Source organism: Microbacterium sp. W4I20, from assembly GCF_030816505.1.
Lineage (GTDB): Bacteria > Actinomycetota > Actinomycetes > Actinomycetales > Microbacteriaceae > Microbacterium.
Genome location: NZ_JAUSYB010000001.1, coordinates 1135690 through 1249381 on the forward strand (window position 1 = coordinate 1135690; position 113692 = coordinate 1249381).

Sequence of the window (113692 nt, forward strand, 5' to 3'; positions counted from 1 at the left end):
ACACGGCCGGAAGCAGGGCCTCGGCGGTGCGCCGGTAGCCGAGGGCGCTCGGATGGAAGCGGTCGAGGCTGAACATCGCCTCCGGTTCATCGAAGAACATCGGCCCGACCGCGCGTCGCAGATCGACGGGCTCCGCTCCCGCGTGGCGCGCGGTCTCGGCCTGGATGTCGGCGAGGCGGCGCGACATGCCCGACGCGAGTCGGCGCAACGGCTGCGGCACGGGTCGGAGCGCGCCGAGGTCGGGGCAGGTGCCGACGACGACTTCGACCCCTCGCTGACGCAGGCGTCGGATCGTCTCGTGCAGGTGCTGGGCGGAGAGCGACACGGGCAGCCGATGGGTGACGTCGTTGCCCCCGACCACGATCACGGCGACGTGCGGGCGGTAGTTCTCCGGCAGAGCGTCGAGCTGCGCGGGGAGGTCGGGCGATTCGGAGCCGACGACGGCCCCGGTGTGCAGACGCACCGGCCGCCGGATCCGTCGGGCCGTGCCCTTCGCGAGACGCCCGCCGAGGGTGTCCTTGCGCCGCTCGGCACCGAGCCCCGCGGCGATCGAGTCGCCGAGGACGAGAAGGTCGAGCGGCTCGCCGTCGAGAGCTCGTCGCCAGACGCGATCCGCGTCGAGGGAGTCCTCGCCGAGCGGCTTGCCGATCCGTTCTCTCGCGATCGCGGCCTGTCGGGTGAGGACCAGACGGAGGCCGACGAGCGCGGTCGCCGAGACGAGGCCGGCGGCGAGACCCCCGACGGCGAGGACACGGAAGCGGCTCACACCGTGATTCGACAGGACCGCCGTGAACGGGGCGTGAACGCGCTCCGCCGGTCGCGGCTCAGGCCAGCGGCTTGAGCTCCAGCTCGCCCGCGCCCGCCGAGACCGTCGCGAACGACGTGTAGCCGTCGGCGGCGGAACGCTCGAGCAGCGCCTTGAGGTTCTTGGTGCGACGCTCCAGCCGCACCCGGGCTCCCCCGGCGATGAGCCGCGCCTTGTGCGCGACGAGCTCGGCGACCGGCACATCGGCGTCGTGGACGAGCACGACCGCCTGCGCCGCGGCGTCCGCGTCGAGCGAGAGCAGGTCGACGAGACGCTCGAATCCGAGCGAGAACCCGACGGCGGGCACCTGCTGACCGAGGAAGCGTCCGATCATGCCGTCGTAGCGCCCGCCGCCGCCGAGCGAGTAGTCGACGGAGGGGTGCGCGAGTTCGAAGATCGTGCCGGTGTAGTAGCCCATCCCGCGTACCAGGAACGGGTCGAAGACGAGCGGGATCTCGGACTCGGGCTCCGTCGGAGAGCCGGCCGACGGGCGTCCGGCGGCCACGGCTTCACCGATGCCGACCAGGTGCCCGACGATGTCGTCCGGAGCGCCGTCAGGCAGCGCCTTGCGGATCTGACGCTCGCCGAACGGGTGGTATTCCATCGTCTGCGGGCGCCGCAGAAACGCCTCGAAGGCGTCCACGGGCGCGGTGCTGCTCTCGGCCCGGATCGCACGCTCACGGAGTTCGGCCGCGACGCCCTCCGGGCCGATCTTGTCGAGCTTGTCGATCGTGATCAGCACGCCGGGGCGCTCCTCGGCGGTGAAGCCGAAGCTGTCCAGCATCCAGTCGAGCACGCGCCGATCGTTGATGCGCACGGTCGCGCCGTCCAGGCCGAGCGCATCGACCGCGTCGAGGGAGGCGACCATGAGCTCGGCCTCCGCACGCGACGAGTCGTCGCCGATGATGTCGATGTCGCACTGCACGAACTGTCGGTAGCGACCCTTCTGCGGACGCTCGGCCCGCCAGACCGGTCCGATCTGGATCGAGCGGAACACACCGGGAAGTTGTCCGCGATTGCTGGCGTAGAAGCGCGCGAGCGGCACGGTCAGGTCGTACCGCAGCCCGAGGTCGGAGAGCGCTGCCGGGTCGTCGGCGGCGGCCCGGATGCCGTCGGCGTCGAGCCCGCGGCGCAGCACGTTGTACGAGAGCTTCTCGTTGTCTCCGCCGATGCCCGCGTGCAGGCGGTCGTAATCCTCCACGACCGGGGTCTCGATCTCGTCGAATCCGTGCGCGAGATACCGGTCACGGATGACGGAGAGCACGCGCTCACGGCGGGTCTTGTCGGCGGGGAGGATGTCGCGCATGCCGCGCGGCGGGTTCACAGTGGCCACGGAACCATCTTCCCAGGTCGGCCGGAGGGTCCGCGCCTCGACGCCTCAGGAAGCGGCTTCCGCGGCGCGGACCTCGTCCTCCAGCATCCGCAGCCGTTCGCGCAGCGCTCGCTCGGCGTCCCAGCCCTCGGTACGCGCGGTCGCCACGAGTGCGAGGAGCGCGTCACCGAGCTCGGCCTCGGTCGTCGGCGCGGCCACGGGCTGGTGCGGAAGGTCCGCTCCGACCCCCGAGGCGCGGCCGACGAGCTTCTGCGCCAGGGCCAGTGCGGGCATCCCCCGCGGCACCCCGTCGAGCACGCTCGTGCGCGTGCGCTTCTCGGCCGCCTTCGCCGCGTTCCAGTGCACGAGCACCTGCTCGGGTGTCTCGGCGACCTCGCCCGCGAAGACGTGCGGATGCCGCCGCACCATCTTCTCGGTCAGCGTGCGCGCCACGTCGTCGATGTCGAAGGGGTCTTCCGGGTCCTGCGCGGCGATCGCGGCATGGAACAGCACCTGCCAGAGGAGGTCTCCCAGTTCCTCGCGCAGATCGTCGCGCGTGCCGCTCTCGACGGCGTCGATCACCTCGTGCGACTCCTCGATCAGATACGGCACGAGATCGCGGTGCGTGATGCGCTGCGACCACACGCAATGCTCGCGCACCTCGCGCATCGTCTCTGCCGCGGCGCGCAGCGGGTCGCTCGCTCCACCCTGCGGTTCGGTCTCAGCGCTCACGATTCTCCCGTCGGATCCGACCACGGCTCAGGACGACGCCGGTGCGACCCGACGGTACCAGCGGGCACGCAACGATACGATGATGCCGGAGAGCACGAGGGCGATCAGCGAGCCGACGAGCACTCCGAGGATGGCCTGGTCGCGGATGCTGCCATCAGCGGCGAAGGCGAGGTTGGCGAGCAGCAGGGATACCGTGAAGCCGATGCCGCCCAGCGCACCGGCGGCGACGATGTCCGCGAACGGCAGCGCCGGAGGCACCCCCTTCGGACGGATGCGCATGGCGATCCAGCCGAACAGGGAGATGCCCACGATCTTGCCGACCGGGAGTGCGACCACGATCGCCCAGAAGGCCGGCGACAGCTGCGTCGGCGAGAGGGCGGGGATCACCACGAAGGCCGCGACGAACGCGAAGATCGGCAGGATCGCGCCGTTGACGGTCGGCTCGAGCGCGTGGCGGGTGCGTCCGGCGGGCACCGGCGACATGACCAGGCCGAGCAGCACGCCGGCGATCGTGGCGTGGATGCCGGATGCCGCGACCAGGCCCCAGGTGATCACCGCGACGATGACCATGGCCACGCCGATCGCCGCATGCCCCTTCTCGTGCAGCAGTCGGCTGAGGAGCCAGAAGGCCACGACGCCGACGATCGCGAGACCGAACAGCAACCACTGCACGTCGTGGGCGAAGAGCACGGCGATGAAGATGATGCCGATGATGTCGTCGAGGATCGCCAGCGCCAGCAGGAAGACGCGAACGGTCGAGGGAAGTCCGCGGCCGAACATGGCCAGCACTCCCAGCGCGAACGCGATGTCGGTCGCCGTCGGAATGGGCCATCCCAGCGCGGTGTCGCCGCTGCCGGCGATCAGCAGGTACACCGCGATCGGCACCAGTACGCCCCCGGCGGCCGCGATCGCCGGTTGCACGGCCTTGCGCGGAGAGTCGAGCTCACCGTGGGTCAGCTCGTGCCGCAACTCGATCGCCACCACGAGGAAGAACACGGCGAGCAGGCCATCCGACACCCAGTGCGCGACGGAGAGATCGAGCCCGGTCCCTGGCACCGCGATGTGGAAGTCGAGCACCGCGGCGAGCGCATCGTGCGTCGGCAGGTTCGCCAGCAGCAGCCCGAGACCCGCGGCGACGAGCAGGAGGACGGCGGGGAACTGCTGCCCGCGGAGGGGGTTCGCTGAGATGCGCATCCCCTCCATGGTAGGTCGCCCCTCTCGGGTGTCGTCGGGCGTCATGCGTTCAGAGCACCCCGACCGACGGCGATACTCTCGTGTGGTGACCCCCGCACACGATTTTCCCGAGCCCACGAACACCGAGGCCATCCGCGTGATCGGCCGCTTCGAAGCCGGCCGCGGCATCCCGGATGCGATGAGATCCGATGTCAGGATGCTCGGCATGCTCCTCGGCCAGGTGCTGCGCGAGGCCGGAGGCGACGAGCTGTTCGACGACGTCGAGCGGCTGCGGCTCGCGACGATCCAGGCCTACGACGAGGAGACTCCCGGCGCGTTCGACCGTGCGGCCGCGATCGCCGAATCGTTCACCGTCGCCCGCGCCGACGAGGTCGCTCGGGCGTTCACGTGCTACTTCCACCTGGTGAACCTGGCCGAGGAGCATCAGCGCGTGCGCGTGCTGCGCGAACGCGCCGGGCAGCCCGTGCCGTCATCGGATTCGGCGACCGCTGGGCGTACCGCCGACACCGTCGCCACGGCCTACGCGCAGCTGCGCAGCGAGGTCGGCGACGACGAGGCCCGCCGCCGCCTGGCGGGGTTGCGCTTCCACCCGGTCTTCACCGCGCACCCGACCGAGGCGCGCCGTCGCGCCGTGTCTTCGAGCATCCGCCGTCTTTCCGAGCTCCTCACGCAGCACGATGCCGCGAGCGAGGGCGGCTCCGAACAGCACCGTGCCCACCGCCGGATGCTGGAGGAGATCGAGACGCTCTGGCGCACCGCGCCCCTGCGCTCGCAGAAGCCGTCGCCCACCGACGAGGTGCGCACGGTCATGGGCGTCTTCGACGAGACGCTGTTCACGACGGTGCCGCACGTGTATCGCCGCATCGACGACGCGCTGCGCGGCGAGGACTCGGGCTCCAGCGCCCCGATCGTGCCGGCGTTCGTGCGGATCGGATCCTGGGTGGGCGGCGACCGCGACGGCAACCCCTTCGTCACGGCATCCGTCACGCGCGAGGCGTCGCAGATCGCCGCCGACCACGTGCTGCGCGGCCTGGAGCGGGCGCTCGACCGCATCGGCCGCACCCTCACCCTCGCCGCCGACGACACCCCGCCGAGCGCGGCCGTCACCGCGCTCTGGGAGCAGTTCGCCGCCGCCGAGCCCGAGGTCGCCGCAGAACTCGCCACGCGCTCGCCCGACGAGCCGCACCGGCGCGTGCTGCTGATCCTCGCCCGTCGCGTCGCAGCGACCCGTCGCGGCGACGGCGGGCAGCCGTATTCGCGACCCGAGGAACTGCTCGCCGACCTGCGCGCGGTGCAGTCGTCGCTGGCGGATGCCGGCGCCAAGCGCCACGCCTACGGCGGGGTGCAGCACCTGATCTGGCAGGTCGAGACCTACGGCTTCCACCTCACCGAGCTCGAGGTCCGTCAGCACTCCCAGGTGCACAGGAAGGCGCTCGCCGAGCTCGAGTCCGGCGAGGCCGTCAGCGCGCAGACCGAAGAGGTCCTCGAGGTCTTCCGCGTGATCGCCGAGATCCAGCGCGATCGCGGCCTCCGCGCAGCCGGTCGGTACGTGGTGTCGTTCACGCAGGCGGCATCCGATCTGGCCAACGTGCACCGCCTCGCCCGGCACGCCCTGGGTGACGACGCCCCCCCGGTGCTCGACGTCGTGCCGCTGTTCGAGACCTTCGCCGACCTGCAGGCCGCGCCGGAGATCCTCGCCGAGGCCGTGACCTTCCCGGAGTTCCGGGAGCGCATGGCTGCCACCGGCAACCGGCTCGAGGTCATGCTCGGCTATTCGGACTCGTCGAAGGACGTGGGACCCGTCGCCGCGAACCTCGCCCTGTACGAGGCGCAGGAGAAGATCGCCCGCTGGGCGCAGGAGTCCGACATCGAGCTGACCCTGTTCCACGGCCGTGGCGGCGCGCTCGGTCGGGGTGGAGGGCCGGCGAACTCCGCGATCCTCGCCCAGCCTCCGCATTCGGTCGACGGCCGGTTCAAGCTCACCGAACAGGGCGAGGTCATCTTCGCCCGTTACGGCGAGCCGGCCATCGCGATGCGGCACATCGACCAGGTCGCGGCTGCGACCCTCCTCGCCTCCTCCCCGACGGAGGAGCAGCGCACCAGCAGCGCAGCGGCCCGCTACGCCGAGGTCGCCGCGATCATGGACAGGACGTCGCGCGAGCGGTTCTTCTCACTCGTGAAGGCCGAGGGCTTCGCCTCCTGGTTCGCGACAGTGACGCCCATGGAGGAGATCGGCCTGCTCGCCCTCGGTTCCCGACCCGCGCGTCGCGGCCTCTCGGTCGAGTCGCTCGAAGACCTCCGCGCGATCCCGTGGGTCTTCGCGTGGACGCAGGCGCGCATCAACCTCGCCGGCTGGTTCGGGCTCGGCACGGCGCTGGAGGCCGTCGGCGACGCCGAGCTCCTCACCGAGGCGTACCGCGAATGGCCGCTGCTGCGCACCATGATCGACAACGTCGCGATGAGCCTGGCGAAGACCGACGAGCGCATCGCCCGCCAGTACCTTGCCCTCGGCGACCGCGACGACCTCGCGGCCCTCGTACTCGACGAGCTGGCGCTCACCCGAGGGTGGGTCATCCGGCTCACCGGTGGCAAAGGACTGCTCGAGAACAAGCCCGTGCTGCAGCGAGCCGTGCAGTTGCGCAGCCCCTACGTCGACGCGCTGTCGCTGCTGCAGCTGCGCGCACTGCGGGCGCTGCGCTCGGCACCGGAGGAAGCCGGCGGGTCCGGGGCAGACGCGGAACAGCAGCGGCTGCTCCTACTCTCGGTCAGCGGCGTCGCGGCGGGTCTGCAGAACACGGGGTGACGCGGGGTGCCGAGGGCGCGGAGATCGTCGCATCCGCGGCACCGATAGAGTGAAATATCGGTCGGATCCGGCCACGACACTCCCCCGCCTCACGCGACACGATCGCCTGCGCCCGTCCCGACCAGAAAGCTCTTTTGCGTGACCGCTACGTCTGCCGCTGACTTCCACCCGCTCGCCGCCGCCGTGCAGCCCGTCTTCGACACGGTGCTGTCCCGCAGCCCGTATGAGCCGGAGTTCCACCAGGCCGTGCACGAGGTGCTGAACTCCATCGCGCCGGTGCTCGAGAGGCATCCGGAGTACGTCGACGGCGGCATCCTGGAACGTCTGGTCGAACCGGAGCGGCAGATCCTGTTCCGCGTGCCGTGGGTCGACGACGCCGGAAAGCTGCAGGTCAACCGCGGCTACCGCATCCAGTTCTCGTCGGTGCTCGGCCCGTACAAGGGCGGCCTGCGCTTCCACCCCTCGGTCAACCTGTCGATCATCAAGTTCCTCGGGTTCGAGCAGATCTTCAAGAACGCGCTCACCGGTCAGGGCATCGGCGGCGGCAAGGGCGGATCGGACTTCGATCCGCACGGCCGGTCCGACGCCGAGGTCATGCGCTTCTGCCAGTCGTTCATGAACGAGCTGTACCGCCACCTGGGTGAGCACACTGACGTCCCCGCCGGCGACATCGGCGTCGGCGGCCGCGAGATCGGCTACCTCTTCGGCCAGTACCGCAAGGTCACGAACCGCCACGAGTCGGGCATGTTCACCGGCAAGGGAACCGGCTGGGGCGGCGCAGAGGTGCGCACCGAGGCCACCGGCTACGGCGCGGTGTTCTTCGCGCAGGAGATGCTCGCCGTGCACGGCGACTCCCTCGCCGGCAAGCGCGTCGGCATCTCGGGTTCGGGCAACGTCGCGATCTACGCGATCCAGAAGGCCACCCAGCTCGGCGCCACCGCGGTGACGGCATCCGACTCCTCCGGCTACGTCGTCGACGACGCCGGCATCGATCTCGACCTGCTCCGCCAGCTCAAGGAGGTCGAGCGCGCCCGCATCGTCGAGTACGCGAACCGCCGTCCGAGCGCCCGTTTCGTCGAAGGCGGCAGCGTGTGGGAGGTGCCCGTCGACATCGCGGTACCGTCCGCCACCCAGAACGAGGTCAGCCAGGCCGATGCCGAGGCGCTGATCGCCCACGGCGTGCGCGCTGTGTCGGAGGGTGCGAACATGCCCTGCGAGCCCGGAGCGGTCGACGCCTTCCAGGCCGCCGGGGTGCTGTTCGCCCCGGGCAAGGCCGCGAACGCCGGTGGCGTCGCCACCTCCGCCCTGGAGATGAGTCAGAACGCCTCGCGCCAGCGCTGGACCTTCGGCGACAGCGAGAACAAGCTGCGCGAGATCATGGGCGACATCCACAGCGCCGCGTTCGATGCCGCCGAGCGGCACGGGGTCGGCGGCGACTACGTGGCGGGTGCGAACATCGCCGGGTTCGAGCGCGTGGCTGCGGCGATGCTCGCGCAGGGTGTGATCTGAGGCGGATGCCGCGCGGCACGCTTCTTCGCAGATCGGCGCGAAGTTCGCAGATATCCCGGGATTCTCTGCGAAGTTCGTATCGTTCTGCGAAGTTCGAGCCGGAAGCGGATGCCGCTACCGGGTGACCTCGCGATCGTGCGCGTGCCGCGCGAGGGAGCGGCCGTAGCGCTCGGTGAGCTGCACCATCAGGTCGGGGGTGTCGCGGTCGACGCCGAACACGTGACCGGGGAAGTCGAGTTCGGGCTGCGCGGCCGTGATCTCGGCCTCCCGATCCGGTGAAAGCAGCTGCACGGGGTCGCCGACGGCCACCCAGCCGATCGGCACCACGGTCCCCGCGGGAAGTACGGCGCGGCGGTGCACGATCGCGTTCACCCGCACCTCGCAGCGGTCGCCGACCAGTGCGCCGTTGAAGATGCGGGCGCCCGAAGCGAAGAACACCTCTTCCCCCACGGTCGCCCCGGCGATGCTCGCGAGCGTGCCGATCAGCGTGTGCGCCCCGATGTGCACCGCGTTGGCGGCCGTCGCCCGGATGAGTGCGTTCTCCATCACGATCACGTTCTCGCCGAGGGTGATCGGGCCGCCCTCCGCGGTGATCACGGCGCCGTGCAGCACCTGGCAGTCGGGACCGATCTCCACGTCGCCGGAGATCACGGCGGTGGGAGCGATGACGGCGGTGTCATGGATCCGGGGCCGAGCCCCGAGGTGCTCGTACAACATGCGGCCAGACTAGTCCCGATGGGTACGCTCGAGCGATGACCGAAGTCGTGCCGTTCCACGCTCTGCCCCCGCAGTCGGATGACGTCAGTTACGCCTACGGGCCCGATTCCGCTCCGCGCGACGGGGTGCGTCCCGGCAGCCTCCGCGTCTTCGAGATCGTCGACAGCGCCGCGTATCCGGGCACGGTGCGCAAGGTCTGGGTGCACGCGCCGCATGGGCATGATGCCTCGGCGCCGGCCTCCGTCATGGTGTTCAACGACGGCTGGTGGTACCTGGATCCCGCCGGCGACGTACGGGCGGGGATCGTGCTCGACCACCTCGCGCATCGCGGTGAGATCCCCTCGCTCGTCTCCGTGTTCGTCGATCCCGGTGTCTTCCCGGATGCTGCAGAGCCGAAGAACCGCAATACCGAGTACGACGCGGCAGATGCGCGCTACGCGGACTTCGTGCTCGACGAGGTGCTCCCCCGGGTCGCCGAAACACACGCGCTGGCATCCGAGCCGGACCACCGAGGGATCTGCGGGGGGAGTTCCGGAGGGAACGGCGCCTTCACGGCCGCGTGGCAGCGCCCCGACGGCATCCGTCGTGTCATCTCGTTCAACGGGAGCTTCGCGCAGATGCCGGGCGGCAATCCGTACCCGGCGCTGCTCGGGGCGGGTGCGCGTCGGCCGCTGCGGGTGTTCCTGCATGCCGCGCACCGCGACCTCGGCTGGAACGAACCGGAGCACAACTGGTTCGCCGAAAACCTCGAGACGGCGGCCGCACTCACCCGCGCCGGGACCGACGTGCGTCTCGTCGTCGGCGAGGGCGGGCACCACCCGAACCACGGCGGCGTGCTCCTTCCGGATGCGCTGCGCTGGCTCTGGCGCCCGCTCACTCCGTCTTGACGGGCTCCGGGAAGATCGCGGTGAAGAGCTGGCCGACCCATTCGAGCAACTCGGCGTCGGGCAGCGGCTCGAGACCCACGCCCACGCCGGACGAGATCATCGGCATCGGCACGACGAGCGCCTCGCCGCTGGAGACGAGCTTCGCCTTCGGATACAGCCGCTGCAGCCGGACCTTGATGGAGTCCTCGAGGTGCGCGGGCGCGATACGAAGGTTCGAGCCCATGACCACGACATCCGTCAGACCCGCGCGGGCCGCCCGACGGCGCAGGCGCGAGATCGCGAGCAGGCCCTCGACCTCTTCGGGCGGCGATCCGTAGCGGTCGACGAGTTCTTCGATCACCTGGTCGATGGCGTCGTCCTTCGCCGTGGCCGCAGACGCCGCCGAGAGCTTCTGGTACGCCTCGAGCCGCAGCCGCTCGCTGTCGATGTAGTACTCGGGGATGCGCGCGTCGAGAGGCAGCTCGAGCCGGAGCTCCTGTCCGCTTTCGACCTCGTCGCCGCGGAATGTGGCGACGGCCTCGCCGATCATGCGCAGGTACAGGTCGAAGCCGACGCCCGCGATGTGCCCGGCCTGCTCGGCGCCGAGCATGTTGCCCGCACCGCGCAGCTCGAGGTCCTTGAGCGCCACCTGCATGCCGGAGCCGAGCTCGTTGTTCACCGCGATCGTCTGCAGCCGGTCGGCAGCGGTCTCGGACAGGGGCTTCATCTCGTCGTACAGGAAGTACGCGTATGCGCGCTCGCGCCCTCGTCCGACGCGACCTCGCAGCTGGTGCAGCTGGCTGAGCCCGTACTTGTCGGCGCGGTCGATGATGATCGTGTTGGCGTTCGAGATGTCGAGTCCGGTCTCGATGATCGTCGTCGAGACGAGCACATCGAACTTGCGCTCCCAGAAGTCGTCGACGACCTGCTCGAGCTGGTGCTCCCCCATCTGGCCGTGCGCGACGGCGATGCGGGCCTCGGGAACGAGCTCGGCGAGCTGGGCGGCGACGCGCTGGATCGACTGCACCCGATTGTGCACGAAGAAGATCTGGCCCTCGCGCAGGATCTCGCGCCGGATCGCGGCCGCCATCTGCTTGTCGCTGCGCGGTCCGACGAACGAGAGGATCGGATGCCGGTCCTCGGGCGGCGTCGCCAGCGTCGACATCTCGCGGATGCCGGTCACCGCCATCTCCAGGGTGCGCGGGATGGGCGTGGCGCTCATCGCGAGGATGTCGACGTTCGTCTTCATCTTCTTGAGCGTGTCCTTGTGCTCGACGCCGAAGCGCTGCTCCTCGTCGATGATCATCAGGCCGAGATCCTTGAACAGCACCCCTTCGGTCAGGATGCGGTGCGTGCCGATCACCATGTCGACCGAGCCCTCGAGCAGGCCCTGCAGCGTGAGCCGGACCTCCTTGTCGCTCTGGAACCGCGACAGCGCCCGCACCTTCACCGGGAAGCCGGCGAATCGCTCGGTGAACGTCTCCATGTGCTGCTTCACGAGGAGCGTCGTCGGCACGAGCATGGCGACCTGCTTGCCGTCCTGGATCGCCTTGAACGCCGCCCGCACGGCGACCTCGGTCTTGCCGAACCCGACGTCGCCGGACAGCAGGCGGTCCATCGGGATCGGCCGCTCCATGTCGGCCTTGATCTCGTCGATCGTCTGCAGCTGATCGGGGGTCTCGGCGAACGGGAACGCCTCCTCCAGCTCGCGCTGCCAGGGGGTGTCCGGACCGAACGCGTGCCCCTTCGCGCTCATCCGCGCGGAGTAGAGCTTGACGAGCTCGACGGCGATGTCGCGCACCGCCTTGCGCGCCTTGCCCTTGGCCTGCGACCAGTCGCTGCCGCCCATCTTGGAGAGCGTCGGCGCCTCGCCGCCCACGTACTTCGAGAGCAGGTCGAGCTGGTCGGTGGGGACGTACAGCTTGTCGCCCGGGTAGCCCCGCTTGGAGGGTGCGTACTCGAGCACGAGGTAGTCGCGGAGCGACTTGGTGGCGTTGCGTCCGCCGGTGGAGACCTCGCGCTGCGTCATCTCGACGAACCGGCCGATGCCGTGCGTGTTGTGCACGACGAAGTCGCCCTGCTTGAGCTGCAGCGGGTCGACGACGTTCTTGCGGCGCGAGGCGAGCTTCTTGATGACCCGCTGATCGCCGCCGATCGTGCGTCCGTAGAACTCGTTGTCGGTGAGGACGGCGAGCTTCGCCTCAGCGATCTGGAACCCGGCCTCGACCGCCCCCGTGACGAGGGTCGCGATCCCGGCTTCCGGCGCGTCGGTGAGCGACTCCACGATGCGCGCCGCCATGCCGCGGTCGGCCAGCACGTCGCGTGCCCGGTCGACGAGACCATGGCCGGCCGCGATGACGACGACGCGCCATCCGTCCGTCAGCTTCGCCTCGACGAACGAGATCGCGCCGTCGACGTTGCCGTGGAAGGAGGGGATGACGGCCGCATCGAGGTTCGTGGCATCCACGTCTCCCTCCCCGAGGCCGGCGCCGAAGGGGCTGAGCCGCCACCAGACGCCGCCGCGGTCGCGGACGACCTCGCGCAGCTGCCCGATCGTCAGGAAGTCTCCGGCGCCGAGGTCGATCGGCGCCGACGCGCCGGAGGTCGCCGCGCTCCACGCCGCGTCGAGGAACTCGCGATTCGTGTCGCCGAGGATGATCGCGCGCGCCGACGAACGCTCCGGGTCGACGACCGCGGTGGCGCTGCCGGCCGGAAGATACTCGGCCAGCGACTTGAGCGGACCGGCAACGGCGGGCAGCAGCGACTCCATGCCCTCGACGGGGATGCCCTCGGCCATCTTCTCCAGCATCCCGGAGATCGCCGGGAAGCCGCCGATAAGAGCGCGGGCGCGGTCCCGCACGTCGGGCGTGAGCAGCAGCTCGCGGCTGGGCGGGAGATCGACGACGGCGACGTCGCCCGGCAGAGAGCGCTGGTCGGCGACCGAGAAGGCACGGATCTGATCGATCTCGTCGCCGAAGAACTCGACACGGTAGGGGTGCTCGGAGATGGAGGGGAAGACATCGAGGATGCCGCCGCGCACCGCGAACTCGCCGCGACGCGACACCATGTCGACGCGGGAGTATGCGCGCTCGACGAGCTGCTCGACGACGCGGTCGAGCTCGTTGCCGCGGGTGCCGGTGGTCAATTCGAGCGGTGCGATCTCGCCGAGGTTGCCGGCGATCGGCTGGAGGGCTGCGCGCACGGAGGCGACCACCACGAGCGGACGACCGCCCGACCACTCGGCGACTCGTCGGAGCGTCTGCAGACGATGCCCGACGGTGTCGGGGCTCGGGCTCAGCCGCTCGTGCGGAAGCGTCTCCCAGGCCGGGAAGGTGAGGATCTCGGCGCCCGGGAGGTAGGCCTCCAGCGCGTGGGCGAGGCTCTCGGCTCGGCGCCCGGTCGGCGCGACGGCCAGCAGAGCCGCCGGATGCCCCGCAGCGGCGCGCTTCTCGATCAGTCCGGCGAGCGCCGGGGCGTCGAGCCCGTCGACGAGGCCGAGATCGGCGTCGGTGTGCGCCCAGCCGAGGGCGTCACGGTACAGAGACGCCTCTTCCAAGGCGCGCAGAATCCCCGGAACAGTCACCGGACAAGACTAGTCGCGCCCACCGACATGGCGGCGCGTGCCGCTCGCAGCATCCGTCCCGCGTCGCGCGCCCTCTTCGCCGAGCCACACAGTCACTAGGATTTCGGGATGGAACCGGTCACCCTCACCACCGAACGCCTCGTGCTGCGCGCGCCGACCGAGGCCGACATCGACGCGATCGATGCGGCGTGCCAGGATCCGGAGATCCCCCGGTGGACGACCGTCCCGAGCCCGTACACGCGCGAGCACGCGGAGGACTTCGTGCGGCAGGTCGCCGAGTGGTGGGCCAGCGGCGCCGAGACCCTGTGGGCGATCTACGTCGACGACCGGCTCTCCGGCATGATCGGGCTCCACCAGATCACCGAGCATCACACGGGCGGGCACGCCGAGATCGGGTTCTGGATGACGGCGGCCGCGCGCGGGCAGGGCTATCTCGGCGAGGCGGCTCGGGCCGTCGTCGACTGGGGCTTCGGCGACCTCGGACTCGTCCGCATCGAATGGCGTGCCGTCGCGGGCAACATTCCGTCCGCGCGGGCCGCGCGAGGCCTGGGTTTCCGGTACGAAGGCATGCTCCGCCAGGCGCTCACGAGCCCGCGCGGCCGCGACGACGGCTGGTTCGCCGGCCTGCTGGTGGACGATGACCGGACGCCGGTGGACTGGCCCGTGCTCTGAGCTCGAGAGACTCTCGCCCCCACACGTGACAGTGTCGGATGCCGGTGGCAGGATGACACCATGCCTGAGATGCCGGAGGTCCAGGGGCTCACCGCCTTTCTCGGCGAGCGCGTCGTCGGTCGCACGATCACGCGCGCGACCGTGTCGGCGATCGCTGCGCTGAAGACCTACGACCCGCAGATCTCCGCTCTGCACGGCGCCGAGGTCACGGCATCCGCTCGGCTGGGCAAGTTCGTCGTGCTCTCCTGCGGCGACGACCTTCACCTCGTGTTCCATCTGGCCAAGGCCGGGTGGCTGCGGTGGTACGAGGCCCTTCCGGCCACGCTCATCAAACCCGGCAAGTCGCCGATCGCACTGCGCGTCGCGCTCGACGACGGCAGCGGGTTTGATCTCACCGAGGCCGGCACCAAGAAGTCGCTCGCGGTGTACGTCGTGCGCGACGTGCAGGATGTGCCAGGGATCGCCCGGCTCGGCCCCGACCCGCTCGACGCCGACTTCACCCGCGATGCGTTCGCCGCGCTGCTCACCGACCGCCGGATGCAGATCAAGGGGCTGCTGCGCGACCAGGCGGTGATCGCGGGGATCGGCAACGCGTACTCCGACGAGATCCTCCACGCGGCGAAGATGTCGCCCTACGCGATCGCGGGAAAGCTCGACGATGCCGAGATCGACCGGCTCTTCACCGCCATGCAGGAGACCCTGACGGAGGCGGTGGCCGAGGCGTCGGGTAAACCGCCGGCCGACCTCAAAGATGCCAAACGTCGCGGCATGCAGGTGCACGCGCGGCGCGGGGAGACGTGCCCCGTCTGCGGCGACACCGTGCGCAGCGTGTTCTTCGCCGACCGGTCGCTGGAGTACTGCCCGACCTGTCAGACCGGCGGCAAGGTGCTGGCCGACCGTCGGCTCTCGCGGCTACTCAAGTAGCGGGATCCGCGGCTGGTCTGACGCGGAATGAAATGTCGGCGGGCGCGTTGAGTACACTCAGAGCATCAAACGTGCTCCGGGGTCGGTGAGAATCCGAACCGGCGGTGACAGTCCGCGAGCGTCTCGGTTCAGCCGAGATGCCGATCCGGTGGAATTCCGGGACCGACGGTGATGTGAGGGAGACCTCGCTAGTCCGGAAGGGAGGCAGCACGAGGCGCAGCTGTGCGCGCCTTCTGCCACCATCTCCGATCAGGAGAAGCTCCGGAGCCTCACAGGAGGACGACGGATGGCAGTGAACGAGACGGAGCGCCGGGCGATGGCCCGTGCGCTCGAGCTCGCCGCCCGCGGCCCGCGCGGAGTGAATCCGCAGGTCGGCGCCGTCATCCTCTCCCCCGAGGGCGACGTCATCGCCGAAGGTTGGCACCACGGCGCCGGAACCCCGCACGCCGAGGTCGACGCCCTGTCGGAGCTCGCTCCGGGCACGGCGCAGGGCGCGACCGCCGTCGTCACCCTGGAGCCCTGCAACCACACCGGACGCACCGGACCCTGCGCCGTCGCGCTCATCGAAGCGGGCGTTGCACGCGTCGTCTACGCACTCGACGATCCCGGTGTCGCCTCGGGAGGCGGTGCGGAGCGCCTGCGCGGCGCGGGAGTGAGCGTCGACGCCGGCGAGCAGGCCGAGGTCGCGCACGAACTCATCGGCGGGTGGCTCACCGCTCAGCAGCTCGGCCGCCCGCATATCACCGTCAAGTGGGCGCAGAGCCTCGACGGACGCGCCGCGGCCGAGGACGGTTCGAGCCAGTGGATCACCGGCCCCGACGCCCGCGCGGACGTGCACCGGCGCCGCTCCGCAGCCGACGCCATCGTGGTCGGAACCGGCACCGTGCTCGCCGACGATCCCGCCCTCACCGCGCGCGACGGCGACGCCCTGTTGCCGCACCAGCCGATTCCCGTGGTGATCGGTTCGCGCCCGACGCCGCCAGATGCGGCGGTGCACCGGCATCCGCACCCTCCCCTCTTCTTCGACACCCACGATCTGGATGCGGTCACGGCCGATCTGCACGCTCGCGGCATCCAGAGCCTGTTCGTCGAGGGCGGTCCGACCCTGGCCAGCGCGTTCATCGAAGCGGGGCTCGCCGACCGCGTGCTCGCCTACATCGCCCCCGTCCTGCTCGGCGGAGAACGGCTGGCCCTGACCGACATCGGCGTCGCCTCGATCGACCAGGCCCGGCGCCTCACGGTCGACGAATGGGTGCCGCTCGGACCCGACCTGCTCGCAATCGCACACCCCGCGACCGACAACCGCCTCCAGAACGAAGGAGCACTCTGATGTTCACCGGAATCATCGAGGAGATCGGCGAGATCACCGCGATCGCTCCGTCCGGCGACGGCTGGCGTCTGACCGTGCGCGCGCCGAAGGCCGCGGCGGATGCCGTCCACGGCGAGTCGATCGCCGTGTCGGGCGTGTGTCTCACCGTGGTGGGTTCGACGGCAGACACCTTCGACACCGACGTGATGAAGCAGACCCTCGACGTCGCAGCGATCGGCGGCGCGACCGTCGGCACCCGCGTGAACATCGAGAAGGCCATGCCGGTGGGCGCGCGACTCGGCGGCCACATCGTGCAGGGCCACGTCGACGGCGTCGGGGAGGTGCTCGAGGTGCGACCCGGCGCCCAGTGGAGCGTGCTGCGGGTGAGCCTGCCCGCCGACCTCGCACCGCTCGTGGTCGACAAGGGTTCGATCTCCGTCGACGGAACTTCGCTCACCGTGAGCGCGGTCAGCCCTTCGTCAGGCTCAGGGACCGAGGCGGGGCACTGGTTCGAGATCTCGCTGATCCCCGAGACCCTGGCCGCGACCACCCTCGGCACGCGCGCCGTCGGAGACCGCGTGAACCTGGAGACCGACATCCTGGCCCGCCACGTCGAGCGCCTGCTCGCGTTCCGAGCGACAACCGCAGCTGTATCGGAAGGAGGCTCACGATGAGCCTTTCCACCATCCCCGAAGCCCTCGACGCACTGCGTGCCGGGCGTCCGGTCCTCGTGGCCGACGACGAGAACCGCGAGAACGAGGGCGACGTGATCCTCTCGGCCGAGCTGGCCACGCCCGAATGGGTCGCCTGGACCGTGCGCTGGTCGTCGGGGTTTATCTGCGCCCCGATGCCCGCCGACCTGGCGGACAACCTCAACCTGCAGCCGATGGTCGCCGCGAGTGAGGACGCCCGTTCCACGGCCTACACCGTGAGCGTGGACGCCGCCGAGGGTGTCACCACCGGCATCAGTGCGCACGACCGCGCCCACACACTGAACGTGCTGGCGAACCCCGCCTCGACCGCGACGAGCCTCATCCGCCCGGGACACGTCCTCCCCCTCCGCGCCGTCGACGGCGGCGTGCGCGAGCGGAGCGGACACACCGAGGCGGCGGTCGAGCTGATGAAGCTCGCGGGCCTCCAGCCCGTTGGCGGCATCGCCGAGGTCGTCGCCGAGGACGGCAGCATGATGCGACTGCCGGGTCTGCTGGAACTCGGCGCCCGCGACGGCGTGCCGGTCATCACGATCGAGCAGCTGATCGCGTACCTCAACGAGATCGACCCCGAGGGCTCGACGCCCCGGGCGATCCGCGGTCGCCGGGTGAGTCTCCGCGCCGACGCCACCGTGCCGACCACGCACGGCACGTTCCGCTTCCTCGCCTACAAGGACCGTGTCACCGGCACCGACCACATCGCGGTCGTGTCGGGTGAGCTCACCGAGACCGCGCTCGTCCGCGTGCACTCGGAGTGCCTGACCGGTGAGGCCTTCGGCTCGCTCAAGTGCGAGTGCGGCCCGCAGCTGGACGCGGCTCTCGACGCGATCGAGCAGGAGGGCGGCGTCGTCGTCTACATGCGCGGCCACGAGGGACGCGGCATCGGCCTCATCAACAAGCTGCGGGCGTACAGCCTGCAGGAGGAGGGGCTCGACACCGTCGACGCCAACCTCGCGCTCGGCCTGCCGGCAGACGCCCGCGAGTACGCGGCGGCGGCCGGCATCCTGAGCGACCTCGGCATCTCGAAGGTCCGGCTGCTCACGAACAACACCGACAAGGTCGACAAGCTGCGCGAACTCGGGCTCGATGTGATCGAGCAGGTGCCGCTGATCGTCGGCGTCGGACCCAACAACCACCAGTACCTGGAGACCAAGCGTGACCGCATGGGTCACATCATCGGCGCGGAAGAGCTCGCGGCAGCTCTCGCCCACGGAGAGGACAAGGAATGAGCGGCGCAGGAGCACCGAAGGCCGAGGCCATCGACGGACGGGGGCTGAACGTCGTCATCATCGCCGGAACCTGGCACGAGACGATCTCGAACGGCCTGATCGCCGGCGCGGAGCGCGTGCTGGACGAGGCACAGGCCACCCACCGGCTCGTGCGCGTGCCCGGATCGTTCGAACTCGCCGTCGCCGCACAGGCCGCGTTCGCGGGAGGAGCGGATGCCGTGGTCGCCCTCGGCGTGATCATCCGCGGCGGCACCCCGCACTTCGAGTACGTGTCGGCCGCCACCACCGACGGCCTCACCCGGGTCTCGCTCGACGCCGGCAAGCCGGTCGGGTTCGGCGTGCTCACCCTCGACGACGAGAAGCAGGGTCTCGACCGCGCCGGCCTCGAGGGGTCGAAGGAGGACAAGGGTGCGGAAGCGGCGGATGCTGCGCTGCGCACCGCCCTCGTGACGCGGGAGCTCCGCGGCTGAGGGATCGAAGGGCGAGGTCAGCCTCGCCTTGCTGGCGGAACAGCGGCCGGAATCGTAGCGTGAGGGCATGGAGACTCTGCGCCTGATCGTCGTGCTCGTCCACCTCATCGGCTTCGCCGTGCTCTTCGGATCGTGGGCCGCACAGGCGTTCGGCGGGGAGCGGAAGATCACCCGGATCATGGACTACGGTCTGCTGATCGCCGGTGTCGCCGGCCTCGCGCTGGCCGCACCGTGGGGTATCGACGGTCCGCTGAACTACGTGAAGATCGGCACCAAGCTCGTCGTGCTGCTGGTGATCGGTGCGATGCTCGGCATCGGCAGCGCCCGACAGAAGCGCGGTGCGACCGTGCCGTCGGCGGTGTTCTGGCTCATCGGCATCCTGGCCGTGACGAACGCCGCGATCGCACTCCTCTGGCGCTGATCCGCGGTCACTCGTCGTCGGCGAAGAGTCGGCGTATCCGCGGAGTCACCCGCGCGTAGGTGCCGATGACGTCCGAGTAGGCGTCCTGAAGAGCGGCGTCGACAGCGACCTCTCTGCCCACGTGCACCATCGCCGCGACCGCGTCGTCCCAGGTCTCGTGCAAGCGCGTGCCGACGGCCGCGCAGATCGCCGCGCCCATCCCCGCCGCGTCGCTCACCCGGGGAGTGCGGACCGGCACGCCGTAGACAGCGGCGAGGATCTGCAGCATCAGCTCGGAGCCACTCCCCCCACCGGTCACGACGAGGGCATCGAGCTCGCGTCCGAGAACCCGTCGGGCCCGGGCATCGCTGCCCGCTGTCTCGATCGCGAGGGCCTCGAGGATCGCGCGATAGATGTGGAACCGGCCCTGCGTGCCGTCGAACCCGACCAGGGCCCCGCGCCTCCACGGCTCATCGGGCGGCGCGAGCCAGTCGAGGGCCGCGACGAGGCCCCCGGCGCCGGGCGGGACGTCCACCGCGCCATCGTTGAGATGCTGCTCGGATATCCCCGGCGTCGTCGACGAGACCAGATCTCGGAACCAGCTCACCGTCCACATGCCTCGGCGCACGCCGCCGCTCTCGTACAGGTAGCTTCCCGGCTCCGAGCCGAAGTTGGTCCAGACATCGGGATGCGCGGCAAGCGGGCGATCGCCGGGTGTCATCGTCGCGACGTAGGTGCCGAGAGACAGGAGCGCTTCGTTCGATTCCCGCAGCCCCGCTCCGAGCGCTTCGACGGCCTTATCATTCGATGTGGCGATCACCGGGATGCCCGCCGGGAGGCCGATCACAGCGCCGGCATCCTCGGTCAGCAGACCGAGCGCCTCGCCGGGTGCGACCAGCTCGAACAGCATCCGGCGGTCCATACCGGTGCGGAGATAGTCGTCGGGTTCGCCGCTCCAGGCCCAGGCGGCGGTGTCGATCGGCCAAACCCCCTGACAGTTCCCTGCCGCGTCGCGGCGCTCCCCCGTCAGCCGGTGGCCGATGTAGCCCGATGACGTGGTGACGTACGCGGCATCCTCCCGCTCCTGCTCATAGGCACGAGGAAGGCGTTCGTCCATCCAGCTCATCACCGGCTGCGCGAGTGATCCGTCGGCACGCAGCACCGCACGGCAGAACCGGATCGTGCAGAGTCCGATGCCGCGGATCTCTCCCGGGTCGCCGGCGAACGATGAGAGCGCCTCGCGAACCGCAGCGACGATGGAGTCCCAGAGGTCGTCGTCCGGGTGCTCCCATCGTCCGGGGGCCGGTGAGACGTACGGCCGCAGCGCCACTCGTGCGCTGGCGTGCACCGTGCCGATCGCATCGACGATCAGGACCTTGGTGCTCTGCGATCCGTTGTCGATCGCGACGACGTATCCGCCGGCGTCGACGCTCACGCCGGTGCGGCGTTCTCCGCCTGGTCCAGCGGGTAGATGGTGCCGCGATTCATGATCCCGTTGGGGTCGAGCCCCTCCTTCAACACCGACAGCAGCGGGAAGGCGCTGCCGTGCTCCTCGAGCGTCCACGGGGTGCGGTACTTGCCGATGCCGTGGTGGTGGACCATCGAGCCTCCGAGCCGCAGCGCCTCCTCGACGACGATCGCGTTGAGCGGTTCGTGATACTCCGTGATCTCCTCGCGCGGCTCGCAGGTGATGTCGTAGTCGTAGACGAAGTACAGGTTCGTGCCAGTCTGGTAGCTGTGCGACGAGTGGCCCCCGAGCATCGTGAGGTCGGCCGCCCGCGGGAACTCGGTGCGCGCGCGCCGCATCACGGATTCGAACAGCTCGCTGACGCCGGACCAGTCGATCGACACCTCCGTCGTGTAGCCGAGGTGCGCGCGATCGAGCATCTCGCGCTTCTCGGCGTCGATCTTGTCCTGGCCCCAGTTGAGGTTGTCGAACCACCTCTCGATGAGCGCCGGGTCGACGCGCTCATGCGGGATCCCCTCGAAGATGCGCTCGATGCCCTCAGCGGTCGCATCGGCGATGCCCTGCGGCCCCTCCGCGACAATCACGACCACGGCCTTGCCGCCGGCGAAGTGGGAGAAGTGCTGCGCGGCATCCTCTTCGGAGTATGCCCGGGCTACCGACGGGCGGAACCCCGCCACGATGACCTCGCGGAGTCCTGCGACACCGGCGGGGAGCGAGTCGACGAGATAGCCGAGGAAGCGGTTGTTCTCCGGCTGGTAGGTGAAGACCTTCACCGTGACCTCGGTGATCACGCACAGCGCGCCCTCGTTGCCGATGATCATATGACGGATGTCGGGTCCGGCCGCCCTGCGCGGCACGTTCTTGATGCGCACGACGTCGCCACCGGGGAGGACCGCCTCGAGGCCGATCACCATGTCCTCGATTCCGCCGTACAGCGTCGAGAACTGCCCGATCGAGCGGGTGGCGACGAGACCCCCCATCTGCGCGAGGGGTTTCGACTGCGGTGAGTGGCCGGTGGTGAGACCCTGCGCACGAAGGGTGTCCTCCAGGACCTGCAGCGGAACACCGCACTGGGCGGTGACCATCATGTCGACCGGATCGACCTCGAGGATCTCGTTCATCCGCGAGCCGTCGAGCACGATCGTGTCTTCGACGATGGTCTCCAGACCTCCCTCGGTCGCCGTGCGCCCCGTGCGCGGCACGACGTTGACGAGGTTCTCATCGGCGAACCGCAGGATCGCGACGACGTCGTCGGTCGATTCGGCGTAGGCGATCGCAGCGGGGATCGGGCCGTCGAAGATTCCGTGCACCGCCGTGTACTTCTTGAAGCGGTCGACGCTGGCTTCGGCGAGCTCCCGCGGGTCGGTGTCGACTTTGTCGGAGCCGATCAGTTCGCGGAGTCGAGTGACGATCTCGTCGCGGGAGAGGGCGGATCGTGAAGCAACCATGAAGAGGATTTCCTGTTCGTTGAGAGTGTCGGGAGCGCGGTCAGCGCACGAGGTAGCCGCCGTCGACGGTCAGCGTGTGCCCGTTGACGAAGTCGGAGGCGGAACTTGCAAGGAACACCGTCGCGCCCATCAGGTCGGCGACGTCTCCCCAGCGACCGGCGGGGGTGTGTTCGATGATGCGGCGGTTGACGTCGGCATCCGCCCGTGACTGCTCGGTGATGGGGGTGCGGAAGTAGCCGGGGGCGATCGCGTTGACCTGGATGCCGTGACCGCCGAGCTCATCCGCGTAGGCGCGGGTGAGGCCGACGATGCCGTGCTTCGTGGCCGCGTAGGCGGGCGATCCCAGGCCGCCGAGGAACGCGAAGAGCGAGGCGATGTTGATGATCTTCCCTGCGCCCTGCGGGATCATCCGCTTCGCCGACTCATGCGCCATCTCGAACGCCGCGGTGAGGTTGACCGCGACCATCGGGTCCCACTCCTCCCGGCCGAACTCGGTCACGTCGGCGATGCGGCTGATCCCGGCTGAATTGACGAGGATGTCCACGCCGCCGAGCGCATCGACCGCGGCCGACACCGCCACGGCGGGCGCGCCCGGCACGGTGATGTCGACGGTCAGCTCGGCGTAGGTGCGCCCCTCGGCGCGGACGAGAGCGGCGGTCTCCCCGCCGTCGTCGAAAAGGCCGGGGACGAAGACATCGGCTCCGCCCTTCGCGAGCGCCACGGTGAACGCCTGGCCCAGGCCCGTGTTGCCTCCGGTCACGATGGCACGCTTCCCCCGCAGGGAGAAGCGATCCATCGAGAAGTCGGTGATGTGCAAGAGGTGCTCCTTCAGAGATGCGGGATGCGGAGAGTCCGGATGCCGGTGGGCCGGGTCACGCGAACGGGTCCGAGATGCCGATGTAGGTGGTCTCGAGGTATTCGTCGATGCCCTCGAAACCGCCTTCGCGACCGAGACCCGACTGCTTCACACCGCCGAAAGGCGCGGCCGGATTCGAGACGAGGCCGGTGTTGAGGCCGAACATCCCGGTCTCGAGCCGCTCGGCGAGACGCAGCCCGCGGTTGAGGTCGCGAGTGTAGGCGAAGCAGACCAGGCCGTATTCGCTGGCGTTTGCGAGGCGCACGGCTTCGTCTTCGTCGCGGAATGCCGTGATCGGCGCGACCGGCCCGAAGATCTCCTCCTGCAGGATGCGGGCGTCGTGGGGTACGTCGACGAGCACGGTCGCCGGGTAGAAGTAGCCGGCCCCCGTGGGGGTCTCCCCGCCGAGGGCGAGGCGTGCTCCGTCGTCGATCGCTCCGTCGACGAGGTCGGCGACCTTGGTGCGGGTGGCCTCGTCGACCAACGGCCCGAGCGTCGACGTCGGGTCGGTGCCGCGGGCGACGACGGTCTGCCGCATCCGCCCGACGAGACGCGCCGAGAACTCCTCGACGATGCTCTCGTGCACCAGGAAGCGGTTGGCGGCGACGCATGCCTCGCCTCCGTTGCGGAGCTTGGCCAGCAGCGCACCCTCTACGGCGGCGTCGAGGTCGGCGTCTTCGAAGACGAGGAACGGCGCGTTGCCGCCGAGCTCCATCGACACGCGCAGCACCTGATCGGCGGCGTCCGCGATCAGGCGGCGTCCGACCTCGGTGGACCCGGTGAATGAGAGCTTCCGCAGCCGGGCATCCTTGATCAGTGGTCCGGTGACGGCGCCGGCTCGCGTGGTCGGGATGACGTTGACGACGCCGTCCGGCACGCCGGCCTCGCGGAGCACCTCGGCGAACAGCAACGCCGTGAGCGGCGTGAGGGCGGCCGGCTTCAGCACCGAGGTGCAACCGGCTGCGAGTGCCGGCGCGATCTTGCGGGTAGCCATCGCGAGCGGGAAGTTCCACGGCGTGATCAGCAGGCTCGGTCCGACCGGACGCTTGGCGACGAGGAGGCGGTTGCGTCCGTCGGGCGCGGTGGCGTAGCGCCCGGAGATGCGCGGCGCCTCCTCCGAGAACCAGCGCAGGAACTCGGCGCCGTACCCCACCTCTGCCCTCGACTCGGCGATGGGCTTGCCCATCTCCAGGGTCATGACCAGGGAGAAGTCGTCGGCACGAGCGGTCACCAGCTCGAACGCGCGACGGAGTATCTCCCCCCGCTCGCGGGGTGCGGTCGCTGCCCAGCCGGACTGGGCGGACGCGGCAGCGGCGAGCGCGGCCTCCCCGTCCTCGGGAGCGGCGTCTGCCACGTGGGCGAGCACCTCGCCGGTCGACGGATCGATCACGGGGAAGGTCGCGCCGCTGGTCGACTCGCGCCACTCTCCTCCGATGAAGAGACCTGTGGGCACGGAGGCCAGGAGCTCCTGTTCGCGGGCGGCGGTCATGCGGCCACCTCGATCGGGCTCTCGCGGCGGAGGTCCTGTCCGAGAAGTTCCTCATACAGGCGCACGGGAGTCATCTCCCCCGCACGGTCGCCGTACTGCGCTCTAGCCCGACGGAAGATCTGCTCCACCAGCGAAGAGAGCTCGACCGGCATCCCCACCGAACGCGCGAGGTCGACCGACAGCCCGAGATCCTTGCATGCGAGGGCGATCGCGAACCCCTCGTCGTAGTCGCCGTGGTCGAGGATCGAGAGCACGTCGTGCTCGACGAAGTTGCTGTTCGCCGGGCTCGCGACGAGCGCATCGCGCAGCACCCCGAGGTCGACGCCGGCCGCGACACCGACCGAGAGCACCTCGGCGGTGGCCACCAGGTGCGAGAACCAGAGCTGGTTGATCATGAGCTTCACCGCGTAGCCCGCGCCGTGGCCTCCCACGTGCAGGATGCGCTCAGGGTCGCCCATCGCCTCGAACACCGGCCGGAGTCGGGCGACCTCGTCGGCCTCGCCGCCGACGAAGATCTGCAGCATCCCGTTCGCTGCGCCGACCGACATCCCGCTCACGGGGGCATCGAGCAGGTGAAGGCCACGATGCGCCTCCGCCTGACGGATGCCCTCGAGCACCTCGGGTACCGATGTCGACATGTCGATCCAGGTCCCGCCGTCGGCGAGCCCGGCGACGAGACCGTCGGCGCCGGCGGCGACCGCTGCGACGTGCTTCGGCGTCGGCAGCATGGTGATGACGAGGTCGCTGGCGGCCGCGACCTCACGCGGGCTCTCGGCCCACCGTGCCCCGCCGTCGAGGAGGGTCGCGGCGGACTCGCGGCGCAGATCGGTGACGACCAGCGGGTACCCGGCGGCCTGGAGATTCTTCGTCATCCCCGATCCCATGTTGCCGAGTCCGATGAACCCGACGGTGGGGAGGGCGCCGTGCGGAGACGGGCTGAGTGAGGTCATGAGGAGCTAGGCGTCTTTCGTGGAGTCGGGTGTGTAAAACGGGTTCGTCGGGCTGTGCCGCGCGGCGAGCACGTCGTCGAGCGACGGCAGCGAGCGGGCCCCGTTGGCGAGCGCCGTCCGGGTGGCCTCTCGGTTGTTGCGGTAGACGGTGTCGGCGTCATCGGCGCCCGGGTTCACCCAGACCGCGGCGATGAGGGCGTGGGTGTCGGTGTCGGCGGCCGCGATGGAGCCGTCGGCGACGGCATCCGCTACTCCGGCCGCCACGCCCGCCTGCGCGGGCCCCCAGATGAGGACGCCGTGCTGGTCGTTCGCGGGAGCCGCCTTCGTGACGAAGAGCGTGAGGGGCTTCACGGGGAGCGAGGGGCGGAGCACCGCGACGAAGGGCACATGCCCCGCACTCGGGCTGGCGAGGGCGGTCGCCCAGGCCGTACCCGCCGGTCCGTCGCGGTGACCGAACACCGTGTTGATGTGGGCAGCATTCACGCCGTCTCCGACGAAGCTCTCACCGATCTGGAGGAGGTCGGTCATCAGATCAGGCCCTGCTCTTCGAGCCACTCGATCGCGACGTCTTCGGGGTCCTCGCCCTCGACGTCCACGAGCGCGTTGAGCTCCTGCATGACCTCGGTGGTGAGCAGCGGGCTGACCTCCGCGATCACGTCGGCGATCGCCGGGTACTCGTCGAGCGTCGACTGCTTCAGCGTGAATCCACCCTGGTAGCTCGGGAAGAACTCCTTGTCGTCCTCCATGACCACCAGGCCGAGCGCAGGGATGCGTCCGTCCGTCTGGAAGACCTCGCCGAAGTTGCAGTCGTCGCCCTTCTCGGTCGCGGTGTAGATGACGCCGGTGTCGAGCATCGTGATCGCGGCGTCGAAGCCGTAGGCCTCGCTGAGACCCGGCATCCCGTCGTCGCGGGTCGAGAACTCGCTCTCGATGCAGAAAGTCTGATCGCCGGCCGGCAGCTCCGCGACATCGCTGAGCGTCTTCACGTCGAGCTTCCTCGCCTCGTCCTCACGGATCGCGAAGGCGTAGGTGTTGTTGAACGGCGCAGGATCGAGCCAGGCGATGTCGTTGGCGGCATCCGCTTCCTTCACGGCGTCGAACTGCGCCTCGGCGCCCTGCACGGGAGCGGTGTTGCCGTTGTAGGTGATCCAGGACGTGCCGGTGTACTCCCAGTAGCCGAGGAACTGGTCGTTCTCGAGCGCCTGGCGCACGTTCGCCGATCCGACGAGCTTGGTGTTCGCCTCGACGTCGGCGCCGTGGGCGTTGAGGAGCGCGGCCGTGAGGTGCGCGAGGATGTACTGCTCCGAGAAGTCCTTCGAACCGATCTCGCCGGTGAGGCCTTCGAGCTCGTCGCCCTGGGCGGACGATCCTCCGCCGGCGCCGGCCGAGCAGCCCGTGAGGACGATCGCTCCCAGAGCGAGGGTGGCGATCGACGCGGAGGCGAATCTGGTGGTGGTCTTCATGTCGGGTTCCTTCCGGAGGGAATGGTGGTGTTTTTGAGGAATGTGGCGGTCAGAGACCTTTGGGGCGGACGATGTCCTCGACCACGCCGGCGGCCCAGTCGATGAGCACGGCGATCGCGGCGACGAGGATGGCGCCGACGAGCAGCACGGGGTAGCGCTGGAGCTTGAGACCGTTGACGATCATGTCGCCGAGGCCGCCGGCGTTGATGAAGGTGGCGACGGTGGCGACGCCGACCGCGAAGACGAGGGCCGTGCGGAGACCGGCGAGGATCACCGGCGAGGCGAGCGGCAGTTCGACCCGGCGCAGCACCTGACCGGGGCGCATGCCCATGCCCCGGGCGGACTCCTTGATGTTGGGGTCGACCTGGGCGAGGCCGGCGATCGTGTTCTGCAGCACCGGGAGGAACGAGTACACGACCAGGGCGACGAGCGCCGTCGTGAACCCGGTCTGCCAGACGATCGCGAGCAGGATCACGACGCCGATGGCGGGCGTGGCCTGACCGATGTTCGCGATGCCGATCACGATGCCGCGGAAGACCCGCGAGCGGGAGCGGCTGACGGCGATGCCGGCCGGGATCGCGAGCACCGCGACGAGGACGGCGGCGAGGATCGAGAGCACGAGGTGTTCCCCGATACGCGCGGCGATGTACCCGCCGTTGAGCGTGCGCTGCTCGATCGAGTCGAGCTCGAGGCTCGAGACCCACAGGAAGGTCGCGAGCAGTACGAGCGCCACGACGATCAGCGGCATCAGCCGGCGCAGTGCCGTGGGCATCCCGCGCCGTGGAACCGGCTGAGTCTGCAGCACCGTCGTCGTCGACGGCACGATCTGATCGGTCGACATCGTCACGCCTCCGCCGGGCGGTCGGAGCGGTGCGCACGCGGTTCGACGCCGAGCGCCTCGGAGATCGCGGCCTGGTCGATCGAGCCCACCGGCTGTCCGGCGCGAGTGACGGTGATCCGCGGGGCTCCGGTGAGCACGAGGAGGTCGAGAGCCTGGCGGAGCGAGGATGACTCGTCGATGGCAGCATCCGGGGCCGACGCGTCGATCGCACCGATGCGGGCGGTCTCGACGGGGATCAGGGCGAGACGCTTGAGGGCAGCGCCCTCGCCGATGAACGATCGCACATAGTCGTTGGCCGGATGGGCGAGGATGCGGGCCGGGGTGTCGAACTGCTCGATGTGGCTGCGTTCGCTGAGCACCGCGATGCGGTCGCCCATCCGGATCGCTTCTTCGAAGTCGTGCGTGACGAAGATGATCGTCTTCCCGATGTCGGCCTGCAGCCGAAGGAACTCGGCCTGCAGACGCTCGCGGGTGATGGGGTCGGTGGCACCGAAGGGCTCGTCCATGAGCATCACCGGCGGGTCGGCGGCGAGCGCGCGAGCCACCCCCACGCGCTGCTGCTGACCGCCGGAGAGCTGGCTCGGGTAGCGGTTCGCGAAGATGCCGGGGTCGAGCTGCACGGTGGTGAGGAGTTCTTCCACGCGTTCCGCGGTGCGCTGCTTCGTCCAGCCCAGCAGGCGCGGGACGACCGCGATGTTCTCCGCGATGGTGAAGTGCGGGAAGAGCCCGATCTGCTGGATGACGTAGCCGATGTGGCGGCGCAGCTCGTTGCCGTCCAACGAGAGGACGTCGTCGCCGTTGATGCGGATCGACCCGGAGGTGGGTTCGATGATGCGGTTGATCATCTTCATGGTCGTGGTCTTGCCGCAGCCGCTGGGGCCGACGAACATGACGAGTTCCCCCGGCTCGATGCGCATCGAGAAGTCCTCGACTGCGGGAGCGGTCTGTCCGGGGTACTGCTTGGTGATCTGGTCGAGGACGATGTCGACGCCGCCCTGCTGCGATGCGAGGGAGGTGAGAACGCCGGTGTTCGTGGAGATGTCAGACACGGAGACCCCTTGAGGTGGTGAGACGAGCGACGAGGATGAGGATGCCGTCGAGGACGAGCGCGAGGATGATCACGGCGACGGTGCCGGTCAGCGCATAGTTGAGGGCGTTCTTCGAGCCGAGTGACGACAGGCCCTTGAAGATGTACTCGCCGAGTCCGGGGCCGGCGACGTAGGCGGCGATCGCGGCAATGCCGACGGTGAGCTGAGCGGCCACCCGGACGCCGGTCATGATGACCGGCCGGGCGATCGGCAGCTGCACCGTGAAGAGCACGCGAGTCGGGCTGAGCCCCATGCCGCGGGCCGATTCGAGCACCGACAAGGGGACCTCGCGCAGGCCGACGACCGTGTTGCGCACGATCGGCAGGAGTGAGTAGAAGACGAGGGCGACGACGGTCGGCAGCCATCCGAGACCGAGCACGGGGCTCAGGAGCGCGAGCAGCGCGAGAGAGGGGATCGTGATCGCGATGGCGGATGCCGTGAGCACCGTGGTGCGGGCGATGCGACGGTTACGCACCAGGATGCCGAGGCCGATGCCGATGAGCGAGGCGAGGGCGATCGAGATCACGACGACCACGAGATGGTCCCGGGTGAGTTCGAGCACGTCGTCCGCGCGGCGGTTGAGGAAGACCCAGAGGCCTTCCCAGCTGAATCCGGTCAAGAAGTGCTCCTGTCTCGTCGTTGAGGCCGGTGCCGGGGAATGCGATCAACGTATCGCGGGTAGCCATTTCGTCAAAGGCTGTTGTTATTATGGCAACGCGGGTAGGGTGGTGACATGGATTCGACACCATCCCCCCGACGGAACTCCTCCGGTCTGAGCCGCGATATCGAGATCCTCGAACTCCTTGGCTCCGAAGACTCGCTGCGGTCGGGCGGTCTCGGGGTGTCCCAAGTCGCGCAGCTCACGGGCCGGGACAAGGCCGTCGTGTCCCGAACGCTGGCCACGCTCGCCGAGGCCGGACTGCTGGAACGCGACGAGGAATCCCTCCGCTACCTGCTCGGCCCGCGGCTCTATGCCCTCTCCGCCCGCACGGCGAGCACCACCCTCGTGCACGCGTCGCGCAGCATCCTGCGCCGCCTCGTCCAATCCACCAGGGAGACCAGTCACCTCTGCGTCCTGCGCGGCGGGAACGTCCTCACTCTTCTCAGCGAGCTGAGCCCCCACGACGTCCGCACCACGGGGTGGGCCGGTACGACGACCGCGGCGTGGCGCACTCCGTCCGGTCGGGCGCTGCTGAGCGACTGGGACGAGGAATCCCTGGCCCAGTGGTACGAAGAGCATGGGCAGGACCGCCCGCTCGTCGGCTCATTCGATCGCGCGGATGCTTCCGAGTTCCCCGTGCTCGATGCGCCGCCGCCCGGCAACGCCCCCGTCACCGACCTCGACAGTCTGCTCACCGAGCTCGCCCGCATCCGCGAGCAGGGGTTCGCCCTGTCCGACGAGGAACTCGAGTTCGGTGTCGTCGCAGCGTCCGCTCCGATCATCGACTTCACCGGACGCGTCGTGGCAGCCGTGAACGTCAGCGCTCCCAAAGCCCGTATCGGTCACCGTCTCGACGCGCTCGGCGGGCTCGTCGCGCGCGCAGCTCGAGAACTCTCGTCGCGGCTCGGCGCATCCTGAGGCCTGCCGGCCCGCGCGTCAGCGCGTCTTCGGCGGCGCCGTGCTCTCCCGCACGATGAGCTCGGTCCCCACGAGCGGCGTCTGCTGACGCTCTTCGCCGTCGAGCTCGACGAGAAGGGCATCGACGGCGAGCGCGCCGACCCGCTCCGGATGCTGCTGCACGGTGGTCAGCGGGGGCCAGAGCTGCGCCGCATCCGGCAGTCCGTCGAAGCCGACGATGCTGACGTCGCCCGGCACCTCGCGGCCGACCTCGCGGAAGGCCCGCAGGACGCCGATCGCCATCTGGTCGTTCGCGGCGAACACTGCGGTGACCCCGTCGAGCTCACGCAGTCGAAGGCCGGCTTCGTAGCCGGAGGCCGCCGACCAGTCCCCCTGAATGACCTCGGGGATCGTGAGGCCCCGGGCGTCGAGCGTCGCGCGCCAGGCCTCGCGCCGACGCTCTGCGGAGTACGACTTGGCCGGCCCCGCGACGTGCCACACGGTGTCGTGGCCGAGGTCGAGCAGGTGTTCGGTCGCGAGCGTCGCGCCCTGCGCCTGGTCGGTGTCGACGAACGGATGCGTGTCGGCGCGGTTCGAGTCCACGAAGACGACCGGCAGCCCCGCGGGGATCTCGATGTCGGCCTCGTCGAGCTGATGCGCCTCGATGACGATGATGATGCCGTCGACCGCGTGCTCCTCGAGCCGACGGAAGGCGCCCGCGACGGTCTCCCCGGCGCTCGACTCGACGGGGATGAGCGTCAGGGCGTAGCCGAGCTGCGCGGCGCGCACGGCGATCGCATCGAGGGTGCGCTGGTTTCCGTACGAGCTGAATGAGAACATCACCACGCCGATGGTGCGGAAGCGCCCGGACCGCAGGGCGCGCGCGGCGCTGTTCGGGCGGTAGCCGAGACTCTGCATGGCGGCTTCCACCCGCTCGCGCGTCGCCGCTCCGACGTATCCGCGGGAGTTCACCACCCGTGAGACGGTCTGTCCGGAGACCCCGGCTTCCCGGGCCACATCCTCCATCGACGGCTCGCGACGACGCTGCGAGGGCTCTGTCAGATGCTCCGAGGACACGATCAACCGTCCATTCATATGTTGACGTTGACACACTAGCAGCGGATCGCATATGTTGACGTAGACACATGGCGCATCGAGCGCTCCCACCCGAAGAAGGTCTCGTCGATGACGACTGAAATCCCCGCAGCTCTCGGAGCCCCAGGCATCCGACGCCGCGACAAGCGCGACTGGAAGGGATGGGCCTTCGTCGGCCCGTTCATGGTCGTGTTCGCCCTGGTGTTCCTGACACCGCTCGCCTACGCCCTGTACCTGAGCTTCTTCCAGGAGAGGCTCATCGGCGGCAACTCGTTCGTCGGTCTCGACAACTACGTCCGCGCGCTGAGCGACCCGCAGTTCTGGGAGGCGTTCGGCCGCGTGCTGATCTTCCTCGTCGTGCAGGTGCCGATCATGCTCGTGCTCGCGCTCGGCGCGGCCCTGGCCCTCGACAGCGCACGGCTGCGCGGAGCCTCCTTCTTCCGCATCATCATCTTCCTGCCGTACGCCGTGCCGGCCGTCGTCGCGGTGCTCATGTGGGGCTACATCTACGGCGACCAGTTCGGTCTCGCCAGCAACGTCAACGACTTCCTCGGCATCGACGCCATCACCCCGTTCGCCAAGGAATGGATGCTGGTCTCGATCGGCAACATCGTCACGTGGGAGTTCGTCGGCTACAACATGCTGATCTTCTACTCGTCGCTGAAGACCATTCCCACCGACATGTACGAGGCCGCCTCGCTCGACGGCGCCGGGGCGTGGCGGACGATCTTCTCGATCAAGATCCCCTCCGTCCGCGGCGCACTCGTGATCGCCACGATCTTCTCGATCATCGGCAGCTTCCAGCTCTTCAACGAGCCGAACATCCTGCGCCCGCTCGCCCCGAACGTGATCACCACGTTCTTCACCCCGAACATGTACGCGTACAACCTGTCGTTCGCAGGCCAGCAGTTCAACTACGCCGCAACGATCGCCATCATCATGGGCGTCATCACCGCGGTCATCGCCTACGTCGTGCAGCTGCGCGGCTCGAAGTCTGAGGTGCGCTGACATGGCACTCCTCCTCGCCCGCCCTTCCCGCAAGCGCCACGACCTGATGAATCCGCGCAAGTCCAACACCCTGCTGATCGTCATGGTCGTCTACGCGCTGTACACCCTGGTGCCGCTGGTCTGGCTGATCTTCAGCTCGACCAAGACGCAGTCGGGGCTGTTCAGCTCGTTCGGGCTCTGGTTCGCCGACGACTTCGCGTTCTTCGACAACATCGTCGCCACATTCTCGTACCGCGACGGCATCTTCCTGCGCTGGCTCGGCAACACGCTCCTGTACGTCGTCGTCGGCGCGGGTGGCGCGACGCTGCTCGCGACGATGGCCGGCTACGGTCTCGCGAAGTTCCGCTTTCCCGGTCGCCGTGCGGTCTTCGCCGTCGTCCTCGGTGCCGTGGCGGTGCCCGGCACGGCCCTGGCGGTCCCGACCTTCCTGCTGTTCAGCGAGCTCGGGCTGACGAACACCCCCTGGGCGGTCATCATCCCCTCGCTGATCAGCCCGTTCGGCCTGTACCTGATCTGGGTGTTCGCGACGGAGTCCGTGCCGACCGAGCTGCTCGAGGCCGCACGCATCGACGGCGCGGGCGAGTTCCGCACCTTCTTCACGATCTCGATGCGGCTCCTGGCGCCGGGCATCGTCACCGTGGCGCTCTTCACGGTCGTCGCGACCTGGAACAACTACTTCCTCCCCCTGATCATGCTGTCCGATCCCGCCTGGTACCCGCTCACCGTGGGCCTCAACCAGTGGAGCGCTCAGGCGATCGGAGCGGGATCCCAGCCCATCTACAACCTCGTGATCATGGGCTCCCTCCTCACGATCATCCCGATCGTCATCGCCTTCCTGCTGCTGCAGCGGTTCTGGCAGTCAGGTCTCACCGCGGGAAGCGTCAAGCAGTAGCCCCCGCACTTCCGGCATCACCACCGCGGTCCGACGCTGGACCGCACCTCCCGAAAGGACACAGCAATGAAGCACCTTCCCTCCCCCGCGCGTCGCACCCTCACGGTGCTCGCCGCGGGCACCGTGGCAGCGCTGGCGCTGGCCGGCTGCGGCGCCGGAAACACCGGTGACGCCGGCGGCGGCAACGCGGGCTCCGGTTCGTTCGACTCCGTCGAGGCGGCACTCGAGAAGGGCGGCGAGATCACCTACTGGTCGTGGACCCCGTCCGCCGAGGCGCAGGTCGCAGCCTTCGAGAAGGAATACCCGAACGTCACCGTCAACCTCGTCAACGCCGGCACCAACAACGAGGAGTACACGAAGCTGCAGAACGCCATCAAGGCCGGCTCCGGTGCTCCCGACGTCGTGCAGGTCGAGTACTACGCCTTCCCGCAGTTCGCCCTGACCGACGCGTTCGTCGACCTGTCGCAGTACGGCTTCGCCGACTTCGAAGACGACTACACCGCGTCGACCTGGAACTCCGTCACCGACGGCGACGCCGTCTACGGCCTGCCGCAGGACTCCGGCCCCATGGCCCTCTTCTACAACAAGGCCGTGTTCGATGCCGCAGGCGTCGAGGTTCCCACCACCTGGGACGAGTACTACGAGGCGGCCAAGACCATCCACGCGGCGAACCCCGACGCATACATCACCAACGACGCCGGTGACGCGGGCTTCGCGACATCGATGATCTGGCAGGCGGGTGGCCAGCCGTTCGAGACCGACGGAACCGACGTCACCATCGACCTGGAGGATGCCGGCTCGAAGAAGTGGACCGAGAACTGGAACCGCCTCGTCGAGGAAGACCTCGTCGCGCCGTACGGCAGCTGGAGCGACGAGTGGTTCCGCGCCCTCGGCGACGGAAGCCTCGCGACCCTCGTGATCGGCGCCTGGATGCCCGGCAACCTGATCACGGGCGCACCGGACGGTGCCGGTGACTGGCGCGTCGCCCCAATGCCGAGCTACGACGGCAAGCCCGCCAGCGCCGAGAACGGCGGCGGCGGCCAGGCTGTCACCACGCAGAGCAAGAACCCCGAGCTCGCGGCCGGTTTCCTGTGGTGGCTGAACAACTCCGAGGACAGCATCTCGATCTTCCTCGAGTCGGGCGGGTTCCCGTCGACGAACGCGGAGCTGTCGAGCGAGGAGTTCCTCGCCGATGCGCCCGAGTACTTCGGCGGCCAGAAGATCAACGAGGTCCTCGCGGCAGCCGCCGGTGACGTCGTCCAAGGCTGGAACTACCTCCCGTACCAGGTGTACGCGAACAGCATCTTCGGCGACACCGTCGGCCAGTCGTACCAGAGCGGAACCGACCTGAACCAGGGCCTGACCTCCTGGCAGGACGCGCTGACCGAGTACGGCAACGCACAGGGCTTCACCGTCAACAAGTAGCACGTCGGCTGCGCGGGGACCCCGGCCCTTCGACAGGCTCAGGGACCCAGGGGTTCCCCGCGCAGTCACCTCCGACCGAAAGCACCACGAAAACGTGACCTCCTTCTCCCTCGGCGCCACCGACTTCCTCCGCGACGGCGTGCCGCACCAGGTGATCTCCGGCGCTCTGCACTACTTCCGGGTGCACCCCGACCAGTGGCAGGACCGCATCCACAAGGCGCGACTCATGGGTCTGAACACCATCGAGACCTACGTCGCCTGGAACGCGCACGAGCCGCGTCGCGGCGACTGGGATGCGAGCGGATGGAACGACCTCGGTCGATTCCTCGACCTCGTGCACGCCGAGGGCATGGACGCCATCGTGCGCCCCGGCCCCTACATCTGCGCCGAATGGCACAACGGCGGACTCCCGGTCTGGCTCACCGGCGGCGAGCGCGAACTGCGCTCCTCCGAGCCGGCATTCCTCGCCGACGTGAGCGCATACCTGCGCCGCGTCTACGAGATCGTGGCGCCGCGCCAGATCGATCGCGGCGGCCCGGTCGTGCTCGTGCAGATCGAGAACGAATACGGCGCGTACGGCGCCGACAAGGCCTACCTCGAAGCGCTCGTCGCGGTCACGAGGGACTCCGGCATCACCGTGCCGCTGACCACGGTCGACCAGCCGGTCGATCAGATGCTGGCCGACGGCAGCCTTCCTGACCTGCACAAGACCGGATCCTTCGGCTCGCGCAGCGTGGAGCGGCTTGAAACCCTCCGGAAGCACCAGCCCACCGGCCCCCTCATGTGCTCGGAGTTCTGGGACGGGTGGTTCGACTGGTGGGGCGGAGTGCATCACACGACCGACGTCGCCGCCGCGGCATCCGATCTCGACGCACTCCTCGCCGCCGGCGCCTCGGTCAACATCTACATGTTCCACGGGGGCACCAACTTCGGCCTCACCAACGGAGCCAACGACAAGGGGCGCTACCTGCCGCTCGTCACCTCGTACGACTACGACGCCCCGCTCGACGAGGCCGGCGAGCCGACAAGCAAGTTCTTCGCCTTCCGCGAGGTGATCTCCCGGTACGCCCCGGTGCCCGAGGAGCTTCCGGCCGCGGCCGCGCCGCTGCCGGCCTTCGAGGTCGACCTGACTCCCGCCGGAGCATGGACGGATGCCGCGGCATCCCCCCTGGTCACCGATCGCCCGCAGACGTTCGACGAACTCGCCCACCTCAGCGCGCTCGTGCGCTACGACGTGGAATTGCCCGGGAACGACGGCGGGCTGCTCACTGTCGAGGACGTTCGCGACCTCGCCTGGGTGAGTGTCGACGGACAGCACGTCGGCACGCTCTCGAGGACGCGCCACGACCGCGCGGTGCGGATTCCTGCGGGACGCACGCTCAGCATCCTCGTCGAAGACCAGGGCCGAGTGAACTACGACCACCGCTTGGGCGAGGAGAAGGGGCTGATCGGCGTCGTCGCACTCGACGGCACCCCGCTCACCGGGTGGCGTTCGACGCCTCTCGACGTCCGCCCGATCGCGGCGGAGGTCGGCGCCCGTCAGGACAGCGTGCTCACAGGCAGCGGCCCGACGGCCTGGACCGCAGACTTCACGCTGGAGTCGGCGTCCGACCTCTTCCTCGACACCGCGTCGTGGAGCAAAGGCTACGCGTTCGTCAACGGATTCTTCCTCGGCCGCTACTGGCGCAACGGTCCGCAGCGCACACTGTACGTTCCTGCGCCCGCGACGCTGGCGGGATCGAACCGCTTGGTGGTGCTGGAGTTGGAGCATGTCCTGGCACCGCGGGCGAAGTTCGTGCCTGCGCTGTCTCTCGGCGTCACGGAGGAGTGAACCGGGTTCAGTCGCGGTACCTGTGCCAGAGCCCGGCGGACAACCGCTCGGCATCAGCGTCATGGATGCGCTGCCAGTTCCGACCGTTGCGGGCAAAGGTGGCCCGCACACCGCCCGGCACCTGCGCCTGGTCGATCGGTTCCGCGAGCCACTCGCAGGGCCGGACATGTACGAGGTCCACGGCGGCGGCGTCCTCCCCGGGGTCATACGCCCACGGGCCGGCGATGCGTCCGAGATAGGTCAGGCCGTCGACATCCCTCGTCCACACGAACGCACCGATCGGCGCCTTCGCGAACCGTTCGATACGCCACGCCAATCGGATGCCGGACTGCGCGTCTGCCGTGACCAGCGCCTCGGCCAGTGAGCCGGGAGCCGCCTCCAGCCTGCCGCCGATGCCGCAGATGCCGAGCTCGAGGGCCCGCTCCGGCCCCACACCGCGGGGCACCGAATCGTCGCGCGAGCGCATCGGTGCACGATAGATCGGCATCTCGCTCATCGAACAGGCACCAGCGTCGTGTCGATCGACGTCCCATCGATCATGGCCCACATCATCGTGCAGACCGGCTGGCGACGCCGGTCGGTGGGCGACCCGGGGTTCAGCAGGCGCATTCCCGCGGGAGACACGGTGTCCCAGGGGATGTGCGAGTGTCCGAAGACGAGCAGATCAGTGTCTGCGAAGGCGGCGTCCATCCTCTCTTCCCGACGGGTCGCCGCGCCGGTCTCGTGGATGACCGCGATCCCGACGTCCTCGACCCTGAACCGGGCGATCTCGGGAAGCCGCGCGCGAAGCTCGGGGCCGTCGTTGTTGCCGTACACCCCGTGGAACGAGCGGGCCCGCGATTCGAGCAGGTCGAGCGTCGGCGAGTCGACCCAGTCCCCCGCGTGTACGACCACGTCCGCATCGTCGATCGCGCGCAGCACGGCGTCCGGCAGGCGACGGGCGCGCTTCGGTACGTGCGTGTCGGCGAGCAGCAGCATCCGCGTGGTCATGGACGACACGCTATCCGACACGCTCATCGCACACAGGCAACACTCAGGAAGGCGTAAACTCGCCCGAGTCCCTCGACAGATGGGGACTGAACGGAGAAGCACCTTGAGCACTGCACCCGCGTCGGCAGCCCCGCCCGCGAATCCGCGCTCGCGCGTCATCGCAGCGAGCCTTGTCGGCACCACGATCGAGTTCTACGACTTCTACGCCTATGCGACGGCAGCCGTGCTCGTGTTCCCCGCACTGTTCTTCCCCACCGGCAACGACACCACGTCGCTGCTGTCGTCCTTCGCGGTCTTCGGTGCCGCGATGGTGGCCCGGCCGATCGGTGCCGTCGTCTTCGGACACTTCGGCGACAAGTTCGGACGCAAGGCGACCCTCGTCGCCTCGCTGCTCACGATGGGCATCGCGACCTTCGTGATCGGGCTGCTGCCGACATTTCAGGACATCGGCTGGTGGGCGGCCCTTCTGCTGCTGATCCTGCGACTCGCGCAGGGCTTCGCGCTCGGCGGCGAATGGTCGGGAGCAGCTCTGGTCGCCACCGAGAACGCGCCCAAAGGCAAGCGGGCCTGGTACGGCACGTTCCCGCAGCTCGGAGCACCGCTCGGCTTCATCATCGCCAACCTTCTCTTCCTCAGCATCAACTGGCTGCTGCCGCACGGCGAGAACCCGCTGCTGAAGTCGGAGGCCTTCCTCTCCTGGGGCTGGCGCATCCCGTTCCTTTTCTCCGCCGTGATGGTGATCGTCGGACTCTGGGTGCGACTCAAGCTCGTCGAGTCCGACACCTTCAAGAACGCCGAGAAGAAGGGCGTGATCCGCAAGCTCCCGCTGGCGACGGTGTTCCGCCACCACTGGAAGCAACTGATCCTGGGCACGTTCATCATGCTGGCGACCTATGTGCTGTTCTACCTGATGACGAACTTCACCCTGGCCTACGGCACGAAGGCGGCTTCGCTGGAGACGGCATCCGCTGCCGCGCAGGCGGCCGCCGAGGCCGCCGGCAAGGATTTCGACGCGTCGGCGTTCGCGGCCCAGTTCTACCCCGGACTCGGCTTCGGCTACACCGACTTCGTGCTGATGCAGATCATCGGCGTGGTGTTCTTCGGCATCTTCACACTGCTCTCCGGCCCGATCGCCGACAAGGTCGGTCGCCGCAAGCTGCTGCTCTGGGTGACCGGCGTGATCATCGTGTTCGGTCTGCTGTTCAACACGTTCTTGCTGCCCGCGGCCGATCCGAAGTTCACGGGCGCGCTCGCGCAGGCGTTCCTCGTCTTCGGCTTCATGCTCATGGGTGCGACGTTCGGGCCGATGGGTGCGCTTCTGCCCGAGCTGTTCCCGACCAACGTGCGCTACACCGGTTCGGCGATCTCCTACAACGTCTCGTCGATCCTGGGCGCCGCCGTCGCACCGCTGATCGCGGTGTGGTTGTGGGAGCTCGGCGATGGCGCCCCGTGGCTCGTCGGCCTCTACCTCTCGGCGATGGGCGTGCTGACGTTCGTGGCGCTGATCCTCTCGCCCGAGACGAAGGACCACGACTACGAGGACGACCTCGGGGTGGCCGCGCTGGTCGAGCGCTGACCCACCGGTTCCGGTCGCGAAAAGGCACGCATCTCCCACGGGGATGCGTGCCTTTCTGCGACCGGAGGCGCACTCAGGCGGCGGGCGTGCCGCCGGACAGGAACGTCTCGATCGTGGCGATGGTCTCGGCGTTGTTTCGATGCAGGATGCCGCGGATGCCGAGACTCGCGGCGCCCACCAGCGCCTCGGTGTGATCGTCGATGAAAAAGACCTCGTCGGGACCGGCGCCAAGGCGTTCCAGCGTCAGCAGATACGCCTGCGGGTCGGGCTTGTTCACGCCCAGCTCGTGGCTGTAGCAGATCGGGTCGAAGATCTGCGAGAGGCCGAAGCGGCGCTCCTCTTCTTCGCGCGCGCCGTCTGCCGAGTTCGAGAGGATGGCGGTGCGGGCACGCCCGCGCAGAGAGCGCGCGTATTCGATCATCTCGGTGTTGCCGGTGCCGCAGTAGGCATCCCAGAAGTCGGTGCGCATCGCGGCGCGCTGTTCGGGATCGAGGTTGACCGCGGTGGCGAGCGACTGCCAGAACTCCGCCTCGCGCCCGGCGGTCACATCGATCGGCGGCAGATCGGCGGCGGCGACTCGTGCATCGAACTCCGGCCGGGCGAGCCCGCTGCGATCGCGCCAGCGCTCCCACCACTCGTCCTGCCAGGTGTCGTCATCGACGAGCTCCAGCACTCCCCCGATGTCGAACAGGACCCACTTCGTCTCGCTCATCCGCACACCCTAGGGCAGCGGTCTGGGAGTCAGTAGTCGGCGGTGATCGTGCGAGTGGCTCCGTCGAGGGTCATGGTTCCGCCGTAGGGCAGGATCCACTGCGGACGGGTGTGCCCGAAGGGCGGGCCGACGCAGACGACCGCGTCGGGGTTGTAGCGGGTGACCTGCTCGATCACGGCGTCGCGCTGTGCGGCGCGGAGCTGCGCCGCCTCGGCCTGCGACGGATGGAACTCGAAGTCGCTCACCGGCGGGCGGGCGACCACGACTCCTCTCACGGCCCCGAGGATGCCGCGCTCGCCCAGTCCGCGCAGCCAGCGGGACACCCAGCCGGCGGGCGGGCGCTCCTCACTCGTCTCGAGCAGCAGGATGCCGCCCTCGAGAGCCGCAGCGGGTGGAAGCCGATCGGCGAGTGCGAGTCCGTCGATCACCTCGAGGCAGCCGCCCCAGGTGCGCCCGGTGACCCGTGTCGCGGGACCGGCCCAGGTCCAGTCCTCGGTGGGCACACGATCGCCGAACTCGGTGAGCGCGCGCGGGTCGTGCCATCGCCGACCGACATCCTCCGACTCCCCCGGCTCCGTGATCTCGAGCGTTCCTCCTTCGAGCAGCAGTGCCCGCAGGGATCGCAGATGGATGCCGTCGACCGACGGGCCGGGACCGAGATGTACCGCGGTCGAGCCGCCGTAGTAGCCCTGCACGCCGAGGCCCCAGAGCCAGTTGAGGATGTTCGTGTTGTCGCTGTAGCCGACGAAGGGCTTCGGGTCGGCGATCGGCAGGGCCGGGTCGAGGTGCGGGACGACGAGGATCTGGTCGTCGCCGCCGATCGTGGCGAGGATCGCCCGGATGCCGGGGTCGGCGAAAGCCGCGTTCACGTCGACGGCCCGGGCTTCCGGGGTCGCGTCGAGCGCGCGCGTGGTCGGATACTCGATCGGGATGAGGCCGGTCAGCTCCTGCAGGCGGCGCATCGCCTGGTCGTGCAGCGCGGGTGCGACGGCGGGGGCCGCGAACGCCGGGGACAGGATGGCGACGCGGTCGCCGGGCACGAGCTTGGGTGCGGACAGCATCCGTCCAGTCTGTCAGCGGGCGCGCAGATCCCCTCCGCAGCATCCGTCAACACATATTGACTTTCGTTCGAGCGTCAACAAGTATTGACGAGGGAGGTTCCTCATGACATCGCACACAGCAATCGCAGAGTACGACGGAGGCGAACCGCTGGCCGAGCTGCATCGGCTCGCCGACATCCGTCAGCAGATCGCCCGCTCCGAAGAGGCGCAGGTGCGCCGAGCGCGCAACGCCGGATACTCGTGGCAGGCGATCGCCAGCGCCCTGGGCGTGAGCAAGCAGGCGGCGCACCGCCGCTTCGGACGCCACTGAGCGCACTCAGCCCATCCACAGAATCCGTCCGCACACGAAGTACGGTCGAAGTACCGTTCTCAGATCGAGGTCCCGCATGTCCCGCACGGCGACTCCCCGCCGGCGCGGACGCGGCGCACAGCCCGAAGGCCCGCGCGCCACGTTCCGCCAGCTCCTCCCCTTCCTGTTCGAGCACAAGCGCACGCTCATCGTCGTCGCGGTGCTCAGCGTCGTCGGCGCTGCGACCTCGCTCGTGCAGCCGCTGTTGGTCGGGCAGGTGATCGAGGCCGTGCAGTCGCAGCGCGCGCTCGGTCTGCTGATCTGGCTGCTGGTCGGCTTCGTGATCGTGTCGTCGGTCATCTCCGGCTTCCAGCACTACCTGCTGCAGCGCACCGGCACCGCGGTCGTCTACTCCAGCCGGCGCAAGCTCATCGCCCGCATCCTCCACCTACCGGTCTCCGAGTTCGACGCGCGCCGCACCGGCGACCTCGTCTCGCGGGTCGGCACAGACACGACCCTGCTGTATGCGGTGCTCACCCAGGGACTGGCGGATGCCGTCGGCAGCGCCGTGCTGTTCCTCGGCGCGCTGATCGCGATGCTCGTGATCGACCCGATCCTCCTGCTCCTCATCGTCGTCGTGATCGGCGTCTCGGTCGTGGTGGTCGTCGCCCTCAGCGGTCGGATCCGCACCGCGTCGACCGCGCAGCAGGAGAAGGTCGGCGAACTGGCATCGGGCGTGGAACGGGCGATCGGCTCGATCCGCACGGTGCGCGCCTCGGGCGCCACCGAGCGCGAGACCGCCCAGGTCTCCGAGCTCGCGTCCGACGCCTACGGCATCGGGGTGCGGATCGCCAAGATCTCCTCGCTCGTGGTGCCGGTCTCCGGCATCGCCCTCCAGCTCTCTCTGCTCGTCGTGCTCGGCGTCGGCGGCTTCCGAGTCGCGGCGGGTGCGATCTCGATCGCCGCGCTGATTTCCTTCATCATGTTCCTGTTCCTGCTCGTGATGCCGCTCGCCTCCACGTTCGGCGCGATCACCTCGGTGAATCAGGCGCTCGGCGCGCTCGGCCGCATCCAGGAGGTGCTCGATCTGCCGACGGAGACGCAGGACGACGAGAAGATCGCCGCCGGCCTCCGCGCGGCACAGCGTCCCGAGGAGTCCCCGCAAGCCGGCGACTCCGCACCCGCCATCGAGTTCCGCGACGTGCGCTTCCACTACCCCGACAACGTCGTGGCGGCCCGCCTTGCGGCGGCGAAGGAAGCCAGGACCCTGCTCGCCGACGCGCACGTGGAACCGGCGGATGCCGACGCCGCGTCGCCCGCGGACCGCGAAGTCCTCCGTGGAGTGTCGTTCTCCGTCGCACGAGGGACCCGGGTCGCCCTCGTCGGTCCGAGCGGTGCGGGCAAGAGCACGATCCTCTCGCTGGTCGAGCGCTTCTACGACCCGACCGGCGGGTCCATCCGACTGCACGGCCACGACGCCCGCACCTACCCGCGCGACGAGCTGCGCGCCCAGTTCGGGTACGTGGAGCAGGACGCCCCCACCCTGGCCGGCACGCTCGCCGAGAATCTGCGGCTGGCCGCCCCCGATGCGTCCGACGCCGACTGCGAGCGCGTGCTGCGCGCGGTCAACCTCGGCGAGGTGCTCGAGCGGAACCCTCTGGGCCTGCAGGCGCCCGTCGGCGAGGACGGCGTGATGCTCTCGGGCGGTGAGCGCCAGCGTCTCGCGATCGCGCGCGCCCTGCTGACGGATGCGCCGATCCTGCTGCTCGACGAGTCGACCTCATCGCTCGACGGCGTGAACGAACAGCGAATGCGTGAGGCGATCGATGCGGTCTCCACCGACCGCACGCTCGTCGTGATCGCCCACCGACTCTCGACCGTCGTCGACAGCGATCTGATCGTCGTGCTGCAGGACGGCACCGTCGTCGGCCAGGGGACCCACGCCGAACTCGTCGAGTCGACGCCGCTCTACCGCGACCTCGCGCGCCACCAGCTCCTGGCCTGAGCCGTCACCCCTCGGGCACCACTGTGGCCTGCCAGGCCGTCACGTACACGGTTGCTCCCGGGATGATGTCGAGCGGCATGTCCCAGGAGAGCCGTTCCTCTCCCGGGAGCACCGCGACCCAGATGCTGCGGGCCGCGAGCTGCCCCTGCACCGAGTTCGCGTCCCATCCGATGAACGCCGACGCCGACCCGCCCGGCGGGAGGACGATCGGCGAGGCGCCGGGATCTTCAGCCATGAAGGAGCGGCCGTGCTCGACCGCCACGTCGAGCAGATGCCCGTTCTGGTCGCCGTACGCGACGTCCGGATACCCGTCGACGGTGCACGGCTCGTCCGCCACGTTCACGAGCTGCAGCAGCTGACCGCGATGCCCGGTGGCGCCGTCCGGAGGCGATGTCATGATCGTCGTGTTCGCGGCGGTGCATGCCCCATCGTCCGACGCACCCTCGGAGGGGCCGGCAGTCGGCACAGGGTCGCCCGATGCGGAGGGATCCGGAGCCACCGCTCCGCTCGGATCGGCCTCTGCCTGCGCAGCGGCCTGTTCTTCGCGCAACTGCTGCTGCATGGCGTCGGCACCGGCCTGGGCCGCGAACGGGAGAAGCACGAGGGCCACTGCGGCGACCAGTGCGACGACGGTGAGCGACGATCTCGTGGTCGGGCCAGGCGCAGGGGACGGGTCCTCGTCCCGCATGCGCCCGGAGCGCACAGTCACCAGGGCCGGGATCCACCCCACGACCACCGCCCACCACGTCGTCTCCGAGGTGGCGCCCATGGTGCCGATCGCGCCGCGGATTCCGAAATCGGCCGTCCCGACGATGAAGTTCCCGAGATCCAGAGCGGCACCGACGGCGAAGGACGTCAGGATCGCGGCGAGCCACGCGGTCGCGAAGACGAGTCGGCCCGCCGAAAGCCGGACGGCGAGTGCCGCGAACCCGGCGACCAGCACCGCCGCCATCAGCAGCTGCACGAGGACCGCCCACAGCACAGGGCTTCCGAAGACGCCGCGGCCCAGGGGCGTCGGAATGAGGGACGCGAGCGTGGCGAGACTCCCGCCGGCTCCGGACAGGAGATAGGCCAGCCAGCCGGAGACGAACCACAGGACGGCGAGCACCCCGCCGCCGATCAGACCGTGCCGCACGGCACCCCGCATCACACCGTGTCGCATCGCGATCCCCCCAGACAACACCGCGGACGCGCGGCTCCTTCGACCCTAGCGAAGCCGTCACCGTGCTCTGGGGATTGCCGAGACACGAAAACGCGAAGGCGGGACACCGGAGACCACTCAGCCATGGGTTCGTCTCTGATGTCCCGCCTTCGCGGGTAAGAGGTGCCGGCTCCCCCGAGCCGGCACCGGTCTGGGGGCTACGCCTTGGCGAGGCGGTATCGGAGGGAGGAGAGCTCGGCGCGCAGCGCCGCCGGCACCTTGTCGCCGAAGGTGTCGTAGAACGCCTCGGTGAGGTCGGCCTCGGTCTTCCAGGCCTCCGCGTCGACCGAGAACAGCTCCTCGAGGTCGGCCGCCGGAATGTCGAGACCGTCGAGGTTGAGGTCTTCGATCCGCGGCAGGCGTCCGATCGGGCTGTCGATCGCGGGCACGTCGCCCGAGATCCGGCGGATGATCCAGTCGACGACACGCGAGTTGTCGCCGAATCCGGGCCACAGGAACCGGCCGTCGTCACCGCGACGGAACCAGTTCACCTGGAAGATGCGCGGAGCACGGTCGAAGCGCAGCCCGCGGCCCACCTTCAGCCAGTGGCCGAAGTAGTCCGCCATGTTGTAGCCGCAGAACGGGAGCATCGCGAAGGGGTCGCGGCGCAGTTCGCCGACCTTGCCCTCGGCCGCCGCCGTGCGCTCGGACGAGATGTTCGAGCCGAGGAAGACGCCGTGCGTCCAGTCCGTCGCCTCGACCACGAGAGGCACGTTGCTGGCCCGGCGTCCGCCGAACAGGATGACGTCGAGCGGAACCGCCTCTTCCCAGTCCTCGGCGATCTGCGGGCACTGCGCCGCCGACACCGTGAAGCGCGAGTTCGGGTGCGCGGCAGGGCGGCCGGAGTCCGGCGTCCAGTCGTTGCCCTCCCAGTCGATGAGGTTCGCGGGAGCGTGATCGGTCAGACCCTCCCACCAGACGTCGCCGTCCGGGCGGAGCGCCACGTTGGTGAAGATGGTGTTGCCCCACAGGGTCTCGACCGCGGTGACGTTGGTCGACTCGCCCGTGCCGGGCGCGACACCGAAGAAGCCGGCCTCGGGGTTGATCGCCCACATGCGGCCGTCCTCCCCCGGGCGGATCCACGCGATGTCGTCGCCGAGCGTCTCGACCTTCCAGCCGGGAATGGTCGGCCGCAGCATCGCGAGGTTGGTCTTGCCGCACGCCGAGGGGAATGCGGCGGCCACGTGGTAGGCCTTGCCCTGCGGGTCGATCACGCGGATGAGCAGCATGTGCTCGGCGAGCCAGCCCTCGTCACGGGCGATCACCGAGGCGATGCGCAGCGCGAAGCACTTCTTCGCGAGGATCGCGTTGCCGCCGTAGCCGGAGCCGAAGGAGTACACCTCGAGCGTCTCGGGGAAGTGCACGATGTACTTCTCGTCGTTGCACGGCCATTCGACGTCCGGCTCGCCGGCGCCCAGCGGCGCACCGACGGTGTGGACGGTCTTGACCCAGTGCGCGCCCTCGGCGATCTGCCGCGTGACGGCGTCGCCGATGCGGGTCATGATGCCGATGGATGCCACGGCGTAGGCGCTGTCGGTGACCTGCACTCCGATGTGGGAGAGCGGGCCGCCGATCGGGCCCATCGAGAACGGCACGACGTACATCGTGCGGCCGCGCATGGAACCCTCGAAGATCCCGTCCATCTTGGCGTGCATCTCGGCGGGGTCGGCCCAGTTGTTCGTGGGTCCGGCATCCTCTTCGCGCTCGGAGGCGATGTAGGTGCGTCCCTCGGTGCGGGCGACATCGCTCGGGTGCGAACGGGCGAGGTAGGAGCCGGGACGCCACTCGGGATTCAGCTTGATGAGCTTGCCCTCGTCGACCAGGCCGCGCAGCAGCCAGTCGTTCTCGGCACGCGAGCCGTCGACCCAGTGCACCGACTCGGGCTGGGTGAGGGCGCGGATCTCTTCGACCCAGGCGGCCAGCTCGGCCATCGCGGGAGTGTCATACGTCGGTGCCGCACCGAACGTGCGCGTCGGTGCGACGGGAGACGTGCGGGGGGTGATGACTTCGGCCATGGCCATGACTGCTCCTTTGAAGTGTGGGGCGTTGAACCCATCTTCTTAGGGATCGGTCGGTACTTTCCGGAATATCGGTCGGTAAGAATTTCGATTCTTTCGTTAGACTCAAGGAATGGCGTCCTCCGGCATTCACCTCACGACTCTCGGCCACCGCATCCGTCATCACCGACAGGAGAGCGGCTTCACCCTCGACGAACTCGGCGCCCTCGTCGGCGTCGCGGGTTCGCAGCTGAGCCTCATCGAGAACGGCAAGCGCGAGCCGAAGCTGTCACTGCTGCAGGCGATCGCGCAGGCCACCGGCACCCAGGTGACCGACCTCATCTCCGGTGAGCCGCCGAACCGTCGCGCCGCGCTGGAGATCGAACTCGAGCGCGCGCAGGAGAGCCCGGTCTTCCGCCAGCTCGGCATCGCCCCGATCCGCGTCACGAAGGGCACCAGCGACGAGACGATCGAGTCGGTCCTCGGCCTGCACCGCGAACTGCAGCGACGCGAGCGCGAGGCCATCGCCACCCCGGAGGAAGCACGTCGCGGCAACACCGAACTGCGCCTGCGGATGCGCGCGCAGAACAACTACCTGCCCGAGATCGACAAGCTCGCCGAGAAGCAGCTCAAGTCGGCGGGCCACGTGCAGGGCGCACTCACACACCGCACCGTGAGCATCATGGCCGAGAAGCTCGGTTTCGAGCTGATCTACGTCAACGACCTGCCGCACTCCACGCGCTCGGTCACCGATCTCGAGAACGGCCGCATCTACCTGCCGCCCGCCTCCATCCCCGGCGGACACGGCCTGCGCTCGATGGCGCTGCAGGCGATGGCGCACCGACTGCTCGGGCACACCCCGCCCACCGACTACGCGGACTTCCTGCAGCAGCGCCTGGAGATCAACTACTTCGCCGCCTCCTGCCTGATGCCGGAGACGGCATCGGTCGCCTTCCTGCAGCAGGCGAAGAAAGACCGCAACCTCGCTGTGGAGGACTTCCGCGATGCGTTCGGGGTGACGCACGAGGCGGCCGGGATGCGGATGACCAACCTCGTGACGCAGCACCTGGGCATGCCCCTGCACTTCCTCCGCGTCGATGCCACCGGCGCGATCACCCGCGTCTACGAGAACGACGACCTGCCGCTGCCGATGGACGTCACCGGCGCGGTCGAGGGTCAGCGGGTGTGCCGCAAGTTCCAAGCGCGAGCCGCCTTCACGCAGCAGAACCGCACCACCGAGCACCACCAGTACACCGACACCCCCTCCGGGACGTTCTGGTGCGCGACGCAGACCGGTTCGTCGAGCGACGGCGAGTTCTCGATCACGGTCGGCGTGCCCTTCGACGACGCGCGGTGGTGGCGCGGCCGTGAGACGAGCGACCGCGCCGTGTCGACCTGCCCGGACGAGGCCTGCTGCCGGCGCCCCTCGAGCGACCTGACGGAGCGCTGGAGCGGCAAGGCCTGGCCGAGCGCCCGCGTGCACACGCACATGTTCTCGCCGCTCCCCCGCGGCGCCTTCCCCGGCGTCGACGACAACGAGGTGTACAACTTCCTCGGGCGGCACGCCGACGAGTGAGGTCCGCTCAGCTCGAGAGGAACTCGTCGAAGCGGGCGAGCGCCTCGGCGACGGCCTCCGGATCGGCGGGCGCCGCGAAGTACTCGGGCGGCACTCCCCTGCTCGCGGTCGCGTGCATCCAGCATCCGATCACCCGGCCGTCCTCGACGAGAGTGGCCCGGACCATGCCGTTCTTGCCCGGTCCCACGGACGCCAGGTTCTCGGGCGCACAGACCGTCGTCCGGTCGGCGTACGAGAGGTAGTACTCGTCGAAGGCTCCCAGAGCCAGGACGGATGCCGCACCGGCAGCCCGGCGAGCACGGTCGGGCACGAGGAAGAGCCCATCCGCGACCTCGGTCACCCGTCCGGCGGCGCGCTCCCGCGCCTCGCGCGCCTGACCGAGCGTGAGTCCTGACCACCACGCGAAGTCGGCGACACCCGCGGGGCCGTGTCCGGTGACGTACCGCACGAAGAGCTCGGCGAGCGGGTCGTCGGGCTGCGCGTGCTCGCGGATGTGGTCCGCCACCAGGACGAAGCGCTGCTCGCGCGTCACTCCGTCTCGGGCGACGACGGGGCCCTGGCAGATGAGCCCGTCGATCGTCAGCACGAACAGCAGGTGCAGCCCGCGCTGACCGGTCGGATCGATGCCGACGTCCTCGAGGGTCTCGAAGATCTCCGCGCGCGTACGGCCGCCGTCGTGCAGCGCGGGGGTCAGAGCCCGCACCGCGCGGGCGACCATGTCGTCGTCGATGCCGAGGTCGCGGTGCCGGCCCGCCGCCTGCTGCCGCTGCCGGGCGGCCGTGACCGAGAGCACCCAGCCGAGGTCGCGCGCCGGGATGGTGTGCAGCGTGCCGCGCATCGGCCACGCCCGCACGATGTCCCCCGCGTCGAACGCCCGGTCCAGGTCGCTGAGACCCGGCCGGCCCCGCGTGCGGGAGGCGAGCGCCCATCGCCCCGCGGTGAAGTCCTGGCTCTGCACCGCGAGCATGTGCTGCGCGGCATCCGACACCGTGCGCGCCGGCGCGGTGAGACGGTGGGATCGCAGACGCTCGGCCAGCAGGGTCGCGGTCTTCATGCCCCCATCATGCCGGTCGCGACCGACATGGTGCACTCGCGCACGTCAGGCGTACAGAGTCACCTCGCGGCGCGCGGGGAGCACGACGGGATGAGAGCCGGCCATGACCTCGAGCACGCGGATCACCTGGCACGAGTACCCGTACTCGTTGTCGTACCAGACGTAGAGCACGACATCGCGGTCGTTCGCGATCGTGGCCAGACCGTCGACGATGCCGGCGCGGTGCGATCCGACGAAATCGGTGGACACGACCTCGGGGCTCTCGACGTAGTCGATCTGCTGGCGCAGCTTCGAGTGCAGCGAGACGCGCCTCAGGTAGTCGTTGAGCTCGTCCTTGACGGCCGGGCGCTCGAGGCTGAGGTGCAGGACCGCGAGCGACACGTCGGGGGTGGGCACCCGGATGGCGGAACCCGTGAGCTTGCCCTCCAGCTCCGGCAGCGCACGGGCCACTGCCTTCGCCGCGCCGGTCTCGGTGATGACCATGTTCAGCACGGCGGAGCGGCCGCGACGGTCGCCGCTGTGGAAGTTGTCGATGAGGTTCTGGTCGTTGGTGAACGAATGCACCGTCTCGACGTGGCCGCGGGCGATGCCGTACGCCTCGTCGATCGCCTTCAGCACGGGCGTGATCGCGTTGGTCGTGCAGGATGCCGCGGTGATGATGCGGTCGTCGGGTCCGATGGTCGAGTCGTTGATGCCGTGCACGATGTTCTTCAGCGCGCCCTTGCCCGGAGCCGTGAGCAGCACACGGGCGACTCCGGTCGACTCCAGATGACGGCTGAGCCCGGCCTCATCGCGCCAGCGGCCGGTGTTGTCGACCACGATCGCGTCATGGATCCCGTAGGACGTGTAGTCGATGGATGCTGGGTCGTCGGAGTAGATCACCTGGATGCGGGTGCCGTTGGCGATGATCTGCGAAGCCTCCTCGTCGACCGTCACGGATCCGGCGAACCGGCCGTGCACGGAATCGCGCAGCAGCAGCGATGCGCGCTTGGTGAGGTCGTCGTCCGATCCGCGGCGCACGACGATCGCGCGCAGTCGCAGACCGCTGCCGCCGCCCGTGTGAGCGATCAGGATGCGGGCGAGCAGACGCCCGATCCGCCCGAAGCCGTAGAGCACGACGTCGGTGGGTGCGGCGGCCACGGCGCCCACCGCGGGCGCGAGCGCCTGCGCGAGATACGCGTCGAGGGACTCGCCGCTCTCGGCATGTCCGGAGACCAGCCGCGCCACGTCGAGAGATGAGGCGCCGGGGGCCAGGGCGTGAACGGCTTCGAGAACCGCAAGGGTGTCGTCGAGCGCGAGCTGCTCGTGGCCCAGCTGGGCGACACGCTCGTGCACCTCGACGAGCCCCGTGGCGGAGAGCCCGAGCAGCCGGTGACCGTGGAGCGAGGTCACCACGTCGTTGTCGCGGCGGAGCGCGCCGATGAGCGGGATCATCCGCTCGGCCAGCTCCTCCCGTGCCGTCCAGTCGTCGAGGGGTGCGCCGGAATCGTTCATCTGCGTCCTTGCATGTGTGAGCGCGCCGAGATCTCCGGCGCGCGAGCTTGCCGGTGAGGTTCGGGGGATACCACCAGCGTACGCGCCGCGAGGTGCGGCATCCGAATCGCGGGTCATTCGCCGCCGCCATCACCGCCGCCGAGCGGTTCACCGGCCGGTCAGGGAATCCTGCAAGCATCGAACACGTTCTCCCCGTCGAACCTCTCGAAAGGCACGCCCATGTCGGACCGCACCCGCCCGTCGGCGTGGCCGCCCCTCCTCATCGCGATCGCACTCGAGGTCTCGGCGACTCTCGCTCTGCGCGCAGCCGAGGGCTTCACGCATCCGTTCTGGCTCATCGTGGTCGTGATCGGTTACAGCGGTTCGCTCTGGCTGCTGTCGATCGTCCTGGACCGCGGGATGCCGGTGGGTGTGGCCTACGGCATCTGGTCGGCGATCGGTGTGGTGCTGACTGCCGTGCTCGGCACCGTCCTGTTCGGCGAGACTCTCGGCGCCGTGCAGATCCTCGGGGTCGGCGTGATCGTGGTCGGCGTGCTACTGGTCGAGCTGGGATCCCATAAACGGGAGCCGGTAGTCGAGGTCGCGTCATGACGTGGCTGCTGCTCGCCCTAGCGATCGCGAGCGAGGTCACCGCGACTCTCAGCCTCCGCGCCTCGGAGGGTCTGCGCCGCAGGCGGTGGATCCCCGTGATCGTCGTCGGCTACCTCGCCGCCTTCACACTGCTGGGCACGATCCTCGCCCTGGGGATGCCGGTCGGTGTCGCGTACGGCATCTGGGCCGCCGCCGGCGTCGCCCTCACCGCCGTGCTCGGTCGGCTGATCTTCAAGGACCACTTCTCGCTGCTGATGGGCATCGGGGTGGCGCTCATCGCCGCCGGCGTCGCGATGATCGAGTTCGGCGGCGGGCACTGAGAAGCGAGAACTCGGCTCCTCGGAGATCCGTGCGTCAGCGCTCGGCGGGTCAGAACTCCGCCGAGAACGCCCCGTCCGATTTCAGCAGCTGCCCCGAGATCCAGCGTCCCTCGTCGGACACCAGGAACTCCACCACGGCGGCCACATCGGCCGGCGTGCCGAGTCGACCGAGCGGCGTCATTCCGCCCAGACCCGTTCGGGTGTCGTCGTCCATCCAGCCCGTGTCGATCGGCCCGGGGTTCAGCACGTTCGCCGAGATCCCCCGCGGGCCGAACTCCCGCGCCGCGGAGATCACGATGCGGTCCAGAGCGCCCTTGGACGCGCCGTACGGCAGGTTTCCGGTGACGTGGTCGCTGGTGAGCGCGACGATCGCTCCACCCGTGTCGCCGATCTGACGCGCGAACGCCGCGATCAGCAGCAGGCTCGCCCGTGCGTTGACCGCGACGTGTCGGTCGAAGCTCTCGGCCGTCGTGTCGAGGATCCCGGACTCCACGTCATGGGCATGGCTCAGAATGAGCGCGGAGATCGTGCCGTGCTCCCGGGTCACCGCGTCGATCAGCGCCTCCGGCCCGTCGGCGGTCGAGAGGTCGGCGGGGTGATCGGCGTCGTGCAGGTCGCTGTTGACGACGGTCCAGCCCGCGGCGCGCAGACGCGGGACGATTCCTGCTGCGATGCTGTTCGCGCGCGCGGCTCCGGTGATCAGTGCGAGAGGCATCCGACCACGCTAACGGATGCCAGAGGCGTCAGAACCCGAGGCACATGACCGCGAGCCCGGCGGCCATCGCCCAGGCCTCGGTCGTCAGCAGACGCGCGGTGCGTCCGTGGTGCACCGGCTCGAGGAACCACTCCGCCACGACGGTCCACAGCACGACGCCGATCACCCCGACGACGACGACCACCGAGAGGAGACCCGACATGCCGTGACCGTGACCGTGACCGGTCGACGCCACCGCCTCGCCCGTCGACGCGGTCTCGAACGCGCAGAGCGCCATCACGAGCGAGACCAGTGCGCGGTGGCAGCAGGTGGCCGCGGCGGGCGTGCCACGCACCCCCATCGTGCCGATCATCGCCGAGACCAGCAGTGCGGCGCCGAGGATCAAGCCGGTGCCGGGTGCACCGTCGCTCACCGCCACCAGCAGCATCGCGACCGCCATCACGAGCGCCGATTGCTTTCCCTGCCAGGGAACGGCGCGCCACGCCGCCACACAGGCCGCGGCTGAGACGATCGCTGCCGCGGCCATCAGCCACGGCGCCGCCGGCAGAAGATGTTCCACTCGCGAAGTCTATTTACCGGCGGTGCGCCTCAGGCGTGAGCCACGATCGCGTCGCGCAGGATGCCGTCGGCAGCGGGGAGCACGCATCCGCGCGAAGTCGGGTGCGGTTAGCCTGAGGGGGTGACCGAGACCATCCACGCCCGCGCCGCCCTGCTCGACATGGACGGCACGCTTGTCGACTCGACCGCCGTGGTCGAGCGGCTCTGGCTCGCCTGGGCGGAGCCCCACGGGCTCGATCCGCAAACAGTTTTGAGCGTCGTGCACGGGCGCCAGGGACATCAGAGCATGGCGATCATGCTTCCGGAGCGCGACCATGCCATCAACCTCAGCGAGAACGACACCATGCTGGCGACGGAGACCGATGACACCGAAGGCGTGATCGAGATCGCAGGCGCTGCTGCATTCCTCGGCTCTCTGCTCCCCCACCCGCACGCCATCGTGACCTCGGCAAACGTTCCGCTCATGACGGCACGGATGATGGCAGCCGGGCTCACCGTGCCCGCCGTCGCCGTGACCGCGGAGAGCGTCTCCGCATCCAAGCCGGACCCGGAGGGCTTCCTGCTCGGCGCCGAGCTCCTTGGGATCGCGCCATCCGATTGCCTCGTCTTCGAGGATTCGGGCGCGGGTATCCAGGCAGGCCTCGCCGCCGGGATGCGTGTTGTCGGTGTCGGGAGGCATGCGCTCGCGCATCGTCCGACGTACTTCGTCGAGGACCTCACGCAGGTCGCCGTCGCCCCTGCTGTCGATGGTTTCGTGCTCACGATCCGTTGAGGCCCAAAGCCCCGACTGGTTCCGGACGACGTTCGCGGTGCGCGCTGCCGACTTCTCAGCGTCTCACCGAGTGCGGAGGCCGTCCAGCGCGACCGTGAGCACATCCCGGGCGAGGGCGTCGGCGTCTTCCGCGCCGCCCGGCCGGTACCACTCGACGAGCGAGTTGACCATGCCGAAGAGCAGTCGGGTCGCGACCGAGGCGTCGACGTCTGGGCGGACGGCGCCGTCCTCCTGCGCGGCCCGGACGATGCCGGTGACCTCCTGGTCGAAGGCGCGGCGGCGTTCGAGTGCCCGCCGTTCGACCTCGCTGTTGCCCCGCACCCTCAGCAGCAGCGTCACGGACGGCAAGTGCGCGGCGAGCACGCGCACGGCACCCTGCAGCACGGCGGCGAGGCGCTCCCCCGGGACGACGGTGCGCGTGTCGGTGAGCACGCCCTCGAGGCCGTCGAGCGCTTCGCCCAGCGCGGTCTCGAGGATCTCCTCCTTGGAGGAGAAGTGGTGGTAGAGCGCCGCCTTCGACAGTCCCAGCCGGGTCGCGAGCGCGGCGACCGAGGTGGCGTCGTAGCCGGACTCGTTGAAGACGGCGACGGCGGCGTCGAGCAGTCCGCGCCGATCGAACCCGGGGCGCCCGCGCCGCGCCGCGCCGTTCTCCGTCTGACTCACAGCCCCAGTCTGGCAGTCGCCCGCTGTTCCCGTGGCAGCTGTCGTGGGTTCGGGGCCGCTGAAGCCGCAGCAACTGCCACGGGAGCGGAGCAGGCGTCAGGCGAAGTCCTCGAAGATCAGCGTGGTCCGCGTCGAGCGGATCGAGGGGATCGCCTGGATGTCCTCGAGCACGATGCGCCGCAGATCTCGCGCGTCGTTGGCACGCACGAGGAGGATCACGTCGAAGTCTCCGCCGACGAGTGCCATGTGCTCGATCTCGGGGATCCTGCGCAGCCGATCCCGCACGTCCTGCCAGGTCGCCTGTTCGATCGCGAGGGTCACATAGGCGCTCGCATGGTGCCCCAGAAGCACCGGATCGGTGCGCACCGAGTAGCCGGTGATGACCCCGGCATCCGTGAGTCGCTTGATGCGGGCGTGCGCGCCGGCGCGGGAGATGTGCACGGCCTCCGCGATCGCCGTCATCGATGAGCGGGCGTCGCGCCGGAGCTCGTCGAGGATCGCGCGGTCGGTGTCGTCCAGCGTCGTCATGGGAACCCCCTCGTTCGTCGTCGACATTCTGACACTTCGATCTCGAATACGGCAATCCGACACGGTTCGTCCAGCATTCACCGCTGTCTCTTGGATGACTGTCACCGACGAGGCATGCTTGCCCCATCGAGTTCGGCAAGGAGGGCGGACGGATGCTGCACACGGAGATGCTCCCGCGAGACACCGCGGTACGACTGATCGACGAGAACGGCGAGCGCGTCATCGACGAGCACTACGCCCTTCCCGACACCGACACCCTGCTCCGCGCGTACCGGGGGCTCGTCGAAGGACGACGCATCAACGACCAGGCCGGCGCCCTGGTGCGTCAGGGCCGCCTCGCGGTCTACCCGTCATCGCACGGACAGGAGGCGTGCCAGGTCGGCGCCTCGCTGGTCCTCGGTGAGTCCGACTGGCTGTTCCCGACCTACCGCGACTCGGTCGCCGTCATCTCCCGCGGCGTCGAGCCGGCGGACGCGATGGTGCTCCTCAAGGGCGACTGGCACTCGGGCTACGACGTGCGCGCCCATCGGGTCGCTCCCCAGGCCACGCCCCTCGCCACGCAACTGCTGCATGCCGTCGGCTTCGCGCAGGCGGCGAAGCACCGCGGCGAGGACACGGTCGTGCTCGCGCTCTGCGGCGACGGGGCCACGAGCGAGGGCGATTTCCACGAGGCGATGAACTTCGCGGCGGTCTTCCACGTCCCCGTCGTGTTCTTCGTGCAGAACAACGAGTTCGCGATCTCGGTGCCGCTGTCCCGCCAGACGGCCGCGCCCTCGCTCGCACACAAGGCGATCGGGTACGGCATGCCGGGGCAGCGGGTCGACGGCAATGACGTGGCCGCCGTCCTCGCCGTGCTCGGCGAGGCTGTCGATCGCGCACGTACCGGCGGCGGACCCTCGCTGATCGAAGCGCACACCTACCGGATGCAGGCGCACACCAACGCCGACGACGACACGCGCTACCGCGAGCGCGACGAGGTGCAGGCGTGGATCGCCCGCGACCCCCTGCTCCGCCTGCGCGCGCATCTGACCGAGACGGGCGTGCTCGACGCGGAGGCCGAGGAGCGCTTCGCCGCCGGCGCCGAGGAGATCGCCGCCGCGATGCGCACGGCACTGAACACCGATGCCGACCTCGACCCCGAAGACCTCTTCCGGTTCGTGACCGATACCCGCTCGCCGCAGCTCGAGGAGCAGTGGCAGCTGCTGCGCGGCGAGATCGAACGATCGCAGCTCGCCGAGACGGAAAGCGCACACACCGGAGGTGCTCGATGACCATCGCCCCTGACGACGTGGACACCCGGACCGGTTCACCGGCTCGGGAGGTGGCGACCATGAGCATGGCCGCCGCGCTCAACCGGGCACTGGCGGACGCGATCGAGGCCGACCCGGATGTGGTCGTCTTCGGTGAGGACGTCGGCGCGCTCGGCGGCGTCTTCCGCATCACCGACGGGCTCACCGCCCGGTACGGCGAGGAACGCTGCTTCGACACCCCGCTCGCGGAATCGGGCATCGTCGGCACCGCCGTCGGCATGGCCATGAACGGCATGCGCCCGGTCGTCGAGCTGCAGTTCGACGCGTTCGCTCTCCCGGCCTTCGAGCAGGTGGTCAGTCACGTCGCGAAGCTCGGCAACCGCACCCGCGGGGGCATGCGGATGCCGCTGGTGATCCGCATCCCGTTCGGCGGCGGCATCGGCGGGGTCGAGCACCACTGCGATTCCTCCGAGGCCTACTACGCGCACACCCCGGGCCTCACCGTGGTCAGCCCCTCGACTCCCCAGGACGCGTACTCGCTGCTCCGCGCGGCCATCGCCTCGCCCGACCCGGTCGTCTTCCTCGAGCCGAAGAAGCTGTACTGGAGCAAGGGCGAGGTCGACACGTCGATCACGGCCGAGATCGGATCGGCCCGCATCGCGCGGGACGGCACCGACGTCACACTGCTGGCCTACGGCGCCGCGGTGCCGCTCGCGATGGAGGCCGCTGAAGCGGCAGCATCCGAGGGTCGCAGCGTGCAGGTGGTCGACGTGCGATCGCTCTCCCCGTTCGACGACGCGACCGTGACGGCCGCGGTGAAGTCCACCGGCCGGGCCGTCGTGATCGCGGAGGCTCCGGGCTACGCCTCCGTGGCCTCTGAGATCCAGGCGCGGGTGTTCGAGCGCTGCTTCGAGTTCCTCGAGGCGCCGGTGCGTCGCGTCACCGGCTTCGACGTGCCGTATGCCCCGCCGAAGCTCGAGCACTGGTATCTGCCCGACGTCGACCGCGTCCTCGACGCCATCGACACGCTGCACTGGGACGAGGAAGCATGAGCACGCCCACCGTGGGCACCGCGCAGGTGTTCCGACTTCCCGATCTCGGCGAGGGGCTGACCGAGGCAGGTCTCGTGCAGTGGCTCGTCGCCGTGGGCGACACCATCACGACCGATCAGCCGATCGCCGAGGTGGAGACCGCGAAGAGCATCGTCGAGCTCCCCTCGCCGTTCGCGGGTGTCGTGACCGCCCTGCACGGCACGGCCGGCGACACGATCGACGTCGGCTCTCCCGTGCTGGAGGTGGCGGATGCCGCGGCTGGCGCCGCTTCCGAACCCACCCCCGGCCCCACCTCCGGAGGTGCCGTGGAGCAGGAGGCCTACCGGGAGGAGGAGCGCGCCGGTTCGGGCAACGTGCTCATCGGCTACGGCACCAACGAGCGCGCAGCATCCGGGCGCCGCCGCCCCGCCGTCACCCCCGCGAAGCGCGGAGACTCGGCCGTCTCCCGGACGATCTCGCCCGCATCGCCCGAGCACGAGCCGATCGTCCGAGAAGCGGATGCCGGTCACCGCCGCCCGGTCGCCGTCCGCTCCCCACTGGTGCGGCGTCTGGCCCGCGACCTCGGTCTCGACGTGCACGCGATCACCGCGACCGGAGCCGACGGCGCCGTGACTCGCGCCGACGTGCTGCGCGCGGCGGTCGACAACGCCGTGGACGGCGCCGCCGCGCACCACACAGCCGCGAACACCACATCGAACGCTGCGTCGATCGGCGATGGCACCGGCGAGACCGTCGACGGGCTCGCGGTGCGCGCCCGCGAGCGGATGTCGCCGCTGCGCAAGGCTGTCAGCGCCAAGCTCACGCGCAGCCGGTCCGAGATCCCGGAGGCGACGGTCTGGGTCGACGTCGACGCGACCGCGCTGTGGAACCTCCGCGCCGAGATGGCACCCGAGGGAGTCAAGCCGCCGTCGATCACCGCCCTCCTCGCCCGCTTCGTACTCCTCGCCCTCGAGGACTACCCGATCCTCGCCTCGCGCCTGAGCGAGGATGCCGGTGAGCTGATCTCCTTCGACGGCGTGAACCTCGGCGTCGCGGCCGACACCGAGCGTGGGCTGATGGTCCCGGTGATCCCGGGTGCGCACACCCTCAGCGTGGAGCAGCTCGACAGCGCGTTGCGCGAAGTCGCGGCATCCGCCCGGTCGGGATCGATGCCGCCCGAGCGACTCCGCGGATCGACGTTCACCCTGAACAACTACGGCGGGCTCGGGGTGGACGGCTCCGCGGCGATCATCAACCACCCGGACGTCGCGATCCTCGGCATCGGCCGGATCATCGAGCGCCCCTGGGTCGTGGAGGGCGAGATCGTCGTCCGACGCATCGCCCAGCTCTCCCTGGTCTTCGACCACCGGGTCTGCGACGGAGGATACGCGGCCGGGTTCCTGCGTCGCGTGACCGAGCTCATCGAGCATCCGCTGCGCGCTTTCGGGAGGGTCTGATGGCGGAGGCGTTCCTCGTCGGCGGCGTCCGCACGCCGGTCGGTCGCTATGGCGGAGCACTCGCGGGCGTGCGCCCCGACGACCTCGCAGCCCTCGTGGTCCGCGAGGCGATCGCACGAACCGGCCTCCCGGACGACGCGATCGACGAGGTCATCCTCGGCGCGGCCAACCAGGCCGGCGAGGACAACCGCAACGTGGCGCGGATGGCGGTGCTCCTGTCGGGGCTCCCGGACAGCATCCCCGGGATCACGGTGAACCGGTTGTGCGCCTCGGGGATGTCGGCGATCGCGATGGCGGCGCAGGCGATCCGCGCGGGCGATGCCGACATCATGGTGGCGGGCGGCGTCGAGTCGATGACCCGCGCACCGTGGGTGCAGGCCAAGCCCGAGCGCGCGTGGGCGAAGCCCGGCGAGGCGTTCGACACCTCGATCGGCTGGCGCTTCGCCAATCCGCGGCTCACCGCTCGCGACAAGGCGACGTTCTCGATGCCGGAGACGGCCGAGGAGGTCGCCCGCCGCGAGGGCATCACCCGCGCCGACGCCGATGCGTTCGCCCTGCGCAGCCAGCAGCGTGCGGTCGCCGCGATCGACGCCGGACGGTTCGCCGCCGAGATCGTCGCGGTCCCGACGCGCGCCGGTGATGTCACGACGGACGAGGGCCCCCGACGGGACACCAGCCTGGAGGCCCTCGCCGGGCTCCGGCCGGTCGTCGCCGGCGGCGAGGTCGTCACCGCGGGCAACTCCAGCTCGCTCAACGATGGCTCGTCCGCGATCATCGTCGCGACTGCCGACGCCGTCCGACGGTACGGACTCGTGCCCCGGGCACGCATCGTCGCGGCGACGTCGGCGGGCCTGGCCCCCGAGATCATGGGCCTCGGGCCGGTGCCCGCGACCGAGAAGGCGCTCCAGCGCGCCGGTCTCGGCATCGCCGACATCGGGGCCGTCGAGCTGAACGAGGCCTTCGCGACGCAGTCGCTCGCGTCGATGCGTCGGCTCGGGATCGACCCGGAGCTCGTGAACCGCGACGGGGGCGCGATCGCCCTCGGACACCCGCTGGGATCGAGCGGATCCCGGCTCGTCGTCACCCTGCTGGGGCGCATGGAGCGCGAAGGCGTCGAACGCGGTCTCGCCACGATGTGCGTCGGTGTGGGACAGGGCGCCGCGATGATCGTGGAGCGGATCTCATGACAGTGCGGGTCGAGGAGCGAGCCGACCGGGTCGTCGCGACCCTGGATCGTCCGGAGAAGCGCAACGCCATCGATCAGGAGACCATCGACGCCCTGCACGACCTGTGCGCGCTGCTCGAGGAGAACCCGCGCACGCTCATCCTGACCGGCGCAACAGGTGTCTTCGCGGCCGGCGCCGACATCGCGCAGCTTCGGGAGCGCACGGCCGACGACGCGCGCCGAGGCATCAACGCGACCGCGTTCATCCGCGTCCGCGAACTGCCAATGCCGGTGATCGCGGCGATCGACGGATATGCGCTGGGCGGCGGCGCCGAGCTCGCCTATGCCGCCGACATCCGTATCGGCACCCCCGCGCTGCGGATCGGGAACCCCGAGACCGGGCTGGGGATCATGGCCGCGGCCGGAGCCGCCTGGCGTCTGCCCGAGATCGTCGGCGAGGCCAGGGCGAGTGAGCTCCTGCTCACCGGTCGCACGCTCGACGCCGACGAAGCCCTCGCCTGGGGGCTGGTCTCCGCACTGCACCACCCCGACGACCTGCTCACCGCGGCGCACGCCATCGCCGACCGGATCGCGGCGAACGACCCGCTCGCCACCCAGCACACCAAGCGGGCCCTGCGAACGCCGCGGGCCGGACACCCTGCGATCGAGCTCGAGCTGCAGGCCGAGCTGTTCGAGTCGCCGGAGAAGCACCGCCGGATGACGGCTTTCCTCGAGAGGCGGGCCGCGCGATGAACCCGACAGCAGAATCACCGGCGCGCGTCGGCGTCCTCGGCGGTGGGCGCATGGGCGCCGGGATCGCGCACGCCTTCCTGCTCGCGGGCGCCAGGGTGAGCGTGGTCGAGCGGGACGAGCCGAGCGCTCTCGCCGCAGCGGAGCGCATCGGCGACAGCATCCGTCGCTCCGTCGAGCGCGACCCGACTCTGGATGCCGGCGAACTGCGCGACCGCGTCGACTCCGGCACCGAGGTCGCGGTGTTCCGCGACTGCGACCTCATCATCGAGGCCGTGCCGGAGGACCGCAGGCTGAAGGACGACGCACTGCAGCGGGCAGAGGCGGCGATGCGCAGCGATGCGATCCTCGCGACCAACACCTCGTCGATCTCGATCGACGACCTCGCCCTCGGCCGGCAGCGCCCAGGCGCGTTCCTGGGGCTGCACTTCTTCAATCCCGTTCCGGCATCGGCGCTGGTCGAGATCGTCCGCGGTTCGACGACCGACGACGACGTCGTCGAGCGGGCCGCGGGGTGGGTCGACGCCCTCGGCAAGACGCCGATCGTCGTGAAGGACTCCCCCGGCTTCGCCTCATCGCGCCTCGGCGTGATGCTCGGTCTCGAGGCGATCCGGATGCTGGAGGAGGGCGTCGCGAGCGCCGCCGACATCGACGCGGCGATGACGCTCGGCTACCGGCATCCGACCGGTCCGCTGCGCACGACCGACATCGTCGGCCTCGACGTGCGGCTCGGCATCGCCGAAGAGCTGGCGGCTGCACTCGGCCCACGATTCGAACCACCCGCGCTGCTGCGCGCGATGGTCGCCGACGGAAAGCTCGGCCGCAAGAGCGGCGAAGGCTTCTACACCTGGAATGAGGAGACGCCATGACCGAGTACCTTCCGAGCTACGTCGAGGGATCCTGGTGGACCCCGGCCCTTCGACAGGCTCAGGGACCAATCACGGGCACCGAGGTGCGCGACGCGTCGACCGGCGAGGTCGTGACCCGGGTGAGCACCGACGGGCTCGATCTGGCCGCCGCGCTCGAGCACGCTCGCACGGTCGGGCAGGCCAGCCTGGGTGCGCTCACGTTCCACCAGCGCGCCGTGCTGCTGAAGAAGTTCGCGCTCGCTCTGACCGAGCGCAAGGAGGAGCTCTACGCTTTGTCCGCGCGGACCGGGGCGACGAAGACCGACTCCTGGGTGGACATCGACGGCGGCATCGGCGTGCTGTTCTCCTACTCCGGCAAGGGTCGCCGCGAGCTGCCGAACAGCAGGGTGCATGTCGACGGGCCGGTGGAGCCGCTCTCGAAGGACGGCTCGTTCCTGGGTCGGCACATCCACACGACGCTTCCCGGCGTGGCCGTGCAGATCAATGCCTTCAACTTCCCGGTGTGGGGGTCGCTCGAGAAGCTGGCCCCGGCCTTCCTCGCGGGCATGCCGACGCTCGTCAAGCCGGCGACGCCGACCGGCTACCTCGCCGAGGCGATGGTGCGGATCCTCGTCGAGTCGGGCCTTCTGCCGGATGGTTCGCTGCAGCTCGTCAGCGGCAGCGTTCCGACGCTGTTCGATCACCTGCGGCTCGGCGACATCGTCGGCTTCACCGGCAGCGCCTCGACGGCCGAGAGCCTGAAGGCCCACCCCGCGGTACAGACGGGCGGGGTGCGGTTCACCGCCGAGACCGACTCGATCAACGCCTCCGTGCTCGGCACGGACGCCGTGCAGGGCACGCCCGAGTTCGATGCCTACGTGCGCCAACTCGTGACGGAGATGACGACGAAGGCAGGCCAGAAGTGCACGGCGATCCGACGGGCCATCGTGCCAGCTGGATCGGCGGATGCTGTGATCGATGCGGTCCGCGTGCGGATCGCCGACAAGACGGTGCTGGGCGACCCGCGCGTCGAAGGCGTCACGATGGGGCCGCTGGCCTCCACCGCGCAGCGCGACGAGGTGCTCCGACAGGTCGGCAGGCTGCAGGATGCCGGTGGACGCATCGTCGTCGGATCGACCGACGCCCCCGAGGTGAGACGCGCCGACGGCAGCACGGGCGCGGTGGTGGACGGTGCGTTCGTCTCCCCCATCCTGCTGCGCTTCGACGACTCGCAGACCGAGGCTGCGCACGAGGTCGAGGCCTTCGGGCCGGTGTCGTCGCTGCTGACCTACGACACGATCGCCGAGGCCGCGGAGCTCGTGGGCCGCGGCGGCGGATCGCTGGTCACGAGCATCGCGACGCACGATCCGGTGCAGGCCGTCGACCTCGCCACCCGCATCGCCCCGTTCAACGGACGCATGCTGCTGCTCGACCGCGACGACTCCCGCTCCTCGACGGGGCACGGTTCCCCGCTCCCGAACCTCGTGCACGGTGGTCCCGGCCGTGCGGGTGGCGGCGAGGAGCTCGGCGGCATCCGTGCCGTGCTCCACCACATGCAGCGCACGGCCGTGCAGGGTTCGCCCGAGATGCTGACCGCTCTCACCGGCGTGTGGCATGCGGGCTCGGCGGCGCGGAGCGAGGGGCGGCATCCGTTCCGCAAGGCGCTCTCCGAGCTGCGCATCGGCGACCAGGTCGTGTCGGCGTCGCGCGAGGTGACGCTCGCCGACATCGAGACCTTCGCGCACTTCACCGGCGACACGTTCTATGCGCACATGGACGAGGAGGCCGCCGCCGCGAACCCGTTCTTCCCCGGGCGCGTCGCGCACGGCTACCTGCTCGTGTCCTGGGCGGCCGGGCTCTTCGTCGACCCCGAGCCCGGACCTGTGCTCGCGAACTCCGGCCTGGAGAACCTGCGCTTCGTCACCCCGGTGTCGCCGGGCGACGAGATCCGCGTCGAGCTCACCGCGAAGCAGATCACCCCGCGCGAGACCGACGAGTACGGCGAGGTGCGCTGGGACGCCGTCATCCGGAACCAGGACGATGAGATCGTCGCGACCTACGACGTGCTGACCCTCGTCAGCAAGGAACCGGCTGCGGTAGCGGTCCCGGCATGAGGGAGATGATGCGGCGCGATGCCGCGTCGGCCGCGCTCGGCATGGTCGTCGACCTCGACGAACCCGGCCGTTCCGTCGTGTCGATGCTGGTGCGGGACGACATGCTCAACGGCTTCGCCATCACGCACGGGGGCCTCGTGTTCGCGCTCGCGGACACGGCCTTCGCCCTCGCCTGCAATGAAGACGAACGCGTCACCGTCGCGGCGGGAGCGGACATCACGTTCCTGAAGTCGACGCACGCCGGACAGACCCTCACCGCGACGGCGATCCGACGCGTACGCTCCGGACGCACCGGTCTCTACGACGTCACGGTGACGGATGACATGGGGGACGTCGTCGCGGAGTTCCGCGGCCGCTCCGTCACGACGAACCGGCGCTAGACCGGCTCAGCCCTCCCCGACGAAGACATACTCCCGGCGAAGCGTTCCGTCTTCCGCGGTGATGCCGATGATGCTCGCCCCCTCCTCCGAGACCTCCCGGTCGGAGTGGAAGATCAGAAGGCGCCCGTCCCGGGTGGAGACCTCGTACTGATGGATTCCGGCCGAAACGATGCGCACGGACGTGCCCTCCGGGAACGCGGTCATCGCGCTCGACACCGGGTCGCCCACACCGACGTCCCCGGCACGGGGAAGAACGGAGCCGTCGGCCGGCGCGTCTCCGTACAGAGCGATGCTCCCGGCTCGGATCGCCGAGACGACGGTGGCCTCCTCCTTCGGCACGACCGAGAGTCGGGCGTTCCCGTCCGGGCTGACCAGCTGCCACTCGCCGAGCCCACCCTCGGGCTTCTCGACCTCGGCGCCGGGCGCCGCGGCGGCGACCGTCTCGATCTCCGCGCCGAGTTGCAGCGGGCCCACCCCGTCGAAACCGATCTGCCATTGGTTCCAGGGCGCGCTCGCGTCGACCTCGACCTCTTCGCGCTCGACAGGAGGATTCGCCGTGAGCTCGTCGACGAGTCGGTCGGCAGCATCCTGTGCGCGATCGGCCAACAGCTGCGCTGCCGCCGCCGTGTCGAGCGCCGGCTCTCCTTCGAAGGGGTGCCAGAACTCGACCAGCACATTCCCCACCGAAGCCACTCCGTAGTAGAAGCGGGTGTCTTCGCCGGTGTTCGAGCCGAAGTCGAGCACGAGTGCGCCTGCGATGGCGCGCACCCCCTCACCCTCGTCGATCACGGTGCTCGTGTAGGAGGACGCATGGCCGTCCAGAGTGAACTGCTCACATCCCGCTGCAGCCTCCGCGTAGTCGTCCATCCGGTTCTGAGCCTGCGTCTCATCGGCGAACTGGAGGACGTGGAACGATCCTCCCCGCTGGATGTCCGCGGCGTCCCCCGGCCACGTGATCGAGCGCGCGCCGATCGACCCCAGCGACGCCTCGGTGAGAAAGAGGACGCAGAGTTCCGGAGCCACCTGCGTGCCGAATCCGTCCGAGATCTGTACCAGCGACGCCGACGGCTCGCCGACGTCGGTGACACCCGGGATCGTGGCTGTGATCTCGTCCGCGGTGGGCAGGAACCAGTCCAGTTCGGCTCCGAAGAACTGCAGCGGTCCTGCGTACGGCTCCGGCGCCGGGGTCTGCGGTGCCGCGGACGAGGTCTCGGTCGGGGTCGGTTCGGGTTCCGGCGCGCAGGCGGACAGAGCGAGAAGCGACCCGACGGCGACGACGCCGATCACGGTCGTGGTGAGTGAACGCAGACGTGACATCGTGCCCTCCGGTGATGAACGTTCGTCGCGGAGCGACGCCCCTGAGCTGAGCGTAGAGCCCGCTCGCCCAGAGCAAACGCACCCCCGTGCATGTCGAGATCAGAATGATAAGGATCGCATGCCGACAGCCGTATACGGGCGGCGGGCGAACCGATCACCCGACGTGCACGGCGGACATCACGGTCGATGCCGCCGCCCGTGCTTCTGCGGCCGTCGCTGCGCCGAGTGCCGCCTTCGCCGCACGTCGACAGGTCCCCTGATCGGCCTCGGCGAGCGCCGCGGCCACCCGGCCGAGCGATCGTGCCGTCATCGACAGCGAGGTCACGCCGAGGCCGACGAGAACGGGAGCGAGCGCCGGGTCACCGCCGGCCTCGCCGCAGACCCCGACCGGCTTCCCCGCCGCACGCCCCGCATCACCGACCGCGCCGATCAGGCGCAGCACCGCCGGCTGCCACGGATCGTTCAGATCGCCGAGCTCGCTGAGCAGGCGGTCGGCCGCCAACGTGTACTGCGCGAGATCGTTGGTCCCGATGCTGACGAAGTCGACGATCTCGAACAACTCGACAGCCAGCACTGCGGCCGACGGCGTCTCGATCATGATCCCCACGCGGTCGAGACCCGCCGCACGACAACGATCCGCGAAGTCCCGCGCCTCCTCGACGGTCGCGACCATCGGAGCCATCACCTCCACCTGCGCCGATTCGGCGGCGGCGGCACGGGCGAGCGCCTCCAGCTGATCATCGAGGAGCTGCGGAGAGCGGCGAGCGATGCGCAGCCCTCGCACACCGAGAGCCGGATTGTCCTCGTGGTCCGCGTTGGCGAACGGCAGCGGCTTGTCGCTGCCCGCGTCGAGTGTGCGTACGACCACCTTGCGGCCGGGGAAGGCGGCGAGCACGCCGCGGTAGGCGTCGACCTGCTCGTCGACGCTCGGCGCCTCCGTCCGGTCCAGGAAGCAGAACTCGGTGCGGAAGAGTCCGACGCCTTCGGCGTGCGCGGACGCGGCAGTCGCAGCATCCGCCGCTCCGCCGACATTCGCGAGCAGAGGCACGGGATGGCCGTCTGCCAGCGCGCCGGAGCCGTCGAACGCGACGACGACGGCAGCCGCCCTCGCCTCAGCCACACGTTCAGCGGGAGGGTCCACCTCGACCGTTCCGCGCTCGCCGTCGACGAGGAGCAGCGACCCGGCGACCACTCCCGTGGCCCCGGTCGCGCCGACGACCGCCGGCAGCCCCAGGGACCGGGCGATGATCGCGGTGTGCGACGTCGGTCCGCCCTGCTCCGTGACGAGGCCCACGCACTGCCCGCCCTCGAGCGACGCCGTGTCGGCGGGCGCGAGATCTGTGGCGACGAGCACGAACGGCTCATCCCGTTCCGGCACGCCGGGCATGTCGACCTCGAGGATCTCGGCGATGATCCGATCCCGCACATCCCGGATGTCCGCGACGCGTTCCGCCATCCGGCCGCCGAGCGCGGCGAGCCCCTTCTCGTGCGCGGCCGCGGCCTCCCACACGGCTCGCGCGCCGCTGCGCCCCTTGGTCCGCACGAGTGCCGTCGCATCGGCGACGAGCTCCGGATCGGACGCGAGGAGCCGGGATGCGTCGAGGATCGCCCTCGCCTCTCCTGTGGCCTGAGCCGTGCGCGACCGCAGCTGATCCGCGACGGCCACGGCCGCCCACTCGATGGCGGAGACCTCGTCGGCACGGTTCTCGGGCGCGATCACCGCGGCCGCATCGGGTTCCGGAAGAGGAGGGGCGAGCAGCACAGCGGGTGCCGCGACCCGTCCGGCGCTCACTCCGCGCCCGCGGAGCACGCCGGACGCGATGGCGGCCGGCATCTCGGCGGGGCCGTCCGCCGCACCGGCGTGCAGCGAGGCAGAACCGGGCGATGCAGAGGCCGGCGCTTCCGAGGGCGCGGCGTCCGTGCCCTCGCCGAAGCCGTCGTCGAACAGCGCCACCACACGTTCCAGCGCCGCGTCGGCACCCGCGCCGCTGACGCTCACCTCGACGTCGTCGCCCTGCCGCGCACCGAGGATCAGCAGTCGCGACAGACTCGCCGCCGACGCCTCGGGGCCGTCGGGCAGCCGGCGCAGACGCACCTCGGCGCCTGCCGATGCCTCCGCGATCAGAGCGGCGGGGCGAGCATGGATGCCGAGCGCATTGCGCACCCGCACCCGGCGCACCAGCGCGTCGGAGGGCGGCGCGTCAGCCCGCACGTCTGTCGATGCGGGCTCGGGCTCTCCCAGCTGCCCGGTCTTCGCCCCGAGCGCGGCTCCGGCCTCCGCGGCGACGTCGTCGAGCGATCCGCCGGCCGCCGCCGACACCACCGCTGCGAGCAGGCCCTCGACGAACGGGGCTGGGGCGAGCGTCACGGGCACGTTGCTCACACGTAGCTCGAGGGCCAGTTCCGCGCTGAGCACCGCGGACCCGAGGTCCATCAGCACCAGCACGCCCTCGCAGTCGACAGCCAGCTCGTCGATCGCGCCCGCGACCGCGACCGCATCCGTCCCGAGGATCGGAGCGCCGTCGGGATCGGTACCTGCTCCCGCTGCGACCTCGACCCGCACGTTGCCGCCCTGGACCATCTGCAGGGCAAGCTCCAGCGCCGCCTCCCCGAGTCGAGCGCTGTGGGAGACGGCGACGATCCCGATCATCAGGAAGTGCCGGAGACCGCTGCGGCCAGCGTCTCGAAGAGGATCGTGGTGGAGGCCGAACCGGGATCGAGATGCCCGGCACTGCGTTCGCCGAGGTAGCTCGCACGGCCCTTGCGGGCGACGAGCGGCTCGGTCGCATCACGACCGGCGGCGGCAGCAGCAGCCGCCTTCTGCACCGCATCCGCGACCGATGATCCGTCGGCGAGAGCCGCATCCAGCGCGTCGACGGCCGGCGCCATGGCGTCGAACATCGTCTTGTCCCCCGCCTCGGCCTTGCCGCGGGCGACGATGCCGTCGAGGCCCGCCCGAAGCGCCGCGGCGAGCCCCGCGGCGTCGAGCTCGGACACGGCGCCTGCCGTCATCCCCATCCGCAGGAAGAACGTCCCGTACAGCGGACCGCTCGCGCCGCCCACCGAACTCACCAGGGTCATCCCGACCGATTTCAGCAGCTCGTCGACGGTGCCCGGTGCGCCGGAACCCAGCTTCTCGCCCACCGCATTCATACCGCGCGCCATGTTGGCTCCGTGGTCAGCGTCGCCGATCGCGGAGTCGAGCTCGGTGAGCCATTCTCGTTTCTCGGTGACGGCCGCCCCGAAACGGGTGATCCAGTCGACCAGGATGTCGGTTCCGATGGTGTCAGTCATACGTGCAGTCCTTCGTGGGTACGAGTTCAAGATTCTGTTCCGGTCGCGATATTCCAGGCATCCGGGGTCGATTCGGCTGGAATATCGCGACGGGAGCGAGGTGGGTGGGGTGGCGGGCGGCTCAGGCGCCCCAGCGCAGGCCGGGAGTGTTCACGGGGGCATCCCAGAGCCGCAGCAGCTCGTCGTCGGCCTTGAGCACCGTGACCGAGCATCCGGCCATGTCGAGCGAGGTGATGTAGTTACCGACGAGATTGCGAGCGATCTGCACGCCGGCCTTCTCGAGCAGAGCCGCGACCTCGGCGTACATCAGGTACAGCTCGATCTGCGGCGTCGCTCCCATGCCGTTGACCATGACGATGGCGGGACCGGCGAAGTCGATGTCGGCGAGGATCGGCTCGACCAACTGGCGGGCGATGTCGGATGCCGGCGCCAGCGGCTCCCGGTGCCGTCCCGGCTCGCCGTGGATGCCGATGCCGATCTCCATCTGGTCGTCGGGCAGGTCGAACGTCGGCTTGCCCGCGGCGGGCACCGTGCAGCTGGTGAGCGCCATGCCCATCGAGCGGCCTTGGCCGTTGATGCGCTTCGCGAGCTCGACGACCGCCGCGAGATCCTGGCCCTCCTCCGCCGCCGCGCCGACGAGCTTCTCGAGGAGCACCGTCAGCCCGACCCCTCGACGTCCGGCGGTGTAGAGCGAGTCCTGCACGGCGACGTCGTCGTCGACGACGACGGTTCCGACCTCGATGCCGTCCATCTCGGCGAGCTCGGCGGCCATCTCGAAGTTGAGCACGTCTCCGGTGTAGTTCTTCACGATGTGGAGCACGCCGGCTCCGCGGTCGACGGCCTTGGTCGCCGCCTGCACCCGGTCGGGGGTCGGCGAGGTGAAGACCTCGCCGGCAACGGCGGCATCCAGCATCCCCTCCCCGACGAATCCGCCGTGCAGCGGCTCGTGCCCGGATCCCCCACCGGAGACGATGGCGACCTTGCCCTGCGCCTTGGGCGTCGCGCGGGTGATGACGTGTGTCTCGAGATCGACCGAGAGCTCGGGGTGGGCGAGAGCCACGCCCTTCAGGGATTCGACGAGAACATCCTCGGGGGCGTTGATGAGCTTCTTCACCGTTCGATCTCCTTCGATCTGTCGTCTCCCGCGATGACTTTCGCGAAAATCCGAAAGCAATTCGTTAATGTCGAATATGCTCGGACCCGGTCGGGTTGTCAAGATCAATCCTGACGACCCACCATCAGCCGGCTCGACGATGCACCGGAAGGAGAAGAGACCTGTGATCCAAGCGATCGACCGCGCAGCGAAGATCCTCGAACTGCTCCAGGGCGCCCGCCATCTGGGCATCACCGACCTCTCCGCCGCCCTCGGCCTCCCACCGTCCACCGTGCACGGCATCGTGAAGTCGCTGCGCTCGCACGGACTCGTGGCGAAGGAACGCGGCGGTCAGCGGTACATGCTCGGCCCGACGCTGCTGCGGCTCAGCAACGTGTATCTCGACACGCTCGACGTGCGGGCGCGCGCCATGCGCTGGACACAGGAACTCGCCCGACGCACGAACCTCTCGGTCCGCCTCGGTGCCCCGCACTTCACCGACGTGCTGGTCATCCATCACAACCTGCGGCCCGACGACAGCCAGCAGATGCTGGAGACCGGCGTCGCGATCCCCGCCCACGCCTCAGCGATGGGAAAGGTACTGCTCGCCTACGACCTCGGCTTCCAGCGGAGCGTCTTCGAACAGCCGCTGCGCAGCCTCACCGGCGACACGGTCACCGACGTCGCCCGGCTCACTCTGGAGTTTCCGGTGATCGCGGAACGCGGCAGCGCGAGCGAGGTCGATGAGGCGGTGCTCGGGGAATCGTCGATCGCCGCCCCCATCGCCGATGCCTCGAACGACATCGTCGCCGCGGTGGCCGTGGTCATGCCCTCCTCTCAGGCCGCGGAGACCGACGCGGTGCTCGACGCTCTGCGCGAGACCGCCCGCAACATCTCGCGAGAGCTCGGGGCGACGTCGTGGCCGCCCCGCATCGCCCCTGCGGAGGACTGAGCACTCACGCGTTGCGAGATCAGCCAAGCACTGCGTCGGCCTGGCAGGGTCCTCAGCCGCGCCGGGCCGTCAACCGCGCAGGGCTAACGCGAGCGGGAGCACCTCGGTCGCACCCGCTTGGCGCAGCGCACGGGCGGCGACGGTCATGGTCCACCGGCTGTCGACCAGGTCGTCGACGAGCAGCACTGGGCCCGCGGGCACATCGAGGTGCTGGGCGCCGAACCGATCCCAGAGCCCCGCGAGCCGGAAGACGCTGTTGCCACCCGACTGCCCGGTCGGCCCACCGCTCACCGGCTCGAGTGCACCGAGGTACGGCAGCCGCCCGACTTCGGCAAGACCGCGGGCGAGGGAGTCGACCAGCAGCGGACGCGACCGTGACGGCAGCGCTACGATCGCCACGGGCCGCTCGGTCCACCCCCACCCGGCGAGCACCCGGACGCACGCCTGGAGCAGCTGCGGCGTCACCGCGGCATCCGTCGCACCCGCCGCGAACATCTCCCGCAGCGTGTTCCCCCATCCGAGATCCGTGAGGCGCGCGAGCGCCCGGCCCTCCCCCGCCTGTTCCTCGGCGGCGATGCGCCCCTTGACCGGCACGCCGAGCCGATCGGCGCCGGTGGGCCAGGCACGGCGCGGTTCGATCGGGACGCCCACCCGATCGAGCGACTCCGCCGCCTGACTGCTCGCCCCCACCCCGATCTCCTGCGGGAACCAGACGCCAGCGCAGTTGTCGCAGCGCCCGCAGGGCGCAGCCGTGGCATCATCGAGCGAGCGCTGCAGGAACTCCATGCGGCATCCGTCGGTCTGCTCGTACTCGATCATGTGCTGCTGCTCGGCGAGCCGCTCGGCCGCGATGCGCTCGTAGCGCTCGGCGTCATAGCTCCACGGCGCACCCGTCGCGACCCAGCCGCCCTGCACCCGCCGCACCGCCCCATCGACGTCGAGCACCTTCAGCAGCAATTCGAGCGGCGTGCGACGGATGTCGACCATCGCCTCGAGCGCCGGCGTCGAGATCGGCGCATCGCCGAGAGCGCCGATCACCCGCTCGGCGCGCTCGCGGTCGGGCATCGACGCGGTGGCGAAGTAGTGCCAGATGTCGCGGTCCTCGACGCCCGGCAGCAGCAGCACATCGGCGCTCTCGCTGGCGCGCCCGGCACGACCGACCTGTTGGTAGTACGCCACCGGCGAGGAAGGGGCGCCGAGATGCAGCACGAACCCCAGGTCGGGCTTGTCGAACCCCATGCCCAGCGCGCTGGTCGCGACGAGGGCTTTGACCTCGTTGCGCTTGAGCATCCCCTCGGACTCCTCGCGCTCCTCGGTGTCGGTCTGGCCGGTGTACGCCCGCACATCGTGGCCGTGGTCGCGCAGCAGCCGAGCGGTGTCGACGGCGGCGGCGACCGTCAATGTGTAGATGATGCCGGAGCCGGGAAGATCATCGAGATGGCTGAGCAGCCAGGCCAGGCGGCTCGCCGAATCGCGCAGCCTCAGCACCCCGAGGCGCAGCGAGGTGCGGGCGAGCGGCCCGCGGATCGTGAGCACCGGCGCGGCACCGTCCCCCGTTCCCTCGGTCAGGCTGCCGAGCTGCTCCGCGACGTCGGCGACGACCCGGCTGTTGGCGGTCGCGGTGGTCGCGAGCACGGGCACGTCGGCCGGCATCTGCGCGATGAGGTCGCGCAGCCGCCGGTAGTCGGGACGGAAGTCGTGCCCCCAGTCGCTGATGCAGTGCGCCTCGTCGACCACCAGCATCCCGATCCGCCGGACGAGCGCCGGAAGCTGCTGCTCGCGGAACGCCGGATTGTTGAGCCGCTCCGGCGAGACGAGCAGCACGTCGACCTCATCGCGATCGAGCTGCGCGAGCACGTCGGACCACTCGTGGGCGTTGGTCGAGTTGATCGCGACCGCGCGCACCCCGGCGCGCTCGGCGGCGGCGATCTGGTCGCGCATGAGCGCCAGCAACGGTGACACGAGCACGGTGGGGCCGGCTCCCTGCCGCCGCAGCAACAGGGTCGCGACGAAGTAGACGGCGGACTTGCCCCAGCCCGTACGCTGCACCACGAGCGCGCGACGGCGCCCTTCGACTAGCGCCTCGATCGCCTCGTACTGTCCGTCGTGGAAGTCGGCGTCGGGGCGGCCGACGAGCTCGCGGAGTGCGGCGAGCGCGGCCTCGCGGGTGTCGGCGGGAGCTGCGGTGGTCATGCCCCCACTCTGCCTCACGCCACCGACACGTCGTCCGGCCCATCCACAGGTTCGACGACCCGCGACGGTCGGAGCGTCGTCTAGCGTGAAGGGATGATCACCCGTGAACTCGCCGTCGAGCTGCGCGAAGCCGGCCTCGGCTGGCACCCCGCCGAGGGCGACCGCTTCCAGCTCGACCTGCCGAACGAGGTGGAGCTCGAAGCCGAGGCCGACGTCTTCACGGTCAGCGAGATGACGATCGAGGCCCGCCAGACGCCGAGCGGCACCGACCTGGCGTTCAACGGCACCACCGAGTGGGCGCTCGATGCGGTCACCCTCGCCGACGCGGTGTGGCTGCCGCGCGAGGATCAGCTCCGCGACCTGCTGCGCGGCACCTTCCGCTCCCTCGTGAGACTCGAGGACACCTTCCGCGTGGAGATCGAGATCGCCGAGGAGACACTGGCGTACGAGCATCCGGATCCCGCCGAGGCCTACGGTCGCGCGCTGCTGGAACTGATCTCCCGCTCGAACTGACCCCCGTCTTGAGGAACCCCGTCGTTCTGTGTCAGAATAACCTAACGATCGGTCAGTAAAGATGCTGAATGAGGAGCGACGATGACCAGCCCCGCAGACCTCTCCCTCGTCCCGAGCGAGATCTCGGACGAGGAGCGCGTGTTCGACGAGCTCATCGCGAACGAGCAGCGCATCGAACCCCGCGACTGGATGCCGGAGGCGTATCGCAAGACGCTGATCCGGCAGATCTCCCAGCACGCGCACTCCGAGATCATCGGGATGCAGCCCGAGGGCAACTGGATCACCCGCGCACCGAGCCTCAAGCGCAAGGCGATCCTGATGGCGAAGGTGCAGGACGAGGCAGGACACGGGCTGTACCTGTACTCCGCTGCCCAGACCCTCGGCATCACCCGCGACGAGATGATGGATCAGCTCATCAGCGGCAAGGCCAAGTACTCCTCGATCTTCAATTACCCCACCCCGACCTGGGCCGACATGGGCGCGATCGGCTGGCTCGTCGACGGTGCCGCGATCGTGAACCAGGTGCCGCTGTGCCGCGCATCGTACGGTCCGTACGGCCGCGCCATGGTGCGCGTGTGCAAGGAGGAGTCCTTTCACCAGCGCCAGGGTTTCGAGATCCTGCTCTCGCTGATGCAGGGTTCCGAAGAACAGCGCCAGATGGCGCAGGATGCCGTGAACCGCTGGTACTGGCCGAGCCTGGCGATGTTCGGCCCGCCCGACGAGCAGTCGCCGAACTCCGCGCAGTCGATGAAGTGGAAGATCAAGCGCTTCTCGAACGACGACCTGCGCCAGCGTTTCGTCGGGATGCTGGTGCCGCAGGCCGAGATCCTCGGCGTCACACTCCCCGATCCCGATCTGCACTTCGACGAGGAGACCGGTCAATACGCCATCGGCGAGATCGACTGGGACGAGTTCTTCGAGGTGCTGCGCGGCAACGGTCCGTGCAACGCCGAGCGTCTCGAGCGCCGGCGCACCGCGCACGACGACGGCGCCTGGGTGCGTGAGGCCGCGGCGGAGTATGCCCGTAAGCAAGCCCTCAAGACGAAGGCGGTCGCGTGATGGCCTCGCCCGGCGCTGACGAGCGTGAACCGTGGCCCCTGTGGGAGGTCTTCGTCCGCGCGAACCGTGGACTGAGCCACGTGCACGTGGGCTCGCTACACGCCCCGGACGCCGAGATGGCGATCCGCAACGCCCGCGACCTGTACACGCGGCGCGGCGAGGGCGTGTCGATCTGGGCGGTGCCGGCCGACGCGATCACCACGAGCGACCCCGACGCGAAGGGCGCCTACTTCGAGAGCCCCGCGGGCAAGAACTACCGGCACGCCGTCTACTACACGGCGTCCGAGGGGGTGCCGCACCTGTGACCCTTCGACAAGCTCAGGGACCCACCGAGGATGCCGACGTACATGGCGACGTCTCCGTCGACGCGCTCCAGCTCAGCGCCGAGCTCTCGGGCACGGGCGCCACGGCCGATTCGGCTGACATCGCCGAATACGCGCTCCGCCTCGGCGACGATGCACTGATCCTGTCGCAGCAGCTCGGTGAATGGATCTCCCGCGCACCCGAGCTCGAAGAGGACGTCGCTCTCGGCAACATTGCGCTCGACCTGCTCGGACACGCCCGCTCGTTCCTCCACTACGCCGGTTCCTACGACGGCCGCAGCGAAGACGATCTGGCGTTCTTCCGCGACGAGCCGGAGTTCCGGTGCGCCTGGATCGTGCAGCAGCCCAACGGCGACTTCGCTCAGACCATCGCCCGGCAGTTCGTCGTGTCGACGTACATGTTCGAGCTCTATTCGGCGCTTCGGGCGAGCAGCGATGAGACGTTCGCGGCCATCGCGGAGAAGTCCCTCAAGGAGGTCGACTATCACCGGGATCACGCCGTGCAGTGGATGCTGCGCCTTGCCGGAGGCACCGAGGAATCGCGATCGCGCATCACCCGCGCCGTCGGCGACGTCTGGCCCTACGTCGATGAGCTGTTCCGGGACGACGACCTGATCGAACGGCTCGGAGCCGCGGCGGCTCGTCTCTCGACACTTCGCGCGGGGTTCGACGCCGTCGTCGACACGGTGTTCGGCGAGGCCGACCTGTCGGTTCCGGCCGTGGCCGCCTCGTCAGCCGGCGGGCGTCGCGGCGCGCACGCCACTCCCCTCGGCCATATCCTCGCCGAGATGCAGGTGCTCGCGCGCCGGCATCCGGGGGCATCATGGTGACCCTTCGTCAGGCTCAGGGACCGGAAGGGACTCAGGCTCAGGGACCGGTTCGATCGCGCGCCTGGCGGATCGCGGCCTCCGTGCCCGATCCCGAGGTGCCGGTGCTCACGATCGAAGACCTCGGGGTGCTCCGTGCCGTCGAGGCCGACGGCGACCGTGTGCGCGTCGACATCACGCCCACCTACAGCGGATGCCCCGCGATGGACACGATCCGCGACGACGTGATCATGTCGTTGACGGCGGCGGGCTTCGCCGATGTCGAGGTTCGTCTCGTCCTCTCCCCCGCCTGGACGACGGACTGGATGTCGGATGCCGGCAAGCAGAAGCTGACCGAGTACGGCATCGCCCCGCCCTCCGGGCGCGCGGCCGTCTCGTCCGGGCCCATCCGCTTGGCGATCAGCGTGCGCTGCCCGCGGTGCGGCTCGCTCGACACTCGCGAGACCTCTCGATTCGGCTCGACCTCGTGCAAGTCGCTCTTCGAATGCCGCGCATGCCTCGAACCCTTCGACCACTTCAAGGTGCACTGATGTCGCTGTTCACATCTCCCCGGGTCGCAGCCGCGGCATCCGTCCCTCCGCGTCGCGCCGTCGGTGAGCGCAAGCGGGCGCGTTTCCACACGCTCGCGGTGGAGGACGTGCGTCCGCTCACCGACGATGCGGTCGAGGTGACCTTCACGGTGCCTGCGGAGCTCGCCGACGAATACGACCACCTGCCGGGGCAGTACGTCGCTCTGCGAACAACTCTCGACGGCACCGAGGTGCGCCGGTCGTATTCGCTGTGCCGCGCTCCCGAGCACCGCACCGACGGACAGCCCACACGCCTGAGCGTCGCGGTCAAGCGCGACGAGGGCGGCCTGTTCTCCACGTGGGCGCAGACCGGCCTGCACCCGGGCTTCGAGATCGACGTGATGAGTCCGCAGGGGACGTTCACCTCGGGACTCGACGACCTCGATCACGCGCACGTGGTCGGCATCGCCGCGGGCTCCGGCATCACACCGCTGATGGCTCTCGCGCACACGGTGCTCACCCGCTCGACGACCTCGCGATTCACCCTGCTGTACACGAACCGCTCGACGCTTGACGTGATGTTCCTCGAGGACCTTGCCGACCTCAAGGACCGCTTCCCGACGCGCGTGACGCTCCACCACGTGCTCTCGCGCGAGCAGCGCACGGCGCCGGTGCTGTCCGGGCGGATCGATGAGGACAAGCTCCGGACGATCTTCGGCACGCTCATCGACCCGGCAGACGTGGACGAGTGGTTCCTGTGCGGACCGCTCGCGCTCGTCGACCTGTGCCGCGAGGTGCTCGCCGACGTCGGTGTCGCGCGTGAGCACATCCGCTTCGAACTGTTCACGACGGGTGACGAGCCGCTGCGTACCGCTCGACCGGTCGCTGTGCGCGCCGGTTCGAAGACGTTCCGCATCGAGGTGAACCTCGACGGTGTCTCGTCCACGGTGGAGAGTCCGGTCGACGCGCACGAGTCGGTGCTGAACGCGGCGCTGCGGGTGCGGCCTGATGCGCCCTTCGCCTGCGCCGGCGGCGTGTGCGGCACCTGCCGCGCTCGCGTGATCGAGGGCAGCGTGACGATGACCGAGAACTACGCCTTGGAGCCCGATGAGCTCGAGCGCGGCTACGTGCTCACCTGCCAGTCCCATCCCACCAGCGACCGCGTGGTCGTCGACTACGACGTGTGACCGGAGCCCTGACAGGCCCGGTCCCTGAGCTTGACGAAGGGTCCCGGAAGTAATCTCATGATCGATCTCACCATCGCCGATGATGTCGCGAGCATCGTCCTGAACGCCCCGGCGAAGCTCAATTCTCTCGACGAACAGGCGCTTCGCGACCTGGGTGCCGCGTACGACGATGCCGAGGCAGCCGACGTGCGCGCCCTCGTTCTGCGCGGCGAGGGCAGGGCGTTCTGCGCCGGCCGCGACATCTCCGGCGTTGACCCGCGCGACGACGACGTGATGGGCTACCTCGGCGGACTCGTCTCGCCGCTGCTGCAACGCATGTCGCGCTTCCCCGCGCCCACGTTCGCCGTGGCGCACGGCGCGTGCCTCGGCGTCGGGCTGGGGCTGCTGATCGCCACCGATGTGGTCTACGTCGGGGAATCCGCGAAAATCGGCTCCCCGTTCGCCGCGCTCGGAGCCACGCTCGACTCCGGCGGGCACGCGCTCTTCCTCGACCGGCTCGGTGCCCACAAGACGCTCGACCTCATTTACACGGGCCGCCTGATGACCGGAGCCGAAGCCGTGGCATCCGGGCTCTTCTCGCGGGTCTTCCCTGACGACGAGGTCGTCACCGCGACGACGGATGCCGCCGCCACCGCAGCCCACGGAGCCACGGCCGCCTTCCTCGCCAGCAAGCAGCTGGTGGCGCGGATCCGCGACGAGCGCCTGACGCTGTGGGAATCCGTCGACATCGAGAACGCCGCGCAGGCCGCGCTCTGCGACACGGACGACTACCGCGAGGGCTTCGCCGCGTTCCAGCAGAAGCGGAAGCCGGAGTTCCAGGGCCGCTGACGACCCCTGCTCCCGTGGCAGTTCGTGTGGGTTCACCGCCGGCGAAGCCGCACGAACTGCCACGGGAGCGATAGGTCCGGCTCAGGAGCGGCGGATCACGGGGCGGTCGAGGTCGCGGTAGTCGACGAGGATCGTGGCACGATCGACCGGTCGGCATTCGGCCAGGTACCGCTCCTGCCCTCCGATGTAGCGCGCATTCTCGGCGGCCAGCGGTTCGGGCGGAGACCCGTCCCGCAGTGACATGCGGCGAACGGATTCCACGAACGGGACGTCCAGGAAGACCGACATGTCCCAGACGTCGATCAGTTCCGGACGGTGCAGGAAGATGCCGTCGACGAGCAGGATGCTCCCCCGCGGAACGTCGACGCGGGGACCGGTGAGGACTCGGTCGGAGTCGACGTCGTGGGCCGCGGGCAGGTATGTGCCGTGACCGCGGCGGAACGGATCGACGACCTCCCGGCGGAAGACGTCGTAGTCGTACGAGTCGAGCCAGAATCCTTCGGGAGAGTCTCTGCCCCGGCGATAGCGGCGGGACCGGACGTCGTGGAAGCCGTCGATCGAGACCCGCACGGCGGCCGGTATCAGGGCGGCCAGCTCGTCGGCCAGCACCGTCTTGCCGGATCCGTCGACGCCGTCGATCCCGACGATGACATTCCGGCCGTCCGGCTCGGGGGTCGGCATCGACGCCCACAGTTCGTCGAGGAACTCGGTCCGCTGCTCGGCCATCACTCCGCCTCTCGTCAAGACCTCCGATCGTGCCACACCCGCCATGTCCGAGGTCGGTGCGACAATGCGAGGATGAAGCTCTCGGAGCTCGTCTCCACCACCGAAGAGGTCGCCGCCACGTCGTCGCGACTGGCGAAGATCGATGCCCTCGCGCGGTTGCTGGCCACAGCGGAGCCCGACGAGATCGCACCCCTCGTGGGGCTACTGCTCGCGTCGCCGCGCCAAGGACGTCTCGGGGTCGGCTGGCGAGGGATCGCTGCTCTCGACGTCACGCATGCGGCCGATTCGAGTCTGACCATCGCCGACGTGGATGAATCCCTCGATGCTCTGGCTGCGGCATCCGGCGCCGGATCGGCAGCCTCGCGCAGCAGCATCCTCGGCGGCCTCGCCGCTCGCGCGACCGTTGACGAGTGGGACTTCCTGACCCGCGCCATGCTCGGCGAACTCCGCACGGGTGCCCTCGGCGGCGTGGTGCTCGACGCGATCGCCCGAGCTTCCGACCGGGCGGCGGCCACCGTCCGGCGCGCCGCCATGCTGTCCGGCGACCTCGGCGTCACCGCGCAGTTGGCGCTCACGGGCAGCATCGAAGAGCTCGAAGCCGTGGGGCTGCAGGTCGGCCGTCCCGTGCTGCCGATGCTGGCTGCGACCGCCGCGACTCCGACGGCGGCGCTGGAGATCACCGGCGAGGCATCGGTGGAGTACAAGCTCGACGGCGCTCGCATCCAGGTACACCGGCACGGCGACGAGGTCGGCGTCTACACGCGCAGCCTGGCCGACATCACCCACCGCGTGCCGGAACTGGTCGACATCGTGCGATCGCTTCCGGCGCGCGACCTCATCCTCGACGGCGAGACCCTGTCGCTCGACGAAGACGGCGGACCCCGTCCGTTCCAGGAGACGATGTCGCGATTCGGCGCCGATGTCGAGCGCGAACTCATCCTTCGCCCGTGGTTCTTCGACGTGCTGCATGTCGATGGGCGCGACCTTCTCGACGAGCCCCTCTCGGTGCGACTCGCCGAACTCGAGCGCGTGGCCGGCGAATGGCGGATGCCGGGAGTGATCACGGCCGACGCGGAAGCCGCCGAACAGCTCTCGCGTGAGGCCCTCGCCGCCGGACACGAAGGGGTCGTCGTCAAGTCCATCGATGCGCCGTATGCCGCCGGACGTCGCGGCAAGTCCTGGGTCAAGGTGAAACCCGTCCTGACCTACGACCTCGTCGTACTGGCCGCCGAATGGGGTTCCGGACGCCGGCGCGGATGGTTGTCGAACCTGCACCTGGGCGCACTCGACGCCGAAGGCGAGTTCGGCGAACCGGGCGGCCACGTCATGGTCGGCAAGACGTTCAAGGGGCTCACGGATGAGCTGCTGCGCTGGCAGACCGAGACGTTTCCCAAGTTCGAGACACGCCGCACGCAGAACACCGTCTTCCTCCGCCCCGAGATCGTCGTCGAGATCGCGATCGACGGAGTGCAGCGCTCACCTCGCTATCCGGGAGAGATCGCGCTGCGCTTCGCCCGGGTGAAGGGCTACCGCGCGGACAAGCTGCCCGCCGACGGCGACACCATCCAGACCCTGCGAGCGCTGCTCCGCGGGTGAGGTCGGGCTTCAGGCCGAAGGCGGGAGCCCCAGATCCTCTTCCCGCACAGTGCCCTGGAACGACCACGGGAAGTTGATCCACATGTCCGTGTCCTTCCAGGCGTAGTCGGGCTGGATGATCGTCGACGGCTTCGTGTAGATCGTGACCGAGCGCACGTCGGCACCCTTGTCCTTCAGCAGCTCGACGGCGAGAGCCAGCGTACGACCGGAGTCGGCGACATCGTCGACGAGCAGCACCCGGCGTCCGTCGAGATAGGCCATGTCGAGCTCGGGCGGAAGAACCTCCGGAGCGTCGAGCACCGTGCCGATCCCGGTGTAGAACTCGACGTTGATCGCGCCGCAGTTCTTGGCGCCGAGGCCGTAGGCGATGGCACCGGCAGGGAGGAGCCCGCCGCGGGCGATCGCCACGACCACCTCCGGCTCGAAGCCGCTCTTGAGGATGTCGCGTGCGAGATCGCGCGTCGCCGCTCCGAACCCGTCCCAGGTGAGCGTCTCGCGCTCGGTCGATGCATCAGTCATCGGCCTATTCTCCTGCATCCGCGCCCGGCGCGCCCCGGTAGACTGACGAGGTCCGGCGCCTCCCCGCCGGTGCCTGAAAAAGAGGCACGAAGCACCCCGCGCAGATGCGAGGGCGAGACACATACGGATCCTTCACTCTCCGTCCCTGTCTCGAAAGGCATCAACATGCCCACCGTCTCCGCGCACGTCGCGCTCACCCTCGCTCAGCACATCGATGCCGTCTTCGGCGTCATGGGCAACGGCAACGCCTACTTCCTCGATGCCATCGAGACGCAGACGGATGCCGTCTTCACGGCGGTCCGTCACGAGCAGGGCGCCGTCGTCGCCGCCGACGCGCACTTCCGCGCCTCGGGACGCATCGCGGCGGGCACCTCCACCTACGGTGCCGGCTTCACGAACACGCTCACCGCTCTGGCCGAGGCCGTGCAGGCGCACGTGCCCCTCGTGCTCGTCGTCGGCGACGAGCCGACCTCGGGCCCGCGCCCGTGGGACGTCGACCAGATCGCCCTGGCCTCGGCCGTCGGCGCCCGCACCTACACCGTCGGACGCACGGATGCCGCCGCCACGACCGTCATCGCCATCGAGCACGCCCTGACGTATCGCGTGCCCGTGGTGCTCGCGATCCCCTATGACGTCGCGTCGCTCGAGGCGGGGCCGGTGGCCGAAGCACCCTCGCCGCGCCTTCCCGCGCCTCTCGCACCGAAGGGCGAGTTCGCCGAAGGAATGCTCGACGAGATCGCCGACGCGCTGCGCTCCGCGGAGCGTCCGTTCCTGCTCGCCGGCCGCGGTGCGTGGCTGGCCGGGGCGAGCAAAGCCCTGGGCGAGATCGCGGAGCGCACCGGCGCGCTCACCGCATCGTCGGCACTGGGCCGCGGGGTCTTCCCCGACGGCCGGTACGACCTCGGCGTCACGGGCGGATTCGGCGCGGACGGGGCGATGGAGTTGATCCGCACCGCCGACGTCGCCGTCGTCTTCGGCGCCTCCCTGAACCAGTTCACGATGCGATTCGGCGAACTCTTCGCCCCGGGTACGCGCGTGTTCCAGATCGACATCGCCCCCGCGGCCACGCACGCGCACATCGGCGGGTTCGTCCGGGCCGACGCCAGGGTCGCCGCCGAGGCGATCGCGGAGCGCCTGGGTGCGGCATCCGCCTCTTCCATCGCTGCGGGTGGGCGCAGCTTCGGAGACGAGCCGCGACTCGCCGAGCCGGTCGCGACTTCGGCCGGCGTGTCGGCGGCGGGATCCGAAGCCGGGCACGCACAGCCCTGGCGCGAGACCGTCGACGTGGCCTCCGCCCGCAGCTACGACGCCGGCGACGACCTCGCCGCCGACGGACGCCTCGACCCGCGCTCGGCCGCCCGCCGCATCGCCGAGCTGCTGCCGGAGGATCGCGTGGTCGTGTCGGACGGCGGGCACTTCATCGGCTGGGCGAACATGTACTGGCCGGTCACGTCGCCCGACCGGATGATGATGATCGGCACGGCGTTCCAGTCGATCGGGCAGGGCTGGCCCAGCGTCGTCGGCGCCGCTCTCGCCCGCCGCGAATCGACGGTCGTGCTGACCTCGGGCGACGGCGGCGGGCTGATGGCCATCGCCGACCTCGAATCGGCTGTTCGCGCTGCGGGCGGGCGCGGGATCGCGGTGATCTGGAACGACGCCGCCTACGGCGCCGAGGTGAACCTCTACGGACTCAAGGGCCTCGCCGAGGGACCGATGCGCATCCCCGAGGTCGACTTCGCCGCCTTCGGCGCCGCGGTGGGCGCGGAAGGCGTCGTGGTCCGCACGCTCGCCGACCTGGATCGCCTGGCGGCCTGGACCGACGAGGATGCCGCGACCCGCCGCTTCCTGCTCCTCGACCTCCGCATCTCGGGCGACGTGATCGCGCCCTACCAGCAGGAGATCATCCGCGTGAACTCCTGACGCGGCGCAGCATCCGTCGCTCCCGTGGCATTTGCAGTGGGTTGCGAGCCCCCGAACCCGCAAGAACTGCGACGGGAGCAAGGCCCGGATCAGCTAGCCTTCCGGGATGCCCTCGATCCGCAACATCGCCGTCGGACTTCCGATCAAGGAAGGTCATCTGCTCGCGCTCGAAGGCTTCGATCCCTCCCGTGAGTTGGCGTTCCTGCGCGCGATCGGCGGCGGCATCGAATTCGGCGAACCCGCGGAGGTCGCGCTGCGCCGGGAGTTCATGGAGGAGCTCGGGGTGGTTCTCGAGTCGGCCTCGCTCCTCGGCATCCGCGAGAACATCTTCACCTACGAGGGCGAACCCGGGCACGAGATCGCGCACATCTTCGCCGTACGATCGGCGGAACTCGACTCGGTTCCCCTGGATGCCGAGCTGCATGTGCTGGATGAGGGCAGCCCGGTGCGGTGGGTGCCCATCGACGACATCGGTTCGGGCAGACGCACGCTCTTCCCCGACGGCGCACCGGAACTGCTCGCCACTCTCGTCGGCGGCTGAGAGGCCGCAGCTCTCGCTCCCGTGGCAGCTCCTGCGGGGTGAGAGACGCCGAATCCGCAACAGCTGCCACGGGACCGGTTACTCGGCGGCACCGTAGTCCGGGAGCTCCTGCAGCGTCCAGGTGTTGCCATCCGGGTCGTCGAACGTCACGAAGCGACCCCAGCCCTGCTCGTCGACACCCTGCGCCTCGACGCCCACCCCGCGCAGATGCGCGAGAGCCTCGTCGGCGTCCGGCACGACGACCTGGATCGTGTTCTGCTGCCCGGGCTCGAGGTCGACCCCGAGCCCCGTCCCGAACGCGATCGAGCACGCCGACCCGGGAGGGGTCATCTGCACGAAGCGCATCCCGTCGAACGGCACCTGGTCATGGTCGGCGTTGAAGCCGATCTTCACGTAGAAGTCCTTCGCACGGTCGACATCCGTCACCGGCACGAAGATGAGCTCGATCTTCCAGTCCATCACGCACTCCTCCTGGCGAGCGCCGTCGCCCGTCCGCGACCACGGTACGACGACCGGGCACTCTGCACCAGAGGTCGTGCACACCTGCGGGCGTCGCCTCGGGCGGAAGACTCACCGTCGGGCTGAGGAATCCGGGGGATTTCTCCTTCCCTCACCGAGAACTCAGCCCCACAGCGAGTACGGGCCGCTCAGCTCGCGGGAAGGAACGCCCCCTCCAGGAAGGCGCCGAGCTCGTCGACCCCGCCCAGCGGCAGGATCGCCGAGACGTACTGATCCGGCCGCACCACGATCACCACTCCGTCTCGCGACAGCTCCCGCGCCTCGTAGATGTCGGTCTCCGTCCACTTCGACGGCCCGGCGGCGTAGACCTTCTCCCAGTCCGTGAGACCGAGAGGTCCGGTCTTCGGCTGGAACAGCGCCGGAGCCGACGTGACCTCGATCTCCTCGTACCCCTGCTGGTACACGGCCTTCACATCGAACACCGCGTCGACATCGGCCTCCGCCGGGGTGAATCGCGCGAACAGCGGCGTCGCCTGCTCGGCCCAGGCCGCGAGCGCCTCGCCGGTCCGGTCGCCGAAGGCGTAAACGCGCCAGCGCCCATCCGCCCTGGCATGGTGACCGAGGTGGACCACGTTCCCGTCGCCGACGCGGATGACCTCGGCCGACTTGAACCGCTTGCCCAGCGGGAACCCGCCTGCCAGCGCCTGATGGGTGTCGGAGCCGGTGATCATCGACGACGTGTACTGCGTCATGAACCCGGAGGGGAACTCGGCCGTGGCCAGGTAGTAGGTGGCCAGCTCATTGGGGTCGGAGATCTCGCCCGGCTTCCGCGCCATGAGCGTCGACCATTCCCGGTCGAAGTCGATCAGCTGCTGCGCGACCGGGCGGCGCTCGGCGCCATACGTCGCGAGCAGCGACTCGGGCGCGAGGCCTGTCAGCACCGAGCCGAGCTTCCAGCCGAGGTTGAATCCGTCCTGCATCGAGACGTTCATCCCCTGGCCGGCCTTGGCGCTGTGGGTGTGGCACGCATCACCGGTGAGGAAGACACGCGGCATGCGATCCGATTCCTCGAGCACGTCGTCGAAGCCGTCGGTCACCCGGTGCCCGACCTCGTACACGCTGTGCCAGGCGACCTCCTTCACGTCGATCGAGTACGGGTACAGGATGTCGTTCGCCTTGCGGATGATCTCCTCGATCGGCGTCTGCCGTACCCGGTGGTCGTCGTCCTCCGCCACCTCGCCGAGGTCGATGTACATCCGGCTGAGATACCCGCCTTCGCGCGGGATGTGCAGGATGTTGCCCGCCTCGGAGTTGATCGCGCACTTGGTGCGCCAGTCGGGGAAGTCGGTGTTCACCAGCACGTCCATGACGCCCCACGCGTGCGCGGCACTGCCGCCGACGTGGGTGCGACCGATCGCCTGCCGCACTCCGCTGCGCGCGCCGTCGCAGCCGGCGACGTACTTCGCCCGGATGGTCTGCTCCTCGCCCGCGCGCTCCCCCGCCACATGGCGGACCCGGACCTCGACGGGGTACTCGCCCTCGTCGTGCACCGTGAGTCCCACGAACTCGATGCCGTAGTCGGGCGTGATGCGCCCGGGGCCGTCGGCGGCCGCCTCGGCGAAGTAGTCCAGCACTCGCGCCTGGTTCACGATCAGGTGCGGGAACTCGCAGATGTCGTAGGCGTAGTCGGCCGTGCGGGTGGTGCGGATGATCTCGCGAGGATTCTCCGGGTTCGGGCTCCAGAAGTTCATCCAGCCGATGTTGTACGCCTCGGCGACGATGCGCTCCGCGAAGCCGAAGGCCTGGAAGGTCTCGACGCTGCGCGGCTGGATGCCGTCGGCTTGGCCGAGCACGAGGCGCCCCTCGCGCTTCTCGATGATGCGCGTCGAGATGTCGGGGTACTGCGACATCTGCGCGGCGAGCAGCATGCCGGCGGGACCGGAACCGACGATGAGGACGTCGACCTCGTCGGGGAGGTGCGCCGGTCGATCCGTTCCCAGACCGGCGGCATCCTGCACGCGCGGATCTCCGGAGACGTACCCGTGGTGGTGGAACTGCATCGTCGTCGATCCTTCCGGACTGCGGTGTCGGGGTGGTGCTCAGCTCTTGCCATCCGAACTCACGTGTTCTATATTCGAACAGCAAGTTCTACTATTGAACACAGCTTATTCGCGACCGCCCGCAGACGCAAGGAGTCACCGATGGCTGACGCCCCCTCCCCCGCATCGCAGACGCTGAGCCGCGGCATCCGGATCCTTGAGATCGTGGCCGATGCCGCCGGCCCGCTCGCGATCGACGAGGTCGCGGCAGAACTCGGCGTGCATCGCTCGATCGCCTATCGCCTTCTGCGCACTCTCGAGGACCATGGCCTCGTGGTGCGCGACGCCGGCGGAGGCGTGAGCCTCGGAGCGCGGATGGCGGCCCTCGCCGCGGGCGTCGCGCACGATCTGCAGGCGGAAGCCCTGCCTGAGCTCACTGCTGTGGCGAACGAGCTGGGTATGACGTGCTTCCTCGCAGTGCTCGACGGCGAGGACTGCATCACGCTCGCGAGCGTCGAGCCGCGGCACGCGATCGCGAGCGTCGCGCAGCGCCCCGGCGCCCGGCACCCGGTCACGGTCGGCGCCCCGGGCAAGGCGATCCTCGCCCAGCTCCCCCGCGCCGAGTGGCCCTCCGACGCCTCTGCCGAGCTCCGACGCGATGTCGACCTCACGCGCGAACGCGGGTACGGGACGAGTCACGACGAGGTCATCCCTACGGTGCAGTCGGTGGCTGCCCCGCTGGTCCTCCGCGGCCGCCGCCCCGCCGCCATCGCCGTGGTGCACGTCGCGACATCACTCGACGACGCGGCGATCGCCGCTCGCCTGCAGCGCTCCGCCACGGTCATCCGCGACGCCCTCGACGGCTGAGAAGAGCTGCTCCCGTGGCAGTTCCTGTGGGTTGCCGAGGAGACAACCCACAGAAAGTGCCACGGGAGCGAAGAAGCGAACCGGATCAGACCTTCGCGAGACCGCGGATCGGGCTGACCGACTGCTCCTCCTCATGGTCGGGACCGAGCGGGATGCCGGAACGGTCGCGCAGCAGCAGCGTCGCGATCAGTCCGAGCACCGTCATGCCGGCGAGGTACCACGTCACGGCCTGGGTCGAACCGGTCGCCTTCACGATCGCGGTCGCGATGGTCGGAGCGAAGGCCCCGCCGGCGATGGCGCCGATCGCATACGAGATCGAGACACCCGAGAAGCGGATGCTGGCGGGGAACAGCTCGGTGTACAGCGCGGCCTGCGGGCCGTACGTGAAACCGAGCCCGATCGTCAGGATCGCGATGCCGGCGAAGAGGAGTCCGATCTCGCCCGTGTTGACCAGCGGGAACAGCGTGAACACGCCGACGAGCTGCAGCACCCAGCCGATGAGGTACGTCGTACGGCGGCCGATGCGGTCGCAGATCCATCCGGCCAGCAGAGTGGTGATCAGCCAGGTGACCGCCGAGCCCGCGACCGCCCACAGCACCGGACCGCGCTGCAGGCCGATCGGGCCTTCAGGGTTCGTCGCGTAGCCCTGGATGTACCCGCCCGTGGTCATGTAGCCGACGGCGTTGTTGCCGGCGAAGACGAGTGCCGCGATGATCACGAGCAGCGCGTGCTTGCGGAAGAGCTGCACGATCGGCATCTGCGCCTTCTCCTTGCGGGCGGCGAGCTCCGCGAACACCGGGCTCTCCTCGACCTTGCGGCGCACGTAGTAGCCGACGAGGATCAGCACGACGCTGAGCAGGAACGGCACGCGCCAGCCCCAGGCGAGGAACTGGTCTCCCGGAGCGACGACGGTCATCAGCGCCATCACGCCCGAGGCGAGCAGCAGGCCGAGCGGCACACCGATCTGCGGCGCCGCCCCGAAGATGCCGCGCTTCTGCCGCGGGGCGTGCTCGACAGCCATCAGCACCGCGCCGCCCCACTCTCCACCGGCCGAGATCCCCTGGAGGATGCGCAGCAGGATGAGGAGGATCGGCGCCGTCATGCCGATGGCCTCGTAGGTCGGCAGGATGCCGATGAGGGCGGTCGCGACGCCCATCATGATCAGCGTCCACATGAGCACGGTCTTGCGACCGAGCTTGTCGCCGAAGTGACCGGCGAGGAACGCGCCCAGCGGCCGGAAGAGGAAGCTCAGGCCGACCGTGATGAACGCGATGACCTGCTCGGCGTCCTTGCCGAAGCCGGAGAAGAACAGCTGGCCGAACACGAGTCCGACCGCGGTGGCGTAGATGAAGAAGTCGTACCACTCCACCGTGGTTCCGACGACGGTGGCGAAGACGACGCGGCGGCGATCGGCCGCCGTCGCGATGGTTCCGGTGGGCGTGAACCCACCCTGTGACTGCCCGCTCATGGGGTGTCTCCTTTGGTTGTGACCGCATTGTCACGGCGTGCAGCGGACGTGAATCCGGACCGCTTGCCGAGGGGTGAACCGATGATATATGATTTCGAATACGACGCACAAGGCGTCTCGCAGGACAACGCAGACGAGCGCAAGGAGGCGCACCGTGACGGACGCCATCACCCGCCCCGGCAAGATCATCGCCATCCATCTGAGCTACGCGTCTCGCGCCGATCAGCGCGGCCGGCGCCCCGCTGCCCCCTCCTACTTCTTCAAGCCGGCCAGTTCCGTCGGCGTCTCCGGCGGCACGGTCGAGCGCCCTGCCGGCACCGAGCTGCTGGCTTTCGAGGGTGAGATCGCGCTCGTGATCGGCACCGCCGCGCGCCGCGTCTCACTGGCGGATGCTTGGGCGCACGTCGGCTGGGTCACCGCGTCGAACGACCTCGGCCTCTACGACCTTCGCGCGAACGACAAGGGGTCGAACGTGCGCTCGAAGGGCGGCGACGGCTACACGCCACTCGGTCCGAACCTCATCGACGCACGCACCGTCGACCCCGCGGCGCTGCGCGTGCGCGCCTGGGTCAACGGTGAGCTCCGTCAGGACGACACGACCGCCGGGCTCATCTTCCCGCTCGCACAGCTCGTCGCCGACCTCTCGCAGCACTTCACCCTGGAACCCGGCGACGTCATCCTCACGGGCACGCCCGCGGGATCGTCGGTGATCGTCCCCGGCGACGTGGTCGAGATCGAGGTGGATGCTCCGGATGCCGCGGGCGCGCCGACCTCGGGACGCCTGGTGACCACCGTCACGCAGGGCGAGGTGCCCTTCGACCCCGAGCTCGGCTCGCTGCCGGCGGTCGACGACCTCCAGCGCACCGAGGCCTGGGGCTCTGCAGAAGCCGCCGGGCTCACCGAGCACCCGGTTCCTGAGCGAGCGCAGCGAGACGAAGGGCCGGAACGAGCGCAGCGAGACGGCGAGCTCTCCCCCGAGCTCCGCGCCCAGCTCCTCGAGGCTCCGACGGCCGGTCTTTCCGCACAGCTGCGCAAGCGCGGCCACCACTCCTGCTTCATCGACGGAGTCTCGGCGAACATCGCCGGCACGAAGATCGTCGGCACCGCCAAGACACTGCGCTTCGTGCCCTTCCGCGAAGACCTGTTCACGACCCACGGCGGCGGATACAACGCCCAGAAGCGGGCGTTCGACGCGGTGGAGGAGGGCGAGATCATCGTGATCGAGGCCCGCGGCGACGCGACGACCGGCACGCTCGGCGACATCCTCGCTCTCCGTGCCCAGACCCGCGGCGCGGCCGGTGTGGTCACCGACGGCGGCGTGCGCGACTTCGACGCGGTGGCCGAGATCGGGCTCCCTGTCTTCTCGCAGGGGGCGCACCCCTCGGTGCTCGGGCGCAAGCACGTGCCGTGGGATGTCGATGTGACGATCGCCTGCGGCGGAGCATCCGTGCAGCCCGGCGACATCATCGTCGGAGACGGCGACGGCGTGATCGTGATCCCTCCGTCACTCGTCGAAGAGGTCGTCCGAGACACGCTCGCCCAGGAAGTCGAAGACGCCTGGATCGCCGAGCAGGTCGCCGCCGGGAACCCCGTCGATGGACTGTTCCCGATGAACGCCGAGTGGCGCGCACGCTACGAAGAGGCGCAGAAGTGAGCACGGTGTCCGAGGCCAGCAAGTCGGAGCAGGCGTACGCCTGGATCCGCTCGCGCATCGCCGCCCACGCCTTCGGCCCCGGCTACCGGCTCGTCCTCGGGCCGATCGCCGAGGAGTTGGGCATGAGTGTCGTGCCGGTGCGCGAAGCCATCCGCCGGCTCGAGGCCGAGGGACTGGTGACCTTCGAGCGCAACGTCGGGGCGCGGGTGACCCTCGTCGACGAGAGCGAGTACGCGCACACCATGCAGACGCTCGGGCTGGTCGAGGGGTCGGCCACCGCCCTCTCCGCTCCCCTGCTCGACGGCGACGCTCTCGCCGAGGCCGCCGAGATCAACGACCGGATGGCGCGGCTGCTCGACCACTTCGACGCGCACACGTTCACCGAGCTGAACCGCCAGTTCCACTCCGTGCTCTTCGAGCCGTGCCCCAACCCGCATCTGCTCGACCTCGTGCATCGCGGATGGGCCCGGCTGTCCGGCATCCGCGACACGACGTTCGCCTACGTGCCCGGTCGCGCCCAGCACTCCGTCGAAGAGCACGCCCAGATCCTCGAACTCATCCGCGAGGGCGCAGAGCCGCTCGAGATCGAGCTCGCCGCCCGCAACCACCGCTGGCGCACGAGGGATGCCTTCCTCGATGCGCTGCACGCCCGTTCCGCCCACGCCACAGGAGAAGCCTCATGACCGACTCGCGCATTCCCGCCGACCTTCCTGACCACATCCAGCACTACATCGACGGCGCATTCGTCGATTCGGTCGACGGCGACACCTTCGACGTGCTCGACCCGGTCACGAACCAGACCTACACGACGGCAGCCGCCGGCAAGAAGGCCGACATCGAGCTGGCCGTGGCCGCCGCGAAGCGCGCCTTCGAAGAGGGACCGTGGCCGCGGATGCTGCCGCGCGAGCGTTCGCGTGTGCTGCACAGGATCGCCGACATCGTCGAGTCCCGCGATGCGCGTCTCGCCGAGCTCGAGTCCTACGACTCCGGCCTGCCGATCACCCAGGCGCTGGGCCAGGCCCGCCGTGCCGCCGAGAACTTCCGCTTCTTCGCCGACCTGATCGTGGCGCAGTCGGATGACGCGTTCAAGGTGCCCGGTCGCCAGATGAACTACGTGAACCGCAAGCCGATCGGCGTCGCCGGCCTCATCACCCCGTGGAACACCCCGTTCATGCTCGAGTCGTGGAAGCTCGGCCCCGCCCTCGCGACCGGCAACACCGTCGTGCTGAAGCCCGCCGAGTTCACGCCGCTCTCGGCATCGCTCTGGGCGGGCATCTTCGAGGAGGCGGGGCTCCCCCAGGGCGTCTTCAACCTCGTGAACGGGCTCGGCGAGGACGCCGGCGACGCGCTCGTGAAGCACCCCGATGTTCCGCTGATCTCGTTCACCGGGGAGAGCTCGACCGGGCAACTGATCTTCGGCAACGCCGCTCCGTTCCTCAAGGGGCTCTCGATGGAGCTCGGCGGCAAGTCCCCCGCCGTCGTCTTCGCGGATGCCGACCTCGAGGCCGCGGTCGACGCCACGATCTTCGGCGTCTTCTCGCTCAACGGCGAGCGCTGCACGGCCGGATCGCGCATCCTCGTCGAGCGTTCGATCTACGGGGAGTTCGTCGAGCGCTACGCCGCCCAGGCGAAGCGCGTGAAGGTGGGCTACCCGCACGACCCGGCTACCGAGGTCGGCGCGCTCGTGCACCCCGAGCACTACGACAAGGTGATGAGCTACGTCGAGATCGGGAAGACCGAGGGGCGCCTCGTCGCCGGCGGCGGACGCCCCGAGGGCTTCGACGAGGGCAACTTCGTCGCTCCGACCGTCTTCGCGGACGTCTCCCCCGACGCGCGCATCTTCCAGGAGGAGATCTTCGGCCCGGTCGTCGCGATCACGCCGTTCGACTCCGATGACGAGGCGCTGTCGCTCGCGAACAACACGAAGTACGGGCTCGCCGCCTACATCTGGACCAACGACCTGAAGCGCGCGCACAACTTCGCGCAGGCGGTCGAGGCCGGCATGGTGTGGCTGAACAGCAACAACGTGCGCGATCTGCGCACCCCGTTCGGCGGCGTGAAGGCCTCGGGCCTCGGTCACGAGGGCGGCTACCGCTCGATCGACTTCTACACCGATCAGCAGAGCGTGCACATCACCCTCGGGGGCGCGCACAACCCGACCTTCGGCAAGAACTGACTCGCACACCCTCTCCGTTCCGGTCGCGATATGTCAGGCTTCTAGCCCCCATATCACTGACATATTGCGACCGGAACCCTCAAGCAAGGACGCTGACATGACCGACCGCGAAGACATGACTCTGACCTCCGCCGGATACTACGTCTCTCAGGAGGCGCCGATCCGCACGGACAACCCCGTGAGCACGCCCCAGAGCTCGCCGCCGGACATCCTCCGCTGCGCCTACATGGAGCTCGTCGTCACCGACCTCGCGGCCTCCCGCGTGTTCTACGTCGACGTGCTCGGCCTGTACGTGACCGAGGAGGATGACGAGGCGATCTACCTGCGCTCGACCGAGGAGTTCATCCACCACAACCTCGTGCTGCGCACGGGTCCGGTCGCTGCAGTGGCCGCGTTCTCGTATCGGGTCAGGTCCGCAGAGGACCTCGACCGCGCCGTCGAGTTCTACACCGAGCTCGGCTGCGACGTGCGCCGCAACCCGGACGGCTTCGTCAAAGGCGTCGGCGACTCGGTGCGCGTGGTCGACCCGCTCGGATTCCCGATCGAGTTCTTCCACCAGTCCGACCACGTCGAGCGGATGTCGTGGCGCTACGACCTGCACATCCCGGGCGAGCTGGTGCGACTCGACCACTTCAACCAGGTCACCCCCGACGTGCCGCGCGCGGTGAAGTTCATGCAGGACCTCGGCTTCCGCGTCACGGAGGACATCCAGGACGACGAGGGCACGGTCTACGCCGCGTGGATGCGTCGCAAGCCCACCGTGCACGACACCGCCATGACCGGCGGCGACGGTCCGCGCATGCACCACGTCTGCTTCGCCACGCACGAGAAGCACAACATCCTCGCGATCTGCGACAAGCTCGGCGCCCTCCGCCGTTCGGATGCCATCGAGCGCGGCCCCGGCCGTCACGGCGTCAGCAACGCGTTCTACCTGTACCTGCGCGACCCCGACGGCCACCGCGTCGAGGTGTACACGCAGGACTACTACACCGGCGACCCCGACAACCCGGTCATCACGTGGGATGTGCACGACAATCAGCGCCGCGACTGGTGGGGCAACCCCGTCGTGCCGTCCTGGTACACGGATGCCTCGCTCGTGCTCGACCTCGACGGCACCCCGCAGCCCGTCGTCGCCCGCACCGACAGCAGCGAGATGGCCGTGACCATCGGCGCCGACGGCTTCTCCTACACGCGGCCCGACGAGGGCGAGAAGAAGCTGGGCAACCAGCTGTGACGCTGTCAGACGAAAGCATCGCGCAGATCGCAGCGGAGCTCGCGGAGGCCGATCGCACGCACAGCGTGATCCCGCGGATCACCGCGCGGTATCCGGATGCCGTCATCGAGGACTCGTATGCGATCCAGGGCGTCTGGCGGGACTCGCAGATCGCTGCGGGCCGCCGTCTCGTCGGCCGCAAGATCGGCCTCACCTCGAAGGCGATGCAGCAGGCCACCGGTATCACCGAGCCGGACTACGGCGTGATGTTCGACGACACCGTCTACGAGTCGGGTGCTGAGATCCCGGTCGATCACTTCTCCAACGTGCGCATCGAGGTGGAGCTCGCGTTCGTGCTGAAGCTTCCGCTCGAAGGTCCCGACTGCACCCTGGACGACGCGCTCGCGGCGATCGACTACGCCGTCCCCGCTCTCGAGGTGCTCAACTCTCACATCGAGCTCGAAGGCCGCACGATCGTCGACACGATCAGCGACAACGCGGCCTACGGCGCGATGGTCCTGGGAGATGTGCACAAGCGCCCGGACGAGATCGACCTGCGCTGGGTACCCGGGGTCCTGTCGCGCAACGGCGAGATCGAGGAGACCGGGGTCGCGGCCGGCGTCCTCGGCCATCCGGCCACCGGCGTCGCGTGGCTGGCGAACAAGTTCCATCAGCACGGCGCGCGCCTGGAGGCGGGAGAGATCATCCTGGCAGGATCGTTCACACGCCCGATGTGGGTGTCGCGCGGCGACGAGGTGCTGTGCGACTACGGACCGATGGGAACAATCGCATGCCGCTTCGTCTAGACCCGTCGTTCCGCGAAGGCCTCGCCGCGTCCGACCGTGCGCTGATCGGGATGTGGGCGTGCTCCGGCAGTGCCCTTGTCACCGAGGTCGCCGCAGGGTCGGGCCTCGATTGGCTCCTCATCGACATGGAGCACGCGGCGAACACCCTCGAGTCGGTGCTGCTGCAGCTGCAGGTCGTCGCGGCCTATCCGATCGTCCCGGTCGTGCGGGTGCCCGCCAACGACGCGGTCGCCATCAAGCAAGTGCTCGACCTCGGTGCACAGAACCTGATCGTGCCGATGGTGTCCTCCGCCGACGAGGCGCGCGCCGCCGTGGCTGCTACCCGCTACCCGCCGGAGGGCGTGCGCGGCGTCGGCAGTGCCCTGGCTCGCAGCGCCCGCTGGAACCGGGTCGACGGTTATCTGCAGGAGTCCGCCACGCACACGTCGCTCACCGTGCAGATCGAGACCGCCGCCGGGGTCGCCGCCGCCGCCGAGATCGCTGCGGTCGACGGGGTCGATGCGGTTTTCGTGGGTCCCTCCGATCTCTCGGCATCCATGGGCCTCCTCGGCCAGCAGACGCATCCCGAAGTCATCGCCGCGGTCGAGACGGTGTTCGCCGCCGTCCAGGGCGCAGGCAGGCCGGTCGGCGTGAACGCGTTCGACCCGACCGCCGCCGATGCGTACATCGCCGCCGGTGCGGACTTCGTGGCCGTCGGCGCCGACGTGGCACTGCTCGCCCGAGCATCCGAGGCACTGGCCGCCCGTTTCATCGCCGCCGACGGAACTGCCCGCGCGAGCTACTGACCTCCCCCGCTTTCGAATCGCGCAACTGGGGGTTTCTCCACGTGTTTTGCTACCAATTGCGCGATTCGAAAGTTGCCGCGCATGGCAGGATTGCCAGGTGCACAGGAGCGAGGCGATGACGTGAGGCGCGGACTCGCCGCCATGCAGGACCGCAACTTCCGCTGGTTCTTCCTCGCCAGGGCGATCACGATGATCACCGGCTCGATGTCGTCGATCGCGCTCGCGTTCGCGGTGCTCGAGATCGACAACGACGCCCGTTCCTTGTCGTTCGTGCTCACCGCGTTCACGGTCAGCAACATCGTCTTCCTGCTGTTCGGCGGGGTCGTTGCCGATCGGCTGCCGCGGGCACTGATCATCCAGACCTGTTACGTGATCGACATCCTCACCATCGGCGCGATGGCGGCCCTGCTGTTCACGGGTTCAGCGACGGTTCCTCTGCTCATTCTGCTCTCGGTCGTGAACGGCGCCTCCACGGCGTTCGTCCTCCCGGCGATGCAGGGCATCATCCCGCAGCTGACGAATCCGGAGAACCTGCAGCAGGCGAACGCCATGCTCTCCTTCGTGCGGTCCGCGGTCACGATCGGCGGTCCGATCATCGCCGGAATCCTGGTCGCCACCGCAGGGCCCGCCTGGGCGATGGTGGTGCAGGCGGCGGGGTGGCTCGTTGCCATCCCCGTACTCGCCCTCGTCAAGCTCCCGCCGCCGGGGCATTCCGGCGGCACCTCGATGTTCCACGATCTCCGCATCGGCTGGACCGAGTTCTGGAGCCGTTCCTGGCTCTGGACGATCGTGCTCGCCTTCATGGTGATGAATGCGATCCACGTCGGTGCCTGGAGCGTCATCGGACCCTTCATCGCGAAGAACAACGATCTGCTCGGCATCGCCGGCTGGGGGTGGGTGCTGAGCGCCGAGGGCGTCGGCGTGCTGCTCATGACGCTGATCCTGATGTGGTTCCCGCTCAAGCGGCCCCTGCGCTACGGCATGCTCGGCATGGCCGCCTTCGCCCTCCCGATCACCATGCTCGGCGTGCACCCCGCCGTCGTGCTCCTCGCCATCGCGGCGTTCATCGCGGGCGCCGGCGTCGAGGTCTTCAGCACCGGCTGGAACCTGGCGATGATGGAGAACGTTCCGGGCGAGAAGCTCTCCCGCGTCTCCAGCTACGACATGCTCGGCAGCTACGTGGCGATGCCGATCGGCACGCTGGTCTACGGCTGGCTGATCACCCATGCGGATGCTGCGACCGTGCTCATCGCGTCCGGAATCGTTTATGCGGGCGTCGCCCTCGCCACCCTCGCCGTGCCGAGCGTCTGGCGCATGGGACGCCCCGCCGACGCCCTCGCCCCCACCGGCTGACCCTGGCGCATTCATAGCAATACGGGCGAGACTGTCACCATGACCTTCGCCGCGCTCCAGCCCCTCGCCGACCGTGCCGCCCTGTTCACCGCACTCCGCCAGGATGCTCTCTCCACCGCCGCCGACGCGCTGGGCGAGCACCGCTGGGACGCGGACATGACGGCCGGCACGATCACCTTCACGGCCAACGCCGATCCGAGCCGCCAGCTCGTCGCGCGCGCCCACCTGATCGCGACGATCGCTCCGGGGCCGCGATCGATGCTCTGGGCGTGGGCGCACCCGCAGGGCGACGGCCAGGGTGTCGCGGCGCAGCTGCACGCGTACGGCGCCGAGCACGGCATCGCCGAGCTGACCACCCCGGAAGTCCCCTTCCCGGCGGATGCGGCGGGCGACGAGGAATGGATCGCACAGGCGGCGCACGTCGTCGGCGGCGTCGCGGTGGAACTCACCGGACGATCGCCCTACTACTCCGCCCCGGTCGGCGGCGGAACGCGCGCGGTCTTCCTGCTCGATGCGCCGCTGCCTCCGCTGGCGGTGTCGGATGCCGTCATCGCGCTGCCACGCATCCTCTCCGGCCTGTCGCTGAGCGACGCCCGCACTTCGGTCTGGGATCTCGCCCGTCTCGCGGGCTGGTCGCTCACGTGGACCGACGATGCCTTCTCCGGCGCGACAGTCGTGGACGCGTCGGGCTCGGCCACCTTCCGCTTCGACGAGCAGGCACGCATCAGCGGCATCGAGGGCTCGCTGCAGGCGCAGAGCTGAGTCGGGCGGCGCGCACGCCGCGCCGGAGCAATGCGTCAAACTCCGCCGGACTGCTCGCGGTGTGGGATTCTGGTCGCATGAAGAACGGAATCGTCCGGTTCGTATCGCTCTATGTGTTCAACGTCGCGGTCCTGCTGCTCATCGGCGTTCTGCTGCGCGGTGTCTCCGTCGGTCTGAACGCGCTGTGGGCGGCCATCATCCTCACCCTCGCCGCGCTCTTCGTGAAGCCGCTGCTGCGCACGGCCTTCCGGCGTTCGGCCGCGAAGTCCGCCGGCGATCGCACGAGGACGGGCGAGAAGGTCGTCCAGTACGTGCTGGTGTACCTCGTCGAACTGATCGTCTGGGTGCTCACGGTGTGGCTGAGCGGGGTGCGGTCCTCGAGCTTCTGGGGCTATGTCATTCCGCCGCTGCTTCTTCTGGTCGGCTGGGTCGTCTACGACCGGATCGACGACATGCTCCACGCCAAGGCCTCGCAGGTGTACGACGCGGTGCAGGCGCGGGTGCGGGGCGGCTCGAAGCCCGCGGCATCCGCTTCGTCGGCCGCTCCCGCCTCTGAGCACCGCGAGACGTCGGCCGCTCGCGACGAGCTCAAGGACGGCCTGACTCCCGAGCAGCGACGCATGTTCGACGAGCTGGGCTGACCCCAGCCCCGCTCCGGTCGCGAAAAGGCACCCATTTCACGGTGGAATGGGTGCTTTTTCGCGACGCGAGCTGAGTTCAGACGACCCGCTCGGCCGCCTCGACCACGTTGGTCATGAGCAGTGCCACGGTCATCGGTCCGACCCCGCCCGGGTTGGGCGAGAGGTATCCGGCGATCTCGGCCACGTCGGGGTGGACGTCTCCGAAGACGAGGCTCTTGCCGGTCTCCGGATCGCTTTCCCGCGTGACGCCGACGTCGAGCACCGCGGCACCGGGCTTCACGTCTTCCGCACGGATGAGGTGCTTGACCCCGGCGGCGGCGACGATCACGTCGGCTTCGCGCAGGTACCGCGGCATGTCGACGGTGCCGGTGTGTGTGAGCGTGACGGTGGCGTTGAGGTCGCGCCGCGTGAGCAGCAGCCCGATCGAACGGCCGATCGTGACCCCGCGTCCGACGACGACGACATGCTTTCCCTTGAGGTCGTAGTCGTTGCGCAGCAGCAGCTCGATCACGCCGCGCGGCGTGCACGGCAGCGGGGTGTGGATCGGGCTGTTCACGTTCAGCACGAGTCGCCCGAGGTTGGTCGGGTGCAGGCCGTCTGCATCCTTCGCGGGGTCGATCCGCTCGAGGATCGCATCGGTGTCGATGTGCTTCGGCAGCGGCAACTGCACGATGTAGCCGTGGCAGGCTGGGTCGGCGTTGAGCTCGTCGATCAGAGCCTCGACATCGGCCTGCGTGGCATCGTCGGGCAGCTCGCGCTGGATCGAGTTCATCCCGATGGCTTCGGACTGCCGGTGCTTCATGCCCACGTACAGCTGGGATGCGGGGTCGGCGCCCACGAGAACCGTGGCGATGCCCGGCGTGATGCCACGTTCCTTCAGCGCGGCGACCCGCTCGATCAGTTCGGCGCGGATCTCGGCGGCCGCCGCCTTGCCGTCGAGGACGACAGCGGTCACTGCTGCAGGTCCGGGTAGAGCGGGAACGCCGCGGCGAGCGCGTCGACGCGGGCACGCAGCGCGTCGAGATCAGCACCCTGAATCAGCGCGAGGGCGATGATGTCGGCGACCTCGGTGAACTCGGCGTCGCCGAAGCCGCGGGTGGCGAGCGCCGGCGTGCCGATGCGCAGCCCCGAGGTGACCATCGGCGGACGCGGGTCGTTCGGCACCGCGTTGCGGTTGACCGTGATGCGGATGTCGTGCAGCAGGTCTTCGGCCTGCTTGCCGTCGACCTGGGCGTCGCGCAGGTCGACCAGCACCAGGTGCACGTCGGTGCCGCCGGAGCGCACGCCGATGCCGGCATCCTTCACGTCCTGCTGTGAGAGACGCTCCGCGAGGAGGGCGGCGCCGCGCAGGGTGCGCTCCTGGCGCTCGGCGAACTCGGGTGTCGCGGCGAGCTTGAACGCGGTCGCCTTGGCGGCGATCACGTGCATGAGCGGTCCGCCCTGCTGGCCGGGGAACACGGCGGTGTTGATCTTCTTCGCGATGTCGGCGTCGTTCGTGAGGATGAAGCCCGAGCGCGGTCCGCCGATGGTCTTGTGCACGGTCGATGAGACGACGTGAGCGTGCGGTACCGGGTTCGGGTGCAGGCCGGCGGCGACGAGGCCGGCGAAGTGCGCCATGTCCACCCAGAGGAGCGCACCGACCTCGTCGGCGATCGCGCGGAAGGCCTCGAAGTCGAGCGTGCGAGGGTAGGCCGACCAGCCGGCGATGATGACCTTCGGCTTGTGCTGGATGGCGAGCTCGCGCACCTCGTCCATGTCGATGATCGAGGTCTCGGGGTCGACGCCGTAGGCGACGATGTCATAGAGACGGCCCGAGAAGTTGATCTTCATGCCGTGCGTGAGGTGCCCACCCTGGTCGAGCGAGAGACCCAGCAGCGTGTCGCCGGGGCGGGCGATCGCGTGCAGGACAGCGGCGTTCGCGGAGGCACCGGAGTGCGGCTGGACGTTGGCGAACTCGGCCCCGAAAAGGCTCTTCGCCCGCTCGATGGCCAGCGACTCGGCGACGTCGACCTCTTCGCAGCCGCCGTAGTACCGGCGGCCGGGGTAGCCCTCGGCGTACTTGTTGGTGAGCACGGAGCCCTGCGACTGCAGCACCGACACCGGGACGAAGTTCTCGGAGGCGATCATCTCGAGGAACGTCTGCTGACGCTTCAGCTCACGGTCGAGGACCTGAGCGATCTCGGGATCGACCTCGGAAAGCGGGGCGTTGAAGTAACGGTCGGTCATGGTGACATGCTCCTCTGACAACGGATTCGAAAGGGTGTACCGATCGGCCCAGGCGCGCGGTCGAATTCCGTGGTCAGTCGCTCCCCGGTGGTAGTCCACCCAGACGCCAGTTGCGACGGTTACGAGCATACCGGATCGTCGCTGCCGGCTGGGCCGCGAGAAAGCGCCACGGCATCATCCGACCGATACGACATGGACGTCGGCATGCGTGCCCGGCACCGTGGCGAGTTTGCGGTCGACGGTCAGCACCCGCGCCCCGAGCACCTCCCCCAGCACGAGGTACGCCGCGTCGTAAGCTGTGGCATTCATGGCGAGGTCGCCTATTCGCGACAGGAGCGGCGACACCGGGAACAGCACGAGTTCCATCCGCTGGAGCAGCGCGAGTTGCCCACGGAACTCGTCATCGTTCGCCAGACGGGCGAGACGCAGTCCACGAAGAGCGTTCGCGACTTCCGTCGGACCATGTGCGGGCATGGCCCAGTCACTATCGCCCAGCATGGCCTCCCGCACCTGGTCTCCCCGATCACCGAGGTCGGTGATCGCCTCGACCACGGCCGATGCATCGAGCACGATCATGATTCGACTGGCTTGCCCAGCGCATCGCCGATGCGTTCGTCTCGTTCGCCTCGGCCTTCGCGGATCAGCTCTACGATGCCGTCCGCGGATATCTCACCGGAGACCGGAATCGGTGCCATCGCACGCAGAAACTCACGGTTTCGCGACTTCCTCGCCTCGACTTCCAGGACTTCGCGGAGGAACACCTGCAGGGACTGCCCCCGCTCGCGCGCTGCCCGCACGAGGTCGTCTCTGATCGCGCCCGGCACGTCGCGGACTTGAATCGCCACCATGGGATCGAAGGTAGCATGCAGATCTGCATGCATACTGCTCGTTATCGACATGGCAGGAATGTAGCGCGCGGGAGGAAGCGCGACGCGCGTTGTCCACAGGCGCCGAGCGCGGTCTCCAGGACACCCCGCAGAATCGGCAGAATCGATTCGACTTCGCCCATTCCGCTGGCCGTTCCCGCCCGGTAGGTTTTGTTCATGGTCTTTACTCAAACCCTGCCGCTCGTTCCGGCTCCCGTGTCCGCCGTCGCACGGGAAGGACGGATGCCGGTCACCGCAGCGACGCGCGTGCAGGGCTCCTCCCCCGCCGCTGTACAGCTGATCGAAGCGGTCGCTCGCCGGACCGGCATCCGCCTTTCCGCGGCCGACACGGCTGATGCCGACATCGTCCTCCGCATCGATCCCGCTATGGGAGCCGCCGAAGGGTACGTCCTCACCGTCGCCGAAACGGCCGAGATCGTCGGCGCCGACGAGGCGGGCCTCTTCTACGGGGTGCAGACGCTGCTGCAGCTGCTGCGCGAAGACGAGAGCGGCTGGGGCTTCCTCCGCGCCGAGGTGCACGACGCCCCGCGCTTCCCCCGCCGCGGCGTGATGCTCGACGTCACCCGTCACTTCTTCGGCGTGGCCGATGTCAAGAAGTTCATCGACGCGACCAGCGCTCTCAAGTTCAACCAGCTGCACCTGCACCTGAGCGACGACCAGGGCTGGCGCGTGCACATCGACTCCTGGCCGAAGCTCACCGAGCTCTCGTCGTCGACGGCGGTCGACGGCGAGCCGGGCGGCTTCTACACGAAGGACGACTACCGCGAGATCGTCGCGTACGCCGCTTCCCGCCACATGCTCCTGATCCCCGAGATCGATCTGCCCGGCCACACCCACGCCATCGGCGTCGCGTACCCGGAGCTCGTCGAGTCGCCGGTGCTGAGCGAGGCGTTTCTCGCCGAATCGGCGAAGAACGGCCAGGCGCTCCCCGTTCACGGCGAGAGCTACCTGGGCACGGGCGTCGGCCACTCCAGCGTGCGGATCCACGAGGAGCGCACCTACGACTTCGTGCGCGACGTGGTCCGCGAACTCGCCGAGATGACGCCTGGACCGTACATCCACATCGGCGGAGACGAGTCGCTCGGCACGCCTCAGGCCGACTTCGACCTCTTCGCGGAACGCGCGACGGCCATCGTCGTCGAGGCGGGGAAGACACCGGTCGCGTGGCATGAGATGGGTTCGGCGGCGGGTATCGCCGAGGGGACGATCGGCCAGTACTGGGGGAAGACCACTCCGGAGGGCACGCACGCCGAGGAGGCTTCACACTTCGTCGAGCGCGGGGGTGCGCTGATCATGTCGGCCGCCGACGCGGCGTACCTCGACATGAAGTACTCCGAGGACTACCCGCTCGGCCTCACCTGGGCGGCGATCATCGACGTGCGCGCCGCCTACGAATGGGAGCCGACCGCCGTCCTCGACGTCCCGGACGCGGCGATCCTGGGCATCGAGGCGCCGCTCTGGGCGGAGACCACCCGGACGCTGAGCGACGTCGAGCGGCTGGTGTTCCCCCGCGCGGCTGCGCAGGCCGAGATCGGCTGGTCTCCGAGGAGCGCGCCCGAGCGGAACTGGGAGTCGTTCCGCGGCAGGCTCGGCACCCTGGCACCCCTGTGGAAGGCTGAGGGGGTCGATTTCCACCCCGCAGCCGAGGTTCCCTGGAGCGAACGTTGAGCATCCATTCCTCCTCGACCGGGTCGCTGGTCATCCACTCGGCCCGCATCGTGGACGAGGGCGAGATCGCCGAAGACGGGTGGGTCCGGGTCGAGGACGGCGTGGTCGTCGCGCGTGGTTCGGGCGACGACTGGACGCCGGCCGATCTAGTGATCGACGCGGCGGAGACCGCCGGACCGGGAGCTGTTCTCACACCCGGGTTCGTCGACATCCACGGCCATGGCGGCGCCGGCGCCGCATTCGACGACGGGGTGGAGGCGATCCGCACCGGGCGCGCCCTGCACCGGTCGCACGGTACGACGCGCGCGGTGATCTCGCTCGTCACCGCACCCCTCGACGACCTCGCCCGCAGCGTGGGCATGATCGCCGACCTGATGGAGACGGATGCCGACATCCTCGGCTCGCACCTGGAGGGACCCTTCCTCGACCCGGGCCATCACGGCGCACACGAGCCCTCACTGTTGCGCACCCCCGAGACCGACGACGTCGCGCGCCTGCTGAAAGCGGGCCGCGGCACGATCCGTCAGGTCACGATCGCCCCGGAACTGCCCGGTGGGCTCGACGCGATCCGACAGATCGTCGCCGCCGGTTCCGCGGCTGCCGTCGGCCACACCGACGCAGACGCCGCAATGGCGGTCGCCGCGTTCGAGGCCGGCGCCTCGATCCTCACCCACGCCTTCAACGCGATGCCCGGGATCCACCATCGCGCTCCCGGTCCGGTGCTCGCCGCCGCCGCAGACCACCGCGTGGTGCTCGAGGCGATCGCCGACGACGTGCATCTCGATCCGCACGTGGTCAAGCTCATCTTCGACTCGGCGCCTGGACGCGTGGCGCTGATCACCGATGCGATGGCCGCGGCAGGCAGCGCGGACGGCCACTACGACCTCGGCGCCGTGAGCGTCACCGTCGAGAACGGCGTGGCCCGAGCCGACGACACCGGATCCATCGCCGGATCGACCCTCACCCAGGATGTGGCGCTCCAGCGAGCGGTGCGCGCGGGTGCGTCGCTCCCCGAGGCAGTGCGCGCCCTCACCGAGACACCGGCCAGGGCGATCGGACGCGACGCGGTGCTCGGCAGCCTGCGTGCGGGGATGACCGCGGATGCGGTGCTGCTGGATGCGGAACTGCGCGTCGCGCGCGTGTGGGTGGGGCCCCGGCTGCCGTAAAGGAGCCGACCCTCGCGCGACGACGCGCAGCCCTGCGCTCTCCGGTACTGTTTCGGCGGTGCGAGCCGCTTCTCCCCAGATCGGCGACCTCTACCCGCTCACAGAGAGGGGGGCCGGGAACTCCTCCCCCGAGGCTCCCGACCCGCCCAGCCGATGCGATTGCCCCCGCATCAGCGCCTGAACTCCTCCCCCCGGGGGAGTTCGTATGGCTGTCTCTATGGGATGAGACGACGCCGCTGTCGTTTCATTACGCGAGTTCCCGGTTTTTCTTCGCACTTTCCGGAGCCAGTATCGATAAAGCGCTTCCGAACGGGAGTTTCCTGGGATTCATCTTTCCGATGAGACTTCCCGAGAAGGGTGGCCCCGGGAGCGATTTCAGGAGAGAATGGGAAAGACGCGTGATGAGAGTCGCTCTCGCGCGTCTCTTCCTGTGGAGGCGCTCCCGCGCCCCGGGACCGATGGATGAAAGTGCACCAGGACAACTCGATCTCCGAAGAACCGATCAGCGACGCCGACCTGATCCTCCGCACCCGCTCGGGTGACACGGAGGCATTCGGGGAACTCTGGCGACGCCACTACCCGTCCGGCCTCTCGGTCGCGCGCTCGGTGACCTCGTCGATCGATCCGGACGACCTCGTCCAGGAGTCCTACACGCGCATCTACCAGGCCATCATCAAGGGCGGCGGCCCCAACGGATCGTTCCGCGCGTACCTCTTCACGAGCATCCGCAACACTGCCGCGGTCTGGGGACGCTCCCGTCGCGAGACCGCGATCGACGAGCTCGACACGGTGGCCGATCCCGACAGCACCGATCAGGCCGCCAACGAGGCGCTCGACCGCAGCCTCACGGCTCAGGCCTTCCGCAGCCTCCCTTCCCGTTGGCAGGAGGTGCTCTGGTACACCGAGATCGAGCAGATGAAGCCGCAGGATGTGGCTCCGTTGCTCGGCATGAAGTCCGGAGCGGTGTCCCAGCTGGCATTCCGTGCCCGGGAAGGCCTCCGCGAGGCGTGGATCCAGGCGCACCTGCGCAGCGCGGCACCCGGCTCGGACTGTCAGTGGACCATCGAGCATCTCGGCGCATACTCGCGCGGTAACCTCGGCACCCGCGATCACAAGCGTCTCGAACTGCACCTCGACGAGTGCGCGCGATGCATGATCGTCGCCGCCGAGGCGAAGGACGTCTCCACCCGACTCGCCCTCGTGCTGCTCCCCCTCGTGCTCGGCGTGACCGGCGCGGCCGGATACCTGGCGACGTTGCAGGGCGGAGGCGCTCCCCTCGTGGCTCTCGCCGCCATGCCGAGTGACATCCCGAACGGTGTCTTCGCCGGTGACCTCGGAGCGGGTGCTGCCGCGGGCAGCGCCACCGCGTCGAGCACCGGTGCCGGGTCGGGCGGTGCTGCCGGTTCGGGCAGCGCGGCCCTCGTCGGGAGTGCCGGCGCCTCCGGCGGCATCCTCACCGGCATGGGAGCCCTCGTCGGCATCGGCTCCGCCGCACTGGTCGTCGCCGGCGTCGTCGCGGCCGCCACGATCATCCCCGGCCTCGCAGGCGTGGGGCCCACCGCCTCTCTGCCCAGCGCCGGAGACGTCGACTCCTCGTCGATCACCACCGACGTGGGTCCCGACGACTCGCTCGATCTGGAAGAGCCGATCATCATCGATGAACCGGTCGTCCAGCCGGAGCAGGAACCCGTCGTGCCGGTCGAGGAGGAGGCCGCGCCGCCGAGTCCGGAGCACACGGGTCCGGTCACCGCGCCCCCGACGATTCCCGCGGCGCCGGCTCCCCCGGTCGTGATCGATCCGGAAGAGCCCGGAACCGGAGAACCCGGCACCGGCGAACCCGGAACCGGAGAACCCGGCACCGGCGAACCCGGAACCGGAGAACCCGGCACCGGAGAGCCGGGAACGGGCGAACCAGGGACGGAAGAGCCCGGGACCGGCACCGGAGAGCCGTCGGATCCGACCGTTCCGCCCGTCTGGGCGACGGCCGACATCTGGATCGATACGAACCTCAAGACTCATTTCAGCGTGCCGATCACCGGTGCCCCGGGAACCACGGTGGAGGCGCTGCTCAACGACAGTGCTGACGGCGGCGGCCAGGTTGTCCTCGATGCCAACGGCGCCGGCATCATCGACCTCCGTCCTGACCTGGCTCAGATCCTCCGGTTGTCGACCACCAAGGTCACGTTCCGCTACGTGCTCGCCACCGGGCCTGGACCGTCCGTCGACACGACGCTTCGAGCGCTCAGCGGTGTCGACATCGATGCGCTCCTCGTCCTTGAGTCCGAGAGTGCGACGACCGACGACCCGGGAGTCCTCGCGGAGGCTGCGGACGACTCCGCTGTCGAGCCGACGCCTGCGCCGGCAGAGAAGGCCGTGCCGGCTGAGACGACGGCGCCCGCCGCGCCGGTAGCACCGGCTGAACCCGTGGCCCCGGCCGTACCGGCGCCTCCCGCGGAGCCTGCTCCGGTGGCGGCCCCGACCGCGCCCATCGACACGACTCCGGCCGCGACCGAGCCCGCACCTGCACCGGCCGAGGAGTCCGCGCCCGCCGAATAGACTGGATGCATGTCCCAGGATTCCGCACCCGTCCCCGGCGTCGCCCGTCCGGTCATCACCGTTCTCGATATCGTCCGCGTCGTGGTCCTGGTCGTCGCGGTGGCATCCCTCGTCCTCTGGGGTTTCGCCAGTTCGACCCTCCCCTGGAACCTGATCCTGGGCATCGGCGTTCCGATCGTCGTGATCCTGTTGTGGGCCGTCTTCCTCTCGCCCCGGCCGGTTCTCAGCGTCCACCCCTTCCTGCGCGCGGTCGTCGAGTTGTTCATCTACGTCGGTGTCACGATCGCATGGTGGTCGATGGGACAGGCGCTCATCGGTTCGGCCTTCGCGCTCGTGGCGATCGTCGCCGGCGTCCTCAGCGGCCGACGCGCACTCGCCTGAGCAGCGCATCATGAGCGCACTCCCGCTGCTGCAGCAGTCGCTCGGCGGCCTCGTCGACGTCAGCGTCGCCTCGCTCGAGGAGGCTCGTGCCGATCGCTCCGGTCACTCTGCGGTCGGCCGCCCCCTCGCCGTGGTGCACGCCGAGACCGTGGCGCACGTGCAGGAGACCATGCGCATCGCGACCGCGACCCGCACTCCGGTGGTCGTCCGCGGCGCGGGCACCGGCCTGGCGGGGGCGGCGAACGCCGGCGAAGGTGAGATCGTGCTCTCGACTCGCCGGATGACCGCTCTGCTCGAAGTGCGCCCGGACGATCTGCTCGCCGTGGTCGAACCCGGCATCCTGAACGCCGAACTCAACGCGCAGCTCGCCCCGCACGGCGTGTGGTGGGCGCCGGACCCGGCGAGCCGCGACATCTCGACGGTCGGCGGGAACATCGCAACCGGAGCCGGCGGGCTCCTGTGCGCGAAGTACGGCGTCGTCCGCGATGCGGTCCTCGGGGTCGACCTCGTGCTCGCCGACGGGCGACTGCTGCATCTCGGCCACCGCAGCGTCAAGGGCGTGACCGGCCTCGACCTCACCTCCCTGGTCATCGGCTCCGAGGGCACCCTGGGCGTCGTCGTCGGCGCGACCCTGAAGCTGCGCCGCCTCGTACCGGGCGACGTCTGCACCGTGACCGCCACGTTCCCCGGCGTGCGGGCGGCGGCCGCGGCATCCGCTGCCGTCACCGCCGCCGGCGTGCAGCCGGCCATCATGGAGCTGATGGATGCCGCGAGCCTCACTGCCGTGCACTCCCTTCTGTTGCTCCCCGCCCCCTCGCCGGGAGCGGCCCAGCTGACGATCCAGACCGACGGACCGGCCGCGGGTGTCGAAGCCGACACGATCGCCGGCATCCTGCGTGCGCACGAAGGTGTGGTCATCGTCACGCATGACGCCGAAGAGGGCGAGCGGCTCCTCGCGATCCGCCGCTCGATGCATCCGGCGATGGCCGCGCAGGGCACGACACTCATCGAAGACGTGTCCGTTCCGCGCAGCGCGATGCCGGCGATGTTCGACGAGATCTCTCGCATCGAGAAGCAGTTCGGCATCACAATCCCGACTGTCGCGCACGCCGGCGACGGCAACCTGCACCCGAACTTCCTGTTCGAGGGCGCCGACGTCCCGGCGCAGGTGTGGGAGGCCGCGGACGAGCTCTTCCGCGCGGCGATCCGGCTCGGCGGCACACTGACCGGCGAACACGGCATCGGCGTGCTCAAGCGCCGCTGGCTCGCCGCGGAGCTCGGTGACGATCAGTGGCAGCTGCAGCGCCAGATCACCGCCGTGTTCGATCCGCTCGGCATCCTCAATCCCGGAAAGGTGTTCGAGCCCGATGCCTGACATCCACGTGAGCGCGGCGGTGATCGTCGACGACGACGGACGCGTGCTCGTGGTCCGCAAGCAGGGGACGACGCGGTTCATGCAACCGGGCGGCAAGCCGGAGGCCGGAGAATCGGCGGCGCAGACGCTGATCCGGGAGTTGAACGAGGAGCTCGGACTGCACCTCATGGAGGCCGACCTCCGACCGCTCGGCACCTTCGTCTCGGAGGCGGCCAACGAACCGGGTCATCGGGTCGTCGCCGAGGCATTCGCGACGTCGATCGATCCCGCCCTCGCGACAGCGCAGGCCGAACTCGCGGAGCTCCGCTGGATCACGCCGTCGGATGTCGCCACGCTGCCGTTGGCGCCGCTGAGCCTCGAGCACCTGCTGCCCCTCGCCTGGCCGGCACCGACGCGCTGAGCGCTCGCTTCCAGCATGGCGCGACGCTGTGGAGGCTCAGATGCCCTGCCAGTCCGGCTTGTTGGCGAACGTGTAGCGGTAGTAGTCGGCGAGGCGCAGGTGCGACGCCGCAGCCTCGTCGACGACGACGGTCGCGTGCGGATGCAGCTGGATGGCAGATCCCGGAAGGAACGCGGTGAGCGGCCCCTCGACGGCGTCCGCGACCGCCTGGGCCTTGCCTGCACCGAAAGCGAGCAGCACGAGATGCCGAGCCTTCAGGATCGTTCCCAGGCCCTGCGTGATGCAGTGCCTCGGCACATCGTCGATCGAGTCGAAGAAGCGGGCGTTGTCCTCGCGGGTCTGCTCGGTCAAGGTCTTCACCCTGGTCTGCGAGGCGAACGACGAACCCGGCTCGTTGAAGCCGATGTGGCCGTCCGTGCCGATGCCGAGAAGCTGCAGGTCGACACCACCGGCGGCCGCGATCGCCGCCTCGTAGTCGTCGCCGGCGTGCGGGATCGTCGCGACCGCACCGTTGGGCACGCGGATGCGCTGCGGGTCGAGGCCGAGCGGCTCGACGACCTCGCGGGTGATCACCGAGCGGTAGCTCTCCGGATGGGTGGGATCGATGCCGACGTACTCGTCGAGCGCGAACCCGCGCACCTGGGACACGTCATGGCCGGCGAGTCGCGTGCGCAGCGCCAGGTAGACCGGCAGCGGCGTCGAGCCCGTGGCGAGGCCGAGAACGGCGTCGGGACGGCGCTCGATCAACTCGACGATCTCGGAGGCGACCAGGTCACCCGCGGCTTGCGCGTTCTCGACGATGACGACCTCAGCCATGGGTGACGATCTCCTTCTCAGAAACGGATGCGCCGACGAGTGCGGCACCGAACGCGGCGGCGGGTGATCCGGCACCGAGCATCTCGATCCTCTCATCGAGGCGGAGCGACCGCATGAACGGCGATGCCTCAGCGCCCGTATGCAGCGCGGCCCGGATGCCGTCCACCAGGCGTCCGCCGAGAGCGGTGAGCCCTCCGCCGATCACCACCGTCTCGACGTCGGCAGAGAGCACGAGGATACGGACCGCCGCAGCGGCGCCGTGGTACAGGTCGTCGCGCAGTGCGAGCGCCACCACGTCGCCGGCATCCGCCGCGTCGAGGATGTCTCTGACCGGGAGAGCACCGGGGCGTCCCCAGGCCCTGGCGAGCGCACCGCCACCGCAGAACGTCTCCACGCAGCCCCGCTGACCACAGCCGCACAGACGGCCGTGCGGGTCGACGGAGATGTGACCGACCTCTCCGGCGGTGCCGCGCGCGCCTCGCCAGATGCGGCCGTCGATCACGATGCCGGCGGCGACTCCGGTGCCGAGGTTGAGGTAGGCCATCGACCCTGCCACTCCGCTGAGGACCGCGGCGCCGAGGGCTGCGGCCTTCACATCGTTCTCGACACGGAACGGCACACCCAGCATCTGCGAGGCCCGGGACGCGAGATCGAGCGATTCGACGCCGAGGTTGACCGCATGATCGACCCGGCCGGTCTCCACGTCGACGAGACCGGGGATTCCGATGCCGACCGAGGCGACGTCGTCGAGCGAGAAGCCGGTCTCGTCGGCGAGGGCACTGACCGCCATCACGATGCTCTCGACCACGGCTTCGTCGCCCCAGCCGGTCGACCGGCGGAGACGGCCGAGGATCTCATTCGTGCGCGACACGGCGACGGCGTCGATCTTCGTCCCGCCGACGTCCAGGCCCACTCGAATCGGCCGACCGTCGCGGTCGGCCGACGCGGCACCCGTCATCGGGGGTCGCTCGCGTGTGTCGTGGCCGCGGCGCTGGTCACGACACTCCCAGTTGTCCGGACAGCACCATCACCGCGGCTCCGCGCAGGACGATGTCGTCCTGGTGGGTGCGGCGCACCACGACGTCTTCGAAGACTCCCTCGAGCGTGCGCGCATGCAATGTCTCGATCGCGGCGTCGATCAGGATCCCGTCCAGCAGATCGGCAGGGCCGGACAGCACCACCTCGGAGAGGTCGAGCGCTGCGACGATCGGCGCGATGGCGATCGCCATCCGCGTCCCCGAGTCGCGAAGGATCTCGTCGTGCGCTTCGGGGTCGGCGGCGAGCGCCTCCCGCATCCGGCTCACGCTGAGCCAGGCCTCGAGGCACCCGTCCTTGCCGCAGGCGCAGCGGGGTCCGCCGTCGGTTCCGACGACCACGTGCCCGATCTCCCCGGCCGCGAAGCGGCTGCCGAGGAGGGGCTGGCTGCCGGTGATCAGCCCGGCTCCGACGCCGCGCCCCAGTTTGATCAGCATGAAGTCGGCCTTGGCGTCGCCGAACGTGTACTCGGCCAGGACCGCGGCGTTTGCGTCGTTGCGCGCCAGGACGGGCAGGTCGAGGTCGGCGCTCAGCTTGGCCTCGAGCGGGAAGTTGGACCAGCCCAGGTTGGGCGAGCTGAGGACGAGCCCGTCCGGTCGCACGACGCCGGGCGTGCCGATGCCCACGCCGAGCAGCGGCTGAGTCGACGCCTCGACCAGGCTGCGCGCGAGGTCGAGCGTCGCCGCGTACACCGCCTCGCCGTCGGGAGAGTCGGGACGGGTGACCTCGCGCCGTTCCAGGACATCGCCGTCGAGGCTCAACACGGCACCTTCGAAGGCGCTCGGACCGGAGAGGTCGAGCCCGAGGATCTGATGCCCGATCCGGTCGATGTCGATCAGGATCGGCGGTTTTCCGGGACCGACGGCCTCGCGCACGCCCATCTCGATGACGATCCCGTCGGCGATGAACTCGGCGACGAGGTCGGAGATCGTGACCCTGGTCAGACCGGTCTCCCGGGAGAGGTCGGCTCGGCTCATGGCCCCCGCGTGATAGAGGGTCTGCAGCACGAGCGCGCGGTTGTGCCCGCGTGCGTGCTCCGGGAGCACCTTCGAACGGGAGCGCAGGTGACGTCCGGGGCCGAACGCGTGCGCGCTGGCACCGCCCCCGTACTCTGACGGCGACGCGGCGCGCTGATCATCCGAAACGGACATGTTTGTTAGTAGACCTTACGAACAAAATTTGTGCAAGCTCTGCCCCGCGCCGATCGGCGAGGGTTACCGAAACGTTACATTACTCTCGAGCAGCATCGACGGGCGCATTCGCCCGCTCGATCAACCGGGTGACGAGGCCGGCCACGATCTTCTCTCGCGCCTCGACCGTGAGCGGCTTGCCGGGGACGCCGGGGCAGCGCTGCCACGGCGCGGGACCGTCGAGGGGACGATACCGCACCCCCGCAGACGCGAGGCGGCGCAGGTGGGTCGGCAGACGCCGCCCGAAGTCCGTGTGAACGCCTCCGGTTCCCCGCCCTCCCACAGCCTCTCCGCGATGGCCGCCAGCCGCGGGAACATCGCGAAGTCGACCCGGTCTCGGGTGGGCAGGTGCTCGCTCCACACGTTCGCCTGACCGCCGACCGCCCCCTCCTCCACACGGAGCGTGTAGACGCGTTCGACGCTGAGCGGAGGCCCGACGCGGATGGGTTCCTCCGTCGACTCCGACTGCGGATAGTCGAGGTACGCCTCGAGATCAGGGCACGCCACCACCTCGATGCCGCGACGCAGGGCCTCTCGCATGGCCACAGGGCCGCGCCAGGCGAGGATGCGCACCCCGTCGGGGACCTCTCCCTCGAGCACCTCGTCCCAGGCGAGCGCTGACCGGCCGCGGCTACGCACATGCGCGGCGAAGTGCGCCGTGAACCACGGCTGCACGTCGTGGGGCCCGCCGAGACCCAGGTCCCGCATCCGCTCGGCGGTGGCGACGCTCTCGGCCCACTCGGTGACGGGCACCTCGTCGCCGCCGATGCCGATCCACGGCGAATCGAACATGTCGCACAGGGCATCGATGGCCGCGCGGCCGAAGTCGAGCGAGGCCTCAGTCGGCGCGAGAGTGCGGGGATTCACCCCGAAGCGCTCCCAGGGGGCGGTGACCGGCTCTCCGACATCGAGGTTGCCCAACTCGGGATAGGCCGCGAGGGCCGCCTGGATGTGTCCGGGCAGCTCCACCTCCGGCACGAGGGTGACGCACCGCTCGGCGGCGTAGGCCACGAGGCCGCGCAGCTCCTCCGTCGTGTAGAAGCCTTCGTGGACGCCCGGCTCCACGGTCGACAGCGGTCCGTGACCGCGCTGCGTGGCCTCACGACGCGACCCCACCTCAGTGAGCCGCGGGTAGCCGGGCACTTCGAAGCGCCAGCCCTGATCGTCGGTGAGGTGCAGGTGCAGCACGTTGAGGTGGTGATCGGCGAGCAGATCGATCAGGCGGCGCACCTCGTCGACGGGGCGGAAATGTCGCGCCACGTCGAGCATCACGCCGCGCCAGGAATAGGCGGGCGCGCCGGCCCACACCCCGGCGGGCAGGAGCGCGGTCTGGGCCTCCGGGTCGCGGAGCTGACGCAGGGTGGTGCTCGCGCGGAACACCCCGGCTGCCGTCGCCCCGCGCAGCTCGATGCCGTCGGCGGCGACCGTCAGCCGGAAGGCCTCGTCGCCGATGCGCCCGGCGGCCGTGAACTCATCCGCGAGTTGCGGGTCGATGACGAGGCGGATCGGCGGCCGTCCGTCATCCGCAGCACCCCCGTCGAGCCTCGCGACAGACGCCGCGAGCCGTGACGCGTCGAGTCCCGACTCCACGATGACCGGCGTCTCTCGGGTCCATGTGAATCCGGGAGCCGCCGGGTCGATCTGCGCGTCGATACGCGGCACGGTCGCCCGGTGCGCCGGTGGCGGCATCCGCAGCGCTCGTCCCGGTGTGGCCCCGATGACCGCACCGGCGGACACCACCGGTACGCCGCCCACCAGCACCTCGACGATTCCGACCGGCGCCTCCAGCGGCTGTTCGAACGTCGCACCGGCGGCGATCGTCTTCGGGTCGAACAGCACGAGGTCGGCGGTGGCGCCCTCACGGATCACGCCGCGCGGCGCATCGCCGCGGTCGAGCCCCAGCCGCGCAGCCGGGGTGCCCGCCAGATGCCGCACCGCCTCCTCGAGGGTGAGGATGCCGAGCTCGCGCACGTAGTGCCCGAGATAACGGGGGAATGTGCCGCGGCCCCGCGGGTGCGGTCGCGCGCCGATCAGGATCCCGTCGCTTCCGCCGGTGTGACGCGGATGCCGCATGATCGCGCGCACGTTGTCCTCGTCGCCGATGTGCATCAGGATGCCGGTGGCCCCGGCATCCGCGATGATCGTGTCGAGCACCACGTCGACGGCGCGACGTCCTTCGTCGATCTCGATCTCGGCCACGGTGCGCCCGACCAGCGAGGCGAGTGCGGGGTTCGCGGTGCCGGAGATCTGGATCGCCGACCAGTCCGCCTTCTCACCGTGGAATCCGTCGCAGCCGATCTCCTCGAGCTCTACCCGCACGGCCTCCCGGCCGTCGGCGTCGAGCTCCGAGAGCGTGCGCAGCAGATCCCCCGATGCGGCGAGCCGGCTCGGGAGCAGCGCCGCGAGCGTGGTCGCGCCGGGGAGGTACGGGTAGGTGTCGAGCGTGACGTCGACGCCGTCGGCGATCGCCTCGTCGACGAGCGCGAGCAGTTCGCCCGCCCGCCCTCGGTTGGGAGCGAAGTTCATCGTGGCATGGGTCAGATGGATCGGGCATCCGGTGCGCCGCCCGATGTCGAGGACCTCGCGATAGGCGTTGAGCGCTCCCCCGCCGTAGCTGCGCGTGTGCGG

The 113692-nt window shown here is 69.6% G+C and carries 104 protein-coding genes, 1 pseudogene and 2 riboswitches (2 of these 107 running past the window's edge); of the genes and pseudogenes, 57 read left to right on the plus strand and 48 right to left on the minus strand.

The window, feature by feature from the left end; genetic code table 11:
* The 4 genes from QFZ21_RS05590 to QFZ21_RS05605 form a co-directional block, all read right to left on the minus strand.
* On the minus strand, positions 1–766 hold the 5' portion of the coding sequence (locus QFZ21_RS05590) for an SGNH/GDSL hydrolase family protein (RefSeq protein WP_373425999.1). Its footprint begins 53 nt before the window's first position; the window shows 766 of its 819 coding nt (coding positions 1–766); the start codon lies at positions 764–766; its stop codon lies beyond the left edge, outside the window.
* A 58-nt stretch (positions 767–824) separates the two neighbouring features.
* Positions 825–2111 (minus strand): HisS family protein, encoded by a 1287-nt coding sequence (locus tag QFZ21_RS05595; RefSeq protein WP_307381234.1) that lies wholly within the window; start codon positions 2109–2111, stop codon positions 825–827.
* A 72-nt stretch (positions 2112–2183) separates the two neighbouring features.
* Positions 2184–2786, minus strand: coding sequence for a MazG family protein (locus QFZ21_RS05600; RefSeq protein WP_307381236.1), 603 nt, complete (start codon positions 2784–2786; stop codon positions 2184–2186).
* A gap of 90 nt (positions 2787–2876) precedes the next feature.
* Positions 2877–4043 (minus strand): Na+/H+ antiporter NhaA, encoded by a 1167-nt coding sequence (locus tag QFZ21_RS05605; protein ID WP_307375265.1) that lies wholly within the window; start codon positions 4041–4043, stop codon positions 2877–2879.
* Between the two features lie 85 nt (positions 4044–4128).
* On the opposite strand from QFZ21_RS05605, the gene QFZ21_RS05610 reads away from it, so the two are divergent.
* Complete coding sequence (locus QFZ21_RS05610) at positions 4129–6846, plus strand: phosphoenolpyruvate carboxylase (protein ID WP_307375268.1); 2718 nt, start codon at positions 4129–4131, stop codon at positions 6844–6846.
* 138 nt (positions 6847–6984) lie between these two features.
* A complete protein-coding gene (gene gdhA / locus QFZ21_RS05615) occupies positions 6985–8355 on the plus strand; it encodes an NADP-specific glutamate dehydrogenase (protein WP_307375271.1) in 1371 nt (456 codons plus the stop codon).
* Positions 8356–8469: 114 nt separating this feature from the next.
* Here gdhA and QFZ21_RS05620 read toward each other — a convergent pair whose 3' ends face one another.
* Complete coding sequence (locus QFZ21_RS05620; protein ID WP_307375274.1) at positions 8470–9072, minus strand: gamma carbonic anhydrase family protein; 603 nt, start codon at positions 9070–9072, stop codon at positions 8470–8472.
* A 35-nt stretch (positions 9073–9107) separates the two neighbouring features.
* Between QFZ21_RS05620 and QFZ21_RS05625 the strand changes: the two genes are divergently transcribed.
* A complete protein-coding gene (locus QFZ21_RS05625; protein WP_307375275.1) occupies positions 9108–9959 on the plus strand; it encodes an esterase family protein in 852 nt (283 codons plus the stop codon).
* On the opposite strand, the gene mfd is transcribed toward QFZ21_RS05625, so the two are convergent.
* Complete coding sequence (gene mfd, locus QFZ21_RS05630; RefSeq protein ID WP_307375277.1) at positions 9946–13521, minus strand: transcription-repair coupling factor; 3576 nt, start codon at positions 13519–13521, stop codon at positions 9946–9948. The genes QFZ21_RS05625 and mfd overlap by 14 nt on opposite strands.
* A gap of 108 nt (positions 13522–13629) precedes the next feature.
* Between mfd and QFZ21_RS05635 the strand changes: the two genes are divergently transcribed.
* The 7 genes from QFZ21_RS05635 (at position 13630) to QFZ21_RS05665 (ending at position 19256) form a co-directional block, all read left to right on the plus strand.
* The gene (locus QFZ21_RS05635; RefSeq protein WP_307375279.1) at positions 13630–14193 is read left to right on the plus strand and encodes a GNAT family N-acetyltransferase; all 564 of its coding nucleotides are present in this window, start codon (positions 13630–13632) and stop codon (positions 14191–14193) included.
* Between the two features lie 60 nt (positions 14194–14253).
* Entirely contained in the window at positions 14254–15117 is an 864-nt protein-coding gene (locus tag QFZ21_RS05640; protein WP_307375281.1) for an Fpg/Nei family DNA glycosylase, read from the plus strand.
* 67 nt (positions 15118–15184) lie between these two features.
* Positions 15185–15332, plus strand: a riboswitch (FMN riboswitch).
* Between the two features lie 71 nt (positions 15333–15403).
* Positions 15404–16447, plus strand: coding sequence for a bifunctional diaminohydroxyphosphoribosylaminopyrimidine deaminase/5-amino-6-(5-phosphoribosylamino)uracil reductase RibD (gene ribD, locus QFZ21_RS05645; RefSeq protein WP_307375284.1), 1044 nt, complete (start codon positions 15404–15406; stop codon positions 16445–16447).
* Positions 16447–17100: a riboflavin synthase gene (locus QFZ21_RS05650; protein ID WP_307375286.1), complete on the plus strand. Its 654-nt coding sequence runs from the start codon at positions 16447–16449 to the stop codon at positions 17098–17100. The genes ribD and QFZ21_RS05650 overlap by 1 nt, the downstream gene beginning before the upstream one ends.
* Entirely contained in the window at positions 17097–18365 is a 1269-nt protein-coding gene (gene ribA, locus QFZ21_RS05655; RefSeq protein ID WP_307375288.1) for a GTP cyclohydrolase II, read from the plus strand. The genes QFZ21_RS05650 and ribA overlap by 4 nt, the downstream gene beginning before the upstream one ends.
* On the plus strand, positions 18362–18835 hold the full coding sequence (gene ribH / locus QFZ21_RS05660; RefSeq protein WP_307375291.1) for a 6,7-dimethyl-8-ribityllumazine synthase: 474 nt from the start codon (positions 18362–18364) through the stop codon (positions 18833–18835). The genes ribA and ribH overlap by 4 nt, the downstream gene beginning before the upstream one ends.
* Before the next feature lie 67 nt (positions 18836–18902).
* Positions 18903–19256: a Fe-S protein gene (locus QFZ21_RS05665; RefSeq protein WP_307375292.1), complete on the plus strand. Its 354-nt coding sequence runs from the start codon at positions 18903–18905 to the stop codon at positions 19254–19256.
* A 7-nt stretch (positions 19257–19263) separates the two neighbouring features.
* Here the strand turns inward: QFZ21_RS05665 and QFZ21_RS05670 are convergent, their stop codons facing one another.
* Genes QFZ21_RS05670 through QFZ21_RS05715 form a run of 10 tightly spaced genes read right to left on the minus strand, consistent with a single transcriptional unit; the run spans position 19264 to position 29457 of the window.
* Positions 19264–20670, minus strand: a complete 1407-nt coding sequence (locus QFZ21_RS05670) for an FGGY-family carbohydrate kinase (protein ID WP_307375294.1) — start codon at positions 20668–20670, stop codon at positions 19264–19266.
* Positions 20667–22151 (minus strand): FAD-binding oxidoreductase, encoded by a 1485-nt coding sequence (locus QFZ21_RS05675; RefSeq protein WP_307375295.1) that lies wholly within the window; start codon positions 22149–22151, stop codon positions 20667–20669. Before QFZ21_RS05675 ends, QFZ21_RS05670 begins: the two co-directional genes overlap by 4 nt.
* Positions 22152–22191: 40 nt before the next feature.
* Positions 22192–22968 (minus strand): SDR family oxidoreductase, encoded by a 777-nt coding sequence (locus tag QFZ21_RS05680; protein WP_307375298.1) that lies wholly within the window; start codon positions 22966–22968, stop codon positions 22192–22194.
* Positions 22969–23023: 55 nt separating this feature from the next.
* Positions 23024–24496 (minus strand): NAD-dependent succinate-semialdehyde dehydrogenase, encoded by a 1473-nt coding sequence (locus tag QFZ21_RS05685; protein ID WP_307375301.1) that lies wholly within the window; start codon positions 24494–24496, stop codon positions 23024–23026.
* Positions 24493–25446, minus strand: a complete 954-nt coding sequence (locus QFZ21_RS05690) for an NAD(P)-dependent oxidoreductase (protein WP_307375303.1) — start codon at positions 25444–25446, stop codon at positions 24493–24495. Before QFZ21_RS05690 ends, QFZ21_RS05685 begins: the two co-directional genes overlap by 4 nt.
* A 6-nt stretch (positions 25447–25452) precedes the next feature.
* On the minus strand, positions 25453–25974 hold the full coding sequence (gene fae, locus QFZ21_RS05695; protein WP_307375306.1) for a formaldehyde-activating enzyme: 522 nt from the start codon (positions 25972–25974) through the stop codon (positions 25453–25455).
* Positions 25974–26909, minus strand: coding sequence for a glycine betaine ABC transporter substrate-binding protein (locus QFZ21_RS05700; RefSeq protein WP_307375309.1), 936 nt, complete (start codon positions 26907–26909; stop codon positions 25974–25976). The genes fae and QFZ21_RS05700 overlap by 1 nt, the downstream gene beginning before the upstream one ends.
* 49 nt (positions 26910–26958) lie before the next feature.
* Positions 26959–27750, minus strand: a complete 792-nt coding sequence (locus QFZ21_RS05705) for an ABC transporter permease (protein WP_307375311.1) — start codon at positions 27748–27750, stop codon at positions 26959–26961.
* A gap of 2 nt (positions 27751–27752) precedes the next feature.
* Complete coding sequence (locus tag QFZ21_RS05710; protein WP_307375313.1) at positions 27753–28799, minus strand: ABC transporter ATP-binding protein; 1047 nt, start codon at positions 28797–28799, stop codon at positions 27753–27755.
* Positions 28792–29457 (minus strand): ABC transporter permease, encoded by a 666-nt coding sequence (locus QFZ21_RS05715; protein WP_307375315.1) that lies wholly within the window; start codon positions 29455–29457, stop codon positions 28792–28794. Before QFZ21_RS05715 ends, QFZ21_RS05710 begins: the two co-directional genes overlap by 8 nt.
* A 114-nt stretch (positions 29458–29571) precedes the next feature.
* On the opposite strand from QFZ21_RS05715, the gene QFZ21_RS05720 reads away from it, so the two are divergent.
* A complete protein-coding gene (locus QFZ21_RS05720; protein ID WP_307375317.1) occupies positions 29572–30417 on the plus strand; it encodes an IclR family transcriptional regulator in 846 nt (281 codons plus the stop codon).
* Between the two features lie 18 nt (positions 30418–30435).
* Here the strand turns inward: QFZ21_RS05720 and QFZ21_RS05725 are convergent, their stop codons facing one another.
* Entirely contained in the window at positions 30436–31422 is a 987-nt protein-coding gene (locus QFZ21_RS05725; RefSeq protein WP_373426039.1) for a LacI family DNA-binding transcriptional regulator, read from the minus strand.
* Between the two features lie 159 nt (positions 31423–31581).
* Here QFZ21_RS05725 and QFZ21_RS05730 point away from each other — a divergent pair, with 159 nt between their 5' ends.
* From QFZ21_RS05730 to QFZ21_RS05745, 4 genes are all read left to right on the plus strand, one after another.
* Positions 31582–32499, plus strand: coding sequence for a carbohydrate ABC transporter permease (locus QFZ21_RS05730; protein ID WP_307375323.1), 918 nt, complete (start codon positions 31582–31584; stop codon positions 32497–32499).
* A 46-nt stretch (positions 32500–32545) separates the two neighbouring features.
* Positions 32546–33391, plus strand: a complete 846-nt coding sequence (locus tag QFZ21_RS05735) for a carbohydrate ABC transporter permease (protein ID WP_307381238.1) — start codon at positions 32546–32548, stop codon at positions 33389–33391.
* A gap of 66 nt (positions 33392–33457) precedes the next feature.
* Positions 33458–34816, plus strand: coding sequence for a sugar ABC transporter substrate-binding protein (locus tag QFZ21_RS05740; protein WP_307375325.1), 1359 nt, complete (start codon positions 33458–33460; stop codon positions 34814–34816).
* 94 nt (positions 34817–34910) lie between these two features.
* The gene (locus QFZ21_RS05745; protein WP_307375327.1) at positions 34911–36647 is read left to right on the plus strand and encodes a beta-galactosidase family protein; all 1737 of its coding nucleotides are present in this window, start codon (positions 34911–34913) and stop codon (positions 36645–36647) included.
* A 7-nt stretch (positions 36648–36654) separates the two neighbouring features.
* On the opposite strand, the gene QFZ21_RS05750 is transcribed toward QFZ21_RS05745, so the two are convergent.
* Both QFZ21_RS05750 and QFZ21_RS05755 read right to left on the minus strand, forming a co-directional pair.
* Positions 36655–37113, minus strand: coding sequence for a GAF domain-containing protein (locus QFZ21_RS05750; RefSeq protein ID WP_307375330.1), 459 nt, complete (start codon positions 37111–37113; stop codon positions 36655–36657).
* Positions 37114–37139: 26 nt separating this feature from the next.
* Entirely contained in the window at positions 37140–37637 is a 498-nt protein-coding gene (locus tag QFZ21_RS05755) for a metallophosphoesterase (protein WP_307375333.1), read from the minus strand.
* A 79-nt stretch (positions 37638–37716) separates the two neighbouring features.
* Between QFZ21_RS05755 and QFZ21_RS05760 the strand changes: the two genes are divergently transcribed.
* Positions 37717–39213, plus strand: a complete 1497-nt coding sequence (locus QFZ21_RS05760; RefSeq protein ID WP_373426000.1) for an MFS transporter — start codon at positions 37717–37719, stop codon at positions 39211–39213.
* A gap of 73 nt (positions 39214–39286) precedes the next feature.
* On the opposite strand, the gene QFZ21_RS05765 is transcribed toward QFZ21_RS05760, so the two are convergent.
* Together QFZ21_RS05765 and QFZ21_RS05770 are read right to left on the minus strand one after the other, a co-directional pair.
* Positions 39287–39925, minus strand: coding sequence for an HAD-IA family hydrolase (locus QFZ21_RS05765; RefSeq protein ID WP_307375336.1), 639 nt, complete (start codon positions 39923–39925; stop codon positions 39287–39289).
* 29 nt (positions 39926–39954) lie between these two features.
* Entirely contained in the window at positions 39955–40986 is a 1032-nt protein-coding gene (locus QFZ21_RS05770; protein WP_307375339.1) for a S66 peptidase family protein, read from the minus strand.
* Positions 40987–41089: 103 nt separating this feature from the next.
* Between QFZ21_RS05770 and QFZ21_RS05775 the strand changes: the two genes are divergently transcribed.
* On the plus strand, positions 41090–41296 hold the full coding sequence (locus tag QFZ21_RS05775) for an AsnC family protein (protein WP_307375341.1): 207 nt from the start codon (positions 41090–41092) through the stop codon (positions 41294–41296).
* 76 nt (positions 41297–41372) lie between these two features.
* Complete coding sequence (locus QFZ21_RS05780; RefSeq protein ID WP_307375345.1) at positions 41373–43280, plus strand: ABC transporter ATP-binding protein; 1908 nt, start codon at positions 41373–41375, stop codon at positions 43278–43280.
* Positions 43281–43284: 4 nt separating this feature from the next.
* On the opposite strand, the gene QFZ21_RS05785 is transcribed toward QFZ21_RS05780, so the two are convergent.
* Positions 43285–44442: a DUF4232 domain-containing protein gene (locus QFZ21_RS05785; protein WP_307375350.1), complete on the minus strand. Its 1158-nt coding sequence runs from the start codon at positions 44440–44442 to the stop codon at positions 43285–43287.
* A 197-nt stretch (positions 44443–44639) separates the two neighbouring features.
* Complete coding sequence (locus tag QFZ21_RS05790) at positions 44640–46502, minus strand: phosphoenolpyruvate carboxykinase (GTP) (RefSeq protein ID WP_373426001.1); 1863 nt, start codon at positions 46500–46502, stop codon at positions 44640–44642.
* 109 nt (positions 46503–46611) lie between these two features.
* Here QFZ21_RS05790 and QFZ21_RS05795 point away from each other — a divergent pair, with 109 nt between their 5' ends.
* A complete protein-coding gene (locus QFZ21_RS05795; RefSeq protein ID WP_307375355.1) occupies positions 46612–48054 on the plus strand; it encodes an XRE family transcriptional regulator in 1443 nt (480 codons plus the stop codon).
* 7 nt (positions 48055–48061) lie between these two features.
* On the opposite strand, the gene QFZ21_RS05800 is transcribed toward QFZ21_RS05795, so the two are convergent.
* Positions 48062–49108: a winged helix DNA-binding domain-containing protein gene (locus QFZ21_RS05800; RefSeq protein WP_307375358.1), complete on the minus strand. Its 1047-nt coding sequence runs from the start codon at positions 49106–49108 to the stop codon at positions 48062–48064.
* Between the two features lie 45 nt (positions 49109–49153).
* Positions 49154–50602, minus strand: a complete 1449-nt coding sequence (locus tag QFZ21_RS05805; RefSeq protein WP_307375361.1) for a glyceraldehyde-3-phosphate dehydrogenase — start codon at positions 50600–50602, stop codon at positions 49154–49156.
* Between the two features lie 219 nt (positions 50603–50821).
* Between QFZ21_RS05805 and QFZ21_RS05810 the strand changes: the two genes are divergently transcribed.
* Entirely contained in the window at positions 50822–51193 is a 372-nt protein-coding gene (locus QFZ21_RS05810; protein ID WP_307375364.1) for a multidrug efflux SMR transporter, read from the plus strand.
* The gene (locus QFZ21_RS05815) at positions 51190–51513 is read left to right on the plus strand and encodes a multidrug efflux SMR transporter (protein ID WP_307375368.1); all 324 of its coding nucleotides are present in this window, start codon (positions 51190–51192) and stop codon (positions 51511–51513) included. Before QFZ21_RS05810 ends, QFZ21_RS05815 begins: the two co-directional genes overlap by 4 nt.
* A gap of 49 nt (positions 51514–51562) precedes the next feature.
* On the opposite strand, the gene QFZ21_RS05820 is transcribed toward QFZ21_RS05815, so the two are convergent.
* Together QFZ21_RS05820 and QFZ21_RS05825 are read right to left on the minus strand one after the other, a co-directional pair.
* The gene (locus QFZ21_RS05820; RefSeq protein ID WP_307375370.1) at positions 51563–52228 is read right to left on the minus strand and encodes an SDR family oxidoreductase; all 666 of its coding nucleotides are present in this window, start codon (positions 52226–52228) and stop codon (positions 51563–51565) included.
* Positions 52229–52256: 28 nt separating this feature from the next.
* A complete protein-coding gene (locus QFZ21_RS05825; RefSeq protein ID WP_307375371.1) occupies positions 52257–52787 on the minus strand; it encodes a hypothetical protein in 531 nt (176 codons plus the stop codon).
* A 120-nt stretch (positions 52788–52907) separates the two neighbouring features.
* Between QFZ21_RS05825 and QFZ21_RS05830 the strand changes: the two genes are divergently transcribed.
* Complete coding sequence (locus QFZ21_RS05830) at positions 52908–53558, plus strand: HAD-IA family hydrolase (protein ID WP_307375372.1); 651 nt, start codon at positions 52908–52910, stop codon at positions 53556–53558.
* A gap of 63 nt (positions 53559–53621) precedes the next feature.
* On the opposite strand, the gene QFZ21_RS05835 is transcribed toward QFZ21_RS05830, so the two are convergent.
* Both QFZ21_RS05835 and QFZ21_RS05840 read right to left on the minus strand, forming a co-directional pair.
* Positions 53622–54221: a TetR/AcrR family transcriptional regulator gene (locus tag QFZ21_RS05835; protein ID WP_307375374.1), complete on the minus strand. Its 600-nt coding sequence runs from the start codon at positions 54219–54221 to the stop codon at positions 53622–53624.
* A 96-nt stretch (positions 54222–54317) separates the two neighbouring features.
* A complete protein-coding gene (locus QFZ21_RS05840) occupies positions 54318–54749 on the minus strand; it encodes an Lrp/AsnC family transcriptional regulator (protein ID WP_307375377.1) in 432 nt (143 codons plus the stop codon).
* Between the two features lie 152 nt (positions 54750–54901).
* On the opposite strand from QFZ21_RS05840, the gene pdhA reads away from it, so the two are divergent.
* The 8 genes from pdhA to paaI are packed head-to-tail and all read left to right on the plus strand — an operon-like array spanning position 54902 to position 63744.
* The gene (gene pdhA / locus QFZ21_RS05845) at positions 54902–56020 is read left to right on the plus strand and encodes a pyruvate dehydrogenase (acetyl-transferring) E1 component subunit alpha (protein ID WP_307375379.1); all 1119 of its coding nucleotides are present in this window, start codon (positions 54902–54904) and stop codon (positions 56018–56020) included.
* A complete protein-coding gene (locus tag QFZ21_RS05850; protein WP_307375382.1) occupies positions 56017–57051 on the plus strand; it encodes an alpha-ketoacid dehydrogenase subunit beta in 1035 nt (344 codons plus the stop codon). The genes pdhA and QFZ21_RS05850 overlap by 4 nt, the downstream gene beginning before the upstream one ends.
* The gene (locus tag QFZ21_RS05855; RefSeq protein WP_307375384.1) at positions 57048–58487 is read left to right on the plus strand and encodes a dihydrolipoamide acetyltransferase family protein; all 1440 of its coding nucleotides are present in this window, start codon (positions 57048–57050) and stop codon (positions 58485–58487) included. Before QFZ21_RS05850 ends, QFZ21_RS05855 begins: the two co-directional genes overlap by 4 nt.
* Entirely contained in the window at positions 58487–59674 is a 1188-nt protein-coding gene (locus tag QFZ21_RS05860) for an acetyl-CoA C-acyltransferase (protein WP_307375386.1), read from the plus strand. Before QFZ21_RS05855 ends, QFZ21_RS05860 begins: the two co-directional genes overlap by 1 nt.
* Positions 59671–60405 carry an enoyl-CoA hydratase/isomerase family protein gene (locus QFZ21_RS05865; RefSeq protein WP_307375388.1) on the plus strand — a complete coding sequence of 245 codons (735 nt, stop codon included), beginning with the start codon at positions 59671–59673 and terminating at the stop codon, positions 60403–60405. The genes QFZ21_RS05860 and QFZ21_RS05865 overlap by 4 nt, the downstream gene beginning before the upstream one ends.
* Complete coding sequence (locus QFZ21_RS05870; RefSeq protein WP_307375391.1) at positions 60402–61271, plus strand: 3-hydroxyacyl-CoA dehydrogenase family protein; 870 nt, start codon at positions 60402–60404, stop codon at positions 61269–61271. The genes QFZ21_RS05865 and QFZ21_RS05870 overlap by 4 nt, the downstream gene beginning before the upstream one ends.
* Entirely contained in the window at positions 61268–63364 is a 2097-nt protein-coding gene (gene paaZ / locus QFZ21_RS05875) for a phenylacetic acid degradation bifunctional protein PaaZ (RefSeq protein WP_307375393.1), read from the plus strand. The genes QFZ21_RS05870 and paaZ overlap by 4 nt, the downstream gene beginning before the upstream one ends.
* Positions 63361–63744 (plus strand): hydroxyphenylacetyl-CoA thioesterase PaaI, encoded by a 384-nt coding sequence (gene paaI, locus QFZ21_RS05880; protein WP_307375394.1) that lies wholly within the window; start codon positions 63361–63363, stop codon positions 63742–63744. Before paaZ ends, paaI begins: the two co-directional genes overlap by 4 nt.
* A 6-nt stretch (positions 63745–63750) precedes the next feature.
* Here the strand turns inward: paaI and QFZ21_RS05885 are convergent, their stop codons facing one another.
* The 5 genes and pseudogenes from QFZ21_RS05885 to dhaK all read right to left on the minus strand — a co-directional run bounded on the left by QFZ21_RS05885 (position 63751) and on the right by dhaK (position 69469).
* Positions 63751–65061, minus strand: coding sequence for a hypothetical protein (locus QFZ21_RS05885; RefSeq protein WP_307375397.1), 1311 nt, complete (start codon positions 65059–65061; stop codon positions 63751–63753).
* A gap of 154 nt (positions 65062–65215) precedes the next feature.
* Positions 65216–66895, minus strand: a complete 1680-nt coding sequence (gene ptsP / locus QFZ21_RS05890; RefSeq protein ID WP_373426040.1) for a phosphoenolpyruvate--protein phosphotransferase — start codon at positions 66893–66895, stop codon at positions 65216–65218.
* Positions 66896–67012: 117 nt separating this feature from the next.
* A pseudogene (locus tag QFZ21_RS21035) lies at positions 67013–67711 on the minus strand (HPr family phosphocarrier protein); the annotation flags it as partial.
* Positions 67711–68355 carry a dihydroxyacetone kinase subunit DhaL gene (gene dhaL, locus QFZ21_RS05895; RefSeq protein WP_307375401.1) on the minus strand — a complete coding sequence of 215 codons (645 nt, stop codon included), beginning with the start codon at positions 68353–68355 and terminating at the stop codon, positions 67711–67713. The pseudogene QFZ21_RS21035 and the gene dhaL, both read right to left, overlap by 1 nt.
* Before the next feature lie 121 nt (positions 68356–68476).
* Positions 68477–69469: a dihydroxyacetone kinase subunit DhaK gene (gene dhaK, locus QFZ21_RS05900; RefSeq protein WP_307375404.1), complete on the minus strand. Its 993-nt coding sequence runs from the start codon at positions 69467–69469 to the stop codon at positions 68477–68479.
* A 163-nt stretch (positions 69470–69632) separates the two neighbouring features.
* Here dhaK and QFZ21_RS05905 point away from each other — a divergent pair, with 163 nt between their 5' ends.
* Positions 69633–70400: an IclR family transcriptional regulator gene (locus QFZ21_RS05905; RefSeq protein WP_307375406.1), complete on the plus strand. Its 768-nt coding sequence runs from the start codon at positions 69633–69635 to the stop codon at positions 70398–70400.
* A gap of 69 nt (positions 70401–70469) precedes the next feature.
* Here QFZ21_RS05905 and QFZ21_RS05910 read toward each other — a convergent pair whose 3' ends face one another.
* Positions 70470–72593, minus strand: coding sequence for a RecQ family ATP-dependent DNA helicase (locus QFZ21_RS05910; RefSeq protein WP_307375407.1), 2124 nt, complete (start codon positions 72591–72593; stop codon positions 70470–70472).
* Between the two features lie 93 nt (positions 72594–72686).
* On the opposite strand from QFZ21_RS05910, the gene QFZ21_RS05915 reads away from it, so the two are divergent.
* The 7 genes from QFZ21_RS05915 to QFZ21_RS05945 all read left to right on the plus strand — a co-directional run bounded on the left by QFZ21_RS05915 (position 72687) and on the right by QFZ21_RS05945 (position 77839).
* The gene (locus QFZ21_RS05915) at positions 72687–73106 is read left to right on the plus strand and encodes a pilus assembly protein CpaE (protein ID WP_307375409.1); all 420 of its coding nucleotides are present in this window, start codon (positions 72687–72689) and stop codon (positions 73104–73106) included.
* A gap of 81 nt (positions 73107–73187) precedes the next feature.
* On the plus strand, positions 73188–74165 hold the full coding sequence (gene paaA, locus QFZ21_RS05920) for a 1,2-phenylacetyl-CoA epoxidase subunit PaaA (protein ID WP_307375410.1): 978 nt from the start codon (positions 73188–73190) through the stop codon (positions 74163–74165).
* Positions 74165–74470 carry a 1,2-phenylacetyl-CoA epoxidase subunit PaaB gene (gene paaB, locus QFZ21_RS05925; protein WP_116634685.1) on the plus strand — a complete coding sequence of 102 codons (306 nt, stop codon included), beginning with the start codon at positions 74165–74167 and terminating at the stop codon, positions 74468–74470. Before paaA ends, paaB begins: the two co-directional genes overlap by 1 nt.
* Positions 74467–75318: a 1,2-phenylacetyl-CoA epoxidase subunit PaaC gene (paaC, locus tag QFZ21_RS05930; RefSeq protein ID WP_307375412.1), complete on the plus strand. Its 852-nt coding sequence runs from the start codon at positions 74467–74469 to the stop codon at positions 75316–75318. Before paaB ends, paaC begins: the two co-directional genes overlap by 4 nt.
* Positions 75312–75845 (plus strand): 1,2-phenylacetyl-CoA epoxidase subunit PaaD, encoded by a 534-nt coding sequence (gene paaD, locus QFZ21_RS05935; RefSeq protein WP_307375414.1) that lies wholly within the window; start codon positions 75312–75314, stop codon positions 75843–75845. Before paaC ends, paaD begins: the two co-directional genes overlap by 7 nt.
* A complete protein-coding gene (gene paaE, locus QFZ21_RS05940; protein ID WP_307375416.1) occupies positions 75845–77011 on the plus strand; it encodes a 1,2-phenylacetyl-CoA epoxidase subunit PaaE in 1167 nt (388 codons plus the stop codon). Before paaD ends, paaE begins: the two co-directional genes overlap by 1 nt.
* A gap of 57 nt (positions 77012–77068) precedes the next feature.
* Complete coding sequence (locus QFZ21_RS05945; protein WP_307375418.1) at positions 77069–77839, plus strand: enoyl-CoA hydratase/isomerase family protein; 771 nt, start codon at positions 77069–77071, stop codon at positions 77837–77839.
* 81 nt (positions 77840–77920) lie between these two features.
* On the opposite strand, the gene QFZ21_RS05950 is transcribed toward QFZ21_RS05945, so the two are convergent.
* On the minus strand, positions 77921–78565 hold the full coding sequence (locus QFZ21_RS05950; RefSeq protein ID WP_307375419.1) for a uridine kinase: 645 nt from the start codon (positions 78563–78565) through the stop codon (positions 77921–77923).
* Between the two features lie 72 nt (positions 78566–78637).
* Between QFZ21_RS05950 and QFZ21_RS05955 the strand changes: the two genes are divergently transcribed.
* On the plus strand, positions 78638–80161 hold the full coding sequence (locus tag QFZ21_RS05955; protein ID WP_307375421.1) for an ATP-dependent DNA ligase: 1524 nt from the start codon (positions 78638–78640) through the stop codon (positions 80159–80161).
* Positions 80162–80170: 9 nt separating this feature from the next.
* Here QFZ21_RS05955 and QFZ21_RS05960 read toward each other — a convergent pair whose 3' ends face one another.
* Positions 80171–80680 (minus strand): phosphoribosyltransferase, encoded by a 510-nt coding sequence (locus QFZ21_RS05960; RefSeq protein WP_307375424.1) that lies wholly within the window; start codon positions 80678–80680, stop codon positions 80171–80173.
* A 165-nt stretch (positions 80681–80845) separates the two neighbouring features.
* On the opposite strand from QFZ21_RS05960, the gene QFZ21_RS05965 reads away from it, so the two are divergent.
* Both QFZ21_RS05965 and QFZ21_RS05970 read left to right on the plus strand, forming a co-directional pair.
* Positions 80846–82600, plus strand: coding sequence for a thiamine pyrophosphate-binding protein (locus QFZ21_RS05965; protein WP_307375426.1), 1755 nt, complete (start codon positions 80846–80848; stop codon positions 82598–82600).
* Positions 82601–82706: 106 nt separating this feature from the next.
* Positions 82707–83141, plus strand: coding sequence for an NUDIX domain-containing protein (locus QFZ21_RS05970; RefSeq protein ID WP_307375429.1), 435 nt, complete (start codon positions 82707–82709; stop codon positions 83139–83141).
* A 78-nt stretch (positions 83142–83219) separates the two neighbouring features.
* On the opposite strand, the gene QFZ21_RS05975 is transcribed toward QFZ21_RS05970, so the two are convergent.
* Both QFZ21_RS05975 and QFZ21_RS05980 read right to left on the minus strand, forming a co-directional pair.
* Positions 83220–83600, minus strand: coding sequence for a VOC family protein (locus QFZ21_RS05975; RefSeq protein WP_307375432.1), 381 nt, complete (start codon positions 83598–83600; stop codon positions 83220–83222).
* 188 nt (positions 83601–83788) lie between these two features.
* Positions 83789–85660, minus strand: a complete 1872-nt coding sequence (locus QFZ21_RS05980) for an FAD-dependent monooxygenase (RefSeq protein ID WP_307375434.1) — start codon at positions 85658–85660, stop codon at positions 83789–83791.
* A 141-nt stretch (positions 85661–85801) separates the two neighbouring features.
* On the opposite strand from QFZ21_RS05980, the gene QFZ21_RS05985 reads away from it, so the two are divergent.
* The gene (locus QFZ21_RS05985; RefSeq protein WP_307375437.1) at positions 85802–86506 is read left to right on the plus strand and encodes an IclR family transcriptional regulator; all 705 of its coding nucleotides are present in this window, start codon (positions 85802–85804) and stop codon (positions 86504–86506) included.
* A gap of 85 nt (positions 86507–86591) precedes the next feature.
* Here QFZ21_RS05985 and QFZ21_RS05990 read toward each other — a convergent pair whose 3' ends face one another.
* Positions 86592–87974: an MFS transporter gene (locus QFZ21_RS05990; RefSeq protein WP_307375440.1), complete on the minus strand. Its 1383-nt coding sequence runs from the start codon at positions 87972–87974 to the stop codon at positions 86592–86594.
* Between the two features lie 154 nt (positions 87975–88128).
* Between QFZ21_RS05990 and QFZ21_RS05995 the strand changes: the two genes are divergently transcribed.
* From QFZ21_RS05995 to QFZ21_RS06035, 9 genes are all read left to right on the plus strand, one after another.
* Complete coding sequence (locus tag QFZ21_RS05995) at positions 88129–89628, plus strand: fumarylacetoacetate hydrolase family protein (RefSeq protein WP_307375444.1); 1500 nt, start codon at positions 88129–88131, stop codon at positions 89626–89628.
* Positions 89625–90311 (plus strand): GntR family transcriptional regulator, encoded by a 687-nt coding sequence (locus QFZ21_RS06000; protein ID WP_307375446.1) that lies wholly within the window; start codon positions 89625–89627, stop codon positions 90309–90311. The genes QFZ21_RS05995 and QFZ21_RS06000 overlap by 4 nt, the downstream gene beginning before the upstream one ends.
* Positions 90308–91804: a 5-carboxymethyl-2-hydroxymuconate semialdehyde dehydrogenase gene (hpaE, locus tag QFZ21_RS06005; RefSeq protein WP_307375448.1), complete on the plus strand. Its 1497-nt coding sequence runs from the start codon at positions 90308–90310 to the stop codon at positions 91802–91804. The genes QFZ21_RS06000 and hpaE overlap by 4 nt, the downstream gene beginning before the upstream one ends.
* Before the next feature lie 97 nt (positions 91805–91901).
* Positions 91902–93038 (plus strand): 3,4-dihydroxyphenylacetate 2,3-dioxygenase, encoded by a 1137-nt coding sequence (hpaD, locus tag QFZ21_RS06010; RefSeq protein ID WP_307375450.1) that lies wholly within the window; start codon positions 91902–91904, stop codon positions 93036–93038.
* 2 nt (positions 93039–93040) lie between these two features.
* Positions 93041–93823 (plus strand): fumarylacetoacetate hydrolase family protein, encoded by a 783-nt coding sequence (locus tag QFZ21_RS06015; RefSeq protein ID WP_307381240.1) that lies wholly within the window; start codon positions 93041–93043, stop codon positions 93821–93823.
* The gene (locus tag QFZ21_RS06020; protein WP_307375452.1) at positions 93808–94608 is read left to right on the plus strand and encodes an HpcH/HpaI aldolase/citrate lyase family protein; all 801 of its coding nucleotides are present in this window, start codon (positions 93808–93810) and stop codon (positions 94606–94608) included. The genes QFZ21_RS06015 and QFZ21_RS06020 overlap by 16 nt, the downstream gene beginning before the upstream one ends.
* A 120-nt stretch (positions 94609–94728) precedes the next feature.
* Positions 94729–95961, plus strand: coding sequence for an MFS transporter (locus tag QFZ21_RS06025; protein WP_307375454.1), 1233 nt, complete (start codon positions 94729–94731; stop codon positions 95959–95961).
* 39 nt (positions 95962–96000) lie between these two features.
* Positions 96001–96723, plus strand: a complete 723-nt coding sequence (locus tag QFZ21_RS06030; protein ID WP_307375456.1) for a DUF6882 domain-containing protein — start codon at positions 96001–96003, stop codon at positions 96721–96723.
* A gap of 77 nt (positions 96724–96800) precedes the next feature.
* Positions 96801–97364, plus strand: coding sequence for a phage holin family protein (locus tag QFZ21_RS06035; RefSeq protein WP_307375457.1), 564 nt, complete (start codon positions 96801–96803; stop codon positions 97362–97364).
* A gap of 76 nt (positions 97365–97440) precedes the next feature.
* On the opposite strand, the gene QFZ21_RS06040 is transcribed toward QFZ21_RS06035, so the two are convergent.
* The 4 genes from QFZ21_RS06040 to QFZ21_RS06055 form a co-directional block, all read right to left on the minus strand.
* Entirely contained in the window at positions 97441–98319 is an 879-nt protein-coding gene (locus QFZ21_RS06040) for a bifunctional methylenetetrahydrofolate dehydrogenase/methenyltetrahydrofolate cyclohydrolase (RefSeq protein ID WP_307375459.1), read from the minus strand.
* Complete coding sequence (gene glyA / locus QFZ21_RS06045; RefSeq protein ID WP_307375462.1) at positions 98316–99590, minus strand: serine hydroxymethyltransferase; 1275 nt, start codon at positions 99588–99590, stop codon at positions 98316–98318. The genes QFZ21_RS06040 and glyA overlap by 4 nt, the downstream gene beginning before the upstream one ends.
* A 39-nt stretch (positions 99591–99629) precedes the next feature.
* Positions 99630–99714: riboswitch (ZMP/ZTP riboswitch) on the minus strand.
* A gap of 50 nt (positions 99715–99764) precedes the next feature.
* Positions 99765–100160, minus strand: a complete 396-nt coding sequence (locus QFZ21_RS06050) for a type II toxin-antitoxin system VapC family toxin (protein ID WP_307375464.1) — start codon at positions 100158–100160, stop codon at positions 99765–99767.
* Between the two features lie 2 nt (positions 100161–100162).
* Positions 100163–100489, minus strand: a complete 327-nt coding sequence (locus tag QFZ21_RS06055) for a hypothetical protein (protein WP_307375468.1) — start codon at positions 100487–100489, stop codon at positions 100163–100165.
* A gap of 144 nt (positions 100490–100633) precedes the next feature.
* Here QFZ21_RS06055 and QFZ21_RS06060 point away from each other — a divergent pair, with 144 nt between their 5' ends.
* From QFZ21_RS06060 to QFZ21_RS06085, 6 genes are all read left to right on the plus strand, one after another.
* Positions 100634–102145 carry a family 20 glycosylhydrolase gene (locus QFZ21_RS06060; RefSeq protein ID WP_307375469.1) on the plus strand — a complete coding sequence of 504 codons (1512 nt, stop codon included), beginning with the start codon at positions 100634–100636 and terminating at the stop codon, positions 102143–102145.
* Positions 102142–103311: an N-acetylglucosamine-6-phosphate deacetylase gene (gene nagA / locus QFZ21_RS06065; RefSeq protein WP_307375470.1), complete on the plus strand. Its 1170-nt coding sequence runs from the start codon at positions 102142–102144 to the stop codon at positions 103309–103311. Before QFZ21_RS06060 ends, nagA begins: the two co-directional genes overlap by 4 nt.
* Before the next feature lie 462 nt (positions 103312–103773).
* Entirely contained in the window at positions 103774–105867 is a 2094-nt protein-coding gene (locus tag QFZ21_RS06070) for a sigma-70 family RNA polymerase sigma factor (RefSeq protein WP_307375472.1), read from the plus strand.
* Positions 105868–105876: 9 nt separating this feature from the next.
* Positions 105877–106248, plus strand: a complete 372-nt coding sequence (locus QFZ21_RS06075) for a YrdB family protein (RefSeq protein WP_307375474.1) — start codon at positions 105877–105879, stop codon at positions 106246–106248.
* Positions 106249–106258: 10 nt separating this feature from the next.
* A complete protein-coding gene (locus tag QFZ21_RS06080; protein ID WP_307375478.1) occupies positions 106259–107623 on the plus strand; it encodes an FAD-binding oxidoreductase in 1365 nt (454 codons plus the stop codon).
* Positions 107616–108023: an NUDIX domain-containing protein gene (locus QFZ21_RS06085; RefSeq protein ID WP_307375484.1), complete on the plus strand. Its 408-nt coding sequence runs from the start codon at positions 107616–107618 to the stop codon at positions 108021–108023. The genes QFZ21_RS06080 and QFZ21_RS06085 overlap by 8 nt, the downstream gene beginning before the upstream one ends.
* A 36-nt stretch (positions 108024–108059) precedes the next feature.
* On the opposite strand, the gene QFZ21_RS06090 is transcribed toward QFZ21_RS06085, so the two are convergent.
* The 4 genes from QFZ21_RS06090 to QFZ21_RS06105 all read right to left on the minus strand — a co-directional run.
* Positions 108060–108839: a glucosamine-6-phosphate deaminase gene (locus QFZ21_RS06090; protein WP_307375486.1), complete on the minus strand. Its 780-nt coding sequence runs from the start codon at positions 108837–108839 to the stop codon at positions 108060–108062.
* A complete protein-coding gene (locus tag QFZ21_RS06095) occupies positions 108832–109797 on the minus strand; it encodes an ROK family protein (protein ID WP_307375488.1) in 966 nt (321 codons plus the stop codon). Before QFZ21_RS06095 ends, QFZ21_RS06090 begins: the two co-directional genes overlap by 8 nt.
* A 37-nt stretch (positions 109798–109834) precedes the next feature.
* Positions 109835–111025, minus strand: coding sequence for an ROK family transcriptional regulator (locus QFZ21_RS06100; RefSeq protein WP_307375491.1), 1191 nt, complete (start codon positions 111023–111025; stop codon positions 109835–109837).
* A 120-nt stretch (positions 111026–111145) separates the two neighbouring features.
* Positions 111146–113692, minus strand: partial view of a family 20 glycosylhydrolase gene (locus tag QFZ21_RS06105; protein ID WP_307375493.1) — the 3' portion only. It continues 699 nt past the right edge of the window; only the last 2547 of its 3246 coding nucleotides appear in the window; its start codon lies off the right edge, out of view; its stop codon occupies positions 111146–111148.

Bases quoted from the DNA above. Each gene is read 5' to 3' on its own strand.
- QFZ21_RS05650 (WP_307375286.1), top strand. From the start codon at position 16,447: ATGTTCACCGGAATCATCGAGGAGATCGGCGAGATCACCGCGATCGCT.
- QFZ21_RS06060 (WP_307375469.1), top strand. From the start codon at position 100,634: ATGGTCTTTACTCAAACCCTGCCGCTCGTTCCGGCTCCCGTGTCCGCC.
- QFZ21_RS05870 (WP_307375391.1), top strand. From the start codon at position 60,402: ATGAACCCGACAGCAGAATCACCGGCGCGCGTCGGCGTCCTCGGCGGT.
- QFZ21_RS05790 (WP_373426001.1), bottom strand. From the start codon at position 46,502: ATGGCCATGGCCGAAGTCATCACCCCCCGCACGTCTCCCGTCGCACCG.
- QFZ21_RS05950 (WP_307375419.1), bottom strand. From the start codon at position 78,565: ATGGCCGAGCAGCGGACCGAGTTCCTCGACGAACTGTGGGCGTCGATG.
- QFZ21_RS05820 (WP_307375370.1), bottom strand. From the start codon at position 52,228: ATGCCTCTCGCACTGATCACCGGAGCCGCGCGCGCGAACAGCATCGCA.
- QFZ21_RS05740 (WP_307375325.1), top strand. From the start codon at position 33,458: ATGAAGCACCTTCCCTCCCCCGCGCGTCGCACCCTCACGGTGCTCGCC.
- QFZ21_RS05990 (WP_307375440.1), bottom strand. From the start codon at position 87,974: ATGAGCGGGCAGTCACAGGGTGGGTTCACGCCCACCGGAACCATCGCG.
- QFZ21_RS05865 (WP_307375388.1), top strand. From the start codon at position 59,671: ATGACAGTGCGGGTCGAGGAGCGAGCCGACCGGGTCGTCGCGACCCTG.
- QFZ21_RS05855 (WP_307375384.1), top strand. From the start codon at position 57,048: ATGAGCACGCCCACCGTGGGCACCGCGCAGGTGTTCCGACTTCCCGAT.
- paaE (WP_307375416.1), top strand. From the start codon at position 75,845: ATGTCGCTGTTCACATCTCCCCGGGTCGCAGCCGCGGCATCCGTCCCT.
- QFZ21_RS05705 (WP_307375311.1), bottom strand. From the start codon at position 27,750: ATGTCGACCGATCAGATCGTGCCGTCGACGACGACGGTGCTGCAGACT.
- QFZ21_RS05970 (WP_307375429.1), top strand. From the start codon at position 82,707: ATGCCCTCGATCCGCAACATCGCCGTCGGACTTCCGATCAAGGAAGGT.
- QFZ21_RS05760 (WP_373426000.1), top strand. From the start codon at position 37,717: ATGGGGACTGAACGGAGAAGCACCTTGAGCACTGCACCCGCGTCGGCA.
- fae (WP_307375306.1), bottom strand. From the start codon at position 25,974: ATGACCGACCTCCTCCAGATCGGTGAGAGCTTCGTCGGAGACGGCGTG.
- QFZ21_RS05665 (WP_307375292.1), top strand. From the start codon at position 18,903: ATGGAGACTCTGCGCCTGATCGTCGTGCTCGTCCACCTCATCGGCTTC.
- QFZ21_RS06095 (WP_307375488.1), bottom strand. From the start codon at position 109,797: ATGACGGGTGCCGCGTCGGCCGACCGCGACGGTCGGCCGATTCGAGTG.
- paaI (WP_307375394.1), top strand. From the start codon at position 63,361: ATGAGGGAGATGATGCGGCGCGATGCCGCGTCGGCCGCGCTCGGCATG.
- QFZ21_RS05815 (WP_307375368.1), top strand. From the start codon at position 51,190: ATGACGTGGCTGCTGCTCGCCCTAGCGATCGCGAGCGAGGTCACCGCG.
- QFZ21_RS06100 (WP_307375491.1), bottom strand. From the start codon at position 111,025: ATGTCCGTTTCGGATGATCAGCGCGCCGCGTCGCCGTCAGAGTACGGG.
- QFZ21_RS06035 (WP_307375457.1), top strand. From the start codon at position 96,801: ATGAAGAACGGAATCGTCCGGTTCGTATCGCTCTATGTGTTCAACGTC.
- QFZ21_RS05885 (WP_307375397.1), bottom strand. From the start codon at position 65,061: ATGTCACGTCTGCGTTCACTCACCACGACCGTGATCGGCGTCGTCGCC.
- QFZ21_RS05625 (WP_307375275.1), top strand. From the start codon at position 9,108: ATGACCGAAGTCGTGCCGTTCCACGCTCTGCCCCCGCAGTCGGATGAC.
- paaB (WP_116634685.1), top strand. From the start codon at position 74,165: ATGGCCTCGCCCGGCGCTGACGAGCGTGAACCGTGGCCCCTGTGGGAG.
- QFZ21_RS05915 (WP_307375409.1), top strand. From the start codon at position 72,687: ATGATCACCCGTGAACTCGCCGTCGAGCTGCGCGAAGCCGGCCTCGGC.
- QFZ21_RS05730 (WP_307375323.1), top strand. From the start codon at position 31,582: ATGACGACTGAAATCCCCGCAGCTCTCGGAGCCCCAGGCATCCGACGC.
- QFZ21_RS05960 (WP_307375424.1), bottom strand. From the start codon at position 80,680: ATGACTGATGCATCGACCGAGCGCGAGACGCTCACCTGGGACGGGTTC.
- QFZ21_RS05735 (WP_307381238.1), top strand. From the start codon at position 32,546: ATGAATCCGCGCAAGTCCAACACCCTGCTGATCGTCATGGTCGTCTAC.
- QFZ21_RS05795 (WP_307375355.1), top strand. From the start codon at position 46,612: ATGGCGTCCTCCGGCATTCACCTCACGACTCTCGGCCACCGCATCCGT.
- QFZ21_RS06070 (WP_307375472.1), top strand. From the start codon at position 103,774: ATGAAAGTGCACCAGGACAACTCGATCTCCGAAGAACCGATCAGCGAC.
- QFZ21_RS05840 (WP_307375377.1), bottom strand. From the start codon at position 54,749: ATGACGACGCTGGACGACACCGACCGCGCGATCCTCGACGAGCTCCGG.
- QFZ21_RS05945 (WP_307375418.1), top strand. From the start codon at position 77,069: ATGATCGATCTCACCATCGCCGATGATGTCGCGAGCATCGTCCTGAAC.
- ribH (WP_307375291.1), top strand. From the start codon at position 18,362: ATGAGCGGCGCAGGAGCACCGAAGGCCGAGGCCATCGACGGACGGGGG.
- QFZ21_RS05770 (WP_307375339.1), bottom strand. From the start codon at position 40,986: ATGCTGTCCGCACCCAAGCTCGTGCCCGGCGACCGCGTCGCCATCCTG.
- hpaE (WP_307375448.1), top strand. From the start codon at position 90,308: ATGACCGACTCGCGCATTCCCGCCGACCTTCCTGACCACATCCAGCAC.
- QFZ21_RS05635 (WP_307375279.1), top strand. From the start codon at position 13,630: ATGGAACCGGTCACCCTCACCACCGAACGCCTCGTGCTGCGCGCGCCG.
- QFZ21_RS06085 (WP_307375484.1), top strand. From the start codon at position 107,616: ATGCCTGACATCCACGTGAGCGCGGCGGTGATCGTCGACGACGACGGA.
- QFZ21_RS06030 (WP_307375456.1), top strand. From the start codon at position 96,001: ATGACCTTCGCCGCGCTCCAGCCCCTCGCCGACCGTGCCGCCCTGTTC.
- QFZ21_RS06090 (WP_307375486.1), bottom strand. From the start codon at position 108,839: ATGGCTGAGGTCGTCATCGTCGAGAACGCGCAAGCCGCGGGTGACCTG.
- ribD (WP_307375284.1), top strand. From the start codon at position 15,404: ATGGCAGTGAACGAGACGGAGCGCCGGGCGATGGCCCGTGCGCTCGAG.
- QFZ21_RS05765 (WP_307375336.1), bottom strand. From the start codon at position 39,925: ATGAGCGAGACGAAGTGGGTCCTGTTCGACATCGGGGGAGTGCTGGAG.
- QFZ21_RS05965 (WP_307375426.1), top strand. From the start codon at position 80,846: ATGCCCACCGTCTCCGCGCACGTCGCGCTCACCCTCGCTCAGCACATC.
- QFZ21_RS05810 (WP_307375364.1), top strand. From the start codon at position 50,822: ATGTCGGACCGCACCCGCCCGTCGGCGTGGCCGCCCCTCCTCATCGCG.
- QFZ21_RS05640 (WP_307375281.1), top strand. From the start codon at position 14,254: ATGCCTGAGATGCCGGAGGTCCAGGGGCTCACCGCCTTTCTCGGCGAG.
- paaD (WP_307375414.1), top strand. From the start codon at position 75,312: ATGGTGACCCTTCGTCAGGCTCAGGGACCGGAAGGGACTCAGGCTCAG.
- glyA (WP_307375462.1), bottom strand. From the start codon at position 99,590: ATGACCGACCGTTACTTCAACGCCCCGCTTTCCGAGGTCGATCCCGAG.
- QFZ21_RS05775 (WP_307375341.1), top strand. From the start codon at position 41,090: ATGACATCGCACACAGCAATCGCAGAGTACGACGGAGGCGAACCGCTG.
- QFZ21_RS05975 (WP_307375432.1), bottom strand. From the start codon at position 83,600: ATGGACTGGAAGATCGAGCTCATCTTCGTGCCGGTGACGGATGTCGAC.
- QFZ21_RS05800 (WP_307375358.1), bottom strand. From the start codon at position 49,108: ATGAAGACCGCGACCCTGCTGGCCGAGCGTCTGCGATCCCACCGTCTC.
- QFZ21_RS06020 (WP_307375452.1), top strand. From the start codon at position 93,808: ATGCCGCTTCGTCTAGACCCGTCGTTCCGCGAAGGCCTCGCCGCGTCC.
- QFZ21_RS05910 (WP_307375407.1), bottom strand. From the start codon at position 72,593: ATGACCACCGCAGCTCCCGCCGACACCCGCGAGGCCGCGCTCGCCGCA.
- QFZ21_RS05980 (WP_307375434.1), bottom strand. From the start codon at position 85,660: ATGCAGTTCCACCACCACGGGTACGTCTCCGGAGATCCGCGCGTGCAG.
- hpaD (WP_307375450.1), top strand. From the start codon at position 91,902: ATGACCGACCGCGAAGACATGACTCTGACCTCCGCCGGATACTACGTC.
- QFZ21_RS05600 (WP_307381236.1), bottom strand. From the start codon at position 2,786: ATGCGCGAGGTGCGCGAGCATTGCGTGTGGTCGCAGCGCATCACGCAC.
- paaA (WP_307375410.1), top strand. From the start codon at position 73,188: ATGACCAGCCCCGCAGACCTCTCCCTCGTCCCGAGCGAGATCTCGGAC.
- pdhA (WP_307375379.1), top strand. From the start codon at position 54,902: ATGCTGCACACGGAGATGCTCCCGCGAGACACCGCGGTACGACTGATC.
- QFZ21_RS05805 (WP_307375361.1), bottom strand. From the start codon at position 50,602: ATGAACGATTCCGGCGCACCCCTCGACGACTGGACGGCACGGGAGGAG.
- QFZ21_RS05725 (WP_373426039.1), bottom strand. From the start codon at position 31,422: ATGGAGGATGTGGCCCGGGAAGCCGGGGTCTCCGGACAGACCGTCTCA.
- QFZ21_RS06075 (WP_307375474.1), top strand. From the start codon at position 105,877: ATGTCCCAGGATTCCGCACCCGTCCCCGGCGTCGCCCGTCCGGTCATC.
- QFZ21_RS05700 (WP_307375309.1), bottom strand. From the start codon at position 26,909: ATGAAGACCACCACCAGATTCGCCTCCGCGTCGATCGCCACCCTCGCT.
- QFZ21_RS05860 (WP_307375386.1), top strand. From the start codon at position 58,487: ATGGCGGAGGCGTTCCTCGTCGGCGGCGTCCGCACGCCGGTCGGTCGC.
- QFZ21_RS05780 (WP_307375345.1), top strand. From the start codon at position 41,373: ATGTCCCGCACGGCGACTCCCCGCCGGCGCGGACGCGGCGCACAGCCC.
- ptsP (WP_373426040.1), bottom strand. From the start codon at position 66,895: ATGCCGGCCGCCATCGCGTCCGGCGTGCTCCGCGGGCGCGGAGTGAGC.
- QFZ21_RS05675 (WP_307375295.1), bottom strand. From the start codon at position 22,151: ATGGTTGCTTCACGATCCGCCCTCTCCCGCGACGAGATCGTCACTCGA.
- paaZ (WP_307375393.1), top strand. From the start codon at position 61,268: ATGACCGAGTACCTTCCGAGCTACGTCGAGGGATCCTGGTGGACCCCG.
- QFZ21_RS05605 (WP_307375265.1), bottom strand. From the start codon at position 4,043: ATGCGCATCTCAGCGAACCCCCTCCGCGGGCAGCAGTTCCCCGCCGTC.
- QFZ21_RS05850 (WP_307375382.1), top strand. From the start codon at position 56,017: ATGACCATCGCCCCTGACGACGTGGACACCCGGACCGGTTCACCGGCT.
- QFZ21_RS05690 (WP_307375303.1), bottom strand. From the start codon at position 25,446: ATGACCTCACTCAGCCCGTCTCCGCACGGCGCCCTCCCCACCGTCGGG.
- QFZ21_RS05955 (WP_307375421.1), top strand. From the start codon at position 78,638: ATGAAGCTCTCGGAGCTCGTCTCCACCACCGAAGAGGTCGCCGCCACG.
- QFZ21_RS05720 (WP_307375317.1), top strand. From the start codon at position 29,572: ATGGATTCGACACCATCCCCCCGACGGAACTCCTCCGGTCTGAGCCGC.
- dhaL (WP_307375401.1), bottom strand. From the start codon at position 68,355: ATGACTGACACCATCGGAACCGACATCCTGGTCGACTGGATCACCCGT.
- QFZ21_RS05985 (WP_307375437.1), top strand. From the start codon at position 85,802: ATGGCTGACGCCCCCTCCCCCGCATCGCAGACGCTGAGCCGCGGCATC.
- QFZ21_RS05755 (WP_307375333.1), bottom strand. From the start codon at position 37,637: ATGACCACGCGGATGCTGCTGCTCGCCGACACGCACGTACCGAAGCGC.
- QFZ21_RS06055 (WP_307375468.1), bottom strand. From the start codon at position 100,489: ATGTCGATAACGAGCAGTATGCATGCAGATCTGCATGCTACCTTCGAT.
- QFZ21_RS05750 (WP_307375330.1), bottom strand. From the start codon at position 37,113: ATGCGCTCGCGCGACGATTCGGTGCCCCGCGGTGTGGGGCCGGAGCGG.
- QFZ21_RS05785 (WP_307375350.1), bottom strand. From the start codon at position 44,442: ATGCGACACGGTGTGATGCGGGGTGCCGTGCGGCACGGTCTGATCGGC.
- QFZ21_RS05620 (WP_307375274.1), bottom strand. From the start codon at position 9,072: ATGTTGTACGAGCACCTCGGGGCTCGGCCCCGGATCCATGACACCGCC.
- ribA (WP_307375288.1), top strand. From the start codon at position 17,097: ATGAGCCTTTCCACCATCCCCGAAGCCCTCGACGCACTGCGTGCCGGG.
- QFZ21_RS05595 (WP_307381234.1), bottom strand. From the start codon at position 2,111: ATGCGCGACATCCTCCCCGCCGACAAGACCCGCCGTGAGCGCGTGCTC.
- QFZ21_RS05685 (WP_307375301.1), bottom strand. From the start codon at position 24,496: ATGACCGCCGCCCGCGAACAGGAGCTCCTGGCCTCCGTGCCCACAGGT.
- QFZ21_RS06080 (WP_307375478.1), top strand. From the start codon at position 106,259: ATGAGCGCACTCCCGCTGCTGCAGCAGTCGCTCGGCGGCCTCGTCGAC.